Raw genomic sequence first — 110,634 nt, 5'->3', positions numbered from 1 at the left:
TCGACTTGCATGTATTAGGCCTGCCGCTAGCGTTCATCCTGAGCCAGGATCAAACTCTCCATTGTAAATAACTAACTAACAATTGTACTTGTCAGGTCGTCGCTTGTTGTGCTGTTGTACTTCTGTCCACTACGTCAAAGAACTTCTTTTCCTCGTCTGGAAAATGGGTGATTGGCTGGCGAAAATCGTTGCTCAATCGGTTATTTTGTTTCCCTTAATATTGGGACTGCAAAGGTAGCGGTTGGTTTTGAGATTTCAAAAGAAAAGTGAAAATTTATTTTTTATTTTTCTTTCTCTTTTTTCTCGTCAACTAGTTGGTAACCAAAAGGTTAGCCCGCTTAGCCGTCCTTGTTTTCCCTCATTTGGGACTGCAAAGTACCGCATTTTTTTCCCCCTTGTCAAGTCCTATTTTGAAAAAAGTTGGGTAACTTCTTTTCGACTTTAAGTATCCCTTTCGTTTTCAAGAAGTTACCCAGCAAAAAAAATTCAAAAATTTTAATCAAGTCGAATCAAATGGCTTTTTTTACCCTTTGAAACAACCAGATACCGGTTTTGAAGCCATTCCAAATCCGATAAAGCCGTTGTCTCATTACTTTTCTGTTTGTTAATACTTACCGCATTTTGCGCCAACGCCCGTCGTGCTTCCCCTTTGGAGGAGTAGATTTCGCCCCGGGTCGCTACGGCTAACAGATCGATCAGGTCTTTGGCTGCCTCAAGATCAGTGCGGCTGACATTCGTTTGCGGAACACCTTCGAAGATTACATCGAATTCATTTTCCTGGATGGTCCGTAAGGTATCAATGGTAGCTTTTCCGAAGAGAACTTCAGAGGCTTTTACGGCCAGATCATAGCCCGTTTGCGAATGAACCCTGATGGTAACGTCTTTGGCAATCGCTTTCTGCAAAATCCTTAAATGGGGCGCTTCGTTGTGCTGCCGTTCGAGTTCCTCGATTTCTTCACGCGATAAAAGCGTGAACACCCGAATTAGCCGGGGGCAGTCGGCGTCGGCGGCATTAAGCCAGAATTGGTAAAACTGGTACGGTGACGTCATGGCCGGATCAAGCCAAATGTTGCTACCGGCTGATTTACCAAACTTAGTTCCGTCTGCTTTTGTGATCAGGGGCGTTGTCAGCGCAAACGCCTGATACTCCTCCCGGCCTTCTTTACGCCGAATCAACTCCGTACCGGTGGTAATGTTGCCCCACTGATCCGAACCACCCATTTGCAGCCGGACACCCTTGTTTTTATAGAGCCAGTAGAAATCGTATCCCTGCAACAACTGGTACGAAAATTCGGTAAAAGAAAGTCCTGTCTCCAGACGCTTCTTTACGGAATCTTTCGCTACCATATAATTAACGGTTAAGTGCGTACCGGCCTCCCGCAGAAAACCCAGAAATGTTATTCCCTTAAACCAGTCGTAGTTATTAACCATCTCGGCCGAGTTGGCGCTGTCGTCGAACGTAAGAAACCGGGTCAGTTGTGCCCGAATCCCCTCCTGATTATGCCGCAAGGTTTCCTCCGACAGGAAATCGCGCTCGGTTGACCGGCCGCTGGGGTCGCCAATCATCCCCGTAGCACCACCCACGAGCGCATACGGTTTGTGGCCTGCCCGCTGAAAGTGCACCAGCAGCATGATGGTCGCCAGGTTGCCAATGTGCAACGAAGCTGCCGTTGGGTCAAAGCCAATATATCCAGCGGTTGGTTCTTTGCGGAGTTGTTCTTCAGTACCGGGCATCATGTCCTGCAACATGCCCCGCCAGCGGAGTTCTTCAATAAAATCAATCATCGATTCAGCTAAATGAGTAAACAAGTAAATTTCGACCTGTTACCAGGGCGTTTGGCTTCACTCTCAATGAAATAAAATCGGGGCAAAGATACGGTTTCAGGGTAAAAGCAGCGAGGAGTCGCCGTAACTTAAAAAACGATAACCGTTTTGCAGCGCTTCGTTATATATAGTGCGCCACTGTTCGCCCACGAAAGCCGCTACTAATAGAATTAAGGTAGAACCGGGTTGGTGGAAATTGGTAACCAGCCCGTTTGTAATCCGAAACCGATAGCCCGGCATACAATAAATACCGGTATGAGCCACAACCTGCGGCTGACCGGTTTCCTGAAGGTAATTCAAAACCGCTCGAATGGCGTCCTTCCTATCCGGCAAGTCGGCTTCCTGCAACGAATAGGCGTAGTGCTGATCGAGCAGAAACGGCTCCGGTTCGTCTTTTAAAAGCCGTACGCCGAACCAGTATAAACTTTCCAGCGAACGCATGGAGGTGGTCCCAACGGCAATCACGGGTCCCCGGTGGTCGACCAGGTTTTCCAGATTTTGCCGGGAATAAACTACCTGCTCGGTGTGCATCATGTGCTGACGGACATCCGTTGCCTTAATGGGCTGAAACGTTCCGGCTCCGACATGCAGGGTCAGGTAATCGGTTCTGATGCCTTTTTCTTCCAGACGAGCCAGCACGGCGGGCGTAAAATGCAGGCCCGCCGTTGGAGCCGCCACCGCCCCCTCGATGCGGGAATAAACGGTCTGGTAGTTTTCCTGATCAGCGTCCGTCACGTCGCGGTTCAGATAAGGCGGCAACGGTATTTTGCCCGCTTCGTGCAGAATGGACGCAAAGGCTTCGTTGCCCGTCCATTCAAACCGGATGCTGGACCGATCCGCATCGTGCCAGTAGGCTCGTAGCAAAACCGTCTGCTCCCCAATCCGGATTTCTTTCGATAGGGTTTCATCGGGTTTCCAGCGTTTGCGGTTACCAATCATGCACTGCCAGATGCTTTGCTGATGGTCCTGCATGGCTTCCGTGACAAGTCGGTCGGCAGGCAGCGGATTGAGCAGAAACAACTCAATCACGGCACCGGTCGCCCGCTGAAAATGCAGCCGCGCCGGAATTACCTTTGTATTATTAAAGATCAGCAAACTGTCGGCAGGCAACCGGTCAGGCAGTTCAAAAAACGAACGATGTTCGATTACGCCCCGACGGTATTCCAGCAGTTTCGACTGATCGCGCTGGGCCAGCGGAAACCGGGCAATGCGCTCGTCGGCGAGATGGTACTGAAAATCGTTGAGCTGCAACTCCTCCATCCTAGTCTTCTGCATCGGGTTTCATGGCCAGACGAATCGGCAATGAGATAACTACTAGTAAAATAATAGCCACGCAAACCGGTAACAGCCACTGATGACCAACCAGCTGCGTCGATCCCAATTGGTTGTTTAATTGCCTTAACACCGCCAGCGCCAGCGCCATAACGGTATTGACGGCGGCCATCAGGCAGTAGAACCAGTTCTTGAAAATCTCGTTTAACTGGCTGCGGTGCTGGAGCCAGCGCTGCTGGTTCGGGATGGGCAAAGCCGTGCCCGAAACTTTCGGAAACAGTTTGGTCAGCGTGTTGATCAGCGTATTATTAATCAGAAAAATAGCGACACAGCCGTAAAACAGATAATCCCGGCTAATAAAAACATCCGGACGGCTATCGGCCGTAAACCCCACAGCAACAGTGGCTTCCAGGGACGTATACGTATAAATCAGCATGGAGGCAAACCCAATCAGGGAGGCCAGCCGCCATAAACGAATAGCAAAAGTGGTAACTTTCATGAATTTGATTGGTTGACCTGATAACAGGCTTTGGGCCGCAAAGGTACGGGCTACGGCGGTGTGTTCCCACATCGGCTTCAAAGTAGAACCAAGAATTCTTTCTTAAACGCTCATTTTCACGACGGGTCTGGCCAGACCAGCCCTTTGTTATCCAATGAAAATTTACACCAAAACTGGCGATACAGGCCAGACATCCCTCATCGGCGGACGGCGGGTGAGTAAGGCTCATCACCGGATTGATGCCTACGGAACCGTTGATGAACTGAACTCGTGGATCGGTCTGGTGCGGGATCAGCCGGTGAATGAGAGCCGCAAAGAACTATTAAAGGAAATTCAGGACCGGCTTTTTACGATTGGGGCCGAACTGGCGACAGACCCGGAAAAAACCGTTAAAAAGCCGCTGCCCGCCATTTTGGAAGCGGATGTTCAGTTACTGGAAAAGGCAATGGACGAGATGGATGCCTGCCTGCCCGACCTGCGGGCGTTTGTATTGCCGGGCGGTCATCAGGCCGTTTCCTTCTGCCACCTGGCCCGCACGGTTTGCCGCCGGGCCGAACGGCTGACGATTGCTTTGAGTGAGCAAGAACCCGTTGATCCGCTCGTGATTCAATACCTGAATCGGCTTTCGGATTATTTATTTGTTCTGGGCCGAAAAATGACTCTCGAACTCGGAGCGGAGGAAATTAGCTGGAAACCGCGCGTGTAGCCGGAGAACCGTTCGTCACGGTATTGTACGGGTTGAGCTTGCCGATAAAAAAATAATTAGCATAACAACTATTTTTCACTGGACACTTCCTGAAGTTTTCTCTACATTTGCTGACTATCAACCCCTGACGACTTTTTTAGTTGCTCAGATTTGCCATCTACCATTATGACTACCGACTTAGTAAGCATTGAGCTAAGGAAAGCAGAACGCTCCCGGATTGCGGAGGTCGACTTTAACAACCTGCCGTTTGGCAAGCATTTTTGTGACCACATGTTTGTGGCCGATTTTGTGGACGGACAATGGCAAAACCTGCAAGTGGTGCCATTTAGCGATTTCACGTTCAGCCCGGCGCTGTCGTCTCTGCACTACGGACAGTCGATTTTTGAAGGCATGAAAGCCTATAAAAATGAAGCAGGGCAGGTGCAGTTGTTCCGTCCGTTGGAAAACTGGAAACGGATGAACGAGTCGGCCCGGCGGATGTGCATGGCCACAATTCCGGAAGAGGTGTTTATGGGCGGCCTGGAAGCCCTCATGCGGATTGATGCCGACTGGGTGCCGAATACGCCCGACAGTTCGCTGTACATCCGGCCTTTTCTGTTTGGGACAGACACCTATCTGGGTGTTGCTCCGTCGAAAACGTACCGGTTCTGCATATTCACCTGTCCGGTGGGTGCCTATTACACCAAACCGCCGAAGCTGAAAGTCGAAACGGAATACATTCGCTCAGCACCGGGCGGGGTGGGTTACGCCAAATGCGCAGGCAACTACGCCGGATCAATGTATCCGACGCTGCTGGCACAACAGGAAGGTTACGACCAGTTGATGTGGACCGACGCCGTCGAGCATAAATACATTGAAGAATCGGGCACGATGAACATCATGTTCGTGATCAATGGCAAGCTGGTAACCCCCGCAACCTCGGATTCGATTCTGAAAGGCGTTACCCGCGACAGCATCGTTCAGGTGGTACGGAGCTGGGGTATCGAGGTTGAAGAGCGGAAAGTATCCATTCAGGAAGTGATCGACGGTATTGAAAACGGCAATCTGACCGAAGCCTTCGGAGCCGGAACCGCCGTGGTGGTTTCCCCCTACTCGCTGATCGGTTACCAGGGCAAAGATTATATGCTGCCCGAAGTGGCCCAGGACAATTCTCTGGCCACTCGTATTTATAATTACCTCAGCGATCTGCGTACCGGTAAGATCGAAGATACCTTTGGCTGGATGCACAAAATTTAAATTCAGCCACTTATACAACCGGGGCGGCAATGGGTTTTAGACTCCGTTGCCGCCCCGGTTTTTTATAGCTGCCGCTTAAGCGCGGGCGCGTGCTCCAAATACCAGTTTCAATCCAAAATCTTTGCCTTTCGACACATCAGTGAGCGTGACCTGCTGGTTGCCCGCCACTTTCCAGCCCTGCTGCGTTGGGCTGCCAAACCGCCGATTGAAATAAGCCGTTAGCTCCTTTTTGTGATGATCCACCGATTGCCGGTTGTTGAGGTAGATATCCACCTCAATCCGCTCCACCTTTTTGCCCTTATCCAGAAAATACTGCACATCGAACGACTCCAGATTTTCATATTCAATAGTATATCCGATATGACTGGCATCTTCTTCAAACGGCTCCGCACTTTCTTTGGTCTTAACGGTCGTAACCGGATCGCCCAGATTAATACCGCGGAACATACCGTCTTCCGGCCCGACGAGTTTTTCCAGCCAGTCGCTGGGCACTTCCTGATCCGCACCAGACTGGTTTGCCAAAATTTCGGTTGTGTCGGCGGGTGAAGTGGCCTCCGACGCTTGTTGTTTATTCTGACAGGCGTTAAAAAAAAGCGCTAACACCAGAAGCGCACCGTACGTAAACGCTTGCTTCATATAGCTTAGGTTGGTTATTGATCGGGAAAAGACAAAAGAACAACTAGGTAACCAACGGTAATGTCTTTTGTCTTTCACCTCTTGTTTACGACGAAAATCCCCGCGACCGCCCACCACCGAAGAAACCACTCCGACCGCCCGATGGACGGCTAATCCGCGAATTATTGACATTACTGCCGATTGAATTGGCCCGCTGGAAGGTTTGGGGGTTGTTGTAAACGCCGGACCGATACTGGTGTTCGTTGGCAAAGCCGGAATTATTCGAACGCCCCAGCATGTAACCCAGGCTCCCCCACAACAGCACGTTCGATAACCCGCTGCTGTGGTGATAGCCCGACGGATTGTTGAAATACTGGCTGGTTGACGGGTCAGACTGGACCAGTCGGCGGGCGGCTTCCACACTCAGTGTGTCGCGATGGCCGTCGGCGTAGTTGACAATGGCCCCGGCCTGTTTGGGATCCACCTCCGTCTCGTCCGTAATTTTGAAGTTGCCGGGACTGGTTTCAGTGATGTATGTCCGAACGCCTTTTCCAAACCGCTCCGACGATACTGCCCTATCGACCTGCTCGGTTTCCGAATCGTTTGAACTGCCGCAGCTTTGCAATACCGCCGTACCGTTCAGCAGGGCGAGGCCCAGCGTGGCGCTCAACGTAATGTCTTTTACCCGACGCAAAATGGTGTGTTTTCGAACTGGTGTCATAGGCTTGAAAATCATTTCATAAAGACGAAACTACGGAGAAGGCCGGGTGGTTGCAAGAAGTTAGCGGATGAAAGGAAAAAAGCCCCATGAAAAGTCTGGATTCGGGCTTATGAGCACCACTCGGCTGCCTCATTGGCAAAGTTGGCGGCAGATGCCGTATTTTTGGCGCTTATGCCAGACAGTAGCTCTTTCATACAAACATTACTCCAGCGGATTGCGGCCCTTCAATCCGAGGACACAATCCATTTTCCGGCGGGTTTGATGCCCTCCTACCGCATGAATCCGCTCGTGCTGGGGTATCACCGCCCGGATACCAATATTTTTTTTACCGCCATTACGGTTTTTGCCCTGCAACAAATCCGCAATAAACTTCCGCCGACTTTACAGGAAATGGTGGATAAGATCAGCAGCAAAGCCGTTCGGCACTATCCTGACTTTCAGAACAAAGACAGTTTAAAGACCTATAATTTTTACCGGACTCCAAAAGCCGGGCGCCCGTCGGGTCATTTTCCCAACGGTCGTTTTCTGAACCGCATTGAACATTTCCGGCTGCCCGACGATGCCGATGACACGGCCATGATTTACCTGACCAGCCAACCCACGCGTGAGGATTTGCTTTGGCTCAAACATAAACTAACGTTGCACGCCAACCTGGCGACGCGGCAGGTGGAGGACACGTTTCCCGAATACGTCAATCTGCGGGCCTACTCTACCTGGTTTGGCAAGAATATGCCGGTTGAATTTGATGTCAGCGTGTTGTGTAACCTACTGTTTTGTATTTTTCATTACCAGCTGCCGCTCAACGAGCACGATCACGACAGCCTTGAATTCATCCGGTCGGTGGTTGAAAAAGGACAGTATATCCGGGAGCCGTTTCGGTGTTCGCATTCGTACCCCCGCGCTCCACTTATTCTCTACCACATCGCCGGGTTACTGGCGGCTTTCCTGCCCGAACCGCTGGAATCAATTCGGAGGCAACTGGTTCGGGATGCGTATCAACTGCTGGCCGACGGGTTGTCCGTGATGGATCGGGTGATTGTTTCCACCTCCCTGCTGCAACTGGGCGAAAAACCGCCCCGAATTGACGTACGGGCTATTCCTGATAAAGAAATCGAGGACTACTCCTTTTTTATCGCCGGGATGCTCACGGCTTCGCAAAACCCGTTGCTCAACCGCATGGCCCAATCCCGGCTGGTCAGGATGGACTGGACCTGCGAAGCGCATTCCCGGGCCTTGCTGGTTGAATATATGGTATATGCGGATGCAGTATAAACGCATTCTATTCTTTAACCGGAAACCCGTTCGGCCCCGGTTTTATCACGCGGCCAAACGGGTTTTCATTTAAGAACGGTATTGATTACCAGCCGGGATTTTGCTTGATGGCCGGATTCTGCGCCAGCGTATTTAGCGGAATCGGCCACAGATAGTGCTTATTCTCGTCGAAAACCGGGTTGGCCCAGTCGGTGCCCTGATACACATCGATGTAGGTTTTGCCGGAAACCGGGTCCACCGCCGTTTTGACGTTCGCTTTCGGGTACCGGGCAATGGCGGCCGCATCCCACCGGATTCCCAGCGTCGGCGTGAGCAGTTTTTTACCCTGCTTCCAGCGTTTCAAGTCGTTGTACCGGAAGCCTTCCATGAACAGTTCGATACGCCGTTCGCGCCGAATCTCGGCGATGAGCGGGGAAACACCGTCTGCCGTATAGCGCGGATCGACCGGTATTTTTCCCAACTCCAGATGCGGCATGGCCACGCGGTCGCGGAGTTTGTTGATGCTGATGTCGAGGTCGGCCTGGGTGATTTTTCCCAGTTCGGCCTGGGCCTCGGCGTAATTCAGAAGAGCCTCACCAAAGCGCAGAATAATGGCCGGTGATTCCGCCGTATCGTACGCTTTCCCGATCATGTCATCGGCGTTGTAGTGCTTGATGATGTGGTAGCCCGTTGTTGACAGATAACCGCCTTCCATGCCTTGAATGCGCGGATAGGGCCGCCCATCGCCCACATGGTATTTATAAAAAGCAGCATCTTCCGGGTGCAAAACCGTCTGGCGCAACCGGGGGTCCCGGTTTTCGAAAACATCCTCAATTTTGGCGTCGCCTTTGTAGAGCGGAGACAGCGAGATGGGCAACCCGTCGGTGCACAGGTAATCTTCCACCAGGCTTTTTGTGGCCCCACCTGCGTATTCGAAATAAGACTGAACGTGGTTGGTAAATACGCCCAACTGGTATTTCCGCCAATACATCACCTCCGGATTTCCGGCCAGATTGAGTACACGGTGGTAGGCATTGTAATCCGTCTTGGGGTTGCCGGTGCTGTAAAGCCGATACGGTCCTTTATCCATCAACTCTTTGGCGGCACTGGCGGCTTCTTCCAGCCACATCGTCGCGTTGGTGCCACCGTGGTATTTGCGCCAGGTACCTTCAAACAAACAAACCCGCGACTTCACCAGCAAGGCACACCAGCGGTTCAATCGGCCCGGCGCGTTGCCGTCGTTCCAGCTATCGGGCAATTTGGTAGCCGCAAAATTAAGGTCTTCCAGCACCTTCGTCATGGCTTCTTCGCGGGGGGTACGGGCCGCGTACAACTCGGGCGAATCGACGTTCAGTTCTTTATCCACAAACGGCACATCCCCGAACTTCTGCACTTTTTCGGCGTAAAACCATCCCCGGAACAGCCGCGCTTCGCCAATATACCGGTCTTTAACCTCCTGAGCGACATTGGCCTTGCCGTAATTGGCCAGCCCTACGTTGATGGCCCGCACAAAATTCCAGCCTTTGTAGCCAAACTGCTGAGGATCTGTCGGAACGGTGTATTTTCCCGAACGAACCTGCTGAAAGAAAAGATGCCGGGCGTTGGTGGGGGCCATGTTGTCGGCAAACTCATCCTGAAACCAGATGCTGCCCCAGTTGCTTTCAAAGCCGTTGTAGTGCCCGTGCAGAATAGGCACGTTATCGTCGTTGCGGGCCATGTCGTAGAGGCTGTTGTTGTACACTCGCAGATCATTTTCGGTATTCCAGAAGGTCTGGTTGGTGATGCGGTCGAGCGGATAACGTTCCAGAAATTCATCGTTGCAGCCACTCACTAAAAAGGCCGTTGCGAAGACCGCTCCAAAAAAGAGATTATATTTTTTCATGGTCATTGTCAGGGTGTAAGGTCAGAAGGAAACATTGAGGCCCAGGGTGGAAATGCGCTGCATGGGGTATTCGATAGCCGCCGACTGAATGGTTTCGGGGTCCAGCGGTTTGCGCATTTTGGTGTATTCCCACAGGTTCATGCCGGTGGCGAAGACCTGCACCCTTCCAATACCTACTTTCTGAAGCAGTTTCTGGGGAAGATCGTAGCTCAACGTAATGTTTTTCAGACGGATATAGGCCGCGTTCTGTAAATAGCGCGACTGTACCTGAAGGTTTTTCTTGTCGTTGGTCGATATGTGAGCCGCCGGAAAATAGGCATCCCGGTTATCCTCGGTCCAGGTATCGGTGATATAATATTTCTCTACGTGGCCCGCGTTGTAGGGGAAAAACCAGGTCCAGTTGTCCGACGTGGGCCAATGGTCTTTTTTACCGATTCCCTGAAAGAAAACCGTCAGGCGCAGGTTCTTGTAGCCCAGTCCGCCGTTGATCCCGAACGAATACCGGGGGGTGCTGTTCCCGATTACTTTGCGGTCGCCCGGATTTGCCAGTGTATTGTTCCCGAAACTAATGATCCCGTCGCCGTTCAGGTCAGTATACCGGATATCACCGGGTCGCCAGTTGGCCCCAACGTTGGTTTGTTTGGGAGCCTGGGCCACCTCATCCGTAGTCTGGAAAATACCGGCCGTTTCGAACCCCCAGATTTCGCCCAGCTTCTGGCCTACGTAATAGATATTGCTGTTATTGGGCAGTGCCCCGGTCGGGTTGTTAAACCGGGTAATCTCGGCGGTCCAGTCCGACAGCGCCAGGGTCAGGTCATAATTCCAGTCACGCCGGAATTTGTCCCGCCAGGTCAGCGACAGTTCCCAGCCTTTGGTCCGCAGGTCAGCCGCGTTTTCTTTCGGGGCGGTTGTTCCCAGAATGGCCGGATACGATACGTCCATCAACATATTTTTTGTGTCGCGCGTGTATACGTCCAGCGAAGCGTCGAGCCGATTCCGGAGCATGGTTATATCCAGCCCAATGTTTTTGGAAATAACCGTTTCCCAGGTCAGCGACGGACTCACCAAACCAGCTGCCGAAACGTAGGGAATCAGCGCATTCGTAAACATATAGGGCGACTGACCGGTGCCCATTGTGGCCACATACGGGTAATAAATCTGGTTGCGGTTACCGTCCAGCAGAATCTGGTTGCCCAGCGTTCCGTACGACGCTCTCAGTTTCAGGTTATCCAGCCAGGAGCCGGTTCCGGCCATAAAATTTTCGTTGCTGATCCGCCAGCCCGCCGATACCGAAGGAAAAAAGCCAAACCGGCTCTCTTTCGGAAACCGCGACGTACCATCGTACCGCCCGTTGAATTCAATTAAATACCGCTGTTTGTAATTGTAATTCAGTCGGTAAAAAGCGCCCCGCAGTGCTGTGTGGGCCTTGCTCCCGAAGGTTTGCTGCGTACCCGTCGTCGCGTTGATGTCGGTCACCTGGGGAGTAATGAGCGCCCGGGCCTGCGCGCCCGTATACCGGTATTGGCCCCGTTCCTGATTAAACCCGATCATGGCGCTCAGGTTATGGTTCGTTGGCAAGGGTACGTTGTATTCTGCAAAGGCATTTAAAACGTAATACTGGTTGTAATTATTCTCGTTCCGAATCCAGTCGTCGCCACTAAAACCGTTGCTCACCAGATTGGCTGCCAGCAGGTTCGCGTCCACAATATCGACCTTGCTCTGTACGTCCTGATACATCCGGTTGAAGATGTTATAGGAGAAATCCGAGCGAATTTTCAAGCCTTTCAACGGGGTCAGGGTGACACCCTGGGTCAGCCAGATGTCGTTGTTGGTATACGTGGTCCGGCCACCGTCCATCAGGTACGGAAAGAAGTTGGTGCCGCCGAAATATTTGCCGATGTAGGGGGCATATTTTTCGCGGTCGCCCGGGGTGACGTAATAGTCGAGGTCGGGAAACTGCACCGGCATGATCGGGCTAACCCGCGCCAGCGAATTGATGTTCACATCCCAGTTATAAAAGTGCGGTTTGTCGCTGTTCTGCGAATTAAAAATCACCTTTTCGTCAAGACTCAACCACTTGTTGATCTGAAAATCGGCTTTCATCATGATGTTATACCGCTTGAATTTCTCATTGTTGTACCGCAGATACCCGTCTTTGGAGAAATAACCCAGCGAAACCAGATACCGGGACTTTTCCGTTCCACCGGATATGGAAAGATCGTGCTGACTGGTTGGAGCGTAATTGGTCATGATGCTATTCTGGTAGTCGTTATAGCCATAATACCGGAGCACGCCGTTCACCACTTTCCACTGCGGAGCCGTCGCCGGATTCTCGGAATAGGCTTTGGTTCCGGCCACCATATCATCATCGAAAGCCGGTATTCCGCTGGTGCGGATGTTAGCCTGATTACGGGCCATCACAAACTGGTACGGGTCCGTCACCACGTCCATGTTGAAAATGGGTTTGGCCAGCGAAAACTGCGTATTGAGCGAGACGTTGATCTTCCCGCTTTTGCCGCTTTTGGTCGTTACCAATACCACCCCAAAGGCCGCCCGGGCACCATATACCGCCGAAGCCGACGCATCTTTCAGCACGCTGATGCTTTCAATATCATTCGGATTAACCCGGTTCAGATCCATCGGAACGTTATCGACCAGAATCAGGGGCGCCCCGCCGTTGATCGACTCATAGCCCCGGATGTTGAATGTGATCGGCTGGGCCGGGTCGCCGTTTCGAACATTGATGTTCAGGTTGGGAATCACGCCCTGCAAGCCTTCGCCCACCGAGGCAATCGGGCGGTTCTGAAGTCGTTTGCTGTCGGCCACGCCCACTGCGCCGGTCAGGTTTACCTTTTCTTGCGTTCCGTACCCGACTACTACCACTTCCTCCAGCGATTTGGTATCCACCTCCAGCCTTATGTCCACCGCCGAACGCCCGTTGACGGCCACCTCCTGCCGCAGATACCCGATAAAACTGACCACGAGCGTTGCGTTGGGACTTGGTAACCGGATGGTGTATTTGCCGGAATTATCGGTATTGGTTCCCTGCGTGGTACCCTTGATGACCACACTCACCCCCGGAAGCGCTTCACCGCTTTCTGCCGCCGTGATGCGGCCTGATATGGTCTGGCCCTGGGCTGTAACCGCCAGACAGCCGGCCAATAAGCCACTCATAAGCAGAGCCTTATAAAAGACCCGCCAACCTGACTGTAAACGCTTTTTCATAGGAAAAGGAGTTAGAGATGATAAATTATTGATAGAGAATTGGTAAGCACTATGTAATTAAAGCGGGGAAAGCAGGGAACAGGACGCGTAATCTGTACTTTGCAAATTCAGGTTGTCTGTAATCGGCAGTCAGGTACTAATTTACCCGGAGTCATAAAGCACTAATTCAAATCTACTTACTTATAAAATCTTAAAATAAATCTAATTAAATCACTATATTATCATACTTTAAAGATTCAAACGGGCGGAAGATCGATCCCGGGCAGTACTCCTCTGGTTAATTTGAAGAAGGTTACGCAACGCTTGCCCAGGATCGCGCAGAATCTTGTAGTTTCGTACCTGAAAAGACGCATTTGCATTCTGTTAACCCCGTTTAACTTTCATTTCGCATGAAGACGTATTTACGCCTGGTAGCAAAATTTCTGGTCATTGGTTGTTTAGCGATTAGCGCCTGTCAGAGCATGGAGGGACCGGCAGGGCCACAGGGTCCGCAAGGACCGCAAGGACCGGCGGGGGCCACCGGACCAAAAGGAGACAAGGGTGATCCGGGCGCAAAAGGGGCCGACGGCACGGCCAATGTGCAGCAGGTTAATTACACGGGGCGCAGCCACGAAGGATTGACGGATTTGCTGCTGCCGCTGCCGCAGGCCATCAACCGGGATGTGGTGGAAAAAAGTGCGTTCTACGTCTACGTGAAACAGTCGGTCCCGAAAGGTAACGGGGCAGAAGACTCCTACTGGTTTTCAATTCCGGGCGAAACCCTGAAAGGAAACGCCTATACCCACTTTGTATTTCCCGGAAACAACCAGACGCTGGCCGGACTCTTTCTGCGCCGGACGGTCAACTACCAATCCGGAAATGAGTATTTCGAAGCCATCCGCGTGGTAATCGTCACGGCCAATGCCGTCAGCAACGGTCGTCGGGCGGCTATTGATTACAGCGATTACGAAGCCGTTCGGAAAGCGTACGGTTTGCCGGAGTGATTAAATGAATCACGGAACATCCTGCCAATTGCTGGATGCTCCGTGAAATAGTTCATAGACTGCCTGTCATCGGCGACACGGCAAACGCTTTATTTGGCAATGACAACTGAGTTTGCTACACGGTCATGTATGGCTCTTCTCATAGTATCAGAATGAATGGTTAAAAATGAAATCCATCCTAACACTACTTTGACTACAAATCGAATCAAGGCTCTACGAAAAGGTAGTTTTTGGGCTGGATTTGCCGCATCTTTTACCCGAAACTTAAAAATAAAAGCACCGAATGTGTAGCCTAATGTGGTATTGCAAATTGGCTCATAAAGAAGGGCCAATGCAAAAATGACTAATCGTAGTTTATCGGCAATTGATTCTGGCAAAATAACGATCAGTACATAGGCCAGCATAAAAATAAAATAGAGGTCGATTACATAGGCTCCAAATCGTTTCCAGAGCGGTGGAAATACGAGGCTTGTAGAGGTACTTGCTTCCATAGAGATTATTTAAATTGTTACGGTTTTATCTAGTCCTAATTACCGGGACGTTTCCTGTCTCTGGCTCTCACCCCAGCTCCGCCAGCAGATCATCGGGCAGCAGCGGCAGGTAAGGGGCCAGCGGCTCGGTAGAGGTGAACGCCGACAAGCGAAGCAGCTTGCTTCCTATTGCGTCGTACTGCAACTCAACATAAAATACATCCAGAGCGTAAAGGAGAAAAATAGAGGCATCCTCGTAACGATTGGCCAGCACCGAGCCGCGAAACCAGAGTTGTTCCTGTTGATGATGGAGCGGCAGGGTTAGAAAATCTTCGAGCTTCATGAGGTTGATTACACTTTCAGTTAAATATCTGTATTTTTCCGACCGGTTCAAGCATTTTTACCCAATTCATTTTTCCTAAACCCGTTCGTATGTTTTCCAAATTTCGTTATGCCACCGCTATCGGCCTGTTGCTGATGGCGGTGCAGGCGTGGGCAGATGTCCGCTTACCGAAAGTATTCGGTTCTCACATGGTCTTGCAGCGTCAAAAAACCGTGCCGGTCTGGGGCTGGTCCGACCCCGGTGAGAAGGTAACGGTTCAGTTCAATAACCAGACCAAAACCGTAAAAGCTGACAAATCGGGCAAATGGCTGGTCCGGCTGGAACCGCTCGAAGCTGGTGGGCCTTATGTAATGACAGTGCGCGGCAAAAAAAATACCGTCACCTTCGACGATGTGCTGGTTGGTGAGGTCTGGGTCTGCTCGGGCCAGTCGAACATGGAATGGCCGGTCAGCGCATCGGCCAATGCGGCCCAGGAAATCCAGCAGGCCAATTATCCGCTCATCCGTCATTTTAAAGTACCGCACGACCTGAGCCTAACGCCCAAAGACGACATTCTGGGTGGCGAATGGCAAGCCTGCACACCCGAAAACGCCGGTAAGTTTACGGCTGTCGGTTATTTTTTCGCGCGGGAGTTGCAGAAAGAATTCCCGAACGTGCCGATCGGTCTGCTCAACACCTCCTGGGGCGGTACGCAATCGGAATCGTGGACGAGTCGGGAGGCTATGGAAAGTTTCGACGAGTTCAGACCTGCGCTGGCGGCCATGCCGAAAAACCTCGACGATGTTGCCAACCAGCGGATCGAGCAGTTGCGGGCTCAAATTACAAAATTACAGGGCGGTTTGCCGGATGCGGCCGAAATCAAGCAATGGTCGTCGGCTGATTTGAACGACGGCAACTGGCCTACACTCCGCCTGCCCGACCTCTTCGACCGTAAAGCCGTGCCGAATTTCGACGGTGTGGTGTGGTTCCGCCGTGAAATCACCCTGCCTGACGATTTGGCCGGAAAAGAAATGAAACTAAGCCTGGGGCAGATTGACGATAAGGACGAAACCTACGTCAACGGTGTTAAGGTCGGTTCGACCGATCAACACAACGCGGAACGGCATTACACCCTTCCGGCCGGAACCCTGAAACCGGGCCGGAACGTGATCGTGGTGCGGGTGGAAGATACCGGGGGCGGAGGTGGTTTTACGGCCCGGGAAGATCAGTTCCAACTAGCGGGCAACGGCAAAATCATTTCGCTGGTCGGCGACTGGAAGTTTCGGGTGGCCGATTTCAACCGTACAGTCGCCCTGAGCAACCCCAACCTGACGGGTACCATTCTGTACAATTCCATGATTAACCCGTTGATTCCCTACGCCATGCAGGGTGTTATCTGGTACCAGGGCGAAACCAACGCAGGCCGGGCGTATCAATACCGCAAAACGTTTCCGCTCATGATTAACGACTGGCGCAAACGCTGGGGTCAGGGGGATTTTCCATTTCTGTTCGTTCAGTTAGCGAGTTTCAACGCGGCCAACGGCAACAGTACCAACGGCAGCACCTGGGCCGAACTTCGCGAAGCGCAAACCCAGACCCTCGCTCTGCCCCATACCGGAATGGCCGTCACGTCGGATATTGGCGAGTCTCAAGATATTCACCCGAAAACAAGCAGGACGTAGGCAAACGCCTGGCCGTTAACGCCCTAAAAACCGTATACGGTCTTGATCGCGTAGCTTCAGGGCCGGTTTTCAAGTCAATGGAAATCAGCGGAAACAAAGCCGTGCTGACGTTTGATAACGTGGGGGGCGGGTTGACAACAACCGATAAATACGGATATTTGAAAGGCTTTGAAGTGGCCGGGGCCGATCATAAATTTTACTGGGCCAAAGCCGAAATTCAAGGCGACAAAGTGGTGGTATATGCCAGCGAAGTAGCCACACCCGTATCGGTCCACTACGGCTGGGCCGACGATAATGGAGAAGTCAATCTGTATAATAAAGAAGGGTTGCCAGCAGTTCCGTTCCGGACCGACACCTGGAAAGGCATCACCGAAGCCGCAACGTTTAAATGAAAAATACCGGGGAGTCCCTCGGTTTGGGCGCTCCCCGGTATTTCTTATTGCTTTTTGGCTTCTTCTTTCCGCATCGGCATGCTGTCGATCAGACCAAACAGCTCGCCGGTTTCAATTGGTTTTTTGAACGTGTGCTTCACCCCGCCGTCTTTGCCGATCAGCCAGCCCTGAAAATTTTCAGAGGGAATCAGCCCGAACGGTTCCTGCATCAGAAACTGCCGGTCCGGTTCGGGTAAGTCATAGCTCAACAGCACAATGACATCCAGATCCCGTTCAGCCAGTTGATCCCGTTCAGCGTGCAGCGCTTCCTGCTGTTCAATTAATAAGTGCTGGGCGTCCTCTCGGCCATACAATACCAACACACGACGGTGGTCCTGTTTTTCCGCCAGAAGAGCTTTCAGCGATTTTTTTAGCGTTCCGTTACTTTCCATTGCTCCAAAAAGGGTTATACTCATTAGTATACCCATCAACCAGCCCGTGCGCATAGTGTTTAAAAAAGAAGTGTAAGAATAGGATTCTCAAGCCCTTACGCTTCTTTCTATAACCCGCATTATTCGAAGAGGTTTTCGGAGCGTTCCAGCAGCAGAATGGCCGACTGCGGAACAATAAGGTATTTTTCGCCTTCGTATTCCAGTTCAACCGCATTCCGTTGCAGATAAATGGCCAGATCGCCCTCCTGAGCCTGCAACGGCATATATTTAACTTTTTCTTCCGTTTCTTTCCAGGGTTCGTCTTCCACCGGTGCCGGAATCGGGTATCCCGGTCCTACTTTGATGACATACCCACTCTGAACCTGCTCTTTTTCGTGAACGGTGGGCGGTAAATACAAACCGCTGTTGGTGCGATCACTCGGATTTTTGGGTTTCACCAGCACCCGGTCGCCCACCACGATCAATCTTCTCAATCGATTATCTGCCGTTATTTCCATGTTGTCAATCTATCATCCGGTTTTCTCCCATCGGACTCAGTAGGCACGCCCCAACAAGAATCAGGCAATATCGACGGTTTGCCCCTCAACCCGACAAATTGTCAGCTTACCCGGCAATCAGGGAACCGGGTCGTAGCCGCTCCCACCCCACGGATGACAGCGGGCAATCCGTTTCAATCCCAGTTGCCCGCCTTTGACCGGGCCGTATTTCTGAATGGCTTCAATCATGTACTGCGAACAGGTGGGTGTATACCGGCAGGCATTGGGCAGGTAGGGCGAAATGGCCCCCTGGTAAAAACGGACAAAACCTATCAGGACGGTTTTCATAAGCGGTAACAACTCCTTCGTTAAATCTTTTCTATCTTTGCTTTTCCGGGCCGACCCGGTTTGCAGGTAGTCGGTTCGGGCAGGAACGATTCAAACCCTAAGCCGCCGATGCGGGTCTATTTTTCAACACCTCACTAAATCGAATGCTTTCCTACATCATCTGGGATGTTAATCCCGAATTGTTTTCCATCGGTTCCTTTTCCGTTCGCTGGTACGGTCTTCTGTTCGCGCTCGGCTTTCTGCTCGGCCAGCAAATCATGCTGTACGTTTTCAAGCGCGAAGGAAAACCAATCAGCGACATCGACGCCCTGACCATTTACATGGTCGTAGCAACCGTATTAGGGGCACGAATTGGTCATTTCCTCTTTTACGAACCGGAAGTCCTGTTCAAAAATCCGCTGGAGGTCATTCTACCCCCGTATCGCGGACTGGCCAGCCACGGTGCGACCATCGGTATTTTAACCGGTTTGTGGCTTTATTCCCGCCGGAAATCCAGTCAGGCCACCAACCAGACGTTTCTCTGGGTCACCGACCGCATTGTCATTGCCGTTGCGCTGGGCGGCTGTTTCATTCGCCTGGGCAACCTGATGAACTCCGAGATCGTGGGTCGTCCGACGGATGTGCCCTGGGGATTCGTTTTTGTTAACAATACGGAGTACCTACAGATTCCCCGCCACCCGGCGCAGTTGTACGAAGCCCTCTCGTGTCTGGTGATTTGCCTGTTTCTGTTCTGGTTCTGGAGCCGCTATAAAGAGAATACGCCCCGCGGCAGTCTGCTCGGCATTTTCCTGATCGGCGTGTTTGGGCTGCGGTTTGTCTATGAATTCCTGAAAGAAAACCAGGTGGAATTTGAAAACACCCTGGCGCTGAACATGGGGCAGATTTTGAGCATTCCGGCCGTGCTGGCCGGTATTTACCTGCTGGTCACCAGCTTCCGAAAAAACACGGCCACCCTGAATTCCGGCAAGGTTCGGTAAACCACTTCATACCGTCACGGATACAGCCAAAACCTGCTTTTAGTGGGTTTTGGCTTTTTTGTTGCCATTGGCCCCCGGCCTAAAGAAGTCTGTCGTGCTACGAGAGCCGCTTTTGCGGTTTGAAAACCAAGTTCCAGAGGAAAACCAGAAACAGAAACCAGAAGAACGCCGGGAGGATATAGTGCCCCGTATTTCCTGAATACGTAGCCGACATGGAATCATCCAGCAACGCGTCGTACAAAACCGCCAGCCGGTCGTTTGGTTTCAGGGTTTCGTATTCGTCTTCGGTAATCGGGATGGTCCGTTCGCCTTTTGCAAAACGGCAGGTGGCGTCATACCGGTAACTCCTGAACACCGTATTGCTAGTACTTCGTCCAAGCCGGTGCCGGTCCGTCGCCAACACCGTCACCTCCAGCGGACGACCGTTTGTTTTAACATGCTGATAATACCGGTAATAAGCAACGGCATCGTACGTAAAAAACACCGCGACGGCTCCCAGGACAACAATCAGCACCATTCGGGCGATGCTTCTGATCAAGGTAAATTCCGGAAAAATAGACACGACCAGCCCGCTCACCAGAAAAAATAAAAACGTAGCCAGCACCAGCACACCACCCAGCAATTTGTACTCCTGGATAAAATCATTCGCCGAACTCCACCGGATCAGCCGCGAAACCGTGTGGTCGGGTTTTGGTTCTGTGTGCGGCTGTCGAAATTCGTCGCGCCCCGGATGGTAAAGCAGTTGGACCCGATCTCCAGCGCCGACCCAGGTGGAATCCATCACATAACGGGTTTCGTAGGCTTTCTGCCCATACGAAAATCTGATGTAACACGCATTGCTAACCCCATCCAGCCAGGAACGCTGCCCAAAATCGACATCGGCCACCGACACCCGTATAAGCTGGCCTTCTTTCAAAAAAAGATTCTGAATTCGTTCCTCCTGGTAGAAAAAAACCATCAACCAGGTAGCTCCGCCAATTACCGCAATTAAAATTAGGGTAACAACCAGGCTATACAGACGCCCTAAAAAATTGAACAGGTCTTGCAGCATACCCTTCAACGGTTAAACGATAGGCTACTAAAAATAAAGAAGTTAGCAGACATTAAGCACAAGTTTGGGCGCTCAAATCGAAATTTATGGGTGGGTTTTGTGTGAACGGTCGGATGGGCTGGTTCTTTAAAAAGCCGTTCTGAATCCGAACAGAGTGCCGCCAGCATTTGAAATCCGGCAAAGTGGAAGCTATCTTTGCCAAACTTTTCCTCCTCATTCGCGCCATGCAACAACTCAGCGTCCGACACCTGCTGGGCATTAAGAACCTGACCGAGAACGACATTCAATTAATTCTGGAAACGGCTCGTGAGTTCAAAGACGTCATAAACCGACCGATCAAAAAAGTGCCGTCGCTGCGCGACATTACCATTGCCAATGTTTTTTTCGAAAATTCGACCCGGACCCGGCTTTCGTTTGAGCTGGCCGAAAAACGGCTATCCGCCGATGTGGTCAACTTTTCGGCTTCGGGCAGTTCCGTCAAAAAGGGCGAGACCCTGCTGGACACCGTCAACAACATTCTGGCGATGAAGGTCGATATGATTGTCATGCGCCACGCCAGTCCCGGCGCTCCGCATTACCTCTCCGACCGCATCATGGCCAACGTGGTCAACGCGGGCGACGGTACGCACGAACACCCCACGCAGGCCCTGCTGGACTCGTTTTCCATTCAGGACAAGCTGGGCGACGTAGCGGGCAAACGGGTGGCCATCATTGGCGACATTCTGCACTCGCGGGTGGCGCTGTCGAACATTTTCTGTCTGCAAAAGCAGGGCGCTGAAGTAATGGTTTGCGGCCCTACCACCTTGATTCCCAAACACATCAACGAGCTGGGCGTCAAGGTTAGCCACGACGTGCGCGAAGCCCTCAACTGGTGTGACGTAGCCAACGTGCTGCGGATTCAACTGGAGCGGCAGCAGATCAAGTATTTTCCGTCGCTGCGGGAATACTCGCTCTATTACGGTATTACGAAAAAGATGCTGGACGAACTGGACCGGCCCATCGTGCTGATGCACCCCGGCCCGATTAACCGGGGCGTCGAGCTAACCTCCGACGCGGCTGATTCGCACCACAGCATTATTCTGGATCAGGTCGAGAACGGGGTGGCGGTTCGGATGGCGGTTTTGTATTTGCTGGCGCAGATGTAACGGACGGCAAAGCTGAGTTAGGTGATGTTCGTTCGTTTTTGATTAGCTTACCTATGCGCACGGATGGGCTTTCGTGTGCATTACTCCTTCCTAACCCTAAATTTAACCCGATGAAAAAACGATTACGCGTGCTCGTTTATTCGGTTTTCTTTACCCTTCCGCTTTCCCTTTTTGCCCAGCCCGCCCAAACCTTCACTACGGCAAAATCACCCGCGGAAGCCGGTTTTTCTGCCGAGCGACTGAAGCGCCTTGATACGTACCTGCAAGGTTTTGTCGATCAGGGACTAGCACCCAATGCCGTTACGTTTGTGGCCCGGAACGGGAAAATTGTCCATTACAAAGCGTTCGGCTACAGCAATCTGGAAAAGAAGACGCCCCTCAAACGCGACGACATTTACCGCATTGCCTCCCAATCGAAAGCCGTGGTGTCGGTGGCGCTCATGACGTTGTACGAAGAACAAAAGTTTCTGCTCGACGATCCGATTTCCCGGTACATTCCAGCGTTCAAAAATCCGAAAGTGCTGGTCAGTGTCGATAAGGAAAAAGGCACTTACGAAACCCGTCCGGCCAAACGCGAAATCACGATCCGGCACCTGCTGAGTCACAATGCCGGTATCCCCTACGACCACCCGCTCGACCAGAGCCCGGAATTTAAAGTGCCGTTTTTTAATTCCCTGCAACCCGACAAACTGGAAGAAGTGGTTAACCGGATTGCCGCCCGACCGCTGACCAAAGACCCCGGCGAAGCGTTTGTTTACGGGTTAAATACCGATATCATTGGCCGTCTGGTCGAAATTCTGGCCCAGAAACCGCTGGATGTGGCCCTGCGCGAACGCGTCCTGGACCCCATCGGCATGAACGACACCTATTTTTACCTGCCCGCCAGCAAAACGGACCGACTGGTAGAACTCTATTCGAAAGGGAGCGCCGAAAAGCCGTTGACACGCCACGAAAACAATGCCTACCGGCACTTTGCGGTGGAAGGAGCCAAAACGTATTTTTCGGGCGGAGCCGGACTGGTTAGCACGGTGGAAGATTACGCCAAATTCTGCCAGATGATGCTTAACGGCGGCACGTTCAACAACAAACGGATTCTGGGTCGGAAAATCGTGGACATGATGCTCCGAAATCAGATCGGGGATGCGACCACCAGTTCGTACAAAGACAAATTCGGGCTTGGCTTCCAGCTTGTTACCGAGGAAAGTAGTTATGGCAACGAAATAAGCCCAGGCTCCTTTACGTGGGGCGGCATGTATTGCTCCGAATACACCATTGACCCGCGCGAGAACCTGGTTTTGCTGATTTTCACGAATGTGCAGCCCTACGCCCACTCCACCGAATTCCGGCGCAAGTTTCGCATTGCGGTGTATCAGGCGCTCGAATAACCGGACCCGCCCTCTGAAAGTTGTCTACACCCCCTTCGGTTGCCGGTTGGCTAAACCTACAAAGGGTCCAAACCGCTATAATCGACTGACGCTACTTTTCTATCCGGACGAATTTGCATAGCTTTAACATTCCACCCTTTTAACAACAAACTGTAAAAGCCATGAACCCAACCAAAACGGCCCTGATTCTGATCGAGTACCAGAACGACTTTACCTCACCCGGCGGCACCCTGCACAATGCCGTCAAGGGCGTAATGGAATCCACTAACATGCTGGAAAACACCAAGGATGTGGTCCGAAAAGCGCGGGAAGCCGGTGTTACGGTTATCCATTCACCGATTAGCTTTCACGATGGATACTACGAAATTACGGCCCACCCGTACGGTATTCTGAAAGGAGTTGTCGATAGCCAGTCGTTCCGAAAAGGCACTTGGGGCGTCGAAATTATTGATGATCTGAAACCCGAATCGGGCGACATTGTGCTGGAAGGCAAGCGCGGTCTGGACGCGTTCGCCAGCACCAACCTGGATTTTATTCTCCGCAGCAAAGGCATTGAAACCATTGCGCTGGGCGGTTTTCTGACCAATTGCTGCGTAGAATCGACCATGCGTTCGGGCTACGAAAAAGGCTTTGAGGTAATTACACTTACCGACTGCACGGCCACCCTGAGCGAAGAAGAACAGCAGTTTGCCTGCGCCAAAAACTTTCCGATGTTCTCCAAACCCATGACCCACGATCAGTTCAGCGAAGAACTTTCGGGAGAAACGATTTCGGAAATCGCCGGACGCGGCTATTCAGCCTGAGAAACATACACCCCTCAACAGCCTGGTATCGGCTGGGCTGTTGAGGGATTCCCGTTGTTAGACAAACGCTACCGCATCCATCTCAAGCAGAAAATCCGGATTGCCTAGCCCGGCAACCATGACGACGGAGATCGTCGGTGGCGCTGTTATAAATTTCTGGGCCGCCCCAAAACCAATCCGCGGGTCCTGCCCCTGCACCAGATAAATGGTCATCTTCACGACGTGGTCAAACGTGGCCCCGCAAGCTTCTAAAGCGGTTTGAATATTCGTTAGAACCTGCTCGGTTTGAGCCGCTAAATCTCCTTTTCCAATCAGCTCGTTTTTCTGATTAACGGCATTTTGTCCGCCGATATAAATTGTTTTGCCGCTGCCTTCGGTAATAATGGCTTGTGCAAAGGCCGGACTGCTCATCATACCATCCGGATTCACGCGCTGAATCTTGCTCATGGAAGTAATGGATTAAGATTGAGTAAACAATTTTCCATCAGTGGGTTACCCGACTGAAAAGCTACACGATTGATAAGACTTTTGATTCTTATAGAAATTATCGATCGCTTATAGATAGATTCCTTCTATAATCCATAAAAACAATTGATTTTTTCTACAAATGCCTTCTCTTTACCTTGCAGCACCAAAAACAAAACGACTCACATCATGAGCAACGAAACAAAAAAGTTGACCACTGCCTCCGGACGTCCCTATTTCGAAAACGAAAATACCCAATCGGCGGGTCCGCGTGGTCCGCTGTTGTTGCAGGATTATATTCTGCACGAAAAAATGGCGCATTTTAACCGGGAACGGATTCCGGAGCGGGTTGTTCATGCCAAAGGTTCGGGTGCTTTCGGAACGTTTACCGTTACGCACGACATTACAAAATACACTAAAGCGAAACTATTCAGTAAAATCGGTAACCAATGCCAGGTCTTACTCCGGTTTTCAACGGTTGGTGGTGAGAAAGGCTCAGCCGATACCGAACGCGATCCGCGCGGTTTTGCCGTAAAATTTTATACCGAAGACGGCAACTGGGATCTGGTCGGAAACAATACGCCGGTTTTCTTTGTCAAAGACCCCAAAAAATTCAGTGATTTTATCCACACCCAGAAACGCGATCCGCGCACGAACTGCAAATCGGCCACAATGATGTGGGATTTCTGGTCGCTGAATCCCGAAAGTCTGCACCAGGTTCTGTTGCTGATGAGCGACCGCGGAACACCGTTCAGCTACCGGCATCTGAACGGCTACGGCAGCCACACGTTCAGCCTGATTAATGCTGACAATGAGCGGGTTTACGTCAAATTCCACTTTAAGACGCAACAGGGCATCAAAAATTTCACGGATCAGGAAGCCGGTGAAATGCGCGGCAAGGACCCCGACCATGCCCAGCGTGATCTGGTGGAAGCCATTGACCGGGGTGATTTTCCGCGCTGGACGATGAAAATTCAGGTGATGACCGAGCAACAGGCCCGCGAGTTCCGCTTTAACCCGTTCGACCTGACCAAAATCTGGCCTCATGCCGAATACCCGTTGATCGACGTTGGCGTCCTGGAACTAAACGAAGTACCGAATAACTACTTTGCGCAGGTTGAACAGGCGGCTTTTGCCCCGGCCCATATTGTGGACGGCATTGGCTATTCGCCCGACAAAATGCTCCAGGGGCGTCTGCTCTCCTACCCCGACGCACACCGTTACCGGCTGGGGGCCAATTACGAACAGATTCCGGTAAACCGTTGCCCGTTTGCGGTAAACAACTACCAGCGCGACGGTGCCATGCGCGTAGACGGCAACGGCGGCAGCGCACCCAACTACTGGCCTAATTCATTCGACAACATTGTGGCCGATCCCTCCTACAAAGAGCCGGGTCTGACACTGGAATCGACGCTGGCCGACTGGTACGACCGCAACGCGCCGGGTGAAGACGATCACTACACCCAGCCGGGCTGGTTCTATACGAAGGCACTGAACGATACAGATCGGGTGAATTTGATTCACAACATCATTGCCAGCATGAAAGGCATTGAAGGACCGAAGAAAGATGAGATCATCAATCGGCAGTTGTGCCACTTCTTCCGGGCCAACATCCAGTTAGGTCTGGCCATTGCGCAGGGTCTTGGCACGGATATTTCCGCCTTCATGCCGGGCACACCGGTACAAGCCACAAAGGCTTAATTCTGAGTATTCTACAACCAAAAACCACGGGCGGCCTGTCCGTGGTTTTTCGTGTTTATACGACGTAATTTGGTAGAAACCAGAACTGTATACTGGCGTAGAAACCCTTTTAAACTACCGCACTTCAACCATCCGCTCATACGTTTCGCTTAGCGACAGCTTACCGGTTTCCGGATTTTTCACCTGAAGCTTTACCTCATATCGGCCAGCCGGAATTGAATCGGGTAGGATAAAATACGCGGGCGAATTGAAGTCTTGATACAGATTGATGGGAATATTGTATGTTCCCGGTACCGCTCCAATACGTGTAAATTGCAAAAGTTCATCAAGGCGAACCGGATTGGGTTGCCGACCAGCCGTCGCAGGGGTATAATTAACAAACACTTTTGTTCCCCGGCTAAGCGGGAAGGCTTCAAAGTTCATGCAAAGTGAAGTCTCACTAATACTCATCAATACGGGTTGTCCTTTATGCCGCAATACATTTACTTTTAAGCACGCTACCTCATCCCCATTTTTCTTGTTCACTTTTACAAAATAATTACCGGGCGCGAGATCAGGTGTGATCACACGAAACTCAGTACCTGTGTTAGAGAAATCGGTTAACGTAGGTTGATATGTCTTATCTTTCCCTTTAATCGTTAAGGAAATATCCTCCTCGAACAAGTTGTATCCTACCACTTGGAACGGCTCGTTCGGTAATACGCCCCATCTCCATAAATTGGCTCTCAGTGATGGGATGCCCTTTTTTACTAACAACGGCTGCGGCACTGGCACCACGGTTCCGTTAGCCTGAACCAGTTCCAGCGTATACCGCCCCGGTTGCAGTTGTCGGGATGTTAAAATATCAATCTGATTAGCGGTACTACCCGTCGTAAACCAGCCGCAACTGACCGGAGATGGTTCCCGCAAAAGGCTTATTTTCTCCGAACTTCCTTCGCGGGTTACAAGTGCATCTACTACGGTTTCGCTACCATATAGATTTTCGACCGGAATGCTTATAGTCGTCACATCTGTCTGTTCATGTTCGATAGGTGTCTTTAGGGTAGCTGTTAATTTCCCGCTGGTAACCGCAACTACCGAATACTCAATGATTGGAACGTCGGAGGTAGAATCAGCTTTAGTCAAGCCAATACGTGGTGCGTCAAAACATTTGTTTAACATCCTGATGTCGAAAAACCCGTTTTCAGCACCACGGACCAGCCGGGCATTCCGGCCCAATTTATAAGTCGCTTTCAGGTTAATGGATGGAAGCATCGGCGGCATTTGAATCGTAATCAGCCGCTTTGCATGATCAATGCTAATGTTTTTATCTGCAATTCCCGCCAGGTGCAGTTCCAGAATCTTAAGTTCTGTTTCAGGCGCGATTTCTTTGTCTGACGTTCGTTTGCAGGTAATTAGAAACCCGGCCAAAACAAACAACACCAGGAGAAAGCGTACAGCATGGAGCATGATTAACAGAAATTTAGGCAATCGGGTACATTCTATGATTCAATTTTAATTTAACTCGTTGTAATTTATCAATACATCTCGAAATAATAGCAGCCAAATTTTTGCTCACCTGTTCAAACCCGCACAACCCGTGCGAAACCGCACACTTTCGCACATACACTTGCGAGCCAACTACCTAAAAGACAATATATTACCTATTGGCACAGCGTTTGGAACGTCCATTAGCGTAGAACAACAAGCTAATGGACAGAGAACTTGCCCCCGAAATCGTTAGACGAAGCCGTACCAAAACCTACTCCTTCGTACTGGTAGGATTGTTGGCCGCAGCCCTCGCGATCTTCCTCTTTCGGAATGTATTGAAAACCTCCGTCGAAGCCGCCCGCATCCGGACGGCGACGGCGGAGATTGGCCCCGTCGAAAACTCCATCAACGCGACGGGTGAAGTCATCCCGGCTTACGAGCAGATCGTCACCAGCCCCATCCGCGCCAGCATCCGGCGGGTTTTGCTCACGCCCGGCACGCAGGTCCGCCCCGGTCAGGCCATTCTGGACCTCGACAAATCGCTGACGATTATCGACTACGAGAAAATGCAGGATCAACTGGCTCTCAAACGCAACAGCATTGAGCAACTGCGGATGAAGCTGAATAAAAACCTGTTCGACGCCGAAGCCGACGATCAGATCAAGTCCCTCAACATCAACCGTCTGCAAGCCGAGCTGGAGGACACCCGACGGCTTTTAAAAGTGGGTGGCCGGACGCAGGAAGACGTGACCCGCGCCGAAAACAACCTCCGCATTGCCCAACTGGAAAAAAAGAAACTCGAAAACGACCTCGCCTACAACCGCCAGTCGATGAGCGCCAGCCTGAAAGAAACCACCTTGCAGGCCCAGATTGAGGAAAAGAACCTGAAAGAACTGGACCACAAACTAAACCAGGCTAACATTATTGCCGACCGGCCCGGTGTGTTGACGTGGGTAAACGAGAACATTGGCTCGGCGGTCAACGAGGGCGAAATGCTGGTCAAACTGGCCGATCTGGGCAGCTTCCGGGTAGAAGGCTCGTGTTCGGATGTTTACGCCGATCAGGTAAAAACGGGGTTACCGGTGATTGTGAAAGTCAACGAAATCAACCTGCGCGGCACAATTACGCAGGTAAAACCATCGGTAAAAAACGGCGTGGTGCAGTTTGTCGTGCAACTGGATGATAATCGCCATGCGTCGCTGCGGCCCAACATGAAAGTCGAGCTGTTTGTTGTAACCAACCATACCGCCAAAGCCGTGCGGGTGGCCAACGGCCCGGCCTTCAAAGGGAAAAAGCGGCAGTTTGTGTACGTGCTCAAAGACAAAGGCGTAGCCGAGCGCCGGGAGGTCGAAACCGGCCTGTCGAACTTCGATTATGTCGAAATAAAAAGCGGAATTCAGGCGGGCGAAAAAGTGATTATCACCGACCTGAGCGAATACGAACACGTGCAGGAAATTACCATCGACAACCGTCCCGAATAAGCCCAATCAGCCATGAATATTGAAAAATTACTTCTGCTGGCTGGTTTACTGCTCCGGTTCCTGCTGGAGCCCACACGCGCTGTTGCACAACCACAGCACGTAACGCTGGAGGACGTGGTGCAGATGGCCCGGGCACAGTCGATTGCGGCCAAACAGGCGGCCACGCAAAAGTTGACCAACTACTGGCAGTACCGCACGTTTCAGGCGGGTTTCAAACCGCAATTGAGCCTCGACGGCTACCTGCCCAGTTTTGAAAGGTCGTTTACTGAAGTTACCCAGCCGGACGGAACCATCAGTTTTCAGCCGATTTCCAACAACAATTCCGTGCTGAATCTGGCCCTGAGTCAAAATATCGCGCTGACAGGCGGGTCGGTTTTTGTGCAGAAACAGCTGCAACGGTTCGACGATTTTCAGCGCAACAACCGGCTTTACAACGGGATACCATTTGCGGTCGGTCTGCGGCAACCCCTGTTTCAGTTCAATGCCATGAAGTGGGACCGGAAGATTGAACCGCTGAAATTTGAGGAAAGTAACCAGCAGTTTATCGAATCACTGGAACAGGTAACGGTGGATGCCACGGGTCTGTATTTTGAATTGCTGGTTGCCCAAGTGAACCTCCAGATTGCCGAAAAAAACCTGAGCAACAACGACACGCTCTACAAGATTGCGCAACACAAGCTGGAACTGGGCAAGATTTCGCAAAACGATCTGCTGCAACTGCAACTCAGTGTGCTGACGGCCAAAAAAGATTATGCGTCGGCCCGGCAAAATGCCGAAATTGCTTCCCTGCGGCTGCGGTCGTACATGGGCTACCGAAACGAGCAGGCGCTGGAACTGGCCGTGCCGACGCAAATTATTGAATTGACTATCGACGTAAAAAAAGCCCTTCAGGAAGCGTTTAACAACCGATCGGATGCCATCGCGTTCCGGCGGAAAATGCTGGAAGCACAGCGCGACGTGGACAAGGCCCGCAAGGACAATGGCCTGAATGCCACCCTGAACGCATCGTTCGGTCTGTCGAACCGGGGCACTCATCTGGGCGATGTCTACATCCGTCCGCAGGATCGGGAATACTTCGAAATTCAGTTTGTGCTGCCCATTATGACGTGGGGACGCGCCCAGGCCCGCACCGAAACCGCCAAAGCCAACCAGCAACTGACGACGCAATCGGTGGAACAGGACAAGCTGACGTTTGAGCAGGCGATTTATACGCAGGTGACGTTGCTGCAAATGCTGCAACAGCAGGTGAAACTCACCGCCGAAGCCGACCGCATTGGACAGGACCGGTATCAGATTGCCCAGAACCGCTTCATCCTGAGCGACCTGAGCGTTACGGACCTCGGTATTGCGATGCAGGAAAAAGACCGCGCCCGGCGCGACGCTATTCTGGCCCTGCGCGATTACTGGACGGCTTTTTACACCATCCGCCTGTTGACTTTGTACGATTTTGAACGAAACGAAAAGATAAAATAGCCGACAAATACAATGATCACCCTCACAAACATCGAAAAAGTGTACCGCACCAGCAGCATCGAGACGCTGGCGCTGAACAACATCAACCTCAACATCCGCAAGGGTGAGTTCGTCTCCATCATGGGGCCGTCGGGCTGCGGGAAGTCTACGCTGCTTAACATCATGGGTTTGCTGGACGAACCATCGCAGGGAACCGTGGAACTGGACGGCCAGCGGGTTGCATCGTACCGCGATAAGGAACTGGCGCACCTGCGGAATCAGAAGATCGGGTTCATCTTTCAGAGCTTTCACCTGATCAACGACTTATCGGTAGTCGATAACGTGGAAATACCGCTGCTCTACCGTTCGACCAACGGCAAACCGCGCCAGACCTACGCCAAAGAAGCACTCGAAAAAGTGGGGCTCAGCAACCGCATCAAGCACTTTCCAAAGCAGTTGTCGGGCGGACAGAAACAGCGCGTCGCCATCGCCCGCGCCATTGTTGGCAACCCTGAAATCATTCTGGCCGACGAACCCACCGGTAACCTCGACAGCGCGATGGGCAACGAAATCATGAACATCCTGCAAGGACTGAACAGCGAAGGCGCCACCATCGTGATGGTTACCCACGACGAGAGCATGGCCAAACGCACACACCGACTTATCCGGCTTTTCGACGGGACACAGGTACAGTGAATTTTGAATTTTGAATGAGTGAATGATAGAATAAAAAACTGTCACCTCATTCTCTATTCACTTATTCTATCATTCACTCATTCAAAATTATGCTATTAAACTACATAAAAATCGCCTGGAAGGTGCTGCTGCGGCATCCGTTTTACACCTTCATCACACTTTTCGGCATCAGCCTGACCCTGACGGTATTGATGGTGTTGACCTCGTTTCTGGACCACCTGTTCGGAACGCACTACCCCGAAACCCGGCGCGACCGTTCGCTGTACATCATGCAGATGATACAACGCGATACCGCTCAGTCAGGCAGAAGTACGGGACCGATGAGTTTCCGGTTCCTGACAGATTTTGTTAAAACGCTGAAAACGCCCGAACGCGTTACGATTTGCACCATGTACAATACCTCCAACGCGTACGTTGGCTCGCAGAAAATCAAGCTCAATACCAAGTATACCGATGCTGATTTCTGGCGTATTATGGAGTTCGAATTTCTGGAAGGAAAACCGTACAACGAGCAGAATATCACCAATGGGGAGAACGTAGTAGTCATCAACGATGATTTGAAAAAGCAGTATTTCGACCATCCGGACGAGCCGGTTGTGGGCAAAACCATCGACATCGAAAATATCAACTACCGGGTGATCGGTGTTATCAAAGGCAGCCCGGTGACCCGCCCGTTTACCTACGCTGACGTTTATTTTCCGTACACCGCCCCCAAGAGCAATTACCAGCAAAGTGGTATGCGAGGCCGTTTTGTGAGTATCATACTCGCCAAACAGAAGTCCGACATTCCCGCCATTCAGGAAGAATTCCAAAGCCGGATCGGTCGGATTCCGCTGCCGGGAATCCAGGATGGGTGGAAGTACAATGCGCTGGAAGTAAAGGCTGAGCCTTACGCTCAAAATTTCCTTGGAACCATCCTGGATGGGGGCCCCGGTCTGAGAACGATTTTCTTCGGGATCATTTTTTTCATCCTCTTTATGCTACTGGGTTTACCGGCCCTTAATCTAGTCAACGTCAACGTCAGCCGGATTATGGAACGGGCTTCGGAAATTGGCATCCGGAAAGCCTTCGGGGCACCCATCCGTACGCTGGTCTGGCAGTTTATCGTCGAAAACATTTTCATTACGTTCATCGGCGGAGCCATTGCTCTGATACTGACCCTGATCATGATTCAGTTGATCAACCACAGTGGCTGGATTGCCTACGCCGACCTGACCATCAACTTCAATGTCTTTGCCGTCAGCATGCTGGTCTGCTTGATTTTCGGCCTTCTCTCCGGTGTCGCTCCCGCCTTCCGAATGTCCAAACTCAGCATCGCCGAAGCGCTAAAATCTTAATTTTCAATGAGTAAATGATAGAATGAGTGAGTCAAACACGTACCACTATTCACTTTTATCATTTACTCACTCTATCATTCACTCATTCAACATGGAACCATGATCCGTCATCTTTTTAAACTCATCTGGAACAAGAAAAAAGCCCATATACTGCTGATCGTTGAGATCTGGGCTTCATTTATGGTCTTGTTTGGCCTGGCCACCCTGCTGGTGGTGAATGTCGGGAATTACCGCGAGCCGCTGGGCTTTTCCTATGAAAACGTTTGGGCAATTAGTCTGAGCAACAATCAGGATACCACGGAAGTAGCCCAGAAATTACAGCAGATCGTGCAGCGCCTGAAAGCCTATTCAGAAGTCGAATCCGTTTCGCGGATGGGCGGTAATTTTCCGTTTTCGGCGACTCAAATGAACGAAGGTATCGGGTACAACAAACAGCATATACTGGCCGATCACTACGTAACCGACGAAGATTTCGCAAAAACTCTCGCGATAGCCGTAGTGAGTGGAAAGTGGTACCAGAGTGCGGATAGTGTGGGAAAGTACCGGCCTATTGTCATCAACCAGAAAGCCAGGGAAGATCTGTTTGGCGGTCAAAATGCCCTGGGAAAAGTGATTAGTGATAAGTACAAAGTAGTGGGGACCATTGCTAATTTTAAGGCAAAGGGAGAATTTATGGCCAACAAACCCGCCTATTTTGAATTGGTGGGCGCCAACGATGCCTGGAATAGCACCATGCTTATCAAAGTAAAGCCCGGAACGGATGCCGTGTTCGAAGCTAAAGTGGTGAAGGATGTTGCCAGGATGGTGAAGGGCTGGAGTGTGGAGGTCGATTATCTGACGGACTCGCGCAAAACCCAGCATAATCTGGTTCTGGTCCCCATCATCATTGCCGCCATTATATCGGGGTTTCTGCTCATCAACGTGGCTCTCGGCCTGTTCGGCGTCCTGAACCTGAGCATTGCCAGACGCCGGGGCGAAATCGGTTTACGCCGGGCACTGGGCGCAACCGGCAACGGTATTTCCCGGCAATTCATCGGCGAAATCTGGGTACTGGCCACATTCGGGCTGCTGATCGGCCTGCTCTTCGCAGCCCAGTTTCCCTTATTGAACGTCTTCAATATGGAAGCGGGTGTGTACGTAACGGCTATCGTGGTGTCCGTTCTGGTCATTTACGGTATTGTTACGCTCTGTGCCCTCTTCCCCAGCCGACAGGCGGCTTACATTCAACCGGCGGTGGCGCTGCATGAGGAATAACAATTTGAGTTATTACACAGAGTAAATCGGAGATCATCAGAGCGAATCAGAGAAACCCCGATAAACTCTGATGTTCTCTGATTCACTCTGTGTAACAACTTTTAGTATCTTCCCGCCCCCATGCTTCTGATTATCGACGACGACATTGCGGTTCAAACCTCGCTCTCGCTTCTTTTGCGACGAGACGGCTTTACCGTGCAGACGGCCGCCGACCCTGCCCAGGCCCTAAACGCACTCGAAGCCGAAACGCCCGAACTGATTTTGCTGGACATGAATTTTTCCATCGAAACCTCCGGCGAAGAAGGCTTAAAACTGCTGAAGGTTATCCGGACGGGTTACCCATCGGTTCCGGTTATTCTGATTACGGGTTGGGGAACCATTGATCTGGCGGTGCAGGGCATGAAAGCCGGCGCGAAGGATTTTATTACCAAACCGTGGCAGAACGAATACGTACTGCAATCGGTCCGGACCCTGCTGAATCTGAATCAGCAATCGGCGGAAGCGAGCCAAACCCGGTCGCCAAACCGCCAGAAACTGGATCGGCACTATCAGTTTGGCCACATCGTCGGCGACGATCCGAAACTGCTCGATATTCTGGAAACCATCGGGCGCGTGGCGCCAACCGACGCCCCGGTTTTGATTACGGGCGAAAGCGGAACGGGCAAGGAACTGATTGCCGAAGCCATTCACCAGAACAGCCGACGCCGGAGCAAACCGTTCGTCAAGGTCAATCTGGGCGGTATTTCGTCCACCTTATTTGAAAGCGAGCTGTTCGGGCACCTGCGGGGTGCGTTCACGGACGCCAAAACCGACCGCGTCGGGCGGTTTGAACTGGCTAACAAAGGCAGCATTTTCCTGGACGAAATCGGCGATCTGGACCTGTCGAGCCAGGTGAAACTGCTGCGGGTTTTGCAGGACCGGACGTTTGAACCGCTGGGCAGCAGCCGAAGCAAAACCGTCGATGTGCGGGTGATCTGCGCCACCAACCGCAACCTGGAGGAAATGGTCGCCCGGGGTACCTTCCGCGAAGATTTGTTTTACCGCATCAACCTCATTACCGTCAAGCTCCCGGCCCTGCGTGAACGGCCCGACGACATTCCGCCCCTGGTTAACTACTTTGTTAATAACCTGAAAACCATTTACGACCGACCAAAACTAAACGTAACCTCAGCAGCCCTGAAGTGGGTTAAAACGCTGGCCTTGCCGGGCAACATCCGCCAATTGAAGAACATTGTCGAACGCACGGTTCTTTTATCGACGAAAGATGATCTGGAAGTTGGCGACTTTCAGAAGCACATTCCGTTAACCCCAGCGGCCCAGCCCCTCCGCCCCCTGCCCGAAGTCGGAACCATTACGCTTGACGAACTGGAATACCAGATGATTCGGCGGGCGATGGAGTTTTATAACAACAAGGTTTCCAAAGTAGCCCGGGCGCTGGGTATCACCCGCTTTGCCCTCTACCGACGGCTGGAGAAGTATGGCATACCGTATACCACCGATTCCTGAAGGCAAAACTTGGATTACAGAGATTTAAAGATTAACTAAGAGGGCTACCGCAGTAAAAAATCTCCCTGATAATCATTAAATCATCGTTAATCCCTTAATCCGTGTAATCCAAGTTCAAGATGCTTTCCCTGCGCACCAAGTACCTACTGTACATCATCGCCGTTCACGCGGCTCTGGTCTTTCTAATTTTCAAATGGCTTCAGGAAAACAAACTGCTGTTTATCGTTTCAGAAGTGCTGGTGCTGGTTTCGGTGGGAATTGCCATTCAGATTTATCAGGCCTTCGGGCAGCCATCACAGTTTATTTCAGCGGGAATTGAAGCCATTAAGGATAAAGATTTTACGATCAAGTTTGTGCCAACCGGCAACCGCGAAGTCGATGGACTCATCGACGTGTATAACCTGATGATCGACCAGCTTCGGCAGGAACGCACCAAACAAATGGAACAGCAGTTTTTTCTGGAAAAGCTCATCGAAGCCTCCCCCATTGCCACCCTTATTTTTGACTTTGACCAGCGGATTGCCTCGGCCAACCCCAAAGCTACGGCTTTGCTCCAACGTCCGGATGACCAGCTTACGGGCCGGTTTTTATCCGAAATTGATCACCCCTTGCTCAATCAGTTGACGGAATTCGACGATCAGGAAACCCGTACCCTGAAAGGCAACGGTATTGAAACATACCGGGTGCAACGTTCGCACTTTATGGACCGGGGGTTCCGGCGTGATTTCATGCTCATCGAAGAACTGACGAGCGAAATTCTGGAATCGGAGAAAAAAGCCTACAGCAAGGTAATCCGGATGATGGCCCACGAAGTAAACAACTCCATTGGTGCCATCAACTCCATTCTGAATGTGACGAAAACCTACGTGGACGCCCCCGAACAACAGGATGTGAATCACGCACTCCAGATTGCCATCGAACGCAACGACCGCCTGAACCTTTTCATGCGCCGGTTTGCCGATGTCGTCCGGCTGCCGCAGCCGCAGAAAGTCCCCACCAACCTGACCGAAATGGCCCGCAACGTGGGACGATTGATGCAGCCGCAGGCCGACGCAAAAGGGGTAACGCTGCAATATGACCTGAAATTGGATACGGTTTGGGTACCGGTCGATTCCGTACAGATGGAACAGGTGCTGGTCAACGTCATCAAAAATGCGATTGAAGCCTGTGCGCCGGGTCAGCTTGTCGAAGTGGTCGTGGACAGCGCCCACCTCATCGTGCGTGACAATGGCAAACCGATCAGCCCCGATCTGGAAACGAATCTGTTCAACCCATTCTTCAGCACCAAACCCGACGGCCAGGGCATCGGTCTGACCCTGACCCGCGACATTCTGGTGAACCACGGCTTTCCGTTCTCGCTGAAAACCAATCCGGACGGCTGGACCGCGTTTACCATTGTGTGGTGACGCCCGCTGACCGTTCGCTCAGTTATCCGTTTAGCCGGTCTTTTCAGACCGCAACCGCCCGTTTTCGTCTCCTGTTCAGCCGCTCATCCGTCCGGTGTGGCCATACCCGATAGTTTTGTGGGGTCACTTACAATCAAACCTCACAACAAATCATTTAATGGACATGAAACGGATACCTTTTCGGCTATTCATCGTTGCCCTTCTCTCAGTTACCCTATCCAGTTGCCTGAAAGACCACGTCGATCCGACGGACTCCGGTGCCGATCCGGATGCGGCCTATTATATGCCCGCCGAATTTGAGCCGTTGGCGTCCATCTGGTTATCGGCCCCAACAGTCGATTACAAAAACGGCCTTTCGATGCTCGCTGTTCAGGCCGAAATGATTAAAGAAATTCTGCCCACGACGACCAAAGTGGATTATGCCGTCAATTCGCCGGAAGACCGGGAAGCTTTAAAAACGGCGCTCATCAGCCGGGGCGTCTCGCAGGCAGCCATTGACACGGCCATTCACTTTCATACGGTTTCGCACGGCGACCTATGGATTCGGGATACCGGCGGCACCTTCATGAAGAATAAAAAAGGCGGTTATCAGGTCGTAGATTTCGATTTCGACGCCTATCGGACAAAAGATTATATTCCCGACGCCAGTTACGCCATTTACCAGCTTGACAACGATGTTTCGTTGGGCACAGGCGCGGCCAAGGGGGCCCGTGTTCTCCGCTCCACATTGATTACCGAAGGCGGCAACCTGCATTTCAACGGCAAAGGAACGGTTATTGCCGTTAAGAAATCCCTGCTGGCCAGTAACCCTACCCTAACGCTGTCGCAGATCGAAGCCGAATTGAAGCGGGTGTTTAACGTAAAGAAGGTTATTTTCCTGAATGAAAATACCGCAGCGGATTCCCACCCGGTTCTGGAATCACCCAAGCTGTTTAACGGACAGGCGTATTTCAATTTTGGCGTGTGGCATGCCGACGAAATGGTGTCTTGGATTGACGACCATACCGTACTGCTTCCGGAGGTACCCGCTTCTGAGCTTGCCAGTGGAAACCCGTTTACCCTGACCTCCTACAAGGCACTGGAAGATGCCTACCAGATTTTATCCCACGAAACGAATCAGGATGGGAAGCCGCTCACCATCATCCGTGCGCCGGAGCCCAGCCCGATTGTGGAAGAACTGCGGCCCGGTGATGTCATGTACGAGTCGCTAAAGGAAATGAAAGGGCTTCAGCACTTTCCGATGGACGGAAGCCCGGTTAAGTTTGTCATGGCCGCCGGTTATATGAATTACGTGGTCACCAATAACGTGGTACTGATTCCCAAATTTTACAAAGCCGGGCGGGATATCGGGTTACAGCAAAAAGACGAAGCCTTCAAACAACTGATCAAACGTTTATACCCCAACCGGAAAGTAACACAAATTGATGCCGATGCCATCACGGTAGGCGGGGGCGGTATGCACTGCATTACCCAGCAGGTTCCCGCCCTTCATTGATAATTCAAATCAGCGTTTTAAGTAGAGTTTGCTCCAATCATTGCCCGGTCACTTGATCGGGCAATATTTTTATTAGTTCACTGGCCGCTTCCACCTGTAAGTTTTTTTTCAAAAAGCCAGATCCAGCTCTAGCATTGCTCAAATGAAAGTGTACCTTTGCTTAAATTATAATCAGTCTTAATAAAAATAACTATTAAGTCTACCTATAAAAAGGTGCGCTGTAATGAGACACTTCTTCCTCTTGATTAGCTGTTTTCTATTACCTCATACGCTGGTTTTTGGGCAGGTATCTACCGGAAAAATTCGGGGAACTACGCATTCGGCGGATGGCAAACCGGTGATTGCAGCAACTATACTATTAAAAGACACGCGGTATGGCGCTTCCTCGGAAGCGGACGGCTCCTACTCTTTGGAGGCCCCCGAAGGCCGTTATACGCTGGTGGTTCAGTTACTCGGTCTGGAAACGCAGACGCTCCCCATACGGGTCAGGGCGGGCGAAACCGTTACGATTCCTCCGCTCACGCTCCGGGAAACCAGCCGGCAACTGGACGATGTGGTTGTAACCGGCCAGTACGAACCGCAGTCCATGCGCCAGTCGGTTTATCAGATCCGGACCATTGACCGCGAACGGATTCAGTTACGGGGCGCCACCAACCTGATCGGCGTGCTGAACAACGAACTCGGCATCCGGTTTTCCAACGATCTGGTCCTGGGAACCTCAGACATTCAGTTGATGGGAATGTCGGGCCGGAATGTGAAGATTCTGCTCGACGGCGTTCCGATGGTCGACCGGGGTGACACCCGCGAAAGCCTGAACCAGATTGATATTAATACCATTGAGCGGGTCGAGATTGTCGAAGGCCCCATGTCGGTTTCGTACGGGACGGATGCGCTGGCCGGAATTATTAACGTCATCACCAAAAAACCGGGTAACGAACGGCTGTTGGTAACGGCCCGTATTCAGGAAGAAACCGCCCATACCGAATACCGCCCGTTGACCGGCAAAGGCGTTCATAATCAGAACCTGGGCGTCACCTGGCAGCGGAAAGGCTGGAATGCGTACGTCGGCGGTACCCACAACGGGTTTGGCGGCTGGCAGGGCCTTTCCACCACCCGCGCCAAAGACTGGCACCCGAAAGAGCAGTGGCTGGGAAACGTGAAGTTGGGTTACCGAACGGATCACTTCAACATCTGGTACCGGCTGGATGCGTTAGACGAAACAATCAATGCGATGGATCCGGTCAACATCAACACCAACCAGGCCCGCGATCAGAAGTACCTCACCAACCGGTTTACGCACCAGCTCCAGAGCGACTGGAAAGCCAGTGAACACCTGCACATTAATGCGATTTTGTCGTATACCGATTACAGCCGCAAAACCCAGACGACCAACATCGACCTGAACACGGGCCGCCGGACGCTCTCGCTGGGCGCGGGTGAGCAGGATTTGTCGCTGTTCGACACCCGGGTATTTCGAGCAACGGCCCAGTATAAGCTTTCAAACACGGTTTCGTTCCAGCCGGGCGTTGATATTAACCTGGATGCCGCATCGGGCGCACGGATTTTGGGTTCGCCGTCCATCCATGATTACGCCTTCTTTGTCTCCTCGGAGTTAAAGCCGACTTCGGTGCTGACCATCCGGCCCGGTTTACGGTTTATCAAAAACTCGGTATACGATGCCCCTCCGGTGATTCCGTCGCTGAATGCCAAACTTACGTTACACAAAAACGCGGATTTCCGCTTTGCCTACGCCCGCGGTTTCCGGTCTCCGGCCTTGCGGGAACTGTATTTTAATTTCTTCGACGCCAGCCACTCCATTAAGGGTAACCCGAATCTGAAAGCCGAATACTCCAACAGTTTCAACGGTTCGCTGACCTGGCGTTTCATTACCTCCCCGGCGCTCCGGCTGACTTCTACCGTAACCGGCTTTTACAACGATTTTCATAACCTGATCGACTACGGCAATGATCCGGCCAATCCCGGTGCTATGATGATGGTGAATATCAATCGGTTTAAAACTACGGGTGGCACGCTGAACCATACACTCAACGCCAGAAATATTCAGGTAACGCTGGGTTTTTCGCATATCGGTCGTTACAACAGCCTGACCAAGAATGACACAGACTTACCGGAGTTTGTCTGGTCGCCCGAAGTAAACTCAAACATCACGTATCACCTGCAAAAACTCGACACAAAGGTCAGCTTCTTTTACAAATACACCGGCAAAAGGCCCGTTTACGAATCGGTAGCGGGCAGCGATGGCACCACAACCGTTCATCTAGCCGAAACAGCGGCTTACCACTGGGCTGACTTCACGATCAATAAATCGATCGTCAAATCCGTCACGCTGAATACCGGGGTGAAGAACCTTTTCAACGTTACCCGCCTGACCAACACCTCGGGCGATGTAGAGCGCGCTCATAGCACGGGCGGGGCCGTTCCGCTGAGTTACGGACGTTCGTATTTCCTTGGCCTCAGTTTTCAGTGGAGCAACTAATTCCTCTTTCAACCAATATCCTTTTCATCCAATACACAACCCATGAAGAACGTACGCTCGTTATTCGTCATGCTGGCTTTGGCCACCGTTTTTAATGCCTGCAAGCAGGACGATCCCCCGCTCCCTGATAACCTGGTCCAGTTTGAAGCCGCTGAACAGGGCTTTGAATCCGATAAAGCCGATACCGAAGTAAAATTAACCCTGACCCGGGCCGCCGAAGCCAATACCGTCATCACGGTCGATCTGGCCCCAACCGGTATTGCCTACGGGACGCAGTTCTCCACCGCTCCGGCTGCGACGAACAACAGCCTGACGGTTACGATTCCGGCGGGCAGCAGCACGGGTTCGTTTAAAGTAACCAAAGGTGCCAATCTGTTTCTGAACGGTACAGAGTCGATCAGATTTAGCATCAAGTCGGCAGCCAGCCCGGTATTGGTTGGTGAGAAAAAAGCCCTGACACTGAAGTTCTCTTCCATTGTATCAGCGGGTTCGCAGATGAAACTGGAAGGTGGCGAAGGCGGAGCATCGGCGGTCAACTCGGTTTTTGTCGATTTCAGCAACAACTTGCAGAAGGCGGTGGCCCGCGCGAGTTGGGACCTGGGCTTCTACAACGGTACGGATTTCCGGGTCATTATCAACGGAACGACGGGCGCAACGGCCCAGGAACTGACCAAGACGGATTTGAGTCAGGTTACACCCGCCGACACCGCCGGATTACGCAATGTCCTGATTCTGAGCCAGGGGACCGGCAGTTTTGAAAACGTCGATGATGTAGACGGTGATCTTACCAAAACCGTCATCAAAGCCATTTCGGCCACCGACGCGGAAAACAAAGTGTATATCATCAACCCGGGCACCTCCGGAGCGGCTTCCAGACCCTGGTATAAAGTACGGATCATCCGGAAAGGTACGGGCTACACGTTACAATACGCCCAAATTGCCGAAACGACGTTTAAAACACTGGATATCAGCAAAGACGCTAACCTGAACTTCAGCTACGTTTCCTTTGAAAAAGGGCTGACGGAGGTGGAACCGGCCAAAGCCAACTGGGATATTGAGTGGACGCTGGCCACTTACAAAGCCACTCTGAGTGCAACGGCTTCGGTTCCTTATACGTATGCCGATTATGTATTCATTAATCACCTGGCCGGTGTTGAAGCCGCCGAGGTGCTGACCAGTACCGTCGCGTATGACGCTTACGCCGAGAGCAACGTGGCCACTACTCCCTTCAAGAAAGACCGGAACCTGATCGGCAGCAACTGGCGGACATCAGCCGGTCCCAATGGTGTTCCGGCGGGCGTTCGAACGGATCGGTTCTACGTCATAAAAGATGCCGCCGGAAATGTTTACAAACTAAAATTCCTGAATTACACCGCATCGGACGGCGGATTGCGAGGCTATCCGAATATTGAATACAAACTGGTTAAGAAAGCGTAATTCCGTATAATCACAAGCGGGCAATCGGTGTTACGTGATTGCCCGCTTTTGGATTTTACCGTCCCTGATCCGCTACGTAGTTCCGGCGGAAACTTTCAACCTCCTCGTTCGTAAACCCGTAAATTCCCTGAATTTTCCCGACGGCTTCCATCAACTTTGGCAATTCTTCGCCCGGATTGGTAACAAAACGATAAACCGCGGCCGACCGGTCGTAGGGCACATTCAGCAATTCCAGCAATTCGTCGATTTGACCGTCGGTTATTTTCTTGTGTCTGCCCTCAATTGTCCGCCAGCCGTGTAAAAATCCGGCGGCTTCGCTGATCAGGTGCATCACTTCGGACCGCTGCGCATCATTCAGGTCGCCGGAGTTCAGGCGTAAAACCGCTTCATGCAGGTCATGGATCACCGTTGCCGCGTTGATCTTCTCCCAGTTGAGTTTGATGGCGGCCAGTGCTTCGTCGCGGTAGGCATTGTAATCCTCGCCTTCGTTCAGTGCGGCTTTCAGTTTAATAAATTCCTGACGGGTCTGGCTGTATAAACCCGTACCGCTGCCATTGTCGCGCTGGGCCGCATAAGCCGCTATCCGCCGGTCCGCATTCGCATAGAAGGTAGTGTTATCGCTGTTGTAAAACATAGGATCGGCACCGAACAAAAACAGAAGCTGATCGGCCGTAGCCGGCGTCAGGTTGGCTTCCGTCAGTGACATGGCGTAGTTATAGAGGGTCGCGCCGTACAGACCTTTTTCAATCAACTGACCCGTTTCCAGACCGTATTCATCAAACAGGAGTGAGTTATAAACCCCACCCTCCCAATTTCGGCTGAAGGGATTAAAATAAGAGCCGCTGGATTTCGACAGCTCGGCAAAATAACCGTTGTTCTGGGCCAGCAGACGGCTCTGGTAATACGGTGTTGTAACCGATTGCAAACTAAACGGGCCCTGCGTAAAGGCGGCATTCAGCGATTCTTCCGAAACATAAACGCCCCCCTGGTTTCCATTTTTTACTTCCTGGGTCAACACCGCCCATTGATCAATGAAGGGTTTTAACGGTTGGCTGTGGAACTGATAACCGACACTATCGTATACTAACGGAATGGAAAATGATGGTTTGAGATTCTCGTCCTGTGGTTCTGCACAGGACGCCAGCACAAGGGCGAAGCCGGTGGTGAGTAACAAAGCCGTTCGCCGGAATACATACAGTTGACTCATATTTTTTTTAGCTGTTAAGACGATAGCCCACGCTGAAAGCCACATTCCGAAATTTAACGCCAGTAACGGGCCTGTTGTCGCTTGTCTACCTCCTCTTTCTTCTATTAACTCGTCTGCACAAAGTTTTGATGTATTATTGATAAAAAAAAGCAGCGTCAGAGACACTGCTTTTTCCATCCTACTCACTATAGCTTTTACTGTATTATCGGTAGCTGCCGGCAATGGCTGTCCACCAGACCCGTAAACGGTATTAATTCAGATCCGTCCAGGCTTTTTCCAGCGTATTTAGCCGCGTCATGGCGGTATGCAACATACTCCGCAGCGTTTCCAGCTCCGGACGGGTAAAGCAGAAATAAAGAGGTTCGACGGTTGTGCCGAGGTAAAGCCGCCGGGGTTCTCCACTGGAATCGGGCATCGGCAGGCTAAAAAAACCGTCGATATCGATGGATTCCACGTGCAGAAACAGTTGCCTGAACTCGTCGGGCGACATAATCTGGAAGATGTTATGAAACCGGAAACTAAGGTTGGCTTTGCAACCCCGGCAAAGATAAATTTCGCCGTGTTCGTTCTGGGTCAGGGTAATAAAACAAGTGTCGCGGTTGATCATAAAAGGTGTGGATATAAATCGGTTAGTCCAGTTTTCGGCTACCGTCGGGCTGGTAGGCATACCGGAAGGTATAATACCGGCTTTCGCTGCCCGGCCCATCGGGTCCGCCTTTGTAGTAGCCCAGTACTTCCAGCTTGGCGTATTTTCCGTCGGCGGTCCGGATCACGAGTACCTTTTCGGGCGTAGGAGCAATCACTCCGCCCCCGTACGTATACCAGCCATTACCCGAACCAGCCGGAATGGCCAGTTGAGTCAGGCTTTGATCGACGCTGAAGGCGGCATTTTCGGGCACGGCAGTCAGGCTTTCAAACGTTCCGTTGTGGATGTAAGCGCCCCCCTTCCCCGCCCGACCCGTGCCACCGTTGACAATGATGGTCGTCGACCGAAAGCCGATGTCCCAGTTGGCCGTAGCCGAATCACTGTTGGGGACCTGCTTCCCGTCTTTCAGGCTGAAAAACGTAAACCGGTTGGTGGCTCCCAGCGGTCGGCCCGATTGCGGGTCGTTGTTAGCCGGATCAGCGGGCAAGTCGTGGACGGTTTCCACTTTTACCGCCTGTGCCCGAACAGGCTGATACGTTACTGACACGCCAGCGATCAGGCTAATTAGAAGTATAGAAAATGTCTTCACGGTTTACAGGCTTGCTCAATAGGTTTTATAGTAATGCTTCGCATTGCAGTCCGGCCCGGGTTAATAAGCGGATGATGGACTGCTCGGTATAGGGATTCGTCAAATCCGTCGGTGTTTCAATCCGTAATACACAATCCCGGTCTTCCATATCGACGCTCCAGCGGCAAATGCCCCGCAGTTTGCACAACCGACAGGCCGCTTTATGGAGCCGTTGTCCGGAGTTGATGTTCGTTCGAAAGACCAGTACGTTCACGGTGTTGAGGTTCAGGCAAGAGCGCAATTCATATATTATTACAGAAAAGCCAGTTGTCCTACGTCTATTTTATTCGTTACTTTTCGCTGCTGGCTCCAGTGTATCACTGGAGCCAGCGACCAGAACATTACTCATTTATGATTAAAGCCGTCTGGGCAACAACCTCGCGCCATTCGGTTTTTTCCGGGATTCCGGGTTTCCGTTTACCAAAAATCAGGGCAATCTGATTGCCGTCCGCATCAAAAAGCTCCAGGCTGGTGACCACCCCGTCGGTCGTCGGTTTCTTCACCACCCAGGCCGACGCTACATGGTCTTCGCGTAAATGCATATTGAACTGCGGGTCCAGCACGTTGAACCACGGTCCCATGGGCACCAGCTTGCGCACTTCACCGGTATGAATCTGAATACAGCCCTTGTTGCCGACAAAAATCATGATGGGCAAACCGCTTTTAGAGACTTCGGCAAACACATTTTTTACCGCTTCCATCGTGGTCGGTAAGGCATACCCTTCCGGCGCCAGGTGCATGGCCTGCAAGCGCGAGACTTTGTACTTCCGCAACATTCCAAAAAATTCGTGGGTATCTTTCAGATCCAGCCAGGCCTGCTGAAAAGCCGCCACGTCGATCTCAGAATCCGGCGTCGTCACCGGTGCTTCCGGCTTCGGCTCGATGTCGAGCACGCCATCCTGCTTTGCCGCCCGGTAGCTGGCAACGATGGCGTCGTAGGCCGATTCATTGCTTTTGTCGGTCAGGTAAATTTTATGAACAGCTTCGCCGTCGGCGGCAAAAAACTGAAGGCTCTTCCGGTCGTTTTCGTGAACGGCAAAACCAAACTTCCAACTGCTCATAAATAACCGCAGGTCAATGTCTTCGCCCAGCACCAGCCCCACATGGCCGTTGAACGAAACATCTTTGTACTCCCCTTTGCGCTCGTGAACCACGCTTTCGTTGCGGGTCAGGGCCATTACGTACCCGAGCGTCGGAATCTCTTTCAGCAGTTCCCGAAAATCGCCTTCCAGTTGGGTAACGGTTTCGCCAACACCCGTGGCCAGCAGTTCGGCTTCGCTCACGCCTAGTTGCTGAGCTGCATCGCGGATGCGAACCTTCGGATTTTCGGCCCTGAAAGCCTCATATTGTTTTTTTAGATCGAGAACAGTGGTTGTCATTGTTATAAAGGGCTAAAGATGAGGAGCCGAAGAAGCAGGAACAGTCTGCCGGTGGTGAACAATCAACGGATAATCGAGTTCCGGCTGGTGAATAATCTGAACCGATAAGTGAAACGCGCTGAAAATGGCTTCCGTTGTCAGCACGGAGATCGGTTTGCCAAAGGCCAGCGCCCGACCTTCCTTCAGCAGTAAAACGTTATCGGCGTACTGCATAACCAGATTCAGGTCGTGCAAAATAGCCACGACGCCGTAGTTCCGTCGGGTTAATTCGCTGGCTACATCGAGCAGGCTATGCTGATAATAGAGATCCAGTCCCGTCGTCGGTTCGTCGAGCAGTAAATACTTGGGTTGTTGAATCAACGCGTGGGGCTGCTGAATTTCATCTAGAGTCATCAGTTGGGCCAGCACCTTGGCGAGATGAACCCGCTGTTGCTCTCCACCCGATAAGGTCGGCACCGCCCGTCCGGTTAGATGGGTAATACCGGTGCGTACCAGCGCAAAATCGACAATCGCCATATCTTCCGGTCGTGGGTGGCCTTCAAAATGCGGATACCGCCCCATCATCACCAATTCATAAACCGTAAACTCGAAAGCCAGCGGATTTTGCTGCGCCAGTACCGCCCGCTGCCGGGCCAGTTCCAGAGCCGAAAACCGGTTAATGGGTTTATTATCCAGCACAACCTGCCCCTGCGTGGGGGTCAATTCACGGCTAAAGGTCTTCAACAACGTCGATTTTCCCGCCCCATTGGCTCCGACCACCGCCACCAGTTCGCCCGGCCTGACTGCCAGCGACACGTCGTCCAGCAAAGTTTTCCGGCCGATCTGGTGAGTTATGTGCTGTGCTTCCAACATTGTTCGTATGGGTTAAGGTTCTTTTAAACCGTCTGCAAATTCCCTAAATCAACCCCGGTTTCCTGCCCCCCGCAGGAGCATAAACAGGAAGGTGGGTGCCCCAATCATTCCAGTAATAATGCCAAGCGGTAATTCGGCGGGCGCCACGACCGTTCGGGTTACCAGATCCGATAAGGTCAGCACAATGGCACCAAACAGGGCCGAACCGGGCAATACCGTCCGGTGATTGGCCCCGGCAATGAGCCGGATCACGTGCGGAATTACCAACCCGATGAAACCGATAACGCCCGCAACCGCAACCGCCACACCAACCCCCATCGTCGCCAGAATCACGACATTTCGTTTTAATTTCGACACATCCACGCCCAGATGCCCGGCCTGACTTTCGCCCAGCGCGAAGGCATTCATGGGTTTGCTCAGTCGTGGCATCAGCAAAATGGGAATCAGCAAAAACGGCGTGGCTACCTGTAGTATTTCCCAACTTGCGCCACCCAGACTCCCCAGGCTCCAGAACGAAATGGCCCGAAGCTGAGCGTCATCGGCCAGGTACATCACCAGCCCACGCAGGGCTTCACACAGCACATTGATGGCGATTCCAACCAGCAACATTGTTGAAACCACCGTTCGCCCGTCACGGCGCGCCAGTGAATAAACCAGGAGGGTCGTGGCTACTGCTCCGGCAAAAGCCGCCAGCGATAGGGCGTATAAACCGGATAGAGACGATAATTGCTGAAAGACTTTTAGTTGCAGGACAATCATCAGAACCGCCATCACCGAAGCTCCCGACGAAATTCCGATCAGGCTCGGATCGGCCAAGGGATTGCGAAACAGGCCCTGAATGGCCGCGCCCGAAATGCCCAGCACCCCGCCAACCAGTACCCCCAGCAGAATACGCGGCAATCGAATGACGGTTAATACCGTTTCGTGCTGCGCTTCAACGGTTCCGATTTCCCACCCAATTTGTTTGAGCAGAATGGCCAGAACATCCGGAATGGGAATAGACACCGCTCCGATTCCTACGGACCAGACCATAACCATCAGTAGCACAACCACGAGCGTCCCGTTCAGCCACCAGCCCCGGCTGCGCGACGGTCCAGTGGGCGAAGCCGTTCGGGCGGGTGTCGCTGTCAGGGTAGGTTGCAGGTCCGTTTGCATAAGCGTTCGTTGGTGTAGGCTATTTTAGGGTTAGTTCCTGGTTCAGTTTTCGGCTCAGCTCCTGCACCGCCAAACCCAGTCGGGGTCCAAAACCGGTGAGCAACTGGCCGTCCATCTCGATTACCCGGCGGTTTTTACCCGCGTTCGTTTGGGCTACACCCTGCACGTTCAGCAGGCCGTCGATCCCGCCCAAACTTTCTAAACCGCTCGTAAACAGCAAGATATCGTCCGGATTGCCAACCACTAATGCTTCGGGAGTCAGCGGTTTGAAATTATCAAAATCGTTGAAGGCATTCTGGGCGCCCGCCAGTTGGACAATCTTTTCGATGGGCGTATTCCGGCCCGAAACCATCATGGTGCCGGTGCCGCGGGCGTAGATAAACAAGACTTTCTGGGCTTTGGCAGGTTTGCGGACTTTGGCCAGATCCGCGTCCAGTTTACGGATGATGGCTGCGGCTTTGCCCGACGCATTAAATTCTTTGGCGACCTCGGTAATCAACTTTTTCGTACCCGCCACGCTCAACTCCTGATCAAAAATCAGTGTTTTCACCCCGGCACTTCTGAATTGCTGAAATAGTTCCGGCTTAATATCCATACTACCGTTGGACCGGACCGCGATCACGACCGTCGGGCGCAGGGCCAGCACGGCTTCTGCACTAATGTTACGGTTGTGGCCGACTTTCGGCACCTTCGCCATAGTGGCCGGGTATGTACTTGTTACGTCGGTGCCCACAATCTGGTTTTGCAGGCCCAGATCGCAGACAATTTCGGTCAGGGTTCCACTCAGCGAAACGATGCGTTCGGTTTTTGAGCCTTGAGCGTATGCAGCTAAGCTGACAATGATTAGGAAGGCACTCCAATAAATTTTCTTTGCCATTTCACTCGGGTCGTTGGTGACCACAAATTAATTAGACTATTTCTAAATAAACAAGATGAGATGCTGATTATTTTTTATTAGTCTAATTTAAAATGGTATAAAAAAAGAAAGCCGCTCATAGTTGAGCGGCTTTCGTACGTTATAAGATGGTAGTCTTATTGAGCAGAGTCACCAGCAGCGCTATCCGTTGCCATCGTCGTGTCAGACATCATCGTTGAGTCAGAAGACATCGTAGCCGTTGAGTCGGTCGTTGACGTAGTATCTTCAGTTTTTTTGCCTTGGCAAGCAGCTGCCAGAGAAACCACAGTTGCAACGAACAATACAGATTTTACAATACGTTTCATGAAAATAGTCAGTTTATGTTTACAGATCTCGTCCTTAATACCGGAAAGGCCATTAGGTAACCCATCTTTTTTGAAAAAAATTAAACTTTATTTTTGGGTTACATTTGACCCCAAATCGTATTAAGTATACAAGGAACCAATGACAAATCCCTACCGTTTGCATTTATCTGACGACCAACTGCTTGCGGGCTTGGCCAACGGTTCGGACACGGTATTGGAAGAGCTGTACCGACGGTATTTTCCAATGGTGTTGCACCTGATTCTCAATAACAATGGCTCGGAAGACGACGCCAAAGATGTGTATCAGGAAACGCTGATTGTCCTGTACGAAAAAGTAACAACGGATTCGCTGGCGCTGCATTGTCAGCTCAAAACATACCTTTATTCCGTTAGTCGACGGCTCTGGCTCAAGCAGTTATCGCTGCGTAATCGGAACGGGATTTCACTGATGGATACCGAAGACGTTGCGAGTGTCGATGATGATTTGATCAATCACGAAGCCCGCGACCGGCAGTTTGAGCTGATGGCAGAGTCTCTGGACCGGCTGGGCGAACCCTGCCGGACGTTGCTGGAAGATTTTTATATGCGTCATCTGTCCATGCAGGACATTACCGAAAAATTTGGCTATACGAACGCCGATAATGCCAAAACGCAGAAGTATAAATGCCTGATGCGGCTGAAACGGTTGTTTTTCGCGGTTTTTAAAGAAGAGTAAAATGAATGACCACCAAAAATTCACCGATTGGACTGACAAATGGCTCCGCAATGAGCTGACGGAAGCCGAACGGCTGGAGTTTGAAGCCCTCCGCCGGTCAGACCCTGTTCTGGCGCAGCAGGCCCGCGAACAACAGCAGTTGGCGCAGGCCATGCAGCAGTACGGCCAGCGCATTGACTTCCGCAAGCGGTTGGACCGGGTTCATGCGAGTCTGGACATGGACGCCATTCGGCAAGAAGCCGGACAGGAAGCGCCAGTGCGCCCCCTGCACCGGAACGGCGGAACGGTCCGCCAGTTGTGGCAAACCTACCGACCTATCCTGGCGGTGGCCGCTACGGTTGCCCTCATCACGACGTTCGGAACGCTGATGCTGGTTCGGCAGTACCAGTCGAGCCACAAGCAACAGGAACAATATACCATGATGCGCCGGGATTTGCAGGCCATCCGTCGTTCGCAGAACGCCATTTTGCAGGATCTGAACGCCCGCGAACGCGCCTTGCAGATGAACCCCGGTCAGGTGGCCGGTTCCGGATTTCTGCTCTCACCGGACGGTTATCTGGTCACCAATACCCACATTATTCGGGATGCAGACTCGGTTTACATCCAGAGCACAAAGGGGGATATTTATAAGGCAAAGGTTGTGTATGCCGATCAAAAATACGATCTGGCTATTTTACAGGTTCGCGACGACAGCACGTTCCGGAGTAAAACGGCCCTGCCTTACGGTTTTGAAGCCGGTCCGTCGGACCTCGGCGAGCGCGTTTTTACCCTGGGCTTTCCGCGCGAAGAAATTGTGTACGGAGAAGGGTATCTGAGTTCCAAAACCGGCTTCCGGGGTGATTCAACCGCTTATCAAGTCGCCATCAGTGTAAACCCGGGTAACTCCGGTGGCCCGCTGCTGGACGAAAAAGGCAACGTAATTGGTATCATCAGCGGCAAGCAAACCGCTACGGAAGGCGCTACATTCGCCATCAAAACCAATTATCTGTTCCGGGCCATTTCCGCCATTCCGACGGATTCGCTCAAAAACAATTCCATCCGGATGAGTCGTAAAAACGGGCTGGCCAAGCTTTCCCGTAAGGATCAGATCAAGAAGATTCAGGAGAACGTTTACCTGGTAAAGGTTTTCAAACACGAAAAGTAACCGATTAGTACGAGTGCTAAACAGAAAGCCAGCCTTAAACGGGTTGGCTTTTTTGTTGGCCGCGATTTATCAAATTAAAATTAAGCGTACCTTGTCCCATCAATTTATTTCGTTTCATAACCATAGCTAATCGACAGTAACGAATTCTCTACCCATGCAATCAACTGTAAGTTCCCGAAAGCCAGCGGCTTTCACCGAAAAGAAATACCTCATCACGCTGGTATTCGTCACTTCGTTGTTCATGTTCTGGGGCATTGCCATTACGATGGGCGATGTGCTCAACAAACACTTTCAGCATGTGCTGAGCCTGACCAAAACCCAGTCGGCTTTCGTTCAGTTCGCCATCTTTGGGGCCTATTTTGTGATGGGCATCCCCGCCGGTCTGTTCATGAAACGGTTTGGTTATAAAATGGGGGTTTTGCTGGGGTTAGGGCTTTTTGCGACCGGTGCCTTTCTGTTCGTACCCGCAGCTAACGCGGCTTCCTTTCCGTATTTCGGACTGGCGCTGTTTATTCTGGGCTGCGGTCTTTCAACGCTGGAAACCGTAGCCCACCCGTTTGTGGCTTCCCTCGGCGACCAGCGCACCAGCGATCAGCGCATTAACTTTGCGCAGGCTTTCAACGCGCTCGGGGCCATTACGGGTCCGGCCATTGGCTCGTACTTCCTGTTACGGAACAATGTCGAAGGAAGCACCGACCTGACTTCGGTTAAAACGCTGTATATCGCCATCGGGAGTGTGATTGCCGGGATTGCGGTGCTATTCTCGCTTGTGAAAGTGCCTGCGCTGACCGATCCGCACGCTGCCGCCGACGTTGATCCGGAGGCCGTGAATGTCGATAGCGAACCGGGCAAGAGCCTTTTCCAGCACCGGCATTTCGTCTGGGCGGTCATTGCGCAGTTTTTCAACGTAGCGGCCCAAGGCGGCACGTGGGCGTTTTTCATCAACTACGGCCACGAAAAAATGGGCTTTTCGGACGCCGTTGCCGGTAATTACATGGTTATGTTTATGGCGCTGATGCTGGCCGGGCGGTTTGTGGGTACGTTCCTAATGCGCTTTATCGCCCCCAATACGCTGCTCGCCATTTTTGCCGCCTGCAACATTGTGATGTGTCTCATTGTGGCGCAGAGCTGGGGCTGGCCTTCCTTCATTGCCCTGATGATGCTGAATTTCTTTTTTAGTATCATGTTCCCGACGATTTTCAGTCTGGGCCTGAAAAACCTGGGCCACCACACCCAGCAGGCTTCTTCTTTTATTTCGATGGGCGTCTGCGGGGGTGCTTTTTTCCCGTTTGCGATGGGTGCCGTAGCCGACTACGACGTGGCCGCGGCCTATTATCTGCCCATCATCTGCTATGCGGTTATCTTCCTGTTCGGCGCTAAATTCTCCAAAGCACACTAATTGCTGACAACTCGATGGACTAAAAACGACGGCTTAGGCCGTCGTTTTTAGTTTAGTATCATTTGCTTGTATAAGCGACAATATTTTATCTTAGTGGCATGAAAAACTTTATTTGTCTGACGATTTTTCTCCCGTTGTTAAGCAATACCGTATTCGCCCAGGGGTTGACCATGCGCGAACTGATCGACATTACCTGTATGAAAACCGCTCAGTTTGACTCCTGCATGTTCATGAAAGGTTTTCACCTAAAAGCCCGGTCGGAAAGCGTGGCAAATCAGGCGTCGATTTACGAATTTCAACCTTATATGTGAGTGAGCTGACCCGAACCGTTACATTGATTCAATACATCTGCAACGGCCAGTTGGGTCTGTTGAATTTTCAGCAACCGTCGAAAGCCGTGCAGACGGCCCTACGGAATGAACTGATTGCGCTGGGCTTTAAACCCGTCGAAACGGTAGCGGGTTCGGAGTTTACGGAACGACAGATTTTCTACCAAGGCAACGTCGTGATCAGTTTTAAACCGGCTGATGCCGGCAACGGGATTGCTGGTAATTATAGCGGCTACAGCATTGCCATTCACCACGAACGCCGGTTGCCATCCGGCCTACAGACCCGATAACAACCGGCGTTTTGTTGTCATAACGCTATCTTATTTCTTCTTCGCACTTGCCGTTCCGGCCCCTTTCCACTGGTCCATGTAATCCACGGTCAGATGACTGAGCGCCTTGACCCCCAAACCAAAACCGCTTTCGTCGATATGAAAATCCGGCGTGTGGTGCGGGGCGGCATTTTCTATCTTCTGTCCTTTCGGCATACCGCCCAGGAAAAAGAAAAAGCCGGGGACCTTTTGCTGGAAAAACGAAAAGTCTTCGGCCCCCGTGTCGAGCGGACGAATAATCACGTTGTTTTTTCCGGCCACGGCTTCGATCGTAGGCACCATCTGATCGGTCAGGGCCGGGTCGTTGTAGGTAACTGGATACATTACGTCGATTTTCACGTCGGCTTTGGCTCCGGCACTTTCCGAAACATTCGTAGCAATTTCGTTGATCCGGCGGTGAATAGTCTTCTGCATTTCCGGGGTAAACGAACGGATGGTCCCGATCATGTCCACTTCTTCCGGAATGATATTCTGCCGAATTCCGCCGTGTACCGCCCCCACTGTCACCACGGCCGGGTATTCCGTAATGGGTAAGTTCCGGCTGACGATGGTTTGCAGGCCCATTACAATCTGCGACGATGTTACGATCGGATCGACTCCCGACCACGGAGCGGCCCCGTGGGTTTGTTTGCCTTTGACCTTGATGCTGTAAAAATCAACAGCGGCCATGGTTGCGCCCGGACGGTATTTTATGGTTCCGACTTCGGTTTGCGAGTTAATGTGCAAACCAAAAATGGCGTCGACTTTCGGATTTTCCAGCACACCTTCTTTGACCATCAGTTGCGCCCCTCCTTCTTCCCCCACCGGAGCGCCTTCCTCGGCAGGCTGGAAAATAAACTTGACGGTTCCTTTGAGGTCATTCTTTACGCTGGCTAGTACTTCGGCAACCCCCATCATAATGGCAACGTGCGAATCATGTCCGCAGGCATGCATAACCCCCGTTTTCTGGCCGTTGTATTCTGTCGTGGCGGTTGATTTAAAAGGCAGATTACCGCGCTCGGTGACCGGCAAACCGTCCATATCGGCCCGCAGCGCAACCACCGGCCCGGGCTTCCCCCCCTTCAGAATACCTACTACGCCGGTTTTGGCTACATTGGTTTTCACTTCCATTCCCAGCGCATGAAGGTGAGCCGCCACCTTGGCCGAGGTTTGAAACTCCCGGTTTCCCAACTCCGGATTCTGGTGAATCTCGCGTCGCCAGGTGACAACCTTTTTCTCCACACCGTCTGCCAGCTTGTTCAACTGAGGCTTCAGGGATGATTGCGCCTTGACCGAACCGAACGCAAGAGAGACAATACTGAAAAAAGAAAGTGCTGATCTCGTAGCTGTTTTCATAAACTGTTTAGCGGTAACTTCTATGCTATTCTTAATTTCCTACAAAAGAAACGGATAAAATTTTACCGAATCAGAACTCAGCCATTATTTTATAACTGCTTTTTGCAAATAGGCCAATTTTATAAACTGTATTGTCAAAAATAGCTTACTACTTTTGACCGCCATTTTGCAGTTGTATACTCCTATCAACTTCCTGACCAAATTCTAAAAAAATTTCTCTACAAAGACCCCTCACCGCTCCTTCGGACTTTGCTCAGAAAGTGCTTACAGGATTCAAAATAAGGCCATTTCCTCTGTAACCCCGCTCAGAGAAACTACCGTAAACTGCTTTACCGGTATCTTTAATAAAGAACCCTCAAACTTATTCAACGGCCTGCTAGTTAGGAATTAAGGCTTACTTTTACCAACCATTACTGTATTATCGTTCATCTCCTTAATAACCTATCTATGAGCAAATGTCTAACTGCATTCTGGCTTGTGTGCGTGCTTTTTGCCCTGCCCGCTCTGGCCCAGGATCGGACGGTGACCGGCAAGGTTACCTCGGCCGACGATGGCTCTGCTCTCCCCGGCGTGAGCATCCAACTGAAAGGTACCAACCGTGGTACCACCACCGATTCCGAAGGAAACTACAGCTTGCCGAACGTTCCGGCCAATGCCCGGCTGGTTTTTAGCTTTATCGGAACTGCCACGCAGGAAATCGAAGCGGGAAATCAGTCCACCATCAATGTACAACTGAAATCGGACGCCAGCCAGTTGACTGAAGTCGTGGTGACGGCACAGGGCATCGAACGGGACCGACGCTCCCTGGGGTATTCAACCCAGGATGTACGGGGTGACGCCATTGCCCAGCGTTCGGAACCCAACGTGCTGAATGCGCTTCAGGGGAAACTGGCCGGTGTCAACATTACCAGCGCCAGCGGAGCACCGGGGGCTTCTACCAACATCAACATCCGCGGTATTACGTCTTTCAACGGCAGCAACCAGCCGCTGATTGTGGTAGACGGTATTATTTTCAGCAATGATCTCAACCAGACCGAAAACACACTTTTCGGCTCCCAACCGGCCAACCGCCTGGCCGATATCAACCCCGAAAGCATCGAATCGATCAACGTCCTGAAAGGCCCGGCTGCTGCGGTTTTGTACGGTTCGCGGGCGTCGGCGGGCGCCATCGTCATCACAACCAAAACGGGCCGGAACATGAGAGGAAAGACCGAAGTAACGGTTAATTCTTCGTTTAACGTCCAGAACGTCTACGGTTTGGCGGAACTCCAAAACGATTATGGTCAGGGAACGCAGAATAACTTCGTGAACACCAGCGCAAACTCCTGGGGGCCCAAATTCGGTGGGCCGTTAACGCAGGTCACGACGCTGCAGGGTGAGACGGTTCCGTACCAGGCCTATCCCAATAACGTCCGGGATTTTTTCCGGCAAGGCAGCATCTGGCAGAACTCGTTCAACATCGCGTCGGGCGACGAACGGCGGAATTTCATTCTGGCCGTGGGCAACACCCTCCAGAAAGGCGTTATACCCAACACCAAATTCAACCGGACCAACGTCCAGGTTGGCGGTGAATCGCGGTTGAACAACGGAATCAAGATCAACGGTACCGTTACCTATGTGCAAACCGTTCAGCAGGGTACGCCGGGCGGAAACGGCGGCAGTGCCTTCGGTCAATTGACCCGGATTCCGCGCAGTTATGACCTGATGGGACGCCCCTACCAGAACGCACTGGGCGAAAGCATTTACTACAACCCGACTCAGAACCACCCCCTGTGGAGCGTCTACAACGAAACGCTGAACGGCCAGGTCGACCGGGTTTTCGGCAACATCCAGATCGGTTATGATGTCACAAAATGGCTGAACATTTCGTACCGGGCCACGGCAGATACCTACACCGACCGCCGGAAATTTGTGGCCGCTATTGGTGCCGCCCGTTCACCAGCGGGTGAACTTCGCGAGGATATTTTCTTCCGGTCGGAATTGAACGGTGATCTTATCATTACCGCCCAGAAAGACAATCTATTCCTGGAAGGTCTGAACGCCAACCTTTTGCTGGGCAATAACATCAACCAGCGCAAAACCCAGAACCCGACGATTATTAGTCAGGAGCTATCCATTCCGGGTTTTGAGAACGTCAGCAACGGAGCTGTATTCTCGGCCAGTACTGAAGCCAACACGCTGCGCCGGTTAGTTGGTTACTACGGCCAGCTTTCGCTTGCCTATCAGAACTACCTCTTTCTGGAACTGACGGGCCGGGTCGATCAATCGTCAACGTTGCCCAAGGCCAACAATACGTACTTTTACCCATCGGCGGCTGTTAGTTTTGTGCCAACGGATGCGTTCAAACTAAATTCGGATGTGCTGTCCTACGCGAAAGTTCGGGCCAGTATTGCCCGGGTTGGCCGGGACGCTGATCCGTACCTGCTCAATTCGGTGTACGTACCGGCCAGTTACGGCAACAACTCCGCGAGCATTACCTTCCCCATTTCGGTTGGCGCCAGTTTGCCGGGTTTTGCCATTAGCGAGCGAATCGGCAATCCCAATCTAACCCCCGAGTTTGTGCGTTCGTACGAAGTAGGTCTTAATCTGGGCTTATTCCGCAACCGGGCCAGCATCGACTTTGCTTATTTCGACAGCCGCAGCACCAACCAGATTTTTAACGTATCGGTCTCCAACTCCAGCGGTTACGACACCCGGACGACCAACGTGGGGTCCATGCGCAACCGGGGTATTGAACTGGTGCTGAACACCACGCCCATCCGGCTGGCCAACGGTTTTAAATGGGATCTGGTCCTGAACTTCACCCGCATTCGGAACAAAGTAGAAGAAATCGCACCGGGCGTTACGCAATCGCCCATTACCGGCGACGCGTTCATCGGCATCAACCCGTCCATCGTACTAGGACAACCCTACGGTGTCATTGTCGGAACGGCAAACGCCCGCAGCCCCCAGGGCGATTACCTGATCAATCCGACAACGGGTTTGTTTGTTCCGGGTATTGCCGGGCAGGTGATCGCTAACCCGAATCCGAAGTGGACTGCCGGTTTAACAAATACCTTCAGTTACAAAGGCTTGTCACTTTCCGTGCTGGTGGATACGCGTCAGGGCGGTCAACTATACTCCTTCGGGGCGGTTGATTTACGGGGCCAGGGACACCTGAAAGTAACGGGTGTTGATCGGGAGCAGCCGCGTATTTTGCCGGGTGTCATTGAAACCACCAATGCCGACGGTTCCAAATCATACACACCCAACAACATTCAGGTGAGTGCCCAAACCTACTGGGCAAACCTCGGTGGCCTGGCTTCGGAAGCCGCCGTATTCGATGCAACGGTTTACCGGCTTCGGGAAGTAGCCCTGAATTACAGCCTACCGGCCAGCCTGATTGGTAAAACCCCGTTTGGCGGCATTTCCGTAGGTGTCAGTGGCCGGAACTTGTTGTTCTATGCCCCGAACTACTTCATGGACCCGGAAGTAAATACGCAGGGAGCCGGTAATATTCAGGGCCTTGATCTGAACGGCGCGCCCAACACCCGGAATTACGGCGTTAACCTGCGCTTTACATTTTAATGAACATTCACACGATACTGACGATGAACTTTTCCAAGTATAAAAAACTCCTGATGGTTCCCATCCTGTTGCTGATGGGATCCTGTGGCGGCTTCGTTGAAGACATCAACGTCTCGCCCAACAACTCGGCCACGGCCACCCCTTCCGTTCTGCTGCCCAACGTGCTGGCCGGAGCGGGTTTTGCCAACAACGGCGAGTTAAACCGGTTTGCCTCCGTACTGATGAATTACCTGGCCGGGGCCGGTGGTAGCCCGGCGGCTTATGACATTTTCAATACCAACGGCGCTGATTTCGGAAACCAATGGCGTTTTGACCTCTACGGAGGAACGTTGATTAATGCGCAAAAGCTGATTGAGGTGGCTGACCAGTCAGAGTCGAAAATGTATACCGGTATTGGTAAAATTATGAAAGCCTATGCCTTCAGTATGGCCACGGATATTTGGGGTGATGTGCCGTACTCGCAGGCGCTTCAGGGCGAAGCCATGCTGCAACCCCGGCTGGATAAACAGGAAGACATCTACAAAGGCAACCAAAGTCTCGGTATTCAAAGTTTATTTGATCTGGTGCGTGAAGGACTAACCGACCTGGAAGCGGCATCGGCCCTCAAACCCACCACCGACGACATCATTTACGGTGGGAACCTCGACAACTGGAAACGGGCCGGAAATACGATGCTGCTGAAATTCGCGAACACCATCAGCAGACGGGAACCCGAACTGGCCAAGCAGGTGATCACTGAAGTTCTGACCAAAAACATGTACATCACCAGCAACGCGCAGGACATGAACGTAAAATTTGGGAGCAGCGTGGGCAGCACCAGTGCCATCTGGAACTTGGCCGTCTTTGGTTCGTTTAGTAATGAACTGATTATGAGCACCCGCTTTCTGGAGGTTTTACGTCCGGATCCCGCGAATCCGGCCAAAACCGACCCACGGCTGCCGGTGTTTTTTACCAAACCAGCGGCTGATTACGTAACCATCGACAACGGCTACCGGGGAGCATTACCAACCCCAACCAACACCTGGTCACGCTACGCGCCGTATGTCACGGGCCAACAGGGCGAAGGTCCGGTTCGGCTCCTGACCAATTTTCAGCGGGCGTTCATTCTGGCAGAATCGGCCCTGACGCTGGGCACCCCGGGTGATCCGCAAACTCTTTATACCGAAGGCATCACGGCTTCTATGAAACTGGCCGGGATTTCAGACGCGGACATTGCGGCTTATCTGGCAGCGAACCCAAACGTGGCGACGCTCACCGGAACCACCCAGCAAAAACTGGAGCAGATTATTACGCAGAAGTGGATTGCCTGGACGGGCAACGGCCTGGAATCCTGGAATGACTGGCGCCGAACGGGTTACCCCAGACTGACGGCTTCGCAGAATGCAGTCGGCATCAACGGTACACGTCCGGTTCGGGCCGCCTACGTCACGCAGGAAATCGAGCGGAACCCCGGCTTTCCAAACCCTGGCCCTCAGTCCAACGAACGCGTGTGGTGGGATGTTGATTAATAGGTCATTTGTTAACGAACTACAATCATGAAAAAAATAGCTTTTCGATTCCTGCTGCTGGTCGTAGTAGCACTGGCCGGTATTTCCTGCAAAGACGATTATGTATATAGCGATCTGGTACAGGATAACCTCCCAGCGGTTCCGGTCACGTACTCCGGAGCAACGACGTACGGTTTTGACCCTTACTACGAAACGTCGATAGCGGGTGGGGGTAACATCAAAATCACGCTATCCATTCCCACTTCCAGCGGACGGACCATCAAGGAAATTACCCGGGTAGCCGCGGGGGCCACCAGTATAAACGCCGGAACCCTGAACACCGCCGGTAATTACAATACGGGGCCCATTGCCGGCAATGGAACGACGGCCGAATTCACGACCACTATCAAGGATTTCAACACCAAGCGGCCCGCGGTTCCCACCACTCCGACAACGCCCCCAACAGGAGTTCGGGAGATTGCCTTTATTTTTCTGGTAACCCTGGATGACGGTACTGAGATTAGAACCATGCCGGTGCGCATTCGGGTTTTGCCTTAACACATACGCTTACCAATAAAAAGCCGTTCCTGTGCAGGAACGGCTTTTTGTTGACCTTTTCTACAGGCTCTCCTACTCTACTCCTTTCACCTGCATAGCAAGCGTATAGACCGACTCCGAAGCCGTAATAAACAACGTTTTACGGTCTTTTCCGCCAAAACAGATGTTGCCGACCCAGCGTGAAGGCACCGGAATGGTTTGCAGCTTTTCGCCGTTGGGGCTATAAATCGTAACGCCTTTGCCACTCAGGTAAAGATTTCCCTGTTCGTCGAGCGTCATGCCATCGGACCCCTGCGGTACAAAAAGCTGCCGGTTGGTCAGCGAGCCGTCGTTGTTGATCTGGTATTTGTAGGTTTTATTGTCACGAATGTCGGCGACGTACAGAAATTTCCCGTCGGGCGTACCAACAATTCCGTTCGGCTGCATCAGCTTGTCATCCACAATAACCGGTTGCTTTTTGCCTTTTGGCAGGTAATAAACCTTCTGGCCGTCGAGATCCGGTTTGGTCCGCTGCCAATAGTCACGCTGGTAGTACGGATCGGTGAAATAAATACCGCCTTTCGGATCAATCCATAAATCATTGGGGCCATTGAGCCGTTTCCCCTCAAAATCAGCCAGCAAAACCGTTACTTTTCCTTTCGGGCTGATTGACCACAGCTCGTCCTTTTCATCAGCGCAGGCAATCAGATTGCCTTTCTGATCAAAGTAAAGCCCGTTGGAACGCCCCGTTTTATCCATGTACAACGACAGGTTTCCGTCGGTGTCATATTTCCAGATTTTATCGTTGGGCTGATCGGTGAAATAAATATCGCCTTTCTTGTTGACGGCTGGACCTTCCGTAAATTTAAACTGGCTGGAAATCTGCTTCGGCGTAGCGCCGGGTGCCGTCACTTTTACCGAATCGGCTCGCCCGGTTTCCGATCCGCGGCTAAAACTCGTTACACCGCATAGCAACAGAGCCGCAAGAAGGAATCCGGCTTTTTGACCAAACTGCATGGGAATCTTGTTAAGGGTACAGGAATACACAAATATAGCATATTCCGATTACCAGGGCACTTCGCGCTTGTCTTTCCAGAATTTACCGGTTTCCTGAAGGGGTGCTTCGGTAGCCAGCCAGACGGGGGTCTGGGCTCCATTTTCGAGTGATCGGTTGGCATTTGGGCCACCCATGCGGGTCTGCACCCAACCGGGATTAACGCAGTTGACGGCAATATTTTTACCCACCAGCCCAGCCGCAAACTGCCGGGTCATGGCGTGAAGGGCGGTTTTGGAAAGACTATAGGCCGGATAGCTGTCCTTCATGTGAGCAAGCGCCCCCAGATCACTCGTCATGTTGATGATTCGCCCCCCCTCTTTGCTTTTTTCCAGAAACGGCAGAAAGTCCTGAACCACTATAATGGGACCTATCAGATTGGTTTTCAGGGTTCGTTCCAGCGATTCGATGCTGAGCCTGACAATGGAAACGGACCGATCCGTTTCTTCCAGGACGGCCGCGTTATTGATCAGGACATCCAGGTGATCGGCTTTTTGGGAGAAGGCGCCGTAGGCGTTTTTGATGCTGACCGGATCGGTCACATCCATATGGAGAAAAATGGCTTCATAGCCCTGGTCACACAGTTTCTGAGCGGCTTCCCGGCCCGTTTCAATATCCCGGGAGGCCATGAAAACCGCATACCCCTTAGCACACAACTGTTTTGAAATTTCTTTTCCAAGGCCCCGGTTTGCACCGGTTACCAAAGCAACTTTCTCGTGGTTGGTGTTCATACGTTCGACGATTGAATTATAGAATTGAACAACGTTTCCGCTTCCGCCCGTTTAATCACTTCAATTCTACAATTCAATCACCGAAATTGTTTAAAAAAGCCATACTGCGCTCTGGACGACTACCATCCATGATTGCGCAATCAATACACCGTTTCGTGCAAAACAGGAATCAGGCGTCCTTTCCTAGTGCTTTAACGGCTCCGTACAGCATGTCTGTCATCTTCCGGGAACTTTCATCACCCAGAATCTCGGCGTAGCGACGCATCAGATTATCCCAGGCTTTTTTGATATCCGGCAACATGGTGATTCCTTTTTCGGTGGCATAAACCAACGTATGCTTTCCTTCGATTTTCCGCTCAACGAGTTTTTTCAGTTCAAGTTTCTCGATCAGGCGGGTAATGGTCGACGGTGTTAAGTGCAATTCTCCGCTAAGCTCCTTGGGCTGAATGCCAGGATTCTCAATCGCTTCTTTTAATACAAAGGCGTGTGAAGCCGTCAGGCCCAGGCGGCCAAATTCTTCATCGGAAATGTTCGTCATCACACGGGCTAAGGCGTTTGCCGTAAAATTCAGGCAATTACTGTACTTTGAAATCCGTTGTTTCTCTGCGATCATGATTGCTAGGGTTAATGTAAGTCAATAAAACTCTTGTTACTGATTTACAAATTAAACAAACTTAATAAAGATTAGTTTGTAAAAACAATTATTTAACGACCAATCTTTACCACTTATTGAAACAAATGACAGAAGTTGTTTTCAAATTCAAAAATCTACAATAGTTGTATCAACAATTATGTTATTAAACGGTAGCGAGAATTCAAAAAAATATATAAAATATCCTATTATTAGAACTAGGAAAATATTTTTGCGGATTTTACCTGCATTGCGGCTTACCCGAGAGGTAATTATTTAAGAGGCAGATGGATCTCCGCCATCATACAACGCGCCGATCCGCCCCCGAGTCCTTCAATTGTCGATAGGTCGAAATGGAACAGGGTAGCAAAATCGTCCAATTCATCGCGCTGCCGGGCCGAGAGCGAATGAAAAGCCTGGCTTGACATAATGAGTAGTTTTTGCCCCTTTTTGGTGACAGTCAGCAGCATGTTCCCGGCAAAATGGGCCATCTGTTCAAGGGTAATATCGATGACGTGTTTCCCGCTATTGACGAGCGACTGCCGCACCATTAGACGCTCGTCGGGGTCTGAAATGGCCGTTAGACAAACCACGGCAAAAACATCACCGATGCACATCAGCACGTTGGTGTGATACACCGGAATTCCGTTGGCATCAGCCGCCGAAAACGTAATAACCTGGTAGCCCGTACGCTTGCTGAACTCGGCCAGAACACGGGTATCGGTGCGTGGTGACAGGCAGGCGTAAGCCACCCGCTTCATCCGGTCCAAAACCATGCTGCCCGTCCCTTCCAGATACTTTCCTTCCTGCTCAAAATGGGTCAGGTCAACAATTTTGGCCACCTGATATTCTTTTGCCAGATCATCAATAATGTCCAGCCGCCGTTCGAACCGCCGGTTAGGGGCCTGCATGGGATACAGAACAACCGTGCCGCTGTAGTGGAAAGACACCCAGTTATTCGGAAAAATGGAATCCGGCGTATGCGGTTCCGTCGTATCGTCGTAGATAATCACATTAACTCCGGCTGCGATCAGTTGGTGGGTCATCTCATCGAACTCACGCAGTGCTTGGGCCTGTGTAGCTTCCGGATTATGGGTTGCCAGATCGGCGTTCTGAAATGCGTTGCTCTCGGCGGTTTGGCTGTTGAACCCAAACCGGGTGGGCCGGATCATGAGGATGTTGGACGTTGCCTGTGATTGCATGGATAGGATAAATGTTATAAGTCAGCGCGTAATAAGGGTAAACTCATACAGTGAGAACCGCCCCTTGCCCTTGATAATTCCGCAGATGGTAACATGATAAACGTATTTTCCAGCGTATCAGGATCGGCTTCACCGCGCTCAAACCGGTCCAGTAATTCGGCGGCCCCAACGGTTTCGAATCCGGCCTCCCGAAACGCTTCCAGGGTTTTGTCATTCCGGTCGTACCCGATCACCACCCCATCTTTCAGGGCCAGCAAGTTACACGAATCCGTCCACTGTTCGCGGGCACCAAACGGAAATTCGTTATTACCCGAATAAATAAACTGAACCGGCTCATGGCATCCCAGATCATCCCGGCTGATGGACGTCAGCAAATCTTCCAGGTTTTCAATCTCAACGGGTTTCTGCTCGGCTCCCTTCGTAAACTGAATAATTCGCAAATCTTCCGACACGTCTTTGGGGGCCAGAAAATGCAGCAAATCCCGTTTTTTGGCTTCATCCCCCAGCCGCCCCAGCGATCCCAGCAGCACCCAGACGTTGCGTTTGACCTGCGTAAAAATGGTATCGATGTGCATGTAATCCCGTTTTTTCGGAATCTGGACAATCGTTACTTTCTGAACTACATTCTTGTCAAATAGCAACCGAATCACTTGCTGGGCCGCGTACAGGGTGGTGCGTTCGCTGCAACCGATGAGCAGGTGGTCTGGAGAAACCGTCATGACATCCCCCCCTTCGAGTGTCGAACGGGAATAGGTATGCGTCAGGTCATTGTCAGGCAGCAGAAAATGGTGTTCGTTGTCCGGAATTTCAATGATCTTATCCCGGTAGCTGCTGAATAAAGGGTGATAAAAAAAGATATACTGAGCCAGAAAGGCTTCGCGGGTGCGGGCCAGTTTAGCGGGTTTGTTGAGCAGAATGTGGTTGTTGATAACAATGCCAATATCGCGCGTAAAAATGAAGTTGGGCAGGGGCGCAAACAACATGGTCCGGTCGGGGAGCGAGCCCGAAATCAGAATTTTGGCCAGTTCCACCGGATCGTAGGTATATAACTGATTCTGAATGGCGAAGCTACACCGTTCAACGGCGCAGATGCCCGCAAGTAGGCGGGTCCGAATGACTTCATCCGCCAGAATGTCGGTCAGCAGTAGTTGAATATCAATAACGGCATTGGAGCGAAAATACTCGGGATGATCGGGTTTATAAAAATTCCGTTGGGTATCGGCATCAATCTGGGCCAGCTTCCCGCGGACTTTATCCGGATCGAGAAAATAGAGCAGAATTTTTACGTAATAATCATATTCATCCCGGCGCATCGTTTCCAGATGCACAATGTCTTCGAAAAGCCAGTCCTGCGCCTTGGACGGAATAACTTTGCCCAGGCCACGGTCGGGGCTATGAATCAGCAGCCGTTTCAGCGTTCCAACCTCAGAGGTTACGTTGATTTCCTGCCTGGCGATCTGTTGTTTACCGTTTTGTATTGTACTCATTGCCAAAAAGAAATGATAAACTTCAAGATGCAAGGTACGGCTTTGGGTACTGAAAAAAAAAGCAGGTTCTCCGCGGCTAACGAAATGCGGTGAGCGTCAACTTTTAACGACTCTAATTTGTTACAATATCGTGTAGCTATCGCTTCATGCATTACCTTTGCAGTTTAATTAAGTAGCAATCAAACTTCCATTATGCTAACTATTAGCAATTTACAAGCATCCATTGGCAGTAAAGAAATATTGAAGGGTATTAACCTGGACGTCAAAGCCGGTGAAGTACACGCAATCATGGGGCCCAACGGTTCCGGCAAGAGTACGCTGGCATCGGTATTATCGGGCCGTGAGGATTACGATGTGACGGGCGGAAGCGTGACCTTCGAAGGAAAGGACCTGCTGGAAATGGCACCGGAAGAACGGGCCGCCGAAGGCATTTTCCTGGCTTTCCAGTATCCCGTCGAGATTCCGGGCGTCAGCACGACCAACTTCCTGAAAACGGCTATGAACGAAATCCGGAAATACCGTGGTCAGGATCCGCTGGACGCTGTTCAGTTTCTGAAGTTGATGAAGGAAAAAATGAAGCTGGTGAACATCGACCAATCCCTGCTGAGCCGGTCGCTGAACGAAGGTTTCTCGGGTGGAGAGAAAAAACGGAACGAGATTTTCCAGATGGCCATGCTGGAACCCAAACTGGCGATTCTGGACGAAACCGACTCGGGTCTGGACATCGACGCTCTGCGGATTGTGGCTGAAGGCGTCAATCAACTGCGGTCGCCGGAACGGGCTACTATCGTGGTGACGCACTACCAGCGTCTGCTGGATTACATCGTTCCCGACTACGTTCACGTCCTGTACAAAGGCCGCATCGTCAAATCCGGTCCGAAAGAACTGGCTTTTGAACTCGAAGAAAAAGGCTACGACTGGATCAAAGCGGAAGTGGAAACGGTTTAATTTCAGTTAAAAATTAAAAGTTAAAAATCAAACATCCCATGAAGCAGGCCAAAACTCCTCGTTTCAAACAGCGTCGATGCCTGAATTTTTAACTCTTAATTTTTAATTCTTAACTCCTTAAGAATGACTCCTTCTAATCAGAATAACGACCTGAAAGCTAAACTACTGGCGGATTTCAGAAGCCTGGAAGAGCGGCTGAATGGCGCCAGTAAAACGGCTTTGCACCAAACTCGACGGGAAGCACTCCATCAGTTTGACCGGCTGGGTTTTCCAACGATCAAACATGAAGAGTGGAAATATACCAATGTCAGTAGTTTAATTAAAGAGGTATTCGAATTCAATGCGGCTTCGCAGGTGACGGCCGACGATCTGGTACAACTGGAATCTTCCCGCCTGGAAGGTAACGTGCTGTACTTCGTCAATGGCCGGTACCAGCCCGAGCTGTCGAAAATCGTGAGCCCGGCTGAGCAGCTTACGATTACTACGCTGGACGAAGCCATAAAAAATACTCCGGATTTACTGGCTCAGTATTTTGCCCAGTACGCTGACTACCGGCAGGATGCCTTTACGGCTTTGAACACGGCGTTTGCGCAGGAAGGTGTGTTTATTCACGTTCCGGCCAATACGACTGTGGAAGCCCCGACGATTCTTCGGTTTCTTTCTGACGCCCGCGCGGTAAACGTGGCTTCACAGCCCCGGAACCTGTTTGTTGTCGAAAAAAATGCGGAAGTAAAAGTGGCCGAATCGTTCCGCACCCTGGGCGACCAGGCCAGTTTCACCAACGTCGTAACCGAAATTGTGCTGGCCGAAGACGCCCGCATGGAGTATTATAAAGTTCAGAACGAGTCGGATATGGCCTACCATATCGGCACCACCCAGGTCGATCAGAAAGACCGCAGTTATTTCTACTCGGCCACGGTAACGCTCGACGGCGGTTTTATCCGCAACAACCTGAACATCGCCCTCGACGGGTCGGAATGCGAAGCCCATATGTACGGGTTGTACTTCCCGAACGGTCGCCAGCACATCGATAACCATACGCTGGTGGACCACCGCCAACCGAATTCCCACAGCAACGAATTGTACAAAGGGATTCTGGAAGACCGGTCAACGGGCGTATTCAACGGCAAAATTTTTGTGCGGCAGGCTGCCCAGAAGACCAATGCCTATCAGTCGTGTAAAAACGTGGTGCTTTCAAACGACGCCACGATGAATACCAAGCCGCAACTGGAGATTTTTGCCGATGACGTGAAATGTTCGCACGGTACCACGACCGGTAAACTGAACGAAGAGGCTCTGTTTTACATGCGTTCGCGCGGTATTCCGAAAGACGAAGCGCAGTCGCTGCTGATGTACGCATTTGCCGAAGATGTCATTGCAAAAATCAAGATCGACCCGCTGCGTGAGCAGATCGAACGTCGTATTCAGGCTAAATTGGCACGATAAGGAAGAGTTATGGGTTAAGAATTAAGAGTTAAGTATCAACCTTAGTTTTTACTCATAACTCTTAACTTTTAATCTTTACTTCCAATGGAGATTGCACCACACGAAATTCTTGATATAGAAGCCATTCGCCGGGACTTTCCGATTCTGGATCAGGTCGTAAATGGTCGGCAACTGGTTTATTTTGATAACGCGGCTACCACGCAAAAACCGTTGCCGGTACTCAAGGCGCTGGCCGGGTATTACGAGGGGTATAATGCCAATATTCACCGCGGAATCCACGCGCTGGCCGAGAAAGCCACCTCCGCCTTTGAGTTGTCGCGCCGGGCTATTCAGCAGTTTCTGAATGCGGCCCATGTGGAAGAAATCATTTTTACCTACGGCACAACAGACGGTATTAACCTGGTGGCTCAAACCTACGGCCGACGGTTTCTGAACACGGGCGATGAAATCATCATCACGACGATGGAGCACCACTCCAACATCGTTCCCTGGCAGATGTTGTGCGAGGAAAAAGGTTGTGTGCTGAAAGTCATTCCTATCGACGACAACGGTGATCTGATTCTGGAAGAATACGAGAAACTGCTTTCCGAACGGACCAAATTTGTCTCGGTGGTGCACGTTTCCAACGCGATGGGAATCATCAACCCGGTGAAAACCATTATTGAGAAAGCCCATGCCGTGGGTGCGAAAGTGCTCATTGACGGTGCGCAGGCCAGCTCACACATCGATATTGACGTCCAGGATCTGGACACGGATTTCTACGTTTTCTCGGCGCATAAGCTCTACGGCCCGACGGGCATGGGGGCGCTCTACGGCAAACGGGATGTGCTGGATTCGATGCCGCCCTGGCGCGGAGGTGGTGAGATGATCAAGGAGGTTACGTTTGAAAAAACAACCTACAACGATCTGCCCTATAAATTCGAAGCCGGAACACCCAACATTGCCGACGTTATTGCGACCTACACCGCTCTGGAATACATCAACAACCTCGGCAAGAAAAACCTGGCGGCTTACGAACACAGCCTGCTCGAATACGCTACCGAAGCCCTGAAAGACATTGAAGGGTTGCGAATCATCGGTCAGGGCGCCGAAAAAATCAGCGTTGTTTCATTTGTCATAGACGGTATTCACCATCAGGATACCGGTGTGATTCTTGATCAGCAGGGCATTGCCGTCCGGACGGGTCACCACTGCACCCAGCCGCTGATGCGCCGGTTTAATATTACGGGAACCACCCGGGCTTCCTTTGCGGTTTACAACACAAAAGAAGAAATCGACCGGCTGGTGCAGGGCTTACACCGCGTCCGGAAGATGATGCTGTAAATAGACGTTGACAAAGTCAGGTAGCTGTTGCAGTTCCTTCCATGAGCAGACTTTTGTGTTACGAATCAATATGACAATTAACGAGAAACAGGACGAGATTATCGAAGAATTTGATCTGTTTGACGATCAACTCGATAAGACCCAATACATCATTGATCTGGGCAAAAAATTGCCGCCCATGCCGGAACAGTACCAGACGGATGACAACCTGATCCGGGGCTGCCAGTCGAAGGTGTGGCTGCATTCCGAAATGCAGGGTACCAACGTTCATTTTGAAGCGGACAGCGAACCGACGGCCCAGATCAGTAAAGGATTGGTCAGCTTACTCATCCGGATTCTGTCGGATGAAAAGCCCGAAGCCGTGGCCAGTGCCGATCTGTATTTTATTGATCGAATTGGTTTGAGCAGCCTCGTAACGTCGCGACGCGCGGGTGGTCTGGCTTCCATGATTCAACAAATGAAACAATTTGCTACGCAGCAGGCAGCCAAAAACCAAACGGCGGCACAGTCAACTCTTTAATGCATATGGTCATGAGCGAATCTGAACTTAAAGAAGAAGTCATAAAAGCCCTCAAAGACGTTTATGACCCGGAAATTCCGGTGGATGTCTACGAACTGGGCCTGATTTACGAAATCAAGATATTCCCGATCAACAACATCTATATTCTGATGACGCTGACCTCGCCTTCCTGTCCTTCGGCGGGCACGATACCCGCGGAGATCGAAGCCAAAGTACGGGCCATCGAAGGCGTTAACGACGTAAGCGTCGAGCTGACGTTCGATCCGCCTTACAGCACCGAAATGATGTCGGAAGTAGCCAAACTGGAATTAGGCTTTATGTAAAGGAACGGTTAGACGGTTGTTATGGTTAAGGGGTTAAAATGGCTTAGATGGCTACCTGGTTAACTTCTTTGACTTTTCAACCGGTTGCCCACTCCTGATCGCATACCCATTTACATAACAATCATTACAATAAACTTTTAAACGTAATACAATGTATCCTCCACATTTAGTTGCCCCGATGAAGGATGACCTCCTGAGCGCCGGGTTTGATGACCTGAGCACAGCCCAGAAAGTCGATGAGGTGATGCAAAACGCCGAAGGCACCATGCTGGTGGTTGTCAACTCGGTTTGCGGATGTGCGGCTGGTGCGGCCCGTCCGGGCGTGAAAGCGGCTTTGGCCCAGAGCGGCATTAAACCCGATAAACTCGTAACGGTTTTTGCCGGCGTCGATCTGGAAGCAACGGCGCGGATGCGCGAATACCTGCTGCCTTATCCTCCTTCTTCACCGTCCATCGGTATTTTCAAAGACGGCGAACTGGTGCATTTTATTGAGCGTCACCACATTGAAGGCCGTTCGGCGCAGATGATTGCCCAACACCTGGAAATGGCGTTCGAAGAATTCTGCGAAAAAGCGTAAGGATAGACAAAAGAGAAAAGACGTGAGAGGAAAGAAGGAAAGCTGGCTAAACCAGATTCCGGATCTTTCTTCTTACGTCTTTTGTCTATCAGGCTACTGCGCCACCTTTGCCTGACCCAGCACCCGCAATAAATTACCGCCCCAGATTTTAGCAATATCCCCTTCGGAGTAGCCTTTACGCACCAGTTCCAGCGTCAGGGCTTCAATCTGACTTACATCTTCCAGACCGTTGACGCCCCCGCCCCCGTCGAAATCACTGCCAATACCGACGTGATCAATACCGACCAGCCGGACAATATAATCAATGTGTTTAACGATATCGGCTACGCTCGCCCGTTCGTAAGCATACCGTTTCTGAATGGAATCGGCCTTCGCATCAAGCTGGGCCTGAAGTTGCGGGGTCACGGCCCTTCCCACGCTGGACATCCGGACGGCATTTAACGCCTGCCGGTGTTCATCCGACGGTTTACGCAGGTAATCGCTCACAAAATTCACCTGAATCACCCCACCCTTAGCCGCCAGTGCTTTAATCATATCATCGGTCATGTTACGGGGGAAATCGCAAAGCGCCCGAACATTGGAATGGGATGCAATCAGGGGCGCTTTTGACAATGCCAGCGCGTCATAAAACGATTTGTCGGAAACGTGCGAAACGTCAATTAAAATCCCTAACCGGTTCATTTCCTGCACGACCTGCCGCCCGAACGGACTTAAACCGTTGTGAATCGGCCCATCGGGATCGGTAGCCGAATCACAGATGGCGTTGTTGGCGAAGTGCGAAAGCGTGATATAGCGGCAACCTAAGTCATAGTACATTTTCAGCAACGACAGGTCTTCGCCCACCGGATAACCATTTTCCATGCCGATAAAAACCGCCCGCTTCCCGGCTTTTTCAATCCGGTACGCATCGGCCGGGGTCGTTGCCAGTTCGGCCTGGTCGGGATGTTTTTTCAGCGCGTCGTGGATGCTTTGAAAAATTTCGAGGGCCCTGGCTTTGGCGTTGGCGTGGCCTTCCGGAGTGCGTGGTCCCTGGGCCATATACACCGCAAAAAACATGGCATCCATACCGCCCTCCTTCATGCGCGGGAAATCGATTTGCGATTTGTCACGCACCCAATCGTGCCGTTCGCCCACGTCAAATCCTTTTTTGACCATCATGATCGGGGCATCGGCGTGGGTATCGAGAGTCAGGACGCGCTGGTGAATTTTGTGGGCCTTCCGGCTGAGCCGATCCGAAGACAAAAAGAAAAGAGCCGAAACTAAAAAGAAGGAAAAAAGTGCGTTCATTAACAAGCGGTCTAGCTCCCAAGTTAGAAAAGAATCGCTAAAATATTGCTATACTAGCCGCTTAAACCGTCTGCAAAGCCGTTCTGGCTTTGATTTATCCAATTGGTATTTTTTCGTTAATCATGACCCATATGACCCCTACAGCACTCATTACCGGAGCAACATCCGGCATCGGCCTTGCCATCGCTATGGCTTTTTCTAACCTAAACTACCGGCTGATTCTCTGCGGACGACGTCAGGAACGACTCGACGAATTAAAGCAATCGCTGAGTGAGACGTCCGACTGTTATACCCTCAACTTCGATGTCCGCGACCGGGCCGCCGTCGAAGCCGCCATTTCGTCGCTTCCCGATGACTGGAAAACCATTGATATTCTGATCAATAACGCCGGAAACGCACACGGAATGGGTCCAATTCACGAAGGCAACGTGGACGACTGGGATGCGATGATAGACGGTAATGTAAAGGGCCTGCTCTACGTTACCAAAGCCGTATCACCGGGTATGGTCGAACGCGGACGGGGGCATATTGTAAACATTAGCTCCATTGCCGGAAAGCAAACCTACGCCAACGGCGGGGTCTATTGTGCCTCGAAAGCCGCCGTCGAAGCCCTGAGCGAAGGAATGCGGCTGGATTTGACGCAGTACGGTATTAAAATAACGAATATTGCTCCCGGCGCCGTCGAAACGGAATTCTCGCTGGTACGGTTCAAAGGAGACGAAGCGCGGGCGTCCAAAGTATACGAAGGATTCAAACCCCTGACCGCCAGCGATATTGCAGATACCGTCGTCTACGCCGTTACCGCTCCGCCCCATGTTACCATCGCCGACCTGACCATTCTGGCATCGGCGCAGGCAGCCGCCACAACAATTTACCGAAAGTAGCGTGAATAGCTTTTTGATGGCTAAAATGCTGAATGGCTATTCGTCAGCCAGCATTTTAGCCGTCAAATCTCCGGGCCTATCTCACTTACTGAAAAATCATGCAGGTTGAGGTAGCGTGTGCGTAGAGTTTACCCTGCTCATCTTCCACCCGGGCTTCGGCGGTGGCCACACTGCGACCAACGTGGATGACGGTTCCGGTGCAGACCAATCGGCCCGTTTTGGCCGTCACCGGTCGTACCAGATTTACTTTCAATTCCAGGGTGGTATAGCCTACGCCAGCCGCTAGCTTCGTATGAATGGCACACCCCATAGACGAATCACAGAGCGTACTTAACAAACCGCCGTGCACCACGCCAATTGGATTGTAATGGAATTCGGAAGGAATGACGGCAAAAACCGCTTTCCCGTCTTCCACGGCTACCGGGTCAAAATCCAGCGTCTGGCAGATGGGAGGCAGCGGGTTGGCACCGTCCAGAATGCTTTGTAAATAGTCCAGTCCAGACATGGTTTTGGCGGCCTGTGCGCCCAGCATCGGATCTTCCCAGTTATAGGAACGTTCTCTTTCTTCAGCCATTCGTATAATGTAGTATTAGAATGAAGTACTTGATTTTAAGTCAAAAATCGATTGCGAAACCCGGCCCCGCGACTGGACGGTTTCAGGCCCAAAGGTAACACCTTCAACCGCAAAGGCTTCGTTGCAGAACGAACTAATTACCGCGAAAGCATCCTGCATCAAACCGACCCGTTTTTATCGGGAAGCCCATCTGCCAGCACCCCTTCTTTCAGCGAATAGGTTGAAACCCGAATCTGCCGAATCCCGTAGGTTCGCAGCAGATAGTCGATCAGACACACGCCAACGACAATCATATCGACCCGCAGTTCGATCATGCCCGGCAGTTGCATCCGTTCGTCGTGGTTTCGGGTTAGCAGCAATTCATAAAACCGGTAAAACGCGTCGAGGGGCAGTTCAGAAGCCGTCTGATCTTCAGCGGGCCAATGTCCTTTTTCCTGCACAAACAGCATGTCGATCAGCGTATCGAAAGACCCCGACGAACCCACCAGCGCCACAGGCGGGTATTGATGAATTGCATTGGTAAGCGGCAGTAACTGCTCCTGAAAATACCGGTTCATCCGGCTGACAGCCGACGGGCTGATCGGGTCGGTTTCCATAAACCGTTCCAGCAACCGTTGCCCCCCAATTTCAAAGCTTTGTTTCCAGTAAATCCGCTGCTGCGTACACAGGATAAATTCAACGCTGCCGCCCCCAATGTCCACCACCAGCGCCATTTGGTCATCCAGCGTTCCGGCAGCCCGTACACCGGCATAAATGTAACCAGCCTCTTCGTCGCCCGAAATGGAACGAATCCGGATACCGGTTTCCTGCCGCACCCGGTCAATGAATTCGGTTTGATTCCCGGCGTTCCGGATGGCGCTGGTGCCGATGGCAACGGCCTGTTCTACCGGAACCTGATGCTGGTTGAGCACATCACGGAAATACCGCAAAACGACCAGCGCCCGTTCGGTAGCCTCTTCGGTAATAATTCCCTGATTAATACCGGCTTTACCAATCTTAGCCGGTCGGCTTTCCCGGAAAAGCGTTTGCCCGCCGTCCGTAATCATGAGGTGAAAGGTATTCGTTCCAAGGTCAATAACGGCCTGTTTCATTCAAAGCGTTGGATCATAAAAAAGTTAAACGGCAGAATGGTTAAAATGGTTGAAAAATGGCGGGTTCGCTAATAAACCCGTACGCGTCTGATCGTATCCTTACATTCAGGGCCATTTTTAAGCATTCGACTGCTAATGATTTCGCACAAAACTATTGGTTTTTTCCTTTCAGAGGTCTATCTTTGCAATCCGTTTGTTATCAGAAAATTAACGAATAGCAGCATATGCTTATCATAAACGTCAAAGAAAACGAGTCCATTGACAAAGCCCTCAAGCGCTTTAAGAAGAAATTTGAAAAAACCGGCGTATTGCGTTCTTTACGTTCCCGGACAGCTTTCCAGAAACCGTCGATCAAACGTCGTCAGGAAATTCTGAAAGCCGTTTACCGCGAAAAAATGTACGGCAATAACAGCGAAGCATAGTTTGTAAGGCATATCAGCAACAGCATGGGTTGGCAGTAGGCGTAGGCTTACTGCTTTTTTTATTTTATCTTGTCGTATCATTCCGCCGGTTTGCCCTTATGGTTTCGCTTTTTCTTGAACACATCCGTTACGAAAAACGCCTGAGTCATCATACGCTCACAGCCTACGGAACTGATATCGAGCAGTTTCAGCTATACCTGAAAATCCAGTATGAACTGGAACTGGCCGAAAACGCAACCTTTCCGCAAATCCGGTCCTGGATTGCCAGCCTGGTCGAAACGGGTCTGGATAAAACGTCCGTAAATCGAAAAATTGCCACCCTGCGGGCTTTTTACGGTTTTCTGCTCCGCCGGAAAACCATCGTGATCGACCCGATGCTAAAAATATCGGCCCTGAAAACCAGCAAGAAGGTGCCGGTTTTCGTGGAAGAAAAACCGATGGAAACGCTGCTGGACAACGTGGATTTTCCGGACGATTTCAAAGGACTGCGGGACAAACTCGTCCTCGAACTCCTGTACGGCACCGGCATCCGGCTGGCGGAACTGGTGGGTCTGAAAATGGCCGATGTCAATCTGTACGAAAAAACCATTCTGGTGCTGGGCAAACGCAATAAGCACCGGATCATTCCTGTACCCAACCCGTTGTTTACGCTGATTCAGCAATACCAGCAGGCCCGGGAAACCGAGTTTGGACTCCAGGCGGACCCTGTTTACCTTATCCTGAGCGATCAGGGCGTGCGGGCTTATCCCGTGCTGATTCAACGGATTGTAAAACGGTATCTTGAATTGGTGACAACGCTGGAAAAGAAAAGTCCGCACGTGCTGCGCCATACCTACGCCACGCACCTGCTCAACCGGGGCGCCGACCTGAACGCCATCAAGGATTTGCTGGGTCACAGCAGCCTGGCCGCGACGCAGATTTACACCCACACGACCATCGACAAACTGAAGAAAGCCTACAACCAGGCGCATCCGAAAGCGGGATAAGTTGCCAGTCGTTAATCTGCTTGTTACCTTTACGGCATGAATTCATCTGCACTTTCCGACGCCCTGCTCGACCTAATTCAACGGCAACCGAACGCCGAAAAAGCCGTTACATACCTGATCCAACAAGCCGACGCTTACCGCAAAACGCCCACGCAACCCATCTTTTACCGGGTTTTTACCGCCATGCCGCGCGTTGTCGGCAAACAGGTCATTACGGTTCCACCAGCGACCGCCGACGAAATTCAGAATCTGCGCAACGGTTTTACGGTGGAGGGCTGGACGCTCGACCGGCTAGCGCGGGTGTGGTGGCTGCTGCACTTGTCGCCCGACGATCAATCCGCCTATATAAGCACCCTTGAGAATCTGTTCAAAGCGGCTGAGATGAACGAACTGGTTGCTCTGTATTCAGCCCTGCCGGTGCTGCACTACCCCGAACACTGGCGTTTTCTGGCGACAGAAGCCGTACGGAGCAACATCGGCCCCGTTCAGGAAGCCCTCATGCTGCACAATCCGTATCCGGCCGAACAACTGGACGAACCGGCCTGGAACCAGCTCATTATGAAAGCCTTCTTCAGCGATAAAGCCGTCGAACAGATTACCGGTTTTCAGGAGCGTACCAACGAACGGCTGGCGCGCATTGCCATTGATTACGCCCAGGAGCGTCGGGCCGCCGGACGCACCATTCACCCCGAACTCTGGACGCTGGTGAAACCGTTTGTTACCGAAGGCAACCGGACCGAACTGGAAGCATTGTTTGGTACCCACGGAACAGCAGGCGCACCCGCTTAGTCCGTGGGTCCGTTCCTCTAGAGCCAGCGATACGACAGGCCAACCGACAGCAGGAGATTATTGCTGTTGTTCAGCTCATTGTATTTAAAAAACACGTTCTGATACTGCGCCTGAACCTCACCGCCGAAGTTGTTTCCTTTACCAAACTGAAACTTCGCTCCAACGGCTGGAGCCAGTGCCGCCCGAATTCCCGTTTTCTGATCGCTCAGCGTACCGTAATACTTCGTATAATCGACGTAAGCGCCCCCTGCGCCAATTTGCAGATAAGGCCGGAATGTTGAATTGATATCGTTCAGATAAACCGACCCAATGGCCAGCAGCGGTATGGTCGTTAACGTACGGGTCTGAACCGCAGAGACGTCGGAGCCGTCGTCAAAGGAATAAACCTGACGGGGCAACCGCTGGCTGAAGTAGTTCTGACCGATGCGGCCACCTACCGAAAAACGGCCCGGAAACATGGCTTCCACGGCCACCGAGAAATTACGGTTCCCCACCTTGTCAATGTAATTCTGCTGGCTGCCCATAGGCAAGGCCGCCCCGTAAAAAACCGTAACGCGACCGGACACAAACCGGTCAAACAGCGTGTTGTCAAAATTCCTTCGTGATTGCGATTCTTCGGGATCGGCACCAATCTGGGCAACGGCGCCCAGGGCCCAGAAAAGCCCCAAAATGCTCAATATGACTTTCTTATTCATGGCTTTTAGTGGATTTAGAGGTACAAGAGGTGCAACAACAGACTTACCAATCAAATCCTGATTCAAGCCGGCTGCGCTCTCTGACTTCGTTCTCTCCTGTTCATTGGTTCGCCCGCAGATAAGACGATTGTTCAAAAACGCGGGTGATGATGGCATCAATCGAATTGGCGTCGAAAATACCGCTGCCGCGAATCTGCGCCTGCCAGATTACGTTCAGTTCCTGATCGGCGGTATTCGGGTTCTTCAAATCAATCAGCTGAATCATCCAGTACGTATCGCTTACCTGATAAAAGGAGTAATAGCTTGGATAATACGGCCTGTAGCCACCCCAGCCGCCCAAACCGCCGTAGCCCCAGTAATCAAGGTAATACGACGAATACGGCATCGACGAAACGCCCACATAGCTGTTATTAATCCGCATGACGGCAACGCCTAAATCCGAATCAGCCCTCCGGTTCACCCGTTGATACCCCCGACTGGTTAGCTCCTGCGCCAGCCGGTTCAGGAACGTGGGTTCCAGACCCGTCATGGAAATCTGAGCCTGATCGTTGGAAATCTCGAGTACCGAATCCGGCAAACTGAACGTTTTGTAAGTGGCGAAATTGACCGAACGGTCGCGGTTGGTAATAAATACCTGGCTCTCTTCCGGCGACAGGCCATCGAGTGCGTCGGGACGGCAGGAACTGATTCCACTTCCTATCCCCGCACAAATACCCGCCCACAGCAGAATCTGAAATGTGATCTTCATGGTTAGTTAACTCAAAATGGTGCAACGTAACTTTCTTCGTAAACGACAATCGGATTATCGTCTCTTATGTAACTAACGTTTTTCGCTTCGGTTTTGATAAAAAGGCAACGGTTCTTAATCATTTTCTAATGGTTGCCGGTATGAAATCCGCTTGCAACTCGCAGACGGGTCAACTACCTTTGTTTTTTTCGACAAGTCAGCTAAACCATGAGTTTTTTAGATACCGTACGGGGCATGAAGTTCTTCGACATGCACGTTCATATGACCTCCCGCACTACCGATGATTATCAGGCGATGGCCGACGCCGGTATTGTGGCCCTCATCGAACCCGCCTTCTGGCTCGGTCAGCCGCGCACCGGGGTTGATTCCTTCCGCGATTATTTTGCCAGTCTGGTCGGCTGGGAACGGTTTCGGGCGTCGCAGTTCGGTATCCGGCATTATTGCACCATCGGCCTGAATTCCAAGGAGTCCAACAACGAGGCTCTGGCGGAGCAGGTCATGGAAATTCTGCCGCTGTTCATTTACAAAGAAGGCGTTGTCGGCGTGGGCGAGATTGGTTTTGACGACCAGACTCCGGCTGAAGAAAAATACTACCGCGCGCAGTTGGAACTGGCGAAAGAAGCCGGTTTGCCGGTTCAGATTCACACGCCCCACCGCGACAAAAAACAGGGTACCAGCCGCAGCATGGACATTGCCCTCGAACACGGTCTGGACCCGGGTATGGTGATTGTCGACCACAACAATGAAGAAACCGTTAAGGAAGTCCTGGATCGGGGTTTCTGGGCGGGCTTTACCATCTATCCATTCACCAAAATGGGCAACGAGCGCATGGTGGAAGTTGTGAAACAATACGGTCCGGAGCGCATCATGATCAACTCGGCGGCCGACTGGGGTATCAGCGATCCGCTGGCGCTGCCCAAAACCGCAGCCCTGATGAAAGAACGCGGTATCGCCGACGAAACCATCCGACTTGTAACGTTCCAGAATGCGGTGACGGCTTTCGCCCAGAGCGGCCAGCTCAGTATTGAAGAACTGGAACAACCCATCGACATCGACCAGAGCCAGCGTTACAACGGCAGCTCCGTGCTCCGTGGGGGCCAGGCACCGCGGGTAGACAAGTCCTCGACAATCATTAAATAAACGATTCATGCGGAATGGTAAACAATAAAGGCGTATTACCGGTAAAATAGACACCGGTATTCCTTGTTCACCATTCCGCATTTCCGATATGCTTCTTCCGCTTCTCCGCCTAACCCGTCCTGCGAACCTGGTTACCGCCGTTGCCGATGTGATGGCTGGAATGGCCATTGCCGGTTATTACGTCATTCCCGATGCCGATCCGGTGCCGGTGGGCTGGCTATGTCTGTCAACGGTGGGGCTGTATGGCGGAGGGGTGGTCTTCAACGACGTTTTCGACGCCGAACTGGATGCCGTTGAACGGCCGGAGCGCCCCATTCCGAGCGGCCAGGTGAGTTTGGGAGCGGCCACGTCGCTGGCCCTCATTTTGTTGGCCATCGGTATTCTGGCGGCCTGGATGGTCAACCCGACGGCGGGCTGGCTGGCCATTGCCATCGCCGTCGCGTCGGTGGTTTACGACAAATTTGGAAAACACAGCGCAATTCTGGGACCGCTGAACATGGGTTTGTGCCGGGGTCTTAATCTGGCGCTGGGCATCAGTATTCTGCCCGATCAGGTTCCGGTCTGGTCGTCGCTGGGCCTGATTCCGATTATCTACATAGCCGCCATTACCATGATCAGCCGGGGCGAAGTGCACGGCGGAAATACCGGCACGCTGCGTATTGCGGGTTTGCTGTACGGTTTGGTAATCGGCTGCATCGGCGCCATTGCCCAGCGTCAGCTCCAGCTAGGAACCGCCTTTCCGTTCCTTCTCTTATTTGGCTACTTTATTTTTCCGCCCCTGTGGCGCGCCGTCCGCGAACCCGCTGGCCGTAATATTGGCATGGCCGTCCAGGCAGGGGTCCTTTCCTTAATTGTGATGAATGCCGCCTGGGTCGCTGCTTTTGCGTCATTTCCGCTGGCGATGCTGGTTGTGTGCCTCCTGCCATTGTCGCGGCTGCTGGCGAAAGTATTTGCGGTAACCTAACCGAACGGATCCCACCAATTGTGTGTTCTAAAAGACGAAGCCCGTGTTGTTTTTTAGTAACTTTACATTTTTACAAATCCCCATTGCAAGGAATGAATACCCTTCACCAAAGCTTTAGCGTTCGGTTTACATACGATGTTTATTTTTCCGACCGTCTATTCGAAACCAGTAACCCGACCTTTCTTAATTTTCTGAAAAAAAACCATTCAGAAGGCTTTCGTAAAAAGTTATTATTTATTCTGGATGAAGGAGTTACTATAGGCCATCCCGATTTGCTGGATGAGATCAAAGCGTATTTCGCGAACCTGTCCATCGTTGATCTTGTACCGGATCTGATCGTCATCCCGGGTGGTGAAGGCGCCAAAAACGATCCGGCGCTGGTTGAACAGCTCGTTGACGCGATAGACCGGCACGGTATTGACCGGCATTCGTATGTGGTAGCCGTTGGTGGCGGTTCTGTATTGGATTTGGTGGGCTATGTGGCCGCCATCTCACACCGGGGCATTCGGCACATCCGGATTCCGACCACGGTCTTGTCGCAGAACGACTCGGGTATCGGCGTCAAAAATGGCGTCAATTACCGGGGCAAGAAGAACTTTCTGGGTTCGTTTGCTCCACCGACCGCAGTTTTTAACGACCCGAAATTTCTGACGACCCTCGACGACCGCGACTGGCGGGCGGGTATTTCGGAAGCCATTAAAGTCGCCCTGATTAAAGACCAGGCTTTTTTTGAGTGGATGGAAGCCAACGCCGAAAAGCTGGCCACCCGTGATCTGAACGCGATGCAGTACCTGATTCATCGCTGCGCCGAGTTGCACCTGAATCACATTGCCAGCGGAGATCCGTTCGAAATGGGTTCTTCACGACCACTGGATTTCGGGCACTGGAGCGCCCACAAACTCGAACAACTCACTGATTTTGAGGTGCGTCACGGCGAAGCCGTTGCCATTGGCATTGCCCTCGACAGTTTATATTCGCAGCGGCTAGGCTGGCTCAGCGAAGCCGACGCCAACCGTATCCTGAATCTGGAACGTGCCCTCGGCTTTTCCCTCTTCCACCCCGCACTGGAGGGCGACGGTGTGCTGAAAGGCTTGAATGAATTCCGGGAGCATTTGGGCGGCCAGTTGACCATCATGCTTTTGACCGCGCTCGGCAAAGGACAGGAAGTGCACGAAATGGACCTGAGCCGGATTCGCGAAGTGATTGGTATTCTGAAAGAAAACGAAATTCAGCCCGCATGAAAACTCCGCTTGGCCATTTAGGGTATTGTACCAACATCCACGCCGGTGAACATTGGGCGGAGCATTTTATTGCGCTGCAAGAGGCCATTCCAGCCCTCAAACAGAAGCTCTCCCCCGACGCGCCGTTTGGCATTGGCTTACGGCTGTCGAACATCGCCAGTGAGGAACTGACCCAGCCCGAACGGTTACAGGAATTTAAACAATGGCTGGCTGACAACGATTGCTACATCTATACGATGAACGGCTTTCCATACGGCGGCTTTCACCGGACGCGCGTAAAGGATCAGGTTCACGCACCCGACTGGCGGACCTCCGAACGGGTCGAATACACCATCCGTCTTTTTCATTTGCTGGCGGCTTTGGTCAGAGCAAACCCGGCGGTTCGGCTTACGGAAGCGGGCATTTCGACCTCACCCCTCTCCTACCGCTACTGGTTTCAGTGGGGAAACCGGGACGAACGCGATCTGGCTTTTGAAGCCACGACGCAACGGATGCTGACGGTGGTGGAAGAACTGGTTCGGATCAAGCAACAGGAAGGCATCAGCCTCCACCTCGATATTGAGCCCGAACCCGACGGTTTACTCGAAACGGGCGACGAGTTTATTGAATGGTTTAACCTCTATCTGCTGCCTATCGGCATTGAGCGGCTGAACGACGAGTTTGGCTGGTCGGCGGGAGAGTGCGAAGCGGCACTGCGCGAACACGTGCAGTTGTGCTACGACGTTTGCCACTTTGCCGTGGGGTACGAACGCCCGGACGAGGTGCTGAAAAAACTGGAGGACAACGATCTGAAAGTTGGTAAGATCCAGATCAGTGCGGCCCTGAAAGCAACGTTTCCGGTTGAAAAAAACAGCCGCGAAGCCGTACTCGATCAGTTCAGGCAGTTCAACGAACCGACGTATTTGCATCAGGTCGTCGCTCAGAATGCCGAGGGTGATCTACTGCGATATCCGGATTTGCCGGAGGCTCTGCTGGCTTTTGATAACAATCATGTCGAATGGCGGTCTCACTTTCACGTACCGCTGTTTGTAGCCGATTATGGATTGCTGCAATCGACGCAGGACGATATTACAGAAGTGCTTCGGTTGCAGCGCGAAAAGCCGTTTACGACGCAACTGGAAGTGGAAACCTATACGTGGGAAGTTCTGCCCGAAGATTTGAAAATGCGGCTGAATGATTCGATTGGCCGGGAACTGGAGTGGGTTTTAAAGAAACTATCATGAAAAAAACCGTAGTCATCGACGTTGTGGGCCTGTCGGCTTCGCTGATCGGCGAGCACACACCTTTTCTGAAACAATGGGTAGCGGATAAGCAGCTTTCCTCCATCGAACCCATGCTGCCCGCCGTCACCACCGCCGTTCAATCCACCTACGTAACGGGGAAATGGCCCACCGAAACCGGCATCGTTGCCAATGGCTGGTATGACCGGATCGATTGCGAAATCAAATTCTGGAAGCAGTCAAACAAGCTGGTTAATGGCGAAAAAATCTGGGAGCGCGCCCGGCAACTCGATCCATCATTTACGGTTTCCAAGATGTTCTGGTGGTACAACATGTATTCATCCGCCGACTTCTCGGTAACACCGCGCCCGCAATACCACGCCGACGGTGTTAAAGCGCCCGACTGCTACAGCCACCCTTCCGACCTGCGCGACCGCCTTCAGGATGCGCTCGGCACGTTTCCGCTGTTTAACTTCTGGGGCCCCAACGCCAACATCAAATCGACCCGCTGGATTGCCGATGCGTCACTGCTGGTGGACCGGTGGCATAATCCGACGTTGACGCTGATTTACCTGCCGCACCTGGATTACTGTCTGCAAAAATTCGGACAGGACCTGGGAAAAATCTCGAAGGAGCTGCACGAAATCGACGACGTACTCAAGGATTTGATTCAGCACTATGAACGGCAGGACACCGAAATCATCATTTTGTCGGAATACGGCATTACCAATGTAAGCAAACCGATTCACCTGAACCGGCTGCTGCGGGAAGCCGGACTGATCAACGTTCGGGTTGAACAGGGGCTGGAATTGCTGGATGCGGGCGCATCACGGGCCTTTGCCGTATCCGATCACCAGGTAGCTCACATCTACATCAACGACCCGTCGTGTGCCGCGCAGGTTCGTTCAATTCTGGAGAAAACGCCCGGTATTGAACTGATTCTGGACAAGGCCGGCAAACAGAAATACCACATTGACCACGAGCGTTCGGGCGATCTGGTGCTGATGGCCGACGCCGATAGCTGGTTTACCTACTATTACTGGAACGACGACGCGAAAGCCCCGGATTACGCCCGGCTGGTCGATATTCACCGCAAGCCCGGTTACGACCCCGTGGAGATGTTTATGGACCCGGCCAATCCGCTGATTAAGCTGAAAGCCGGTTATACCCTGATCCGTAAAAAACTAGGCTTCCGTTACCTGATGAGCGTTATTCCGCTGGATGCCACGCTCATTAAAGGCTCCCACGGCCGCGTCGGAACCCAACCCGCGTATCATCCGGTTTTTGTCTCCTCCCGCAAAGGACAATCCAGCGCAACGCCAATCCCGGCGGTTGAGGTTTACGACAAAATCTGGGAAGCCCTGACGGCGGAAATACCGCAGAAAATTGCATGACATAATCCTCTATAGTTGGCTGGAAGCCGGATGTTTGCAAACATCCGGCTTTTTTCTTTTCCCGTTTAATAATAGAATTCAATCAATACCGTAGAATCCGAGTTGTTTAAAACAGACAAAAGAGGTGAGAAGTGGACGAGATATGTGAAGGAAGCTTACTGCGGAAATCATCATTTTGTCTGTGCCCCTTCTCCTTTCCTCGCTTGTTCAATCAGCTTTCTGATTTACTCAACACACTGTTAGAACGTTATGGAAATGAAGATTCCGCCCCAACACCAGGACGTACAACCGGGTTTGGAAAGCGAATTGGATCCGCAGCCAAAGGTGATTCGCTACACCTACGTCGGTTCCGGAAAATTACAGGGAAAAGTGGCTTTGATTACGGGTGGCGACAGCGGGATTGGTCGGGCGGTGGCGGTTCATTTTGCCCGCGAAGGCGCCGATGTCGCCATTGCCTACACCCCGCGTGAAGAAGGCGATGCCCAGCGCACCCGCCAACTGGTGGAGCAGGAAGGACAGCAATGCCTGCTGCTGCCCGGCGACCTGCGCGACGCGTCGTACTGCGAACGGCTTCCGGGAGACACTGTCCGGCGGTTTGGCAAACTAAACATTCTGGTCAACAACGCCGGGCTGCAACTGGCCCACGAGCGGTTTGAAGACATTACTGACGAGGATCTGGTCAATACCTTCGAAATCAATATCTATTCGTTTTTCCGGGTCACGCGGGCGTCGCTCAACTACCTGCACGAAGGTGACTGCATCATCAATACCACATCGGTAACGGCTTATCAGGGCCGGGCCGATCTGCCGGAATATTCGGCAACCAAAGGAGCCATCATGAGCTTTACGCGGGCCTTGTCGTCAAATCTGGCAGAGAAAAAAATTCGGGTAAACGGTGTAGCTCCGGGGCCGATCTGGACCCCGCTCAACCCGGCTTCGGTGGATGCCGAACAGGTGGCCCAATTCGGTAAGGACGTGCCAATGAAGCGTCCGGGCCAACCCAGCGAAGTGGCTCCGGCCTACGTGTATCTGGCCTCAGCCGATGCCAGTTATGTTACCGGTCAGACGCTTCACCCCAACGGCGGAACGATTATCAACGCCTGATTTAACCGAATCTCACGCATGGATCTGAAACTTGAAACCCCTCCCCAGCATCAGGATGCCCAGCCGGGCCTGGAAAGCGAGATGCATCCGCAGCCGATTTACATCCGGGATGATTACAAGGGCAGCGGAAAATTACAGGATAAAATTGCCCTGATTACGGGCGGTGACAGCGGAATTGGAAGGGCGGTATCGGTGCATTTTGCCCGCGAAGGGGCCGATCTGGCCATCGTTCACCACCCCCGCGAAATTGAGGATGCGCAGAAAACCAAGAGCCTGGTTGAAGCCGAAGGAAGACGCTGTCTGCTCATCGCCGGTGATCTACGAAACCCGTCATTTATCAGACAGGTAGTTGCCCAGGTGATTGATCAATACCACCACATCAACATCCTGGTGAACAATGCGGCCAACCACGTCGAACAGCACGAGTTTACGGACATTACCGATCAGCAACTGATCGAAACGTTTGAACTCAATATTCTGGCGATGTTCCGGCTGGTCAAGCTGGCTTTGCCCCACATGGGCGCATATGATTGCATCATCAATACCACCTCCGTTGTTTCGTACCGGGGCAGCAAAGCCCTGATCGATTACGCATCGACAAAAGGCGCTGTAACGGCCTTTACACGGTCGTTATCACAACATCTGGTCGAACGCAGCATCCGGGTTAATGCCGTAGCGCCCGGCCCGATCTGGACCCCGCTGATTGTCGCAACCAAAACGGAAGAAGAAGTGGCCAAATTCGGCCAGGGAACACCCCTGGAGCGCGTTGGACAACCAGCCGAAGTGGCTCCTGCCTTTGTTTTTCTGGCCTCCGAAGATGCCTCCTACATGACCGGTCAGGTGATGCATGTCAACGGTGGAGAGGTCGTCAATACCTGAAATTTATAAAAAACGCTGCCGTAAATCAGCGTTTTTCCTGATTTATCAGATTGGCGAATTAGACAATAAGAAGAATCTTTGCTGCAACCAGATGGGTACTTCGCACGATAAACAAAGCGTTTCGAACCGTGCGATGATATTCGTACCCATCTATATAATACCCTAAGTTGGATATTTCTGTCAGCCTCTTGATTCTATCAATTGGATTTCCAAACTTAGGTAGTTCGTAGGTCCTTTGTTTAACTTAAACCATGCGACACGTATGAGAATTCAGATTCATTGCGTCCATTTTACAGCAGATCAAAGCTTGCTGGATTTTGTTCAGAGAAAACTGAACAAGTTGGATACCTTCAACGACCGGATTGTGAGCGGTGAAGTTTATTTGAGGTTGGAGGGAAGTGAAACCAGCAGAATTAAACACAAAATTGTCGAAGTTAAACTCTTGTTACCGGGTGACTCCATCTTCGTTCAGCAACAGGGAACGACGTTCGAAGAAGCGACGGATATGGTACTGGATACGCTAAAAAATAAACTGAAACGCCATAAAGATAAGCAGCGTAACATCTCTGCGCAGCAGATCAAAGAGTCGAAAGAACTGGTAGAAGTGGGTGTAGTCAACGACGACATCGATTTTTAACCAGGAAGCACTCCAACAAAAAAGCCGTCTCTTCGAGACGGCTTTTTTGTTTTAATACGGCTTAAACCCGTAGGGACCTTACAGGCCAAAAGCTTCCTTAACCTTGTCAACGTAGTCAAGCTTTTCCCAGGTAAACAGTTCGACTTCCACCTCTTTGGTGGTGCCGTTTGTGCCAAATACTTTCTTCACGACCTGATTCTGACGGCCCATATGACCGTAAGCGGCCGTTTCCGAATAAATTGGGTTGCGGAGTTTCAGACGCTGCTCAATGGCGTACGGACGCATATCAAACAGTTCTTCGATCTTGGTTGCAATTTCGCCGTCAGTCATATCGACTTTGGCCGAGTTGTAGGTATCGACGTACAAACCGCACGGTTTAGCTACCCCAATGGCGTAGGAGACCTGAACGAGCACCTGATCGCACAAACCAGCCGCAACCAGGTTTTTGGCGATGTGCCGCGTAGCATAAGCCGCCGAACGGTCCACCTTTGAAGGATCTTTGCCGGAGAATGCGCCCCCGCCATGTGCTCCTTTGCCACCGTACGTATCAACGATGATTTTACGGCCCGTCAGACCGGTATCGCCGTGTGGCCCGCCGATCACAAACTTGCCCGTCGGGTTGATGTAATAGGTAATGTTATCAGTAAACAGGGTCTGCAACTCCGGTTTCAACTGAGCCTTCACCCGCGGAATCACCACATTAATGATGTCTTCCCGAATACGTTCCAGCATGACCGCATCCGTTCCAAAATCGTCGTGCTGGGTCGAAACGACAATCGTATCAATCCGGATAGGCTTATGATCGTCGCTGTACTCAATCGTCACCTGTGACTTGGCATCCGGCCGCAGGTAGGTTAAAATATCCTTTTCGTGATTCCGGATGTACGACAGTTCCTGCAAAATCTTGTGGGCCAGATCGAGCGGCAACGGCATGTAGTTATCCGTTTCGTTGGTGGCATACCCAAACATCATTCCCTGATCGCCCGCACCCTGATCTTCCGGATTCGAGCGCTCAACACCCTGATTAATGTCAGCCGACTGGTCGTGAATCGCCGACAATATACCGCAGGAGTTGGCTTCGAACATGTATTCACTCTTGGTGTACCCGATCCGCTTGATTACCTCCCGGGCAATTTTCTGCACATCGAGGTACGTATTCGTTTTTACTTCTCCCGCCAATACCACCTGCCCGGTTGTAACCAGGGTCTCACAGGCAACTTTACTGGAGGGATCGTACGCTAGAAAGTGATCGATCAATGCATCGGAAATCTGATCCGCAACTTTATCGGGATGTCCTTCAGAAACTGACTCTGAGGTGAATAGATAGGGCATTGTACGTTAGATTTAAAGCTAAAACCAGCCACAAAGCTACTGGAATTTTACAAGAGGTCAAATGTTAAATTTAGGTTCAATCCAAAGCGCCGTCAGACAGCCAAGCACCAGCAACAACCACACCCAGCCGGGGATTTCAACGGCCATCCAGCGCTGTCTGGCCGGTTTTGTGCCCGTGTCATCGGTTGAACGGGTCTGAACGTAGGCGCTTGTCAGGTGACTCCCGAAGCCTATTTTATTATCCGGCTGATCCACATAGACTTCCATCGAGTCCTGAACCGACTGCCAGCCCGACCCGCCAAACCGATACGCAGCCTCCGCCGACCAGCCATTGACGGGCGAATAATCCAGCCGGACGGTATCGCTTCCTATTCGAACGGAAGACGGTTTAATGGCCCAGTTATTCAGGCGAATGACAGACCGGATTCCGCTAAAAACCGGAGCATCAACCTGCACATTGTTTTTTAAAACCGGTTGCAGTTCGTTCAGAATTCCCGTCCAGATGCGGTCGTACGTCAGACTGTCACCACTCAATTTCAGAGGAAACGTTTCGTTTAGCAGACTGAACCCGATTTTGGCGGTGGTTTTCTGAACAGCAACTGGGTAACCCGTTATCGGAAACTGGTTTATTGCCTCCCGGAATTGATACGGTAATGCCTGAATACCGTTACCGAGCGTAACCGTGACTTCGTTTGAAATTTTCTTCACCTGCCAGGTTGTTCCCAACGCCCGATTGATGGTTTTGCAATCCGTTTCCGGGTCCGTTCCGTTCATGAATAACACGGGTTTTCCCTGCGCCACGGCCTTTTTAACAACCGGGTTGATGGCGTTGGCCGGATCGGTTATAATCACATCCGGGGTAGCAACGCGGTTGATCGACACCCGGTTGGTAATGTCTTTTGATATGGTCGAGGTGAGCTGGACAGAGTAACCTTTCTTGCCCAGCCAGTCCGCCAGTGTCTTGCTTTCAAAATCAGGGCTATCCAGAATAAACTGATAGGCAACGGGGGCGGGTTTTCGGGCAAAAAAATGAAGTGTAGCTATGGTTTTCTGATTCAACACCAATTCAACGGCGGTGCGTCCCTGCGAAAAAACCGGAAACCGAAGTTTGAACGCCGTATGGCCCGGCTTCAACGGCAAACTGTCCAGCGTCTGGTCACCAAACCGTAGTGTAAGCGCCTGTTTCCAGGATGATTGAATCGTGCCGCTGACGGTCTGTAGCTCACCTTTTCGAAGTACGGCTTTCCACCGAATCAGGTGTACCTGATCGGGCTGATGATACGGAATCCAGTGAACGGTTTGACGGCTTACCTGTCCTAAGACGTCCGGCAAAAAGTCAGATCCCACCAGAATAACCGAATCAATTCTACCTTCCAACAGCCTGGTTTTAAAGGATTTTTTAAAATTGGCGGCTCGAACGGTTTCCTGAAGATGAAGGCTATCCATCAGATGCGTTATATACCCGGCAGGCACCTTGTTATCCGCAATCAATACCGGTTTTGCATCGACCGGAATGCGCCATTCGATTTGAAGAAAGTAAGCCAGCAGGACACCCGAAAACAGGACATGCAAGGCGGCTCGAATCCATTTTCTTCGTAACGAAAGTGCGTCATTTCTAACGATCAGCGTGATGGGCAGAAACAGCATGACCGTTAACACGCTTGCTATAATCCAGTTGAGGGGATCTAACGGGTTAAATCGGATAATAAAACGGTCAAACTCTATCATTTTAAATGCTGCCAAAAGGATTGCTCCAGTTTACGTTCGCTGGCGTACGATCCAGCCCGCACAGGCTGTCGTTTATCAGCGTTCCCGCCAGCCAGCGCATAAAGCTTGGTCTTCAAACGCTGTTCTTCCTGCTTCGTCAGTGGTTTCCCCGCTCCCAGTTTCTGCAAGGCCGTAATAATCGACCAATTCGATAAACGGCTGTTGATAATATCGTTTGTCAGGGCAGCGCCCAGCCGTTGTATAGTCGCTTTCTGAGACGAACTTAAACGCTCCAGTTCCAGAAAACCCAGTACTTCGCTTACCAGTCGTTCCACCCGCTCCTGGTCATACATACGCTCCTGCTTAAAGTCGGTATTCACTTTTGTTAATTCGCCCGTTAAGCGGATTTCTTTTTCTTTAATGGGCGGTGGATCATAGCCGCTTTTTCTGACAAAAGCTCGGGCTTTCTGCTGCGCGGCTTTCAGATAAACCAGGGCTTTGTTTTCAAATGGCAAGGCCTTTTCGGGTTCGTATAAGCGTAAATGAAGCTCCGATTGCCACATTTGTTCTAGGGCCATTTTCAATAAACTGCGGGTCGATTGCTCGTAAAAGGTGTTGGCTTCACCGTCGTCGTGGGAATGGATATACTGCTCCATTAAAGCTGCCAGCGGGTCTTTATTTTCGCTCTCTGACGGGTTAGCTCCGTGATCATGTCCATGCTGATCGGGGGCGGGCAACTCCTTTTTCTGAGACTCCTCCGCTTTCTCAATCATCTTAAAAGCAAACGATTTCGGCGCGTCTTTTTCGCCCTCCGTATCGTGTTTATGAATGAAGCCTTCCAGCACATTTCCTTCGGGCAATAATTCGTGTCCACCAATCGAATTTTCGAACTCTTCGCCCAGGTATTGACCATACCGTAAACGCAGCACTTTTTGATCAAACCCGATTTCGTTAGAGGAACTTTTAAACTCTTTAGCTGCCAGTTTTTTCCGTCGGGCAATGAGCTTTTCAGTATCAATAATAATCTGCCGCTGGCTGCGGAAATATTCCGGCATCATGTTGACCGCCATCGTTGCCAGTTCGGCTTCTTCTACCCTGGCCGTATCTCTATAAACGACAAAATACGTGTCCGACTTGGCAAAATTGGCTTCTGGCTGCTTGTTATCAACGGCTGCCCAGTAGTAATACAACTCATCGCCGGGCGCAAAACCGAGTGCTTTCAAATCAATGATTTGACGTAACTGCCCTTCTTTAAAATTGGTCTGTGGCAATGGAAATTTCACTTCCCTGAACTTTACATTCTCACCCGAACCGCGCGCTAAAGTGGCTACAATAAAAGCCTGACGAACCTTAAAATCATCCGAAACCCGGGCCGAAATGCGCAGGTTCTTGTCGTCTTTCAGAACGTGAAAACGATATAACTCTTTGGAATCCGGCTGGATTTTCGGTGCCAGATCGGGTTGGGCTTCGAGTCGGTAAAAATCAGATTGATACACCACGGAATCCTTACCCAACGGCGTTTTCCAGGACGCTTTCAGCGCATAAATTCCGGAGCTAACCAGTTGATCACGGTATTCAAAGGTATCATTCACTTTTTGAAAGGCCCGTTCTTCACCCCGGCTATTCACCAGGCGCACGGAAAGACGGTCTTGCTGACTGAACTTCACCTGCCATTTCAACCGCGAACCGCTGATGGCAACGGCGTTTAAATCATTCGATGTTTGCACCGGCAATTCCGTATAACCAGGCGGTGTAATTTGCAAGGAAGCCGATTGAAAGAAAGGTACAATCTGACGATCCACGTTAGCGACAACAGGCAGCCTAAGCAACTCTTTCTGAATCGTTTGACTGGATTTAAGCAATGGATAACCATAATAAACCACCAGTAATACGGCAACCAGCAAACCGTATAAACCCGTTTTTGAAAAGACAACCGCAGCCACTTGCTTCGCCGGAATATGAACTGATTGAACACGCTCATTCAACCTGGCTACCTGAAGTTGTTCCGCTATATTTAGTTCCGGTTTATCCAGCAACGACAGGCTGTATTCAGCGTCGCCAACGGTTTGATGCAGATGGGCAATAGCCTGTGTTTTTTTATCCTGAAAAAGTCGGGTTAACCACGCCCCGGCCAGGAAGCCAAGGACGCCTGAAATAGCGCCTACTCCCTGTGAAAACCCCACCGCCCGGGCTGCTAAATAGGCGGCAACACCAATCAGCAGACTGTTGATGAAAGCATTGGCAATCAACTGATAAATAAGGACCGATACCGTGCGTTTCAGTTCGTTCATGCGTTTTTCCTCAAAGCGATCCAGCGTTCCACTCCCGCCAGCATAATCAATAGTAAAAACAACGCATTGCGAATCCCTTCCGGTTGGTTAGCATCGGGATCCGCCGTTGTGATAAATAACCTGTCGATCTGTTTCTGACTCAACGGAAACAGGTTAGCATCCAGTTTAAAGTGTCGAATAAAAAGTTCACCCAGCCATTCGGGTAACTGGCCGGATTTCACAATTTCGGCAGCTTGTGGAATAAGCGGCTCATCGGTATAAATCACATTGGAAACCGTTGGTAATTTCAGCTTGCCCGAAACTACATATAGCGTCTGAGAAAGTATCTTTTCAGGTTCCCGATCGGTCAGAATCCAATCATAGTTATTGTCCGAATCCGGCTTTTTATCAATCCGAAAAACCAGTGAATAGACTTCCGACAAAGCGTTAAGAGCAGCCAATACCGTCTGTTGTTCTAGTGCATTCCGAAAATCAAGGAGAACTTTTATAGGCCCCTGATGCACAGGAGCCGATTGAAACGGAACGGTTTTGTCTAATGCTAAGCTAGTGGTCAGTTGATTGAACGGATTTACAAAAACTTTTTTACCCGCCGGCAACTCCAGATAATTCCGAACAAACTCGCTTTTAGAATTGGCCGCCAGGTGTAACTTGTAAGTAGCCGGAACCCGAATAAACGGAGCATACGCCAATCGCTGATCATTCAGTAAATAAAGGTTTAATTCCGTATGATCTTTGCTTAACGCATTAATTGACGACTGCAATGTCGTTGAAATAACCGTTCGTCCATCAGGCCGCTCCTCCAGGCTTTTTACGGGTTCTGGCGATGCATTTATCCAGTAAATCGGTTCACCTTTTTTCATTGCATCTTCCAGTTCAAACCGGAAGTTATCAAGCAGAAATTTGTCGGGCTGCACCAGGTGTATTTTCTGAACCGCAGGTGAATTCACCAGCCAATTGATGACCGGCTGACTTAATAAAAAAGCCAGTACAATAACAAGAAGACACCGCAGAATCAGGAGCAGTAAATTATCCAGTTTAATGCCCCGTTGTTGCTGCTGGTCCTTTTCCTGGAGCCAGCGCGTAGCCGCCCACGCCAGGGTTTGCCCCTTTTTCTGATGCCAGAAATGGATAATCACCGGAATGACAACGGCCCCGGCTCCCCACATCATCCATGGTTGTAATAACTCCATTAAACTCTCCTTCTTGACAGAAAATCTTTCAACGCTCCGGCAATGGATTCGCTCAGCTTTATGCGAATCAAATGAACGTGCGGAAGCCGTAGTTCTTCCTCCAACTTTTCTAAATACGTCAAAACCGATTGTCGAAAACGCTCCTGAACAGTTTCGGCCTGCACCTCCACTTCCCGGCCCGTTTCAAGGTCCTTAAACCGGTAAAAACCGCTCAATTTAAAATCCGTTTCCTGATCGCCCAGCAGTTGAAAAATCACAACCTCCCGACGCAGACTTGCCACGGTTTTAATCAATTCCAGCCACTCGTTATTTACCTGAAGCAGATCAGAAACCAGCACAAGAAGCTCCTTTTGTTTTTGCTGAAACTCCGGAAAACGCGCCTGATTGGGCAGCCATTGTCCGGCGGCTTCGGCTTTTTGCAGGGAAAATAAAATGCGTTGAAAAGCCTGCTTCCCCGCCGGAACCAGCGTTTGCAAAGTGCCGTTTTGCAGGGCGTATAAACTCATCTGATCGTTCTGACGGTAGCCCAGATAAGCCAGCGACGCCAGCAGAATTTTAGCATAATTGAGTCGGCTCACCCCATTTTCACTGTAATTCATGGACCCCGACAAATCCAGCAAAAACCGGATTTGCAGGTTACTTTCCGTGGCCGATTCGCGCACCAGGTGTTTATCGGTCCGGGCAAACAGTTTCCAGTCAATGCGTTTCGGGTCGTCGCCGGGCTGGTAATGGCGGTATTGCTCAAACTCCGTCCCCGAACCGGAGCGTTTGCTGGCGTGAATACCAAGCAGCAACTCATCACTAACCAGTTTCCCGGCCAGTTGCAGGTTGTTGAGCTTGATCAGGTCCGTGGTCAGTTGCATGGTTTGAAAGGGTTATTTCGCGGAGTTAAGCAGAGTTTAAAAGAGTTTAGCGGAGCCTCTGCGTAACTCCAACGTCCTCTGCTTGACTCTGCGAAACAACTCTACTTTACTAATTCTTTTATCACCTGATCCGTGGTCACATTTTCGGCTTCGGCGCGGAAATTCAGGGCAATCCGGTGGCGCAAAATCGGATAAGCCAGCGTCTGGATATCCTCCGGAATCACCGAAAACCGTTCGTGCAACACCGCCCGCGCTTTCGAACACAGCACCAGTGCCTGCCCGGCCCGTGGCCCCGCGCCCCAGTCGCACCACTGTTTGACGAAGGCCGACGAACTGCTTTCGGGGCGCGTCGCCCGCACGAGCTTGTTGATGTAGCCAATCAGGTCGTCGCTGATGTGGACCTGCCGCGTCAGGTTCTGCAAATCCATAATTTCCTGATCGGTCAATACGGTTTGCAGCGTCGGGCGCGCAGTTCCGGTGGTGCTTTTCAGGACGTTCAGTTCTTCCTGTTCGGACGGGTAACTCAGTTTAATGTAGAGCAAAAACCGGTCAAGCTGGGCTTCGGGCAGCGGATAGGTTCCGGCCTGTTCAATGGGGTTTTGGGTGGCAATGATCAGAAAGGGTCGGGGCAGTTCGTAGTCGGTACCGGCGTAGGTGACCTTGTATTCCTGCATGGCTTCCAGCAAAGCCGCCTGGGTTTTGGGGGGTGTCCGGTTGATTTCATCGGCCAGCACCACGTTGGCAAAGATAGGCCCGCGGTTGAATTTAAAGAATTTCCTGCCGGTTTCGTGGTCTTCTTCCAGAATTTCCGTGCCAACAATATCGCCCGGCATGAGGTCCGGCGTAAACTGGATGCGCTTGAAATTCATCTCCAGCGCATCCGCCATCGTCTTCACCATCAGCGTCTTCGCCAGCCCCGGCACTCCTTCCAGCAGACAGTGGCCGCCCGCCAGCAGGGCAATCAGGATTTCATCAATAGCCTCCTGCTGACCGACAATCACTTTCCCGATCTCTTTTTTTAGGTGCGGAAGCTTGGCAACGAGTGTTTTATAATGCGTCAGTTCCTTGGTTTCCAATAGCTATGCGGTTAATGCGTAGGTAACAATATTGACCCCAAATTTGGTGTTATCTTCGGCCAGAAAGCGTTTGTTGCGAAAGTCATAATCCCATTCACAACCGTAATCCTTGTTGCTGTAGAGAACGCCGATGCGTCCGTTGATTGAGATGGCTTTGAGGTAATCGTGCACCAAGTCGTCGCCCCAGCCGTTCAGTTCAAACGTCGTGGTGGGCGGCCCTTCGTTAAATTGAAAAAAACTTCGGTAAATCGGGTGCGTATTTGGAATTTTCTGCAACGCCTTCGCCCCGAACGTGCGGGCCATTTCCTGCTCAAACGATTTGGCAAACAGGCCGTCGATGTCGTGGTTGCAATCGTCAACGAACACAAAACCGCCGTTTTGCACATACCGCCTGAAATGCTCCCGTTCCTGCGCCGAGAATTCGACCAGCTTATGCCCACTCAGGTAACAGAACGGGCTTTTAAAGATTTCGTTGCTGGTCAGTTGTACAATCCGTTCTTTCTCATCAACCGGTATGGTGGTGTACTGAACCAGAGAATGCAGCAGGTTGGAGGGCATTCGCTGGTCGGTATCCCAATCGCCGGAGGTATACTGGATGCGCGTGAAAAAGAACGGCTTCAAAATGAGTTGATGAAGTTAATAAGTTGTTACACAGAGCTAATCAGAGAATATCAGAGTAACCAGAGAAAGCCCCGATAACCTCTGATGTTCTCTGATTAACCCTGTGTAATAGCAAATTTAAACCGCGTCTGAAAGACTACTAAACGTAAATTCCCGGATTTTCATTGGCGGAATCAGGTAATTGGAATCCGATTCGGTGCTGACCACGCGCTCCGGTTTGCCCAGCGCTTCGAGGTTGTTGAGCATGATGACCGGGCTTTCGTTGAACCGGAAGTTCTTGACCGGGTGCTTGATTTTACCGTTTTCGATGTAAAACGTCCCGTCGCGGGTCAGGCCCGTCAGCAGCAGCGTTTGCGGATCAACGGAACGGATGTACCAGAGTTTGGTCACCAGAATACCCCGTTGTGTATTTTTGATCATATCGGCCAGCGAGGCTGTTCCGCCTGCCATAATGACGTTGTTGGGATACGGCACGGCTTTGACGCCCTTTTTCTGCGCCCAATACCGTGAATACGCCATATTTTTCACCACGCCTTTTTCAATCCAGTTAACTTTTTCCTGCGCCCGACCGTCGCCCGACCAGGGGGAAGCCGGTAATTCGGGGTGCGTCGGGTCGGAATAAATCGTGACGCGCTCGTCCACAATCTTTTCACCCAGTTTGGTTTTGCCACCGGGTTTGCTCAGGAACGAACGGCCTTCGTCGGCGCTGCGGGCGTCCAGGTTGAAAAAGAGATTTTCGAGCAAAACGGCGGCTGCCGTCGGCTCCAGAATAACGGTATATTTTCCCGGCTCCAGCGCCTTCGCCCCCACCGAACCGAGGCATTTCTGAACAGCGATTTTGCTGGCCGCTGCGGTATCCAGTTTCGCAAAATCACTGTAGCCACGCGTCACGTAGCCCGACCCCGTCCCGTCTTCGGTACGGACCGTCAGCGAAAAATTCACGTTCGTACTCGGGTAATACGCAAACAAGCCTTTGGAGTTCATCATGGCCGAATAGCCCCGATAATCGTCCAGAAAACCGGCGGCTGCCAGCTTCTGGTTGCCCGATGTCTCCAGACTTTTGGCCACGGCTTCGGCCCGGATGGCGGGTGTAATCTTGGCCGTTGACTCAAAATAACCGTTTGTTTTCAGGTATTGCTGCGGCCCCAGCACACCCATGTGCTCCGGATTTTCGGGCGCTAACTGGGCCAGTTCTTCGGCCCGGCGCACCACTTTTTCCAGTGAGGCATCGTCAAACTCGTCTATGGTGGCAACGCCCACTTTCTTGCCAAACGACGACTGAACCTGCAAATTCTGGTTAATCGTTGCGCCACTCGTCGAGACTTCGTTCCGGGCGTAACGGATGTTACCCCGCTCCTCGCCCGACAGATTGACCTCGCACTCGTCGGCTTTCGAATAACTTAGTACCTTCTGAAGCAAAGCCTTCGCTTCGGCTTCGGTTAATATAACTGCCATTTGGATTCGCTTTAAATCTTACGTGCGGTGTTGATGACGTTAACCCCATTGAAACGCGTAGTCGAACTACCGTGGGATACAGCGCTGACCTGCATCGGCTGGCCTTTGCCGTCGAAGAACGAACCACCCAGCCGGTAATCCTTCTCGTCGCAAATCTGAACGCACGAATTCCAGAACTCCTGCGTATTGGACTGATAAGCAACGTCTTTCAGCATACCCGCAATCTTACCATCCTTGATTTCGTAGAACAACTGTCCGCCGAACTGGAAGTTGTAGCGCTGCTGATCGATTGAGAACGAGCCGTCGCCGATGATGTAAATGCCTTTCTTGACATCCTTGATCATGTTTTCCACCGACAGCGGTGTTTTGCCCGGCGCCAGCGAGACGTTGGCCATCCGCTGAAACTGCACCGAACCCCAACTATCGGCGTAGCAGCAACCCTGCGATTCGTTTTCGCCGATAATGTGCGCCTGATCACGAATGGCCTGATAGTTCACCAGCGTACCGTCTTTGACCAGATCCCACTGCTTGGTTTTCACGCCTTCATCATCCCAACCTACAGCGCCCAGCGAACCTTCCTGCGTTTTATCCGCAAAAAGATTAACTTCCTTGCTGCCATAATTGAAGTTTTTCGATTTCCACTTATCCAGCGTGGCAAAAGACGTTCCGGCAAAGTTGGCTTCGTAGCCCAATACCCGGTCCAGTTCCAGCGGGTGCCCGACGGATTCGTGAATCGTCAGCCAGAGGTGCGACGGGTCCAGAATGAGGTCGTATTTCCCGGCTTCTACGGACTTGGCGGTGAGCTTTTCTTTGGCTTGTCGGGCCGCTGCTGTCACGTCTTCCAGCATGTCGTACCCCTTGTTGTAACGGGTAGTAATGCCGGTTATTTTATCATTTGGGTTGACTTGCAGGTAGTCGTAGCCCATGCCCATCGGCGCACTCAGTTCGCCCCGGGTTTCAAACTTACCGCTTTTCGGATCAATGGCCGTGACGGTAAAGGTGGGCCAGATGCGGTGAACATCCTGATCGATGTAGGAGCCATCCGTCGAAGCAAAATACTTCTGTTCGTTAACCATGAACAGGACCGAATTAACGTAGTTAGCCCCGTTTTTCATGGCCGCGTCGTTGACCGACAACAGCAAATCCACCTTTTCCTTAATGGGCACTTCAAAGGCGTTTTTTTTGATCGGCGCTTTCCAGCTTACCTCCCCAAATCCCTTTTGCGGAGCCAGTTGCACCGGTTGTTTCATCAGTCGGGCGTTGGCTTTGGCAATGGCCACGGCTTCTTCGGCGGCTTTAGCGGTTTGGGCTTCGCTTTTGGCATCCACCACGGAGGCAAACCCCCAGCATCCATCCACAATAACCCGCACACCCACCCCGTAGGATTCGGTATTGACAATGTTCTGCACCTTGTCTTCACGCGTAACCACGAACTGCCGCAAATACCGGCCAATCCGGACATCGGTATAACTCGCCCCTTTGGCCTTAGCGGCATTCAGGGCCGCATCGGCCAGGCGTTTTTTAACGGCCACATCCACACCGGGCTCCAGCAAAGCCTCCGGTGCTACTGAGCGACCAAAAACCGTATTGTTGGGAAACAGGAAAGCCCCTGCGCCCAGGCCGGTCCATTGAAGAAAATCTCGACGGTTCAAGTTTGTTTGTTAATAAAGTTACCAGTTAAAAGTAAACGAAATGCAGGACTGCTGACGTATGGCGGCTGAAAATCACCGTTAAATAAAAAATATTCTGGTTTTTATCCGAGTAATCGGCGTCGCCACCGACAACGTTCCGTTTGTAGCTAAGATGCAAGATAACGGTCTGGAAATCGTCCCCCAAATTGTGGGATATTAAAAAACGAGCCATCCGCCAACCGGCGAACGGCTCGTTCTGAAAAGGCCGAAGATTGATTCTCCTAACGTTTTTTTATAACCACCGGCTCGCCCAGCGACCGGATTTCCATCTTCGCCGTTGTGGCTTTGGAGCCCTGAAAATTTCCGTCCAGCCGGATCGTGTTCAGACCGTTATTAAGTTTAGGAAGCCCGCCTGCCAGCGGAACGGTTTTGAGCACCTGCCACTGCTTATCCAGCAGGTTGATGGCTTTCCCATCACACTGCACAATCTGGCTTTCTTCGAGCGTAAACGGAAGCTCAATGCGGTGGTGGCTGTTGATCTCGATCACCGGATTGTCCAGCGTAGACCGAACTCCCTTTTCGCCGGAAGTCAGTTGCAGCGTAAACCGTAAGGCTTGTTCGGCATTCGGATTGTTGAATTCAAACGTGGAGGCAACGGGTTCGCCGGGCTGCCGGACTTTCTGTTCATGAACCAGATACGCCTGATGCACGGGTGTCAGCAGCCAGCTTCCTTCAGCGGTATTTTCCAGATGAAACTCCCGGTTGATGTCGCGCAACTGCACCTTCTGTTCAGCCGAAAAAGCACCCGACAGGCGGGCCGTTTCCCAGGTCCTGATGGTAGTTAGAAGCGTTTCGCTGAAACCGTGTTTCTGAAGCGCGTCAATCGAAGTGGCCAGTCCGAAACCCGCGTCGAAACCCGCAGACCGGGCCAGCATCCACTCCAGATCTTCCAGACTGGTTCCGGGCCCGATGCTGAACCAGCCCAGCATTCCCGGCATCAGATTTCGCCGGAAATAATCCTGATTTTTCAAGCGGTACTGCGTCTGACTTTCCCGAAAACCCGCATACCAGGGCTCGCCCCAGTTCATGCGGGTGAAGGTGTGCCAGAAATAATGGCCCGGCGTACTGGCATCGTTAATTACCGCGCCTTTCAGCTCCGGTTTCAACTGGTCGTACCAGGTTTTGACAAACAGTTGCAGACCGTACTGCCCCAGCCCCGTCGCCCAGCAGCCTTCCAGCCCGTCGAAAGAAATCTGGCGCAGACCGGTTTCGTTGTAGAGCCTGGCCAGCGTGCTCGCCATTTCGGTTTGCAACGCATAGTCGGCCAGAAAAACCTGATAGCCGTGGTCCATCAGTTTGCTGATCGTATCCCCGGCCTGATGTGGTTGCGGACTGGTTTTAAACGCTCCCCGGGTGCAATCCAGCAGGGTCCACGGCGCACTTTCCGACACCGCCCGGTAGCGGATAATTTCCTTACCCACCATCACGGCTTTGAGGTTGTTGTTCTTCATCTGGTTGAAAAACTCCGGCGATTGAATGACCAGTTGCGTTGCCTTTTCATCCACCGGGGCCGCCAGAACGCTTCGGCCCACTTTAGCCAGCCGCTGATCGGGCACCGGCGTTACGTAGGGGTCATTGGTGGTGATAAAGTTGGATAAGGTGTGAAGCCCCACCCGCAGACCAGCCGCTTCGGCTTTTTCGACGCAGGCCCGCATACTGGCCCAGTTGTTTGGAAACTCCCGCTTTTTCAACTGAAAATGCCCCCAGTTTTCGAACGGACCGCCGTGGTAGAAATACCGTAAACCGGCTTTTTGCGTCAACGCAATGGCTTGCGAAACGTTTTCCTCGCCAAAATCCATAATCAGATAGGAAGCCGAAGCCGCCGGATTTTGCTTGCCCCAAACCCCGTCGATCATCGGGTGCGGTAACCCCTCGGCCAGTTCAATTTTCCCGATAACGGTCAGCAGTTCCGCTTCGGGCGCCCCCCACAAGGCAATCTTGGAACCGATCACCCCACCATCTTTAAAAGCCGGAGCCACGTACTTCGGGTGTTCCCAGTTGGCAATAACCCGGTCGCTGAACCGGTTGCGGCAGTAGGCCTGAATCACGCTCCCGAAAGACGCGGGTTTGGCGGTCTGGCCCCGGTAAAGCACCTTCTGATCGCTGGCTACGTCCACCAGACTGCCGGTTTGAAAAATATCATAGGCCGGGTCGATATCGTTTTCGTAGGTCGGATAACCGCCCAGCGTTTTGATGTTCAGCGCCTGAATGCCGATACCAAACGAGCCGTCATGCACCACGCCCACGGTTTCACCAATCTGCTCCCGGATGGTAGTCGGATACGGTCCCCACAAAACCAGTTTGATGTCGTTGCGGGGAGTAAGGGAAAGCAGTTCAAAACGCAGGTAACTTCCTTTGTTTTCGGCGGCAACGGTAGCCGTATATCCGCCCGGATAGCGAAGAATGATTCTTTTTTTACCGGCACTGTACTCCATCGATGACGGTTTGATGGCCACCGAATCTTTCATCAGCGAAAGCAGCGGAGCCGACTCGCCTTTCGGAACATACTCTCTGGCAGTCGCCTTGTCCATCAGGCTGTACAGATGGCCCGACCGATCGAAACTGAACCGGAGGTAATCGGTGGTAAATACCGTCGGAGCCGGGGCCCGAAATGCGGAAAGTCCGGCCAGCAAAACGGCGAAAAGGGCAATTCGATACGTATAGGAAAGAAGGGAGGTCATCAGGCAATGGGAATGGTGAAGAAACGCTTTTGCCGAACCGTAGTGGTTGACTACGGTTCGACGTAAAATCAAGTCTTACTGGAGAGTCGGGTCAAACGTGCCGCCCCAGTCTTTGTTTTGTTTCAGCTTGGGATTCTTTTCAATTTCGCCCTGCGCGATTGGGAAGAAATAGTACGACTCGGGCAAAACCATCTGCCGGGGTCCGTTGATAATCAGCTCCCGGACGGTATAGGTAAAGTCGGTCGGTACAAACACTTTGGAGCGGTCGTTGGGGTCCAGGCCGGGTTTCAACTGAGCTTGCAGACCCGATTTGGCTTTACCGTTCAGCTCGGACATTCTCCGGAGCCTCCGCATATCCCAGAATCGCTTGCCTTCAAACGCAAACTCGATAAAGCGTTCCTGATAAATAGCGTCGCGCATTTCCAGACGGGTCATGCCGTTTTTCAGACCGTACAGGCCGTCGGTTCCGGCTTCGATTCCGGCCCGCTGCCGGATTTGCTTTAATACCGCCAGTGCTTCGTCCGAATGCCCGGTTTCGTTGGCAGCTTCGGCAAAGTTCAGCAGGACTTCCGCAAACCGAATCTCAACCCAATCGACGGCGTTTAGAGCCACCTGGGCCTGGGACAACGAGTTATCGACACCTTTACGGGTATAAAAACCGGATCGGTTGAATTGCTGACCGGGCCCGAAACCATCAACCAGACCACCCAGTTGTAGGTCCGTATACTGTCGGTAATCGGCCCGAACACCCAACGGAAAGATGGAACCGTTATAAGCAATGGTGGCGTCGAAACGCGGGTCACGGTTTTGCCAGAAGGTCTGGACATTGTAGGGATATTTGGTCGAAGTGCCCGGTTGTTTGCCATCTTTCATTGGATACTGTGACACCAGATCCCAAACCGGATTGTCGGCCCCGGTGCAGTCCTTCGACTGTCCGAGCGGCCGGATGCAGTGTTCCATCCGACCGTTTATTTTCCCGGGATTCTGGTAAATCACCGTCATAATATCCTCCCGGTTTCCTTCGTTCATCCAGATGCCTGCGTAGTCGGGATACAGACCGTAGCCGAGTCCTTCCAGAAACTCCCTGGCGGTTTTGTTGGTCGTGTATGCATCCGCCCAGTAGCTATTGCTGTACGGATTAGCCGGATTGAACTGCGGACTGGCCTTGTAGAGCATCACCCGACCTTTGAAAGCCGTAGCCGCGGCCTTGTCCATCCGGCCAAAATCAGCACCGGTGTATTTGTCGGGCAGCATCTTGATGGCGTTGTCCAGGTCCTGCAAAATGAAAGCAAAACACTCGGCGGTGGAATTACGGGCCACGCTCAGCGAATCCGTTAACAGCTGCGGCTTGTCCAGAATCGGGACACCCCCGTGGTAGACGACGGCTTTGAAATAATGAAACGCCCGTAAAAAATGGGCCTGCCCCTTGAGGCTGTTCTTGAACGCTTCCGGCAGGGTTCCGCCGTCGATTTCCGTCAGCAGAATATTGATTTTTCGGATGGTATTATAGGGCCAGTACTTAAAATTATTATTGGAGGTCGTCACGTAATCGGGGCCGAGAACGTTGGCGCTTTCGTCGGCATAATCGCCCTGATTGACCGGCCAGCCCGGCAGCGACGCGTAAATATCCACCAGGTAGGCATTGGCCAGATTCTGGTCCCGCCAGACCTCGCTGGGGTTATAAGCCTGCGGGTTTTGCAGATTGAGCAGCTCGTCGTTTTTACAACTCTGAATGAAAGCCGTTCCGGTTAGCAGGCAGCAGACGATGGATAGTATCTTTTTCATACGGTTTCAGGGTTAGAAGTTGACGGTCAGGCCCGCCGAGAAAGTCTTCATGAGGGGGTACGAATCCAGCGTGTTTTGCTCAGGGTCCATGACTTTGATTGGCGAAATCACAAACAGATTACCGCCGTTGAGGTACACCCGGCAGGATTGCATCTTAAGCGTACTGATCCATTTCAGCGGCAGATTATAGGCCAGCGTAATATTGCGAAGCCGCATATAGGCCCCGTTTTTCAGCCAGAACGTAGACGGTGCCGGACCAAACTCCTCCGACCACTGGCCCGCGCGCGGATAGGGGGCATCGGGGTTGTCGGGCGTCCAGTGATCGGTCCACAGGGCAAAATACGGACGGTCGCCGGTCTGGAAAACGCCCCCGCCGTTGAGCGTGCTGATCATCCGGTCGTAGGCACCCACGCCCTGAAAAAGCACGTCGAGCGACAAACCTTTCCACTCGCCAAACAGCGTAATGCCGTAATTGAGCCGGGGAATACCGTTGTCGGACAGATAAACCTGATCGTATTCCGTGATTTTTCCGTCGGGCGTGTCGCTGCTCCAGTCTGTTCCGCGAATGTCCTTGTAAAGAATGGTGCCCAGCATCGGTTTACGGCCAAACTGCGTAAAACTGGCGGGCAACGCTTCCAAGGTGGCCTGATCGCGGATAATCCCGTCGGAAACGTACCCCATCACCCGGTTTCTGGGGTGTCCGATGGCCGAGCGCCAGGGATCCAGACCGGCGGCTTCATCGAGCAAAACTACCTTGTCGCGGGCGTACCCCATGTTCGCACCAACCGAATACCGGACGTTGCCAACCCGGTTGTTGTAGGTCAGGGCGGCCTCAAATCCTTTGACATCCATCTGGGCGTAGTTTTCCGAGCTTAAGTTAGCGCCGTATGTCCCCGGAATCACCCGGATGCGCTGGCCCAGAATGTCGTAAGTATGCCGGTAAAAATAATCCACCTCGCCGGTCAGTTTCCCGTTCAGCAGACCAAAGTCAATTCCGGCATTGTAGCTTAGGGCCTTTTCCCAGGTAATGTTTAAGTTGGGTGGCGTTCCGGCCTGAATACCGTTGTAGACCGAGGTCCCAAATACGTAGGGCAAACCCGCCCTGTAGTTGGTCTGGGCCTGATAGGCTGCAATTAAGCCCGCGCCGTCGTCGCCGAGCAGACCAACCGAACCGCGCACTTTCAGGAACGAAATGACGGGCACTTTAAAGAATTTCTCCTCCGACAACACCCAGGCCGCCGAGCCGGAAGGAAAGAATCCCCAGCGCGAATTTTCCGGAAAAATGTAGGAACCGTCGTACCGGAACGAAAACTCCGCGATGTATTTATTGCGGTATTCGTAGTGCGCCCGGCCCACCCACGACGCCCGGGCATTGTGGTATTCGTTGCCATCGAAGGTGCGCTTGGTGCGGTCGGTGGAGGCATTAAAAATCTGATCAACCTCGCGGCTCAATAAATCCTGGGCACTGCCGCTCAGTGCATTACCAACGGCTTTCTGCTGTTCGTAGGCCAGCAGCCCGGTAACGTGATGGGCGCCAAACGTCCGGGCGTAATTCAGAAACCAGTTTAACTGATACGCCTTGTCGAACGAGGCATTCTGCACCACCTGATCGTAGGAACTCGACAGGTTGTGTACGTTCACCTGACCGGGATCAATCGGGCCCGGCAGGTAGCGGTTGGTAGTCGAACCTGGCAGAAACTTGTAGCTTTTGTTGAACAGGATAAAATCCTTGGCGTTTCGGTCGCTGGCCGTGTAGTTATACTGAAAGCTGGTACTCAGGCCATCGATGAACGGTATTTTCAGATCAAACCGGCCAATGGCGTTCAGGGTCCGGTACGTCAGCCGCCGGTAGCCGCCGTTCTGCACCAGTTCCACGGGGTTCCAGCCACCGTTGCTGACGGGAAACCCGTTTCTGTAATCGTCGGTCGGCTTGCCCTGCGCATCGACGTAAAACGGATACAGCCGCGTCCAGTTGAACGTCGCCCGGTAAAAATCGGCGATGGTATACGATTCGGGCTCATCATACGGCCAGTAAAACCGGTCCGACTCCCGCTGCGTACCGCTGACGTTCAGGTTGACACTCATGTAATCGTTAATCTTGGCCGTTACATTCGAGCGAAAATTATAGCGTCCGTAATCCGTATTCTTGAACGAACCCATCGACTTGTTAAAACCCGTCAGCATGTAATAGGAGATGTTTTCGCTGCCGCCGTTGACGCTGAAATCGTGCTGCTGCGAGGTCGGATTCTGCCAGATCTGGTCCAGAATGCTGTAGCTCTTATCCTTGAAATAGTCGAAAATTTCCTGCGTAATGGGTTTCGGATTTCCGAAGGTTTCGGCCTGGTCGTTGATGTACTGCAACTCTTCTGTAGCCGAGTAACTTTGCAGCGGGCGGGTGGTCCGCTGGGCCGAAAATACCGTTGAGTAGCTGAATACCGGTTTCTGGGCCTTGCCGGATTTGGTTTTCACCAGGACCACCCCGTTGGCCCCCCGCGCCCCGTAGATCGAAGCGGTGGCCGCGTCTTTCAGAATACTGATGCTTTCCACCTCGTTGGGCGCCAGCGCGTCGAACAACGCTTTGGACTGCACAATACCGTCGATGACGTACAACGGCGCCGTGTTATTAAACGACCCGACACCCCGAATCTGAATTGTCGAGGGGGCGCCCACAAAGCCCGAATTACCCACCACATTGACGCCCGGCACCCGCCCCGCCAGTGTATTCGACAGGGCCGCCGTCGGAATCGACGCAATGGCCTCTCCTTTCACCGAACCAACGGCTCCGGTCAGGCTCGCTTTGCTTTGTGTACCATACCCCACCACCACAATTTCGCTCAGGGACTGCGCATCGGGCGCGAGTGAAATGCTTAGGGACGTTTCGTTACCCACCGCTACCTCCTGCTTCACGTACCCGACAAAACTAAAAACCAGCGTAGCTCCCTCGTTTGGAATCGTCAGCCGAAACGTTCCTGCGCCGTCCGTTGTGGTCCCGCGCGACGTTCCCTTGAGCACCACACTGACGCCCGGCAAAGCCGCCCCTTTTTCATCGGTAATCTTGCCGGTAACATCCCGGTCCACCGATTGGGCCGGAGCCTGCGCACCGTCGCCCGAATGATCCGGGGCCGGTTTCGGCGGCAGGTTGATAAGGATAATCTGCCGACCCGCAACGTTGTAGGTGATCTGCAACGGTTTCAGGAGCTGATCCAGCACTTCGCCCAGCGTAGCATTCTGGACATTGAGGGTCACCGTCCGGTTCGACCGGATGATCTGGGGGCTGTACGAAAACCGAACGTCCGTGGCCTTCTCGATGTCGCCCAGCACGGCTTTTATTTTCTTCTGGGACGCCTGAATACTTAGCCGGCGGTTAAGCAATTCCTGTGCGGACAGATCATTGGCCCAAGACATCCCGAAAAAGAGACAGGCCAGAAAGATTTGTACCAACGATAGCTTCATAAATTGGGTTAGTAAATGTTTTGCACGCTTCATACGTTTGGTTGTTTTGTTCGAAATCGTGAAAAATCTGGCAAATAGATTCCCTGCACAGTCCGGAAGGCTGTGTCAGTAGAGAGTTTGGGCCAGCGATGCGTGCACACATCGCCCGCTCTTTTCGGAAGAAACTAGGAGTGTACGTTTAGAATCATAGAGGCAGCAAGTTTAGTTGAACACGCATTGAATGAACAATCTTAATCTGACTCTCAGGGCTGTTTCGATTAATCAGCCTTACAACCCGGCGAAGTAATAATTATCTGAGCTTCAACGATTTCGTAGGTGGCACCGATGGACTGACAGATGACGTTTATTTTCTCCGCCAATGTTTCATCCGTCAGCGATGCGGTAAGCTGGCAATTTTCCACGGCTTCTTTATCTACCACGATCTCAATGCCGTACGCTCTTTCGAGTTGCTGAAAAACCTCCGTCACCGGCGTTTCGTCATAGACAAAGCTGGGCCGGCGTTCCCGCTGGGGCAAAATCACAACGGGATTGTCAACAAGATCTTTTTTGAACTGCTCGTTCTGCCGGGTAAAAACCACCTGCTGGTTGGGTAACAGTAGCACGCCCGCCAGTTGCCCGGTCGACGGCTTCTCGGTAGCTCTATATCGATATACGGTCACACGCCCCCTTTGTACCCGTACCGTAACCGCTTTATTTTTCGCAAAGGCATTAACCTCAAAGCGAGTCCCCAACACGCGCGTGACAACGTCGTCGGCATACACCAGAAAAGGTTTCTGCGGCTGGCTGATCACGTCAAATATGGCTTTCCCGGACAGATAAATGGTTCGGTTGATTTTGCCAAAATCCTTTGTGTAACTCAACCGGCTGTTCGGAAACAACAGAACGGTTGTTTGGTCGGGTAGACGGACGGTTTGAACGCTGGTATCTAAATTTACCTTTTCAATCACTGGTTCCTGAACCGCAGCTAGTTGCTGTTCATAGCTCGATGCGGGAGCGTTCTTCGGCGTTTTTGTCCATATAAACACACCCGCCACCACCAGGAAACAAGCAGCTACGGCATATGAAATCCAGTTTTTCCGCCAGAGCGGAGTAACGGACACCGCATCGTTGTGCAGAGAATTGGTAGCCTGAATCCGTGCCAGCAAACGGGATTCGGCTTCTTCGGATAAATAAGTGCGGGTATAGTCGCTAAATCCTAACTGAACGGCTTCGAGGAGCTTTTGGGCCTGCCGCCAATCCGCTTCCTGATCGGGATTGGCCACGAGCCAGTTTTGCCAGAATTGAACCGATTGGGCCGTCGGCTGTAATTGATGTTGCAAAAACGCATCGTCAGTTACAAAATCGGTAATGCTGAAATGTTTGTAAGGGTTCTGCACGGAATAGCCGGTCATTTGCAGTAGATGACATTGGCTTATCGTTCATACTCAGCGGAAAGGAATTTTTATGAAAAATTTAAAAAAGCAGCCAGCCACGCATTTTCTCCACGGCCCTAAACACCAGATTCTGGGCCGATTGCCGGTTTAGGAGCATCATTTCGGCAATTTGGCCATAGTCCATGTTTTCGACAAACCGCAACCGGATGGCTTCCTGCTGCCGATGCGGCAACTGGCTAATCAGTCTCTTGACCAGTTCCTGCCGGTTCAGAACGTCTTCAGTAAGGGCCATTACGTCTTCTGCCGACGGTTCGATCCAGAGGTCATCAAATTCTTCCGCCGTAAGCGATTGGTGCGGTCGGTCACCACGTTTGAGCAGGTGCAGAATGCGGACTTTCAGTGACTTGAGCAAATAATACCGAACATTATCCGGGACCGATAAGCGCGTTTTCCTGGCCCAGATTTCGGTAAATACATCATGAATGCAGTCAAAAACGAACGCTTCAGAAACGGGAACCAGGCTCATGCCGTAGCGGTACATCGCTTTTACATGCAGGCGGTAAAGCTGCGTGTACGCGTCCTCATCGCCCTGCTGAAAGTCCTCCCATAACCGGCGTTCGCCCTGACTGTCATTCATGAAATCTAGCTCTATTAATAACCGCTTTACACCGCGTCCGACAGGCTGCTGAACGTGAAATCCCGGATTTTCATCGGCGGAATCAGCACGCCCCCGGTGCGGACGGGTTTGCCCAGCGCTTCGACGTTGTTGAGCATAATGACCGGACTTTCGTTGAACCGGAAGTTTTTGACCGGGTATTTAATCTGGCCATTTTCCACGTAGAACGTACCGTCACGGGTCAGGCCGGTATACAGCAGCGTTTGCGGATCGACGGCGCGGATGTACCAGAACCGGGTTACCAAAATGCCCTTCTGGGTACTTTTAATTAAATCGGCCAGCGACTGACTGCCGCCCTGCATGATGAATCCGCTCGGGGGCGGGGTGGCTTTTACGCCCTTGCTCTGCGCCCAATACCGCGAATAACTCATGTTTTTGATGATGCCATTCTCAACCCAGAGCGTTTTTTCCTGCGGACGGCCATCTACTCCGCCCCCACCGCCAAACCGGCCACCGCCCCCCCCGACAAACGGCGAACCCGGAATCTCAACATTTGCCGGGTCGGAATAAATCGTAATCCGCTCGTCGAAAAACTTCTCGCCCAACCGGGTTCCTCCGCCTTTTCGGCTCAGGAAACTCCGGCCTTCTTCGGCATTACGGGCATCTAAGCTATTCATCATCAAACCGATCAGATCACCCGCGGCCGTTGGCTCCAGAATAACGGTATATTTTCCCGGCTCCAGGGCCCGCGCTTTAGTAGACGCCAGGGCTTTCTGCATGGCAATCTGAGTGGTTTCCTTCGTACTGAGTTTCGACACATCATTATAATCGCGGGATGCGTAACCGGAACCCGTGCCGTCAGCCGTCCGGGTCGTTACGGAGAAATCGACGGACGTATACGGATTGTACCCAAACAAGCCTTTGCTGTTGGCAATGGCCGTAAAACCGGTTGTATCTTCCATGTAACCGGCCGCCGTCAGATTCTTTTTGCTGCACGGATCAATGCTGTCAAAAGCCGCCTGCGCCCGAAAAGCCGGGTCCATTTTGGCCGTACTTTCGGCGTAGGAAGCGGTTTCGATGTACTTCTGCGGCCCCAGCATCGGCACGTACTCCGGGTTTTCGGGGGCCAGCCGCGCAATTTCTTCGGCTCGCCGGACGGTTTTTTCCAGCGACTGATCGTCAAATTCGTTGATGGTAGCCGAGCCGACTTTTTTGCCAAACACCGACGTAACCGCCAGCGCCAGGTTGTCGGTTTCGCCACTCGTGGACACGGTATTGCGGGCGTAGCGGATGTTACCGGTGCGGTTGCCGCTCAGACTGACGCTCGTTTCGTCGGCTTTGGCATAGCTCAGCACCTTGTCCAGTATCTTTTTTGCTTCTTCTTTCGTCAGAATCGCCATGTCAGTTTGTTGATTTACGGTTTCAAATCTTCCGTCCGGTGTTGATGACGTTCACGCCGTTGAAGCGCGTCGTGGGGCAACCGTGCGACACGGCGCTGATCTGCGAAGGCTGACCTTTGCCGTCGAAAAACGAACCGAACGTCCGGTAATCGTCCTGGTCGCAAAGCTGTGCGCACGAATTCCAGAACTCCTGGGTGTTGGACTGATAGGCTACGTCGTCCAGCATGCCGGCGATTTCCCCATTTTTGATTTCGTAAAATAGCTGTCCGCCAAATTGAAAGTTATACCGTTGCTGATCAATTGAATACGAGCCCCGACCGAGAATATAAATCCCTTTATCGACGCCCTTGACCATGTCGGAAGCCGAGCGTTTTTCGGTAGCGGGTTTCAGGGAAACATTCGGCATTCGCTGAAACTGGATCGAATCCCAGTTGTCGGCGTAACTACAGCCGTTCGACTCCGTACCGCCCAGAATTTTGACCTGATCGCGCGTCGCCTGGTAATTGACCAGAATACCGTCCTTGATCAGATCCCACTCCTTGGTAGGCACTCCTTCATCGTCGTAACCCACGGTTCCGAGGGTGTAGGGCTGCGTTTTGTCGGCAACGATGTTGACCAGTTTGCTGCCATACTGAAAGTTTTTCGATTTCCATTTATCGAGCGTCGCGAAACTGGTCCCGGCGTAATTGGCTTCGTAGCCCAGCACCCGGTCCAGCTCCGTGGCGTGGCCAATCGATTCGTGGATGGTCAGACCGAGGTGGTTCGGGTCCAGCACCAAATCATATTTGCCGGGCTGCACGGTTTTGGCCGTAAGCTTTTCCCGGGCCTGTTTGGCCGCAACGGTGGCATCCTCCACCATATCGTAGGAGTTGCGGTAACCGATCAGACCATTTGGACCGGCAATTTTATCCGTTGCTAGACCGTCCAGGTATTCGTAGCCCATGCCCATCGGCGAGCTAAGCGCGTCGCGGGTCTTGAAT

98 protein-coding genes and 1 rRNA gene (1 of these 99 running past the window's edge) are annotated in these 110,634 nt (G+C 51.8%); 47 read left to right on the top strand and 52 right to left on the bottom strand.

All coding sequences use genetic code 11. The annotated features are described in order from the left end of the window. The 4 genes from LX87_RS07070 to LX87_RS07055 all read right to left on the bottom strand — a co-directional run. Window positions 1-65 (bottom strand): 16S ribosomal RNA (locus LX87_RS07070); the annotation flags it as partial. A gap of 430 nt (window positions 66-495) precedes the next feature. Further along, complete coding sequence (tyrS, locus tag LX87_RS07065) at window positions 496-1,782, bottom strand: tyrosine--tRNA ligase (protein ID WP_111627531.1); 1,287 nt, start codon at window positions 1,780-1,782, stop codon at window positions 496-498. A 99-nt stretch (window positions 1,783-1,881) separates the two neighbouring features. Then, the gene (locus LX87_RS07060) at window positions 1,882-3,099 is read right to left on the bottom strand and encodes an S-adenosylmethionine:tRNA ribosyltransferase-isomerase (protein WP_111627410.1); all 1,218 of its coding nucleotides are present in this window, start codon (window positions 3,097-3,099) and stop codon (window positions 1,882-1,884) included. After that, entirely contained in the window at window positions 3,086-3,595 is a 510-nt protein-coding gene (locus LX87_RS07055; RefSeq protein WP_111627409.1) for a hypothetical protein, read from the bottom strand. Before LX87_RS07055 ends, LX87_RS07060 begins: the two co-directional genes overlap by 14 nt. A 154-nt stretch (window positions 3,596-3,749) precedes the next feature. On the opposite strand from LX87_RS07055, the gene LX87_RS07050 reads away from it, so the two are divergent. Together LX87_RS07050 and LX87_RS07045 are read left to right on the top strand one after the other, a co-directional pair. After that, window positions 3,750-4,301 carry a cob(I)yrinic acid a,c-diamide adenosyltransferase gene (locus LX87_RS07050; protein WP_111627408.1) on the top strand — a complete coding sequence of 184 codons (552 nt, stop codon included), beginning with the start codon at window positions 3,750-3,752 and terminating at the stop codon, window positions 4,299-4,301. Window positions 4,302-4,466: 165 nt separating this feature from the next. After that, window positions 4,467-5,537, top strand: a complete 1,071-nt coding sequence (locus LX87_RS07045) for a branched-chain amino acid aminotransferase (RefSeq protein WP_111627407.1) — start codon at window positions 4,467-4,469, stop codon at window positions 5,535-5,537. Between the two features lie 75 nt (window positions 5,538-5,612). Here the strand turns inward: LX87_RS07045 and LX87_RS07040 are convergent, their stop codons facing one another. Both LX87_RS07040 and LX87_RS07035 read right to left on the bottom strand, forming a co-directional pair. Further along, entirely contained in the window at window positions 5,613-6,173 is a 561-nt protein-coding gene (locus LX87_RS07040) for a carbohydrate-binding protein (protein ID WP_111627406.1), read from the bottom strand. 85 nt (window positions 6,174-6,258) lie between these two features. Continuing rightward, window positions 6,259-6,873: a Cj0371 family chemotaxis-regulating polar lipoprotein gene (locus LX87_RS07035; protein ID WP_111627530.1), complete on the bottom strand. Its 615-nt coding sequence runs from the start codon at window positions 6,871-6,873 to the stop codon at window positions 6,259-6,261. Window positions 6,874-7,044: 171 nt separating this feature from the next. Here LX87_RS07035 and LX87_RS07030 point away from each other — a divergent pair, with 171 nt between their 5' ends. Next, the gene (locus LX87_RS07030; protein ID WP_111627405.1) at window positions 7,045-8,145 is read left to right on the top strand and encodes a hypothetical protein; all 1,101 of its coding nucleotides are present in this window, start codon (window positions 7,045-7,047) and stop codon (window positions 8,143-8,145) included. An 85-nt stretch (window positions 8,146-8,230) separates the two neighbouring features. Here the strand turns inward: LX87_RS07030 and LX87_RS07025 are convergent, their stop codons facing one another. Both LX87_RS07025 and LX87_RS07020 read right to left on the bottom strand, forming a co-directional pair. Further along, the gene (locus LX87_RS07025) at window positions 8,231-10,006 is read right to left on the bottom strand and encodes a RagB/SusD family nutrient uptake outer membrane protein (protein ID WP_111627529.1); all 1,776 of its coding nucleotides are present in this window, start codon (window positions 10,004-10,006) and stop codon (window positions 8,231-8,233) included. A gap of 21 nt (window positions 10,007-10,027) precedes the next feature. Continuing rightward, entirely contained in the window at window positions 10,028-13,231 is a 3,204-nt protein-coding gene (locus LX87_RS07020) for a SusC/RagA family TonB-linked outer membrane protein (RefSeq protein WP_111627404.1), read from the bottom strand. A 389-nt stretch (window positions 13,232-13,620) separates the two neighbouring features. Between LX87_RS07020 and LX87_RS29265 the strand changes: the two genes are divergently transcribed. Then, window positions 13,621-14,214: a hypothetical protein gene (locus LX87_RS29265; protein WP_111627403.1), complete on the top strand. Its 594-nt coding sequence runs from the start codon at window positions 13,621-13,623 to the stop codon at window positions 14,212-14,214. 89 nt (window positions 14,215-14,303) lie between these two features. Here the strand turns inward: LX87_RS29265 and LX87_RS07010 are convergent, their stop codons facing one another. Further along, window positions 14,304-14,705, bottom strand: a complete 402-nt coding sequence (locus LX87_RS07010) for an RDD family protein (RefSeq protein ID WP_111627402.1) — start codon at window positions 14,703-14,705, stop codon at window positions 14,304-14,306. Window positions 14,706-14,772: 67 nt separating this feature from the next. Then, entirely contained in the window at window positions 14,773-15,027 is a 255-nt protein-coding gene (locus LX87_RS07005; protein ID WP_111627401.1) for a hypothetical protein, read from the bottom strand. Window positions 15,028-15,116: 89 nt separating this feature from the next. Here LX87_RS07005 and LX87_RS07000 point away from each other — a divergent pair, with 89 nt between their 5' ends. Both LX87_RS07000 and LX87_RS29080 read left to right on the top strand, forming a co-directional pair. Further along, entirely contained in the window at window positions 15,117-16,688 is a 1,572-nt protein-coding gene (locus LX87_RS07000; protein ID WP_229310569.1) for a sialate O-acetylesterase, read from the top strand. Between the two features lie 77 nt (window positions 16,689-16,765). Continuing rightward, complete coding sequence (locus tag LX87_RS29080; RefSeq protein ID WP_229310568.1) at window positions 16,766-17,080, top strand: hypothetical protein; 315 nt, start codon at window positions 16,766-16,768, stop codon at window positions 17,078-17,080. Window positions 17,081-17,124: 44 nt separating this feature from the next. On the opposite strand, the gene LX87_RS06995 is transcribed toward LX87_RS29080, so the two are convergent. The 3 genes from LX87_RS06995 to yidD all read right to left on the bottom strand — a co-directional run bounded on the left by LX87_RS06995 (window position 17,125) and on the right by yidD (window position 18,335). After that, entirely contained in the window at window positions 17,125-17,511 is a 387-nt protein-coding gene (locus tag LX87_RS06995; protein WP_111627400.1) for a DUF4174 domain-containing protein, read from the bottom strand. Between the two features lie 119 nt (window positions 17,512-17,630). After that, a complete protein-coding gene (locus LX87_RS06990) occupies window positions 17,631-18,008 on the bottom strand; it encodes a co-chaperone GroES (protein WP_111627399.1) in 378 nt (125 codons plus the stop codon). A 117-nt stretch (window positions 18,009-18,125) separates the two neighbouring features. Next, complete coding sequence (gene yidD / locus LX87_RS06985; RefSeq protein WP_111627398.1) at window positions 18,126-18,335, bottom strand: membrane protein insertion efficiency factor YidD; 210 nt, start codon at window positions 18,333-18,335, stop codon at window positions 18,126-18,128. Window positions 18,336-18,478: 143 nt separating this feature from the next. On the opposite strand from yidD, the gene lgt reads away from it, so the two are divergent. Continuing rightward, complete coding sequence (gene lgt, locus LX87_RS06980; RefSeq protein WP_111627397.1) at window positions 18,479-19,312, top strand: prolipoprotein diacylglyceryl transferase; 834 nt, start codon at window positions 18,479-18,481, stop codon at window positions 19,310-19,312. 97 nt (window positions 19,313-19,409) lie between these two features. Here lgt and LX87_RS06975 read toward each other — a convergent pair whose 3' ends face one another. Beyond that, window positions 19,410-20,363 carry a hypothetical protein gene (locus LX87_RS06975; RefSeq protein ID WP_111627396.1) on the bottom strand — a complete coding sequence of 318 codons (954 nt, stop codon included), beginning with the start codon at window positions 20,361-20,363 and terminating at the stop codon, window positions 19,410-19,412. 224 nt (window positions 20,364-20,587) lie between these two features. Between LX87_RS06975 and LX87_RS06970 the strand changes: the two genes are divergently transcribed. The 3 genes from LX87_RS06970 (at window position 20,588) to LX87_RS06960 (ending at window position 23,696) form a co-directional block, all read left to right on the top strand. Continuing rightward, complete coding sequence (locus tag LX87_RS06970) at window positions 20,588-21,508, top strand: aspartate carbamoyltransferase catalytic subunit (RefSeq protein WP_111627528.1); 921 nt, start codon at window positions 20,588-20,590, stop codon at window positions 21,506-21,508. A gap of 110 nt (window positions 21,509-21,618) precedes the next feature. Continuing rightward, on the top strand, window positions 21,619-22,893 hold the full coding sequence (locus LX87_RS06965) for a serine hydrolase domain-containing protein (RefSeq protein WP_111627395.1): 1,275 nt from the start codon (window positions 21,619-21,621) through the stop codon (window positions 22,891-22,893). A gap of 161 nt (window positions 22,894-23,054) precedes the next feature. Next, on the top strand, window positions 23,055-23,696 hold the full coding sequence (locus LX87_RS06960) for a cysteine hydrolase family protein (RefSeq protein ID WP_111627394.1): 642 nt from the start codon (window positions 23,055-23,057) through the stop codon (window positions 23,694-23,696). Between the two features lie 57 nt (window positions 23,697-23,753). Here the strand turns inward: LX87_RS06960 and LX87_RS06955 are convergent, their stop codons facing one another. Then, window positions 23,754-24,143 carry a RidA family protein gene (locus LX87_RS06955; protein ID WP_229310567.1) on the bottom strand — a complete coding sequence of 130 codons (390 nt, stop codon included), beginning with the start codon at window positions 24,141-24,143 and terminating at the stop codon, window positions 23,754-23,756. Between the two features lie 207 nt (window positions 24,144-24,350). Here LX87_RS06955 and LX87_RS06950 point away from each other — a divergent pair, with 207 nt between their 5' ends. Then, complete coding sequence (locus tag LX87_RS06950; RefSeq protein ID WP_111627393.1) at window positions 24,351-25,862, top strand: catalase; 1,512 nt, start codon at window positions 24,351-24,353, stop codon at window positions 25,860-25,862. Window positions 25,863-25,976: 114 nt separating this feature from the next. Here the strand turns inward: LX87_RS06950 and LX87_RS06945 are convergent, their stop codons facing one another. Beyond that, on the bottom strand, window positions 25,977-27,332 hold the full coding sequence (locus LX87_RS06945; RefSeq protein WP_111627392.1) for a hypothetical protein: 1,356 nt from the start codon (window positions 27,330-27,332) through the stop codon (window positions 25,977-25,979). Window positions 27,333-27,553: 221 nt separating this feature from the next. On the opposite strand from LX87_RS06945, the gene LX87_RS06940 reads away from it, so the two are divergent. The 10 genes from LX87_RS06940 to LX87_RS06895 all read left to right on the top strand — a co-directional run bounded on the left by LX87_RS06940 (window position 27,554) and on the right by LX87_RS06895 (window position 41,893). Continuing rightward, entirely contained in the window at window positions 27,554-28,813 is a 1,260-nt protein-coding gene (locus tag LX87_RS06940) for an efflux RND transporter periplasmic adaptor subunit (protein WP_111627391.1), read from the top strand. Between the two features lie 12 nt (window positions 28,814-28,825). Further along, window positions 28,826-30,286, top strand: a complete 1,461-nt coding sequence (locus LX87_RS06935; protein WP_111627390.1) for a TolC family protein — start codon at window positions 28,826-28,828, stop codon at window positions 30,284-30,286. A gap of 12 nt (window positions 30,287-30,298) precedes the next feature. Beyond that, on the top strand, window positions 30,299-30,961 hold the full coding sequence (locus LX87_RS06930; RefSeq protein ID WP_111627389.1) for an ABC transporter ATP-binding protein: 663 nt from the start codon (window positions 30,299-30,301) through the stop codon (window positions 30,959-30,961). A gap of 89 nt (window positions 30,962-31,050) precedes the next feature. Then, window positions 31,051-32,298: an ABC transporter permease gene (locus tag LX87_RS06925; protein ID WP_111627388.1), complete on the top strand. Its 1,248-nt coding sequence runs from the start codon at window positions 31,051-31,053 to the stop codon at window positions 32,296-32,298. A 99-nt stretch (window positions 32,299-32,397) separates the two neighbouring features. Further along, window positions 32,398-33,552, top strand: coding sequence for an ABC transporter permease (locus LX87_RS06920; protein ID WP_111627387.1), 1,155 nt, complete (start codon window positions 32,398-32,400; stop codon window positions 33,550-33,552). Between the two features lie 120 nt (window positions 33,553-33,672). Further along, a complete protein-coding gene (locus LX87_RS06915; protein WP_111627386.1) occupies window positions 33,673-35,058 on the top strand; it encodes a sigma-54-dependent transcriptional regulator in 1,386 nt (461 codons plus the stop codon). 119 nt (window positions 35,059-35,177) lie between these two features. After that, on the top strand, window positions 35,178-36,464 hold the full coding sequence (locus tag LX87_RS06910) for a sensor histidine kinase (RefSeq protein ID WP_111627385.1): 1,287 nt from the start codon (window positions 35,178-35,180) through the stop codon (window positions 36,462-36,464). Between the two features lie 163 nt (window positions 36,465-36,627). Continuing rightward, on the top strand, window positions 36,628-37,959 hold the full coding sequence (locus LX87_RS06905) for an agmatine deiminase family protein (RefSeq protein ID WP_170139315.1): 1,332 nt from the start codon (window positions 36,628-36,630) through the stop codon (window positions 37,957-37,959). Window positions 37,960-38,182: 223 nt separating this feature from the next. Then, a complete protein-coding gene (locus LX87_RS06900; RefSeq protein WP_111627383.1) occupies window positions 38,183-40,456 on the top strand; it encodes a TonB-dependent receptor in 2,274 nt (757 codons plus the stop codon). Between the two features lie 42 nt (window positions 40,457-40,498). Continuing rightward, a complete protein-coding gene (locus LX87_RS06895; protein WP_111627382.1) occupies window positions 40,499-41,893 on the top strand; it encodes an HmuY family protein in 1,395 nt (464 codons plus the stop codon). A gap of 55 nt (window positions 41,894-41,948) precedes the next feature. Here the strand turns inward: LX87_RS06895 and LX87_RS06890 are convergent, their stop codons facing one another. The 9 genes from LX87_RS06890 to LX87_RS06850 all read right to left on the bottom strand — a co-directional run bounded on the left by LX87_RS06890 (window position 41,949) and on the right by LX87_RS06850 (window position 48,981). Further along, window positions 41,949-43,100 (bottom strand): hypothetical protein, encoded by a 1,152-nt coding sequence (locus tag LX87_RS06890; protein ID WP_111627381.1) that lies wholly within the window; start codon window positions 43,098-43,100, stop codon window positions 41,949-41,951. Between the two features lie 250 nt (window positions 43,101-43,350). Further along, a complete protein-coding gene (locus tag LX87_RS06885; protein ID WP_111627380.1) occupies window positions 43,351-43,707 on the bottom strand; it encodes a DUF6686 family protein in 357 nt (118 codons plus the stop codon). A 22-nt stretch (window positions 43,708-43,729) separates the two neighbouring features. After that, window positions 43,730-44,335, bottom strand: a complete 606-nt coding sequence (locus LX87_RS06880) for an HmuY family protein (RefSeq protein WP_111627379.1) — start codon at window positions 44,333-44,335, stop codon at window positions 43,730-43,732. Between the two features lie 25 nt (window positions 44,336-44,360). Further along, a complete protein-coding gene (locus LX87_RS06875) occupies window positions 44,361-44,588 on the bottom strand; it encodes a hypothetical protein (RefSeq protein WP_111627378.1) in 228 nt (75 codons plus the stop codon). Between the two features lie 127 nt (window positions 44,589-44,715). After that, window positions 44,716-45,753, bottom strand: a complete 1,038-nt coding sequence (locus LX87_RS06870) for a hemin-degrading factor (RefSeq protein WP_111627377.1) — start codon at window positions 45,751-45,753, stop codon at window positions 44,716-44,718. 12 nt (window positions 45,754-45,765) lie between these two features. Beyond that, window positions 45,766-46,605, bottom strand: coding sequence for a heme ABC transporter ATP-binding protein (locus tag LX87_RS06865; protein WP_111627376.1), 840 nt, complete (start codon window positions 46,603-46,605; stop codon window positions 45,766-45,768). A 48-nt stretch (window positions 46,606-46,653) separates the two neighbouring features. After that, window positions 46,654-47,760, bottom strand: a complete 1,107-nt coding sequence (locus tag LX87_RS06860; protein ID WP_111627375.1) for a FecCD family ABC transporter permease — start codon at window positions 47,758-47,760, stop codon at window positions 46,654-46,656. Window positions 47,761-47,779: 19 nt separating this feature from the next. Next, window positions 47,780-48,637 (bottom strand): heme/hemin ABC transporter substrate-binding protein, encoded by an 858-nt coding sequence (locus LX87_RS06855; protein ID WP_111627374.1) that lies wholly within the window; start codon window positions 48,635-48,637, stop codon window positions 47,780-47,782. A gap of 155 nt (window positions 48,638-48,792) precedes the next feature. Beyond that, window positions 48,793-48,981 carry a hypothetical protein gene (locus LX87_RS06850; protein ID WP_111627373.1) on the bottom strand — a complete coding sequence of 63 codons (189 nt, stop codon included), beginning with the start codon at window positions 48,979-48,981 and terminating at the stop codon, window positions 48,793-48,795. Window positions 48,982-49,120: 139 nt separating this feature from the next. On the opposite strand from LX87_RS06850, the gene LX87_RS06845 reads away from it, so the two are divergent. The 5 genes from LX87_RS06845 to LX87_RS06825 all read left to right on the top strand — a co-directional run bounded on the left by LX87_RS06845 (window position 49,121) and on the right by LX87_RS06825 (window position 52,858). Further along, window positions 49,121-49,696, top strand: a complete 576-nt coding sequence (locus tag LX87_RS06845; RefSeq protein WP_111627372.1) for an RNA polymerase sigma factor — start codon at window positions 49,121-49,123, stop codon at window positions 49,694-49,696. A gap of 1 nt (window position 49,697) precedes the next feature. Beyond that, the gene (locus LX87_RS06840) at window positions 49,698-50,840 is read left to right on the top strand and encodes a S1 family peptidase (protein ID WP_229310566.1); all 1,143 of its coding nucleotides are present in this window, start codon (window positions 49,698-49,700) and stop codon (window positions 50,838-50,840) included. A 154-nt stretch (window positions 50,841-50,994) separates the two neighbouring features. After that, window positions 50,995-52,239 carry an L-fucose:H+ symporter permease gene (gene fucP / locus LX87_RS06835; RefSeq protein ID WP_111627371.1) on the top strand — a complete coding sequence of 415 codons (1,245 nt, stop codon included), beginning with the start codon at window positions 50,995-50,997 and terminating at the stop codon, window positions 52,237-52,239. Between the two features lie 98 nt (window positions 52,240-52,337). Then, complete coding sequence (locus LX87_RS06830; protein ID WP_111627370.1) at window positions 52,338-52,550, top strand: hypothetical protein; 213 nt, start codon at window positions 52,338-52,340, stop codon at window positions 52,548-52,550. Next, the gene (locus LX87_RS06825; protein ID WP_111627369.1) at window positions 52,547-52,858 is read left to right on the top strand and encodes a hypothetical protein; all 312 of its coding nucleotides are present in this window, start codon (window positions 52,547-52,549) and stop codon (window positions 52,856-52,858) included. The genes LX87_RS06830 and LX87_RS06825 overlap by 4 nt, the downstream gene beginning before the upstream one ends. Window positions 52,859-52,888: 30 nt before the next feature. Here the strand turns inward: LX87_RS06825 and LX87_RS06820 are convergent, their stop codons facing one another. After that, a complete protein-coding gene (locus tag LX87_RS06820; RefSeq protein WP_111627368.1) occupies window positions 52,889-54,232 on the bottom strand; it encodes an amidohydrolase in 1,344 nt (447 codons plus the stop codon). A 447-nt stretch (window positions 54,233-54,679) separates the two neighbouring features. On the opposite strand from LX87_RS06820, the gene LX87_RS06815 reads away from it, so the two are divergent. From LX87_RS06815 to LX87_RS06805, 3 genes are read left to right on the top strand one after another with little or no spacing between them, the layout of a single operon-like run. Then, the gene (locus LX87_RS06815; protein ID WP_111627367.1) at window positions 54,680-57,799 is read left to right on the top strand and encodes a SusC/RagA family TonB-linked outer membrane protein; all 3,120 of its coding nucleotides are present in this window, start codon (window positions 54,680-54,682) and stop codon (window positions 57,797-57,799) included. Next, window positions 57,799-59,307 carry a SusD/RagB family nutrient-binding outer membrane lipoprotein gene (locus LX87_RS06810; RefSeq protein ID WP_229310565.1) on the top strand — a complete coding sequence of 503 codons (1,509 nt, stop codon included), beginning with the start codon at window positions 57,799-57,801 and terminating at the stop codon, window positions 59,305-59,307. Before LX87_RS06815 ends, LX87_RS06810 begins: the two co-directional genes overlap by 1 nt. Window positions 59,308-59,334: 27 nt before the next feature. Next, entirely contained in the window at window positions 59,335-59,844 is a 510-nt protein-coding gene (locus tag LX87_RS06805; RefSeq protein ID WP_111627366.1) for a hypothetical protein, read from the top strand. Between the two features lie 72 nt (window positions 59,845-59,916). Here the strand turns inward: LX87_RS06805 and LX87_RS06800 are convergent, their stop codons facing one another. The 5 genes from LX87_RS06800 to LX87_RS06780 form a co-directional block, all read right to left on the bottom strand. Beyond that, window positions 59,917-60,840 carry an SMP-30/gluconolactonase/LRE family protein gene (locus LX87_RS06800; protein WP_111627365.1) on the bottom strand — a complete coding sequence of 308 codons (924 nt, stop codon included), beginning with the start codon at window positions 60,838-60,840 and terminating at the stop codon, window positions 59,917-59,919. Window positions 60,841-60,888: 48 nt separating this feature from the next. Further along, a complete protein-coding gene (locus LX87_RS06795) occupies window positions 60,889-61,608 on the bottom strand; it encodes an SDR family NAD(P)-dependent oxidoreductase (protein ID WP_111627364.1) in 720 nt (239 codons plus the stop codon). A 169-nt stretch (window positions 61,609-61,777) separates the two neighbouring features. Next, window positions 61,778-62,221 (bottom strand): MarR family winged helix-turn-helix transcriptional regulator, encoded by a 444-nt coding sequence (locus LX87_RS06790; RefSeq protein ID WP_111627363.1) that lies wholly within the window; start codon window positions 62,219-62,221, stop codon window positions 61,778-61,780. Window positions 62,222-62,511: 290 nt separating this feature from the next. Beyond that, window positions 62,512-63,441: a citrulline utilization hydrolase CtlX gene (gene ctlX / locus LX87_RS06785; RefSeq protein WP_111627362.1), complete on the bottom strand. Its 930-nt coding sequence runs from the start codon at window positions 63,439-63,441 to the stop codon at window positions 62,512-62,514. Between the two features lie 14 nt (window positions 63,442-63,455). Then, entirely contained in the window at window positions 63,456-64,928 is a 1,473-nt protein-coding gene (locus tag LX87_RS06780) for an arginine deiminase family protein (protein WP_111627361.1), read from the bottom strand. A 192-nt stretch (window positions 64,929-65,120) separates the two neighbouring features. Between LX87_RS06780 and sufC the strand changes: the two genes are divergently transcribed. From sufC to LX87_RS06750, 6 genes are all read left to right on the top strand, one after another. Next, window positions 65,121-65,876 carry a Fe-S cluster assembly ATPase SufC gene (sufC, locus tag LX87_RS06775; RefSeq protein ID WP_111627360.1) on the top strand — a complete coding sequence of 252 codons (756 nt, stop codon included), beginning with the start codon at window positions 65,121-65,123 and terminating at the stop codon, window positions 65,874-65,876. A gap of 123 nt (window positions 65,877-65,999) precedes the next feature. Then, window positions 66,000-67,322: a Fe-S cluster assembly protein SufD gene (gene sufD, locus LX87_RS06770; RefSeq protein WP_111627359.1), complete on the top strand. Its 1,323-nt coding sequence runs from the start codon at window positions 66,000-66,002 to the stop codon at window positions 67,320-67,322. A gap of 84 nt (window positions 67,323-67,406) precedes the next feature. Next, window positions 67,407-68,645 carry a cysteine desulfurase gene (locus LX87_RS06765; RefSeq protein WP_111627358.1) on the top strand — a complete coding sequence of 413 codons (1,239 nt, stop codon included), beginning with the start codon at window positions 67,407-67,409 and terminating at the stop codon, window positions 68,643-68,645. Between the two features lie 70 nt (window positions 68,646-68,715). After that, a complete protein-coding gene (locus LX87_RS06760) occupies window positions 68,716-69,165 on the top strand; it encodes a SufE family protein (RefSeq protein ID WP_111627357.1) in 450 nt (149 codons plus the stop codon). 11 nt (window positions 69,166-69,176) lie between these two features. Beyond that, complete coding sequence (locus LX87_RS06755; RefSeq protein ID WP_111627524.1) at window positions 69,177-69,488, top strand: DUF59 domain-containing protein; 312 nt, start codon at window positions 69,177-69,179, stop codon at window positions 69,486-69,488. A gap of 151 nt (window positions 69,489-69,639) precedes the next feature. Further along, window positions 69,640-70,065, top strand: coding sequence for a BrxA/BrxB family bacilliredoxin (locus LX87_RS06750; protein ID WP_111627356.1), 426 nt, complete (start codon window positions 69,640-69,642; stop codon window positions 70,063-70,065). Between the two features lie 93 nt (window positions 70,066-70,158). Here LX87_RS06750 and LX87_RS06745 read toward each other — a convergent pair whose 3' ends face one another. Next, the gene (locus LX87_RS06745; RefSeq protein ID WP_111627355.1) at window positions 70,159-71,352 is read right to left on the bottom strand and encodes a dipeptidase; all 1,194 of its coding nucleotides are present in this window, start codon (window positions 71,350-71,352) and stop codon (window positions 70,159-70,161) included. A gap of 131 nt (window positions 71,353-71,483) precedes the next feature. On the opposite strand from LX87_RS06745, the gene LX87_RS06740 reads away from it, so the two are divergent. Next, the gene (locus tag LX87_RS06740) at window positions 71,484-72,236 is read left to right on the top strand and encodes an SDR family NAD(P)-dependent oxidoreductase (protein ID WP_111627523.1); all 753 of its coding nucleotides are present in this window, start codon (window positions 71,484-71,486) and stop codon (window positions 72,234-72,236) included. Window positions 72,237-72,321: 85 nt separating this feature from the next. Here LX87_RS06740 and LX87_RS06735 read toward each other — a convergent pair whose 3' ends face one another. Both LX87_RS06735 and LX87_RS06730 read right to left on the bottom strand, forming a co-directional pair. Next, entirely contained in the window at window positions 72,322-72,810 is a 489-nt protein-coding gene (locus LX87_RS06735; protein ID WP_111627354.1) for a PaaI family thioesterase, read from the bottom strand. 158 nt (window positions 72,811-72,968) lie between these two features. Further along, window positions 72,969-73,901 (bottom strand): Ppx/GppA phosphatase family protein, encoded by a 933-nt coding sequence (locus LX87_RS06730; RefSeq protein WP_111627353.1) that lies wholly within the window; start codon window positions 73,899-73,901, stop codon window positions 72,969-72,971. A 224-nt stretch (window positions 73,902-74,125) separates the two neighbouring features. Here LX87_RS06730 and rpsU point away from each other — a divergent pair, with 224 nt between their 5' ends. The 3 genes from rpsU (at window position 74,126) to LX87_RS06715 (ending at window position 76,098) form a co-directional block, all read left to right on the top strand. Further along, window positions 74,126-74,323, top strand: a complete 198-nt coding sequence (gene rpsU, locus LX87_RS06725; protein WP_111627352.1) for a 30S ribosomal protein S21 — start codon at window positions 74,126-74,128, stop codon at window positions 74,321-74,323. 98 nt (window positions 74,324-74,421) lie between these two features. Further along, window positions 74,422-75,309, top strand: a complete 888-nt coding sequence (locus tag LX87_RS06720) for a tyrosine-type recombinase/integrase (RefSeq protein WP_111627522.1) — start codon at window positions 74,422-74,424, stop codon at window positions 75,307-75,309. 36 nt (window positions 75,310-75,345) lie between these two features. Continuing rightward, window positions 75,346-76,098 (top strand): EboA domain-containing protein, encoded by a 753-nt coding sequence (locus tag LX87_RS06715; protein ID WP_170139314.1) that lies wholly within the window; start codon window positions 75,346-75,348, stop codon window positions 76,096-76,098. A gap of 17 nt (window positions 76,099-76,115) precedes the next feature. Here the strand turns inward: LX87_RS06715 and LX87_RS06710 are convergent, their stop codons facing one another. Continuing rightward, the gene (locus tag LX87_RS06710) at window positions 76,116-76,793 is read right to left on the bottom strand and encodes a hypothetical protein (protein WP_111627351.1); all 678 of its coding nucleotides are present in this window, start codon (window positions 76,791-76,793) and stop codon (window positions 76,116-76,118) included. Window positions 76,794-76,893: 100 nt separating this feature from the next. Further along, window positions 76,894-77,541 (bottom strand): DUF4136 domain-containing protein, encoded by a 648-nt coding sequence (locus tag LX87_RS06705; RefSeq protein ID WP_111627350.1) that lies wholly within the window; start codon window positions 77,539-77,541, stop codon window positions 76,894-76,896. A gap of 207 nt (window positions 77,542-77,748) precedes the next feature. On the opposite strand from LX87_RS06705, the gene LX87_RS06700 reads away from it, so the two are divergent. The 8 genes from LX87_RS06700 to hpf all read left to right on the top strand — a co-directional run bounded on the left by LX87_RS06700 (window position 77,749) and on the right by hpf (window position 86,120). Then, window positions 77,749-78,681 carry a TatD family hydrolase gene (locus LX87_RS06700; RefSeq protein WP_111627349.1) on the top strand — a complete coding sequence of 311 codons (933 nt, stop codon included), beginning with the start codon at window positions 77,749-77,751 and terminating at the stop codon, window positions 78,679-78,681. Between the two features lie 88 nt (window positions 78,682-78,769). Further along, a complete protein-coding gene (gene eboC, locus LX87_RS06690) occupies window positions 78,770-79,645 on the top strand; it encodes a UbiA-like protein EboC (RefSeq protein WP_111627348.1) in 876 nt (291 codons plus the stop codon). A 92-nt stretch (window positions 79,646-79,737) separates the two neighbouring features. Next, window positions 79,738-80,886: a 3-dehydroquinate synthase gene (locus tag LX87_RS06685; protein ID WP_111627347.1), complete on the top strand. Its 1,149-nt coding sequence runs from the start codon at window positions 79,738-79,740 to the stop codon at window positions 80,884-80,886. Then, window positions 80,883-82,109, top strand: coding sequence for a metabolite traffic protein EboE (gene eboE, locus LX87_RS06680; protein WP_111627346.1), 1,227 nt, complete (start codon window positions 80,883-80,885; stop codon window positions 82,107-82,109). The genes LX87_RS06685 and eboE overlap by 4 nt, the downstream gene beginning before the upstream one ends. Then, window positions 82,106-83,500: an alkaline phosphatase family protein gene (locus LX87_RS06675; protein WP_111627345.1), complete on the top strand. Its 1,395-nt coding sequence runs from the start codon at window positions 82,106-82,108 to the stop codon at window positions 83,498-83,500. The genes eboE and LX87_RS06675 overlap by 4 nt, the downstream gene beginning before the upstream one ends. Window positions 83,501-83,749: 249 nt before the next feature. Next, the gene (locus tag LX87_RS06670; RefSeq protein WP_111627344.1) at window positions 83,750-84,604 is read left to right on the top strand and encodes an SDR family oxidoreductase; all 855 of its coding nucleotides are present in this window, start codon (window positions 83,750-83,752) and stop codon (window positions 84,602-84,604) included. 18 nt (window positions 84,605-84,622) lie between these two features. Then, window positions 84,623-85,483, top strand: coding sequence for an SDR family oxidoreductase (locus tag LX87_RS06665; RefSeq protein WP_111627343.1), 861 nt, complete (start codon window positions 84,623-84,625; stop codon window positions 85,481-85,483). Window positions 85,484-85,745: 262 nt separating this feature from the next. Further along, window positions 85,746-86,120 (top strand): ribosome hibernation-promoting factor, HPF/YfiA family, encoded by a 375-nt coding sequence (gene hpf, locus LX87_RS06660; protein WP_111627342.1) that lies wholly within the window; start codon window positions 85,746-85,748, stop codon window positions 86,118-86,120. 78 nt (window positions 86,121-86,198) lie between these two features. Here the strand turns inward: hpf and metK are convergent, their stop codons facing one another. From metK to LX87_RS06580, 16 genes are all read right to left on the bottom strand, one after another. Further along, window positions 86,199-87,452 (bottom strand): methionine adenosyltransferase, encoded by a 1,254-nt coding sequence (gene metK, locus LX87_RS06655; RefSeq protein ID WP_111627341.1) that lies wholly within the window; start codon window positions 87,450-87,452, stop codon window positions 86,199-86,201. A 57-nt stretch (window positions 87,453-87,509) separates the two neighbouring features. Further along, entirely contained in the window at window positions 87,510-89,099 is a 1,590-nt protein-coding gene (locus tag LX87_RS06650; RefSeq protein WP_146624436.1) for a type 1 periplasmic-binding domain-containing protein, read from the bottom strand. A 77-nt stretch (window positions 89,100-89,176) separates the two neighbouring features. Next, on the bottom strand, window positions 89,177-91,450 hold the full coding sequence (locus tag LX87_RS06645; protein ID WP_111627339.1) for a hypothetical protein: 2,274 nt from the start codon (window positions 91,448-91,450) through the stop codon (window positions 89,177-89,179). Further along, window positions 91,447-92,640, bottom strand: coding sequence for a BatA domain-containing protein (locus LX87_RS06640; RefSeq protein WP_111627338.1), 1,194 nt, complete (start codon window positions 92,638-92,640; stop codon window positions 91,447-91,449). The genes LX87_RS06645 and LX87_RS06640 overlap by 4 nt, the downstream gene beginning before the upstream one ends. Continuing rightward, a complete protein-coding gene (locus LX87_RS06635; protein WP_111627337.1) occupies window positions 92,640-93,503 on the bottom strand; it encodes a DUF58 domain-containing protein in 864 nt (287 codons plus the stop codon). Before LX87_RS06635 ends, LX87_RS06640 begins: the two co-directional genes overlap by 1 nt. A gap of 101 nt (window positions 93,504-93,604) precedes the next feature. Further along, entirely contained in the window at window positions 93,605-94,579 is a 975-nt protein-coding gene (locus tag LX87_RS06630) for an AAA family ATPase (RefSeq protein WP_111627336.1), read from the bottom strand. 3 nt (window positions 94,580-94,582) lie between these two features. Next, window positions 94,583-95,200, bottom strand: coding sequence for a DUF4159 domain-containing protein (locus LX87_RS06625; protein WP_111627335.1), 618 nt, complete (start codon window positions 95,198-95,200; stop codon window positions 94,583-94,585). 117 nt (window positions 95,201-95,317) lie between these two features. Then, window positions 95,318-96,655: a TldD/PmbA family protein gene (locus tag LX87_RS06620; RefSeq protein ID WP_111627334.1), complete on the bottom strand. Its 1,338-nt coding sequence runs from the start codon at window positions 96,653-96,655 to the stop codon at window positions 95,318-95,320. A gap of 11 nt (window positions 96,656-96,666) precedes the next feature. After that, the gene (locus LX87_RS06615; protein WP_111627333.1) at window positions 96,667-98,307 is read right to left on the bottom strand and encodes a TldD/PmbA family protein; all 1,641 of its coding nucleotides are present in this window, start codon (window positions 98,305-98,307) and stop codon (window positions 96,667-96,669) included. A 260-nt stretch (window positions 98,308-98,567) separates the two neighbouring features. Next, window positions 98,568-101,027: a hypothetical protein gene (locus LX87_RS06610; RefSeq protein WP_111627332.1), complete on the bottom strand. Its 2,460-nt coding sequence runs from the start codon at window positions 101,025-101,027 to the stop codon at window positions 98,568-98,570. 75 nt (window positions 101,028-101,102) lie between these two features. Next, window positions 101,103-102,812 (bottom strand): RagB/SusD family nutrient uptake outer membrane protein, encoded by a 1,710-nt coding sequence (locus LX87_RS06605; protein WP_111627331.1) that lies wholly within the window; start codon window positions 102,810-102,812, stop codon window positions 101,103-101,105. Window positions 102,813-102,824: 12 nt separating this feature from the next. Then, entirely contained in the window at window positions 102,825-106,265 is a 3,441-nt protein-coding gene (locus LX87_RS06600) for a TonB-dependent receptor (protein WP_170139313.1), read from the bottom strand. Between the two features lie 257 nt (window positions 106,266-106,522). Continuing rightward, entirely contained in the window at window positions 106,523-107,656 is a 1,134-nt protein-coding gene (locus LX87_RS06595; protein WP_111627329.1) for a FecR family protein, read from the bottom strand. A 61-nt stretch (window positions 107,657-107,717) separates the two neighbouring features. Beyond that, window positions 107,718-108,275 (bottom strand): RNA polymerase sigma factor, encoded by a 558-nt coding sequence (locus LX87_RS06590; RefSeq protein WP_111627328.1) that lies wholly within the window; start codon window positions 108,273-108,275, stop codon window positions 107,718-107,720. A 26-nt stretch (window positions 108,276-108,301) separates the two neighbouring features. After that, window positions 108,302-109,654, bottom strand: coding sequence for a TldD/PmbA family protein (locus LX87_RS06585; RefSeq protein WP_111627327.1), 1,353 nt, complete (start codon window positions 109,652-109,654; stop codon window positions 108,302-108,304). Window positions 109,655-109,676: 22 nt separating this feature from the next. Then, on the bottom strand, window positions 109,677-110,634 hold the 3' portion of the coding sequence (locus tag LX87_RS06580) for a TldD/PmbA family protein (protein ID WP_111627326.1). It continues 686 nt past the right edge of the window; only the last 958 of its 1,644 coding nucleotides appear in the window; its start codon lies off the right edge, out of view; the stop codon is at window positions 109,677-109,679.

This window comes from Larkinella arboricola (assembly GCF_003259745.1).
Taxonomy (GTDB): domain Bacteria; phylum Bacteroidota; class Bacteroidia; order Cytophagales; family Spirosomataceae; genus Larkinella; species Larkinella arboricola.
Note: the sequence above shows the minus strand (reverse complement) of the source record. Positions and strands in the feature narration are given on the sequence as shown.

What these genes read in the sequence shown, in the direction of transcription:
- LX87_RS06795 (WP_111627364.1), bottom strand. Translation starts at nt 61,608, where the DNA reads ATGAACACCAACCACGAGAAAGTTGCTTTGGTAACCGGTGCAAACCGG.
- LX87_RS06715 (WP_170139314.1), top strand. Translation starts at nt 75,346, where the DNA reads ATGAATTCATCTGCACTTTCCGACGCCCTGCTCGACCTAATTCAACGG.
- LX87_RS06645 (WP_111627339.1), bottom strand. Translation starts at nt 91,450, where the DNA reads ATGAACGAACTGAAACGCACGGTATCGGTCCTTATTTATCAGTTGATT.
- LX87_RS06895 (WP_111627382.1), top strand. Translation starts at nt 40,499, where the DNA reads ATGAAGAACGTACGCTCGTTATTCGTCATGCTGGCTTTGGCCACCGTT.
- LX87_RS06730 (WP_111627353.1), bottom strand. Translation starts at nt 73,901, where the DNA reads ATGAAACAGGCCGTTATTGACCTTGGAACGAATACCTTTCACCTCATG.
- LX87_RS06995 (WP_111627400.1), bottom strand. Translation starts at nt 17,511, where the DNA reads ATGGAAAGTAACGGAACGCTAAAAAAATCGCTGAAAGCTCTTCTGGCG.
- LX87_RS06720 (WP_111627522.1), top strand. Translation starts at nt 74,422, where the DNA reads ATGGTTTCGCTTTTTCTTGAACACATCCGTTACGAAAAACGCCTGAGT.
- LX87_RS06965 (WP_111627395.1), top strand. Translation starts at nt 21,619, where the DNA reads ATGAAAAAACGATTACGCGTGCTCGTTTATTCGGTTTTCTTTACCCTT.
- eboE (WP_111627346.1), top strand. Translation starts at nt 80,883, where the DNA reads ATGAAAACTCCGCTTGGCCATTTAGGGTATTGTACCAACATCCACGCC.
- LX87_RS06930 (WP_111627389.1), top strand. Translation starts at nt 30,299, where the DNA reads ATGATCACCCTCACAAACATCGAAAAAGTGTACCGCACCAGCAGCATC.
- LX87_RS06685 (WP_111627347.1), top strand. Translation starts at nt 79,738, where the DNA reads ATGAATACCCTTCACCAAAGCTTTAGCGTTCGGTTTACATACGATGTT.
- LX87_RS06590 (WP_111627328.1), bottom strand. Translation starts at nt 108,275, where the DNA reads ATGAATGACAGTCAGGGCGAACGCCGGTTATGGGAGGACTTTCAGCAG.
- rpsU (WP_111627352.1), top strand. Translation starts at nt 74,126, where the DNA reads ATGCTTATCATAAACGTCAAAGAAAACGAGTCCATTGACAAAGCCCTC.
- metK (WP_111627341.1), bottom strand. Translation starts at nt 87,452, where the DNA reads ATGCCCTATCTATTCACCTCAGAGTCAGTTTCTGAAGGACATCCCGAT.
- LX87_RS06820 (WP_111627368.1), bottom strand. Translation starts at nt 54,232, where the DNA reads ATGAAAACAGCTACGAGATCAGCACTTTCTTTTTTCAGTATTGTCTCT.
- LX87_RS06780 (WP_111627361.1), bottom strand. Translation starts at nt 64,928, where the DNA reads ATGAGTACAATACAAAACGGTAAACAACAGATCGCCAGGCAGGAAATC.
- sufC (WP_111627360.1), top strand. Translation starts at nt 65,121, where the DNA reads ATGCTAACTATTAGCAATTTACAAGCATCCATTGGCAGTAAAGAAATA.
- LX87_RS06935 (WP_111627390.1), top strand. Translation starts at nt 28,826, where the DNA reads ATGAATATTGAAAAATTACTTCTGCTGGCTGGTTTACTGCTCCGGTTC.
- LX87_RS06950 (WP_111627393.1), top strand. Translation starts at nt 24,351, where the DNA reads ATGAGCAACGAAACAAAAAAGTTGACCACTGCCTCCGGACGTCCCTAT.
- LX87_RS06860 (WP_111627375.1), bottom strand. Translation starts at nt 47,760, where the DNA reads ATGCAAACGGACCTGCAACCTACCCTGACAGCGACACCCGCCCGAACG.
- LX87_RS07040 (WP_111627406.1), bottom strand. Translation starts at nt 6,173, where the DNA reads ATGAAGCAAGCGTTTACGTACGGTGCGCTTCTGGTGTTAGCGCTTTTT.
- LX87_RS06765 (WP_111627358.1), top strand. Translation starts at nt 67,407, where the DNA reads ATGGAGATTGCACCACACGAAATTCTTGATATAGAAGCCATTCGCCGG.
- eboC (WP_111627348.1), top strand. Translation starts at nt 78,770, where the DNA reads ATGCTTCTTCCGCTTCTCCGCCTAACCCGTCCTGCGAACCTGGTTACC.
- LX87_RS06830 (WP_111627370.1), top strand. Translation starts at nt 52,338, where the DNA reads ATGAAAAACTTTATTTGTCTGACGATTTTTCTCCCGTTGTTAAGCAAT.
- LX87_RS07010 (WP_111627402.1), bottom strand. Translation starts at nt 14,705, where the DNA reads ATGGAAGCAAGTACCTCTACAAGCCTCGTATTTCCACCGCTCTGGAAA.
- LX87_RS06890 (WP_111627381.1), bottom strand. Translation starts at nt 43,100, where the DNA reads ATGAGTCAACTGTATGTATTCCGGCGAACGGCTTTGTTACTCACCACC.
- LX87_RS06710 (WP_111627351.1), bottom strand. Translation starts at nt 76,793, where the DNA reads ATGAATAAGAAAGTCATATTGAGCATTTTGGGGCTTTTCTGGGCCCTG.
- LX87_RS06745 (WP_111627355.1), bottom strand. Translation starts at nt 71,352, where the DNA reads ATGAACGCACTTTTTTCCTTCTTTTTAGTTTCGGCTCTTTTCTTTTTG.
- LX87_RS07050 (WP_111627408.1), top strand. Translation starts at nt 3,750, where the DNA reads ATGAAAATTTACACCAAAACTGGCGATACAGGCCAGACATCCCTCATC.
- LX87_RS06960 (WP_111627394.1), top strand. Translation starts at nt 23,055, where the DNA reads ATGAACCCAACCAAAACGGCCCTGATTCTGATCGAGTACCAGAACGAC.
- LX87_RS07025 (WP_111627529.1), bottom strand. Translation starts at nt 10,006, where the DNA reads ATGAAAAAATATAATCTCTTTTTTGGAGCGGTCTTCGCAACGGCCTTT.
- LX87_RS06640 (WP_111627338.1), bottom strand. Translation starts at nt 92,640, where the DNA reads ATGGAGTTATTACAACCATGGATGATGTGGGGAGCCGGGGCCGTTGTC.
- LX87_RS06610 (WP_111627332.1), bottom strand. Translation starts at nt 101,027, where the DNA reads ATGACCTCCCTTCTTTCCTATACGTATCGAATTGCCCTTTTCGCCGTT.
- LX87_RS06850 (WP_111627373.1), bottom strand. Translation starts at nt 48,981, where the DNA reads ATGAAACGTATTGTAAAATCTGTATTGTTCGTTGCAACTGTGGTTTCT.
- LX87_RS06670 (WP_111627344.1), top strand. Translation starts at nt 83,750, where the DNA reads ATGGAAATGAAGATTCCGCCCCAACACCAGGACGTACAACCGGGTTTG.
- LX87_RS06870 (WP_111627377.1), bottom strand. Translation starts at nt 45,753, where the DNA reads ATGACAACCACTGTTCTCGATCTAAAAAAACAATATGAGGCTTTCAGG.
- LX87_RS06900 (WP_111627383.1), top strand. Translation starts at nt 38,183, where the DNA reads ATGAGACACTTCTTCCTCTTGATTAGCTGTTTTCTATTACCTCATACG.
- lgt (WP_111627397.1), top strand. Translation starts at nt 18,479, where the DNA reads ATGCTTTCCTACATCATCTGGGATGTTAATCCCGAATTGTTTTCCATC.
- LX87_RS06600 (WP_170139313.1), bottom strand. Translation starts at nt 106,265, where the DNA reads ATGAAGCTATCGTTGGTACAAATCTTTCTGGCCTGTCTCTTTTTCGGG.
- LX87_RS07020 (WP_111627404.1), bottom strand. Translation starts at nt 13,231, where the DNA reads ATGAAAAAGCGTTTACAGTCAGGTTGGCGGGTCTTTTATAAGGCTCTG.
- LX87_RS06750 (WP_111627356.1), top strand. Translation starts at nt 69,640, where the DNA reads ATGTATCCTCCACATTTAGTTGCCCCGATGAAGGATGACCTCCTGAGC.
- LX87_RS06925 (WP_111627388.1), top strand. Translation starts at nt 31,051, where the DNA reads ATGCTATTAAACTACATAAAAATCGCCTGGAAGGTGCTGCTGCGGCAT.
- LX87_RS06735 (WP_111627354.1), bottom strand. Translation starts at nt 72,810, where the DNA reads ATGGCTGAAGAAAGAGAACGTTCCTATAACTGGGAAGATCCGATGCTG.
- LX87_RS06865 (WP_111627376.1), bottom strand. Translation starts at nt 46,605, where the DNA reads ATGTTGGAAGCACAGCACATAACTCACCAGATCGGCCGGAAAACTTTG.
- LX87_RS06810 (WP_229310565.1), top strand. Translation starts at nt 57,799, where the DNA reads ATGAACATTCACACGATACTGACGATGAACTTTTCCAAGTATAAAAAA.
- LX87_RS07005 (WP_111627401.1), bottom strand. Translation starts at nt 15,027, where the DNA reads ATGAAGCTCGAAGATTTTCTAACCCTGCCGCTCCATCATCAACAGGAA.
- LX87_RS07055 (WP_111627409.1), bottom strand. Translation starts at nt 3,595, where the DNA reads ATGAAAGTTACCACTTTTGCTATTCGTTTATGGCGGCTGGCCTCCCTG.
- LX87_RS06855 (WP_111627374.1), bottom strand. Translation starts at nt 48,637, where the DNA reads ATGGCAAAGAAAATTTATTGGAGTGCCTTCCTAATCATTGTCAGCTTA.
- LX87_RS06845 (WP_111627372.1), top strand. Translation starts at nt 49,121, where the DNA reads ATGACAAATCCCTACCGTTTGCATTTATCTGACGACCAACTGCTTGCG.
- LX87_RS06800 (WP_111627365.1), bottom strand. Translation starts at nt 60,840, where the DNA reads ATGCAGTTTGGTCAAAAAGCCGGATTCCTTCTTGCGGCTCTGTTGCTA.
- LX87_RS07030 (WP_111627405.1), top strand. Translation starts at nt 7,045, where the DNA reads ATGCCAGACAGTAGCTCTTTCATACAAACATTACTCCAGCGGATTGCG.
- LX87_RS07045 (WP_111627407.1), top strand. Translation starts at nt 4,467, where the DNA reads ATGACTACCGACTTAGTAAGCATTGAGCTAAGGAAAGCAGAACGCTCC.
- LX87_RS06970 (WP_111627528.1), top strand. Translation starts at nt 20,588, where the DNA reads ATGCAACAACTCAGCGTCCGACACCTGCTGGGCATTAAGAACCTGACC.
- LX87_RS06595 (WP_111627329.1), bottom strand. Translation starts at nt 107,656, where the DNA reads ATGACCGGCTATTCCGTGCAGAACCCTTACAAACATTTCAGCATTACC.
- LX87_RS06975 (WP_111627396.1), bottom strand. Translation starts at nt 20,363, where the DNA reads ATGCTGCAAGACCTGTTCAATTTTTTAGGGCGTCTGTATAGCCTGGTT.
- LX87_RS07000 (WP_229310569.1), top strand. Translation starts at nt 15,117, where the DNA reads ATGTTTTCCAAATTTCGTTATGCCACCGCTATCGGCCTGTTGCTGATG.
- LX87_RS06840 (WP_229310566.1), top strand. Translation starts at nt 49,698, where the DNA reads ATGAATGACCACCAAAAATTCACCGATTGGACTGACAAATGGCTCCGC.
- LX87_RS06920 (WP_111627387.1), top strand. Translation starts at nt 32,398, where the DNA reads ATGATCCGTCATCTTTTTAAACTCATCTGGAACAAGAAAAAAGCCCAT.
- LX87_RS06885 (WP_111627380.1), bottom strand. Translation starts at nt 43,707, where the DNA reads ATGATCAACCGCGACACTTGTTTTATTACCCTGACCCAGAACGAACAC.
- LX87_RS06705 (WP_111627350.1), bottom strand. Translation starts at nt 77,541, where the DNA reads ATGAAGATCACATTTCAGATTCTGCTGTGGGCGGGTATTTGTGCGGGG.
- LX87_RS06905 (WP_170139315.1), top strand. Translation starts at nt 36,628, where the DNA reads ATGAAACGGATACCTTTTCGGCTATTCATCGTTGCCCTTCTCTCAGTT.
- LX87_RS06815 (WP_111627367.1), top strand. Translation starts at nt 54,680, where the DNA reads ATGAGCAAATGTCTAACTGCATTCTGGCTTGTGTGCGTGCTTTTTGCC.
- LX87_RS29080 (WP_229310568.1), top strand. Translation starts at nt 16,766, where the DNA reads ATGGAAATCAGCGGAAACAAAGCCGTGCTGACGTTTGATAACGTGGGG.
- LX87_RS06675 (WP_111627345.1), top strand. Translation starts at nt 82,106, where the DNA reads ATGAAAAAAACCGTAGTCATCGACGTTGTGGGCCTGTCGGCTTCGCTG.
- LX87_RS06915 (WP_111627386.1), top strand. Translation starts at nt 33,673, where the DNA reads ATGCTTCTGATTATCGACGACGACATTGCGGTTCAAACCTCGCTCTCG.
- LX87_RS07035 (WP_111627530.1), bottom strand. Translation starts at nt 6,873, where the DNA reads ATGACACCAGTTCGAAAACACACCATTTTGCGTCGGGTAAAAGACATT.
- LX87_RS06605 (WP_111627331.1), bottom strand. Translation starts at nt 102,812, where the DNA reads ATGAAAAAGATACTATCCATCGTCTGCTGCCTGCTAACCGGAACGGCT.
- LX87_RS29265 (WP_111627403.1), top strand. Translation starts at nt 13,621, where the DNA reads ATGAAGACGTATTTACGCCTGGTAGCAAAATTTCTGGTCATTGGTTGT.
- sufD (WP_111627359.1), top strand. Translation starts at nt 66,000, where the DNA reads ATGACTCCTTCTAATCAGAATAACGACCTGAAAGCTAAACTACTGGCG.
- ctlX (WP_111627362.1), bottom strand. Translation starts at nt 63,441, where the DNA reads ATGCAATCACAGGCAACGTCCAACATCCTCATGATCCGGCCCACCCGG.
- LX87_RS06760 (WP_111627357.1), top strand. Translation starts at nt 68,716, where the DNA reads ATGACAATTAACGAGAAACAGGACGAGATTATCGAAGAATTTGATCTG.
- LX87_RS06665 (WP_111627343.1), top strand. Translation starts at nt 84,623, where the DNA reads ATGGATCTGAAACTTGAAACCCCTCCCCAGCATCAGGATGCCCAGCCG.
- LX87_RS06650 (WP_146624436.1), bottom strand. Translation starts at nt 89,099, where the DNA reads ATGCTGTTTCTGCCCATCACGCTGATCGTTAGAAATGACGCACTTTCG.
- LX87_RS06700 (WP_111627349.1), top strand. Translation starts at nt 77,749, where the DNA reads ATGAGTTTTTTAGATACCGTACGGGGCATGAAGTTCTTCGACATGCAC.
- LX87_RS06585 (WP_111627327.1), bottom strand. Translation starts at nt 109,654, where the DNA reads ATGGCGATTCTGACGAAAGAAGAAGCAAAAAAGATACTGGACAAGGTG.
- LX87_RS06940 (WP_111627391.1), top strand. Translation starts at nt 27,554, where the DNA reads ATGGACAGAGAACTTGCCCCCGAAATCGTTAGACGAAGCCGTACCAAA.
- LX87_RS06755 (WP_111627524.1), top strand. Translation starts at nt 69,177, where the DNA reads ATGAGCGAATCTGAACTTAAAGAAGAAGTCATAAAAGCCCTCAAAGAC.
- LX87_RS06910 (WP_111627385.1), top strand. Translation starts at nt 35,178, where the DNA reads ATGCTTTCCCTGCGCACCAAGTACCTACTGTACATCATCGCCGTTCAC.
- LX87_RS06635 (WP_111627337.1), bottom strand. Translation starts at nt 93,503, where the DNA reads ATGCAACTGACCACGGACCTGATCAAGCTCAACAACCTGCAACTGGCC.
- LX87_RS06620 (WP_111627334.1), bottom strand. Translation starts at nt 96,655, where the DNA reads ATGGCAGTTATATTAACCGAAGCCGAAGCGAAGGCTTTGCTTCAGAAG.
- LX87_RS06790 (WP_111627363.1), bottom strand. Translation starts at nt 62,221, where the DNA reads ATGATCGCAGAGAAACAACGGATTTCAAAGTACAGTAATTGCCTGAAT.
- LX87_RS06740 (WP_111627523.1), top strand. Translation starts at nt 71,484, where the DNA reads ATGACCCCTACAGCACTCATTACCGGAGCAACATCCGGCATCGGCCTT.
- LX87_RS07060 (WP_111627410.1), bottom strand. Translation starts at nt 3,099, where the DNA reads ATGCAGAAGACTAGGATGGAGGAGTTGCAGCTCAACGATTTTCAGTAC.
- fucP (WP_111627371.1), top strand. Translation starts at nt 50,995, where the DNA reads ATGCAATCAACTGTAAGTTCCCGAAAGCCAGCGGCTTTCACCGAAAAG.
- LX87_RS06990 (WP_111627399.1), bottom strand. Translation starts at nt 18,008, where the DNA reads ATGGAAATAACGGCAGATAATCGATTGAGAAGATTGATCGTGGTGGGC.
- LX87_RS06955 (WP_229310567.1), bottom strand. Translation starts at nt 24,143, where the DNA reads ATGAGCAAGATTCAGCGCGTGAATCCGGATGGTATGATGAGCAGTCCG.
- hpf (WP_111627342.1), top strand. Translation starts at nt 85,746, where the DNA reads ATGAGAATTCAGATTCATTGCGTCCATTTTACAGCAGATCAAAGCTTG.
- yidD (WP_111627398.1), bottom strand. Translation starts at nt 18,335, where the DNA reads ATGAAAACCGTCCTGATAGGTTTTGTCCGTTTTTACCAGGGGGCCATT.
- LX87_RS06805 (WP_111627366.1), top strand. Translation starts at nt 59,335, where the DNA reads ATGAAAAAAATAGCTTTTCGATTCCTGCTGCTGGTCGTAGTAGCACTG.